105 protein-coding genes, 5 pseudogenes and 1 riboswitch (1 of these 111 running past the window's edge) are annotated in these 115,343 nt (G+C 52.8%); of the genes and pseudogenes, 51 read left to right on the top strand and 59 right to left on the bottom strand.

Annotated features, from left to right (window positions below; genetic code table 11):
* The 10 genes and pseudogenes from ACLJRE_RS20385 to yihU all read right to left on the bottom strand — a co-directional run.
* Positions 1-36: pseudogene (locus ACLJRE_RS20385) on the bottom strand (hypothetical protein); its annotated part reaches 36 nt to the left of the window's first position; the annotation flags it as partial.
* Positions 37-144, bottom strand: a pseudogene (locus ACLJRE_RS20380) (cytoplasmic protein); the annotation flags it as partial. It lies immediately after the preceding pseudogene.
* A 156-nt stretch (positions 145-300) separates the two neighbouring features.
* Positions 301-993 carry a porin OmpL gene (gene ompL, locus ACLJRE_RS20375; protein ID WP_000838828.1) on the bottom strand — a complete coding sequence of 231 codons (693 nt, stop codon included), beginning with the start codon at positions 991-993 and terminating at the stop codon, positions 301-303.
* A 67-nt stretch (positions 994-1,060) separates the two neighbouring features.
* Positions 1,061-2,482, bottom strand: coding sequence for an MFS transporter (locus ACLJRE_RS20370; protein WP_000064888.1), 1,422 nt, complete (start codon positions 2,480-2,482; stop codon positions 1,061-1,063).
* 45 nt (positions 2,483-2,527) lie between these two features.
* Positions 2,528-3,910 carry an MFS transporter gene (locus ACLJRE_RS20365; RefSeq protein ID WP_000084245.1) on the bottom strand — a complete coding sequence of 461 codons (1,383 nt, stop codon included), beginning with the start codon at positions 3,908-3,910 and terminating at the stop codon, positions 2,528-2,530.
* A 45-nt stretch (positions 3,911-3,955) separates the two neighbouring features.
* Entirely contained in the window at positions 3,956-5,992 is a 2,037-nt protein-coding gene (locus ACLJRE_RS20360; RefSeq protein WP_023207330.1) for an alpha-glucosidase, read from the bottom strand.
* 43 nt (positions 5,993-6,035) lie between these two features.
* Entirely contained in the window at positions 6,036-6,893 is an 858-nt protein-coding gene (locus ACLJRE_RS20355) for an aldose-1-epimerase (RefSeq protein WP_015406200.1), read from the bottom strand.
* Positions 6,894-6,896: 3 nt separating this feature from the next.
* Positions 6,897-8,138 carry a sulfoquinovose isomerase gene (gene yihS / locus ACLJRE_RS20350; protein WP_023207329.1) on the bottom strand — a complete coding sequence of 414 codons (1,242 nt, stop codon included), beginning with the start codon at positions 8,136-8,138 and terminating at the stop codon, positions 6,897-6,899.
* A 15-nt stretch (positions 8,139-8,153) separates the two neighbouring features.
* On the bottom strand, positions 8,154-9,032 hold the full coding sequence (gene yihT / locus ACLJRE_RS20345) for a sulfofructosephosphate aldolase (protein WP_001067413.1): 879 nt from the start codon (positions 9,030-9,032) through the stop codon (positions 8,154-8,156).
* Between the two features lie 22 nt (positions 9,033-9,054).
* Positions 9,055-9,951, bottom strand: a complete 897-nt coding sequence (gene yihU, locus ACLJRE_RS20340) for a sulfolactaldehyde 3-reductase (protein ID WP_000268248.1) — start codon at positions 9,949-9,951, stop codon at positions 9,055-9,057.
* 164 nt (positions 9,952-10,115) lie between these two features.
* Here yihU and ACLJRE_RS20335 point away from each other — a divergent pair, with 164 nt between their 5' ends.
* The 6 genes from ACLJRE_RS20335 to fabY all read left to right on the top strand — a co-directional run bounded on the left by ACLJRE_RS20335 (position 10,116) and on the right by fabY (position 14,925).
* A complete protein-coding gene (locus ACLJRE_RS20335) occupies positions 10,116-11,012 on the top strand; it encodes a sugar kinase (protein WP_023212205.1) in 897 nt (298 codons plus the stop codon).
* 33 nt (positions 11,013-11,045) lie between these two features.
* Complete coding sequence (locus ACLJRE_RS20330) at positions 11,046-11,849, top strand: DeoR/GlpR family DNA-binding transcription regulator (protein WP_000059693.1); 804 nt, start codon at positions 11,046-11,048, stop codon at positions 11,847-11,849.
* Positions 11,850-12,039: 190 nt separating this feature from the next.
* Complete coding sequence (gene yihX / locus ACLJRE_RS20325) at positions 12,040-12,639, top strand: glucose-1-phosphatase (protein WP_000965695.1); 600 nt, start codon at positions 12,040-12,042, stop codon at positions 12,637-12,639.
* Complete coding sequence (locus ACLJRE_RS20320; protein WP_000921423.1) at positions 12,633-13,505, top strand: virulence factor BrkB family protein; 873 nt, start codon at positions 12,633-12,635, stop codon at positions 13,503-13,505. The genes yihX and ACLJRE_RS20320 overlap by 7 nt, the downstream gene beginning before the upstream one ends.
* Complete coding sequence (dtd, locus tag ACLJRE_RS20315) at positions 13,502-13,939, top strand: D-aminoacyl-tRNA deacylase (protein WP_000560969.1); 438 nt, start codon at positions 13,502-13,504, stop codon at positions 13,937-13,939. Before ACLJRE_RS20320 ends, dtd begins: the two co-directional genes overlap by 4 nt.
* A gap of 44 nt (positions 13,940-13,983) precedes the next feature.
* A complete protein-coding gene (gene fabY / locus ACLJRE_RS20310) occupies positions 13,984-14,925 on the top strand; it encodes a fatty acid biosynthesis protein FabY (protein ID WP_001518251.1) in 942 nt (313 codons plus the stop codon).
* 14 nt (positions 14,926-14,939) lie between these two features.
* Here the strand turns inward: fabY and ACLJRE_RS20305 are convergent, their stop codons facing one another.
* The 3 genes from ACLJRE_RS20305 to ACLJRE_RS20295 form a co-directional block, all read right to left on the bottom strand.
* Positions 14,940-15,386, bottom strand: a complete 447-nt coding sequence (locus tag ACLJRE_RS20305) for a type II toxin-antitoxin system HigA family antitoxin (protein WP_001259009.1) — start codon at positions 15,384-15,386, stop codon at positions 14,940-14,942.
* Positions 15,383-15,694 (bottom strand): type II toxin-antitoxin system HigB family toxin, encoded by a 312-nt coding sequence (locus ACLJRE_RS20300; protein ID WP_000558166.1) that lies wholly within the window; start codon positions 15,692-15,694, stop codon positions 15,383-15,385. Before ACLJRE_RS20300 ends, ACLJRE_RS20305 begins: the two co-directional genes overlap by 4 nt.
* Positions 15,695-15,779: 85 nt before the next feature.
* A complete protein-coding gene (locus tag ACLJRE_RS20295; protein ID WP_023207327.1) occupies positions 15,780-16,709 on the bottom strand; it encodes an alpha/beta hydrolase in 930 nt (309 codons plus the stop codon).
* Between the two features lie 217 nt (positions 16,710-16,926).
* Here ACLJRE_RS20295 and ACLJRE_RS20290 point away from each other — a divergent pair, with 217 nt between their 5' ends.
* Both ACLJRE_RS20290 and ACLJRE_RS20285 read left to right on the top strand, forming a co-directional pair.
* Positions 16,927-17,238 carry a cytotoxic translational repressor of toxin-antitoxin stability system gene (locus tag ACLJRE_RS20290; protein ID WP_001159630.1) on the top strand — a complete coding sequence of 104 codons (312 nt, stop codon included), beginning with the start codon at positions 16,927-16,929 and terminating at the stop codon, positions 17,236-17,238.
* Complete coding sequence (locus ACLJRE_RS20285; RefSeq protein ID WP_000362050.1) at positions 17,239-17,529, top strand: helix-turn-helix domain-containing protein; 291 nt, start codon at positions 17,239-17,241, stop codon at positions 17,527-17,529.
* A gap of 46 nt (positions 17,530-17,575) precedes the next feature.
* On the opposite strand, the gene fdhE is transcribed toward ACLJRE_RS20285, so the two are convergent.
* Genes fdhE through fdnG form a run of 4 tightly spaced genes read right to left on the bottom strand, consistent with a single transcriptional unit; the run spans position 17,576 to position 23,099 of the window.
* Positions 17,576-18,505: a formate dehydrogenase accessory protein FdhE gene (fdhE, locus tag ACLJRE_RS20280; protein WP_000027730.1), complete on the bottom strand. Its 930-nt coding sequence runs from the start codon at positions 18,503-18,505 to the stop codon at positions 17,576-17,578.
* Positions 18,502-19,137, bottom strand: coding sequence for a formate dehydrogenase cytochrome b556 subunit (gene fdoI, locus ACLJRE_RS20275; protein WP_000829025.1), 636 nt, complete (start codon positions 19,135-19,137; stop codon positions 18,502-18,504). The genes fdhE and fdoI overlap by 4 nt, the downstream gene beginning before the upstream one ends.
* A complete protein-coding gene (gene fdxH, locus ACLJRE_RS20270) occupies positions 19,134-20,036 on the bottom strand; it encodes a formate dehydrogenase subunit beta (RefSeq protein ID WP_000331360.1) in 903 nt (300 codons plus the stop codon). The genes fdoI and fdxH overlap by 4 nt, the downstream gene beginning before the upstream one ends.
* Positions 20,037-20,048: 12 nt before the next feature.
* Positions 20,049-23,099 (bottom strand): formate dehydrogenase-N subunit alpha, encoded by a 3,051-nt coding sequence (fdnG, locus tag ACLJRE_RS20265; RefSeq protein WP_077248424.1) that lies wholly within the window; start codon positions 23,097-23,099, stop codon positions 20,049-20,051.
* A 194-nt stretch (positions 23,100-23,293) separates the two neighbouring features.
* Between fdnG and fdhD the strand changes: the two genes are divergently transcribed.
* Positions 23,294-24,130: a formate dehydrogenase accessory sulfurtransferase FdhD gene (gene fdhD / locus ACLJRE_RS20260; RefSeq protein WP_001059735.1), complete on the top strand. Its 837-nt coding sequence runs from the start codon at positions 23,294-23,296 to the stop codon at positions 24,128-24,130.
* A 192-nt stretch (positions 24,131-24,322) separates the two neighbouring features.
* The gene (locus tag ACLJRE_RS20255) at positions 24,323-25,423 is read left to right on the top strand and encodes a YiiG family protein (protein WP_023212204.1); all 1,101 of its coding nucleotides are present in this window, start codon (positions 24,323-24,325) and stop codon (positions 25,421-25,423) included.
* A 355-nt stretch (positions 25,424-25,778) separates the two neighbouring features.
* Here ACLJRE_RS20255 and ACLJRE_RS20250 read toward each other — a convergent pair whose 3' ends face one another.
* Both ACLJRE_RS20250 and ACLJRE_RS20245 read right to left on the bottom strand, forming a co-directional pair.
* Positions 25,779-26,102, bottom strand: a complete 324-nt coding sequence (locus tag ACLJRE_RS20250; protein WP_000527676.1) for an AzlD domain-containing protein — start codon at positions 26,100-26,102, stop codon at positions 25,779-25,781.
* Positions 26,102-26,761 (bottom strand): AzlC family ABC transporter permease, encoded by a 660-nt coding sequence (locus ACLJRE_RS20245; RefSeq protein WP_000683586.1) that lies wholly within the window; start codon positions 26,759-26,761, stop codon positions 26,102-26,104. The genes ACLJRE_RS20250 and ACLJRE_RS20245 overlap by 1 nt, the downstream gene beginning before the upstream one ends.
* Before the next feature lie 100 nt (positions 26,762-26,861).
* Here ACLJRE_RS20245 and ACLJRE_RS20240 point away from each other — a divergent pair, with 100 nt between their 5' ends.
* Positions 26,862-27,410, top strand: a complete 549-nt coding sequence (locus tag ACLJRE_RS20240; protein WP_001517951.1) for a helix-turn-helix domain-containing protein — start codon at positions 26,862-26,864, stop codon at positions 27,408-27,410.
* Positions 27,411-27,498: 88 nt separating this feature from the next.
* Here ACLJRE_RS20240 and rhaM read toward each other — a convergent pair whose 3' ends face one another.
* From rhaM to rhaB, 5 genes are all read right to left on the bottom strand, one after another.
* A complete protein-coding gene (gene rhaM / locus ACLJRE_RS20235) occupies positions 27,499-27,813 on the bottom strand; it encodes an L-rhamnose mutarotase (RefSeq protein ID WP_000619478.1) in 315 nt (104 codons plus the stop codon).
* Positions 27,810-28,958, bottom strand: coding sequence for a lactaldehyde reductase (fucO, locus tag ACLJRE_RS20230; RefSeq protein WP_000009253.1), 1,149 nt, complete (start codon positions 28,956-28,958; stop codon positions 27,810-27,812). Before fucO ends, rhaM begins: the two co-directional genes overlap by 4 nt.
* 125 nt (positions 28,959-29,083) lie before the next feature.
* The gene (gene rhaD / locus ACLJRE_RS20225; protein ID WP_001179696.1) at positions 29,084-29,911 is read right to left on the bottom strand and encodes a rhamnulose-1-phosphate aldolase; all 828 of its coding nucleotides are present in this window, start codon (positions 29,909-29,911) and stop codon (positions 29,084-29,086) included.
* Between the two features lie 142 nt (positions 29,912-30,053).
* Positions 30,054-31,313 carry an L-rhamnose isomerase gene (gene rhaA / locus ACLJRE_RS20220; protein WP_000211474.1) on the bottom strand — a complete coding sequence of 420 codons (1,260 nt, stop codon included), beginning with the start codon at positions 31,311-31,313 and terminating at the stop codon, positions 30,054-30,056.
* Positions 31,310-32,779 carry a rhamnulokinase gene (gene rhaB / locus ACLJRE_RS20215; protein WP_000143973.1) on the bottom strand — a complete coding sequence of 490 codons (1,470 nt, stop codon included), beginning with the start codon at positions 32,777-32,779 and terminating at the stop codon, positions 31,310-31,312. Before rhaB ends, rhaA begins: the two co-directional genes overlap by 4 nt.
* Positions 32,780-33,066: 287 nt before the next feature.
* On the opposite strand from rhaB, the gene rhaS reads away from it, so the two are divergent.
* Together rhaS and rhaR are read left to right on the top strand one after the other, a co-directional pair.
* The gene (rhaS, locus tag ACLJRE_RS20210; protein ID WP_000217116.1) at positions 33,067-33,903 is read left to right on the top strand and encodes an HTH-type transcriptional activator RhaS; all 837 of its coding nucleotides are present in this window, start codon (positions 33,067-33,069) and stop codon (positions 33,901-33,903) included.
* Between the two features lie 152 nt (positions 33,904-34,055).
* Positions 34,056-34,904, top strand: a complete 849-nt coding sequence (gene rhaR / locus ACLJRE_RS20205; RefSeq protein ID WP_000013296.1) for an HTH-type transcriptional activator RhaR — start codon at positions 34,056-34,058, stop codon at positions 34,902-34,904.
* Here rhaR and rhaT read toward each other — a convergent pair.
* A complete protein-coding gene (rhaT, locus tag ACLJRE_RS20200) occupies positions 34,901-35,935 on the bottom strand; it encodes an L-rhamnose/proton symporter RhaT (RefSeq protein ID WP_023212203.1) in 1,035 nt (344 codons plus the stop codon). The genes rhaR and rhaT overlap by 4 nt on opposite strands.
* 618 nt (positions 35,936-36,553) lie before the next feature.
* Between rhaT and ACLJRE_RS20195 the strand changes: the two genes are divergently transcribed.
* Positions 36,554-37,237, top strand: coding sequence for an oligogalacturonate-specific porin KdgM family protein (locus ACLJRE_RS20195; protein WP_000378721.1), 684 nt, complete (start codon positions 36,554-36,556; stop codon positions 37,235-37,237).
* A 157-nt stretch (positions 37,238-37,394) separates the two neighbouring features.
* Here ACLJRE_RS20195 and ACLJRE_RS20190 read toward each other — a convergent pair whose 3' ends face one another.
* From ACLJRE_RS20190 to ACLJRE_RS20180, 3 genes are read right to left on the bottom strand one after another with little or no spacing between them, the layout of a single operon-like run.
* Positions 37,395-38,702, bottom strand: a complete 1,308-nt coding sequence (locus tag ACLJRE_RS20190) for a TRAP transporter large permease (protein WP_000566800.1) — start codon at positions 38,700-38,702, stop codon at positions 37,395-37,397.
* Positions 38,695-39,210, bottom strand: a complete 516-nt coding sequence (locus ACLJRE_RS20185) for a TRAP transporter small permease (RefSeq protein ID WP_001091413.1) — start codon at positions 39,208-39,210, stop codon at positions 38,695-38,697. Before ACLJRE_RS20185 ends, ACLJRE_RS20190 begins: the two co-directional genes overlap by 8 nt.
* An 18-nt stretch (positions 39,211-39,228) precedes the next feature.
* The gene (locus ACLJRE_RS20180) at positions 39,229-40,212 is read right to left on the bottom strand and encodes a TRAP transporter substrate-binding protein (RefSeq protein ID WP_001661631.1); all 984 of its coding nucleotides are present in this window, start codon (positions 40,210-40,212) and stop codon (positions 39,229-39,231) included.
* Positions 40,213-40,540: 328 nt separating this feature from the next.
* On the opposite strand from ACLJRE_RS20180, the gene sodA reads away from it, so the two are divergent.
* The 3 genes from sodA (at position 40,541) to ACLJRE_RS20165 (ending at position 42,327) form a co-directional block, all read left to right on the top strand.
* Positions 40,541-41,161 (top strand): superoxide dismutase [Mn], encoded by a 621-nt coding sequence (gene sodA / locus ACLJRE_RS20175; protein WP_000122632.1) that lies wholly within the window; start codon positions 40,541-40,543, stop codon positions 41,159-41,161.
* A 69-nt stretch (positions 41,162-41,230) separates the two neighbouring features.
* A complete protein-coding gene (yiiM, locus tag ACLJRE_RS20170; RefSeq protein WP_000559227.1) occupies positions 41,231-41,920 on the top strand; it encodes a 6-hydroxyaminopurine reductase in 690 nt (229 codons plus the stop codon).
* Between the two features lie 11 nt (positions 41,921-41,931).
* Positions 41,932-42,327, top strand: a complete 396-nt coding sequence (locus tag ACLJRE_RS20165; RefSeq protein WP_000133441.1) for a nuclear transport factor 2 family protein — start codon at positions 41,932-41,934, stop codon at positions 42,325-42,327.
* 50 nt (positions 42,328-42,377) lie between these two features.
* Here ACLJRE_RS20165 and cpxA read toward each other — a convergent pair whose 3' ends face one another.
* Both cpxA and cpxR read right to left on the bottom strand, forming a co-directional pair.
* Positions 42,378-43,751, bottom strand: coding sequence for an envelope stress sensor histidine kinase CpxA (cpxA, locus tag ACLJRE_RS20160; protein WP_000580402.1), 1,374 nt, complete (start codon positions 43,749-43,751; stop codon positions 42,378-42,380).
* Positions 43,748-44,446: an envelope stress response regulator transcription factor CpxR gene (gene cpxR, locus ACLJRE_RS20155; RefSeq protein WP_001033731.1), complete on the bottom strand. Its 699-nt coding sequence runs from the start codon at positions 44,444-44,446 to the stop codon at positions 43,748-43,750. Before cpxR ends, cpxA begins: the two co-directional genes overlap by 4 nt.
* Positions 44,447-44,596: 150 nt before the next feature.
* Here cpxR and cpxP point away from each other — a divergent pair, with 150 nt between their 5' ends.
* From cpxP to ACLJRE_RS20100, 11 genes and pseudogenes are all read left to right on the top strand, one after another.
* Complete coding sequence (gene cpxP, locus ACLJRE_RS20150; protein ID WP_001233463.1) at positions 44,597-45,097, top strand: cell-envelope stress modulator CpxP; 501 nt, start codon at positions 44,597-44,599, stop codon at positions 45,095-45,097.
* A 147-nt stretch (positions 45,098-45,244) separates the two neighbouring features.
* Positions 45,245-46,147, top strand: coding sequence for a CDF family cation-efflux transporter FieF (fieF, locus tag ACLJRE_RS20145; protein WP_001077321.1), 903 nt, complete (start codon positions 45,245-45,247; stop codon positions 46,145-46,147).
* 184 nt (positions 46,148-46,331) lie between these two features.
* The gene (pfkA, locus tag ACLJRE_RS20140) at positions 46,332-47,294 is read left to right on the top strand and encodes a 6-phosphofructokinase (protein WP_000591793.1); all 963 of its coding nucleotides are present in this window, start codon (positions 46,332-46,334) and stop codon (positions 47,292-47,294) included.
* Positions 47,295-47,497: 203 nt separating this feature from the next.
* Positions 47,498-48,487: a sulfate ABC transporter substrate-binding protein gene (locus ACLJRE_RS20135; RefSeq protein ID WP_000758713.1), complete on the top strand. Its 990-nt coding sequence runs from the start codon at positions 47,498-47,500 to the stop codon at positions 48,485-48,487.
* 100 nt (positions 48,488-48,587) lie between these two features.
* Positions 48,588-49,343, top strand: coding sequence for a CDP-diacylglycerol diphosphatase (locus ACLJRE_RS20130; RefSeq protein WP_023212202.1), 756 nt, complete (start codon positions 48,588-48,590; stop codon positions 49,341-49,343).
* Positions 49,344-49,605: 262 nt separating this feature from the next.
* Positions 49,606-50,940: an MFS transporter gene (locus ACLJRE_RS20125; protein ID WP_023212201.1), complete on the top strand. Its 1,335-nt coding sequence runs from the start codon at positions 49,606-49,608 to the stop codon at positions 50,938-50,940.
* A gap of 10 nt (positions 50,941-50,950) precedes the next feature.
* On the top strand, positions 50,951-51,910 hold the full coding sequence (locus tag ACLJRE_RS20120) for an aminoimidazole riboside kinase (RefSeq protein ID WP_023212200.1): 960 nt from the start codon (positions 50,951-50,953) through the stop codon (positions 51,908-51,910).
* Positions 51,911-51,919: 9 nt separating this feature from the next.
* The gene (locus ACLJRE_RS20115) at positions 51,920-52,960 is read left to right on the top strand and encodes an ADP-ribosylglycohydrolase family protein (RefSeq protein WP_023195949.1); all 1,041 of its coding nucleotides are present in this window, start codon (positions 51,920-51,922) and stop codon (positions 52,958-52,960) included.
* A 62-nt stretch (positions 52,961-53,022) separates the two neighbouring features.
* Complete coding sequence (locus tag ACLJRE_RS20110) at positions 53,023-53,745, top strand: GntR family transcriptional regulator (RefSeq protein ID WP_001528882.1); 723 nt, start codon at positions 53,023-53,025, stop codon at positions 53,743-53,745.
* 97 nt (positions 53,746-53,842) lie between these two features.
* Positions 53,843-53,968, top strand: a pseudogene (locus ACLJRE_RS20105) (hypothetical protein); the annotation flags it as partial.
* 51 nt (positions 53,969-54,019) lie between these two features.
* Positions 54,020-54,160 (top strand): annotated as a pseudogene (locus ACLJRE_RS20100) (CDP-diacylglycerol diphosphatase); the annotation flags it as partial.
* 89 nt (positions 54,161-54,249) lie between these two features.
* Here the strand turns inward: ACLJRE_RS20100 and ACLJRE_RS20095 are convergent.
* The 3 genes from ACLJRE_RS20095 to lsrR form a co-directional block, all read right to left on the bottom strand.
* A complete protein-coding gene (locus tag ACLJRE_RS20095; RefSeq protein ID WP_001173083.1) occupies positions 54,250-54,600 on the bottom strand; it encodes a cupin domain-containing protein in 351 nt (116 codons plus the stop codon).
* Between the two features lie 13 nt (positions 54,601-54,613).
* Complete coding sequence (gene lsrK / locus ACLJRE_RS20090) at positions 54,614-56,206, bottom strand: autoinducer-2 kinase (RefSeq protein ID WP_000113088.1); 1,593 nt, start codon at positions 56,204-56,206, stop codon at positions 54,614-54,616.
* 86 nt (positions 56,207-56,292) lie between these two features.
* The gene (gene lsrR, locus ACLJRE_RS20085) at positions 56,293-57,252 is read right to left on the bottom strand and encodes a transcriptional regulator LsrR (RefSeq protein ID WP_001283049.1); all 960 of its coding nucleotides are present in this window, start codon (positions 57,250-57,252) and stop codon (positions 56,293-56,295) included.
* Positions 57,253-57,507: 255 nt separating this feature from the next.
* Between lsrR and lsrA the strand changes: the two genes are divergently transcribed.
* From lsrA to ACLJRE_RS20050, 7 genes are all read left to right on the top strand, one after another.
* Complete coding sequence (gene lsrA / locus ACLJRE_RS20080; protein WP_023212198.1) at positions 57,508-59,043, top strand: autoinducer 2 ABC transporter ATP-binding protein LsrA; 1,536 nt, start codon at positions 57,508-57,510, stop codon at positions 59,041-59,043.
* Positions 59,037-60,080 (top strand): autoinducer 2 ABC transporter permease LsrC, encoded by a 1,044-nt coding sequence (gene lsrC, locus ACLJRE_RS20075; protein ID WP_000911133.1) that lies wholly within the window; start codon positions 59,037-59,039, stop codon positions 60,078-60,080. Before lsrA ends, lsrC begins: the two co-directional genes overlap by 7 nt.
* A complete protein-coding gene (gene lsrD / locus ACLJRE_RS20070; protein ID WP_000981826.1) occupies positions 60,077-61,078 on the top strand; it encodes an autoinducer 2 ABC transporter permease LsrD in 1,002 nt (333 codons plus the stop codon). The genes lsrC and lsrD overlap by 4 nt, the downstream gene beginning before the upstream one ends.
* Before the next feature lie 28 nt (positions 61,079-61,106).
* Complete coding sequence (gene lsrB, locus ACLJRE_RS20065) at positions 61,107-62,129, top strand: autoinducer 2 ABC transporter substrate-binding protein LsrB (RefSeq protein ID WP_000090737.1); 1,023 nt, start codon at positions 61,107-61,109, stop codon at positions 62,127-62,129.
* 28 nt (positions 62,130-62,157) lie between these two features.
* Positions 62,158-63,033 carry a 3-hydroxy-5-phosphonooxypentane-2,4-dione thiolase gene (gene lsrF / locus ACLJRE_RS20060; RefSeq protein ID WP_000774146.1) on the top strand — a complete coding sequence of 292 codons (876 nt, stop codon included), beginning with the start codon at positions 62,158-62,160 and terminating at the stop codon, positions 63,031-63,033.
* Between the two features lie 82 nt (positions 63,034-63,115).
* Positions 63,116-63,406, top strand: coding sequence for a (4S)-4-hydroxy-5-phosphonooxypentane-2,3-dione isomerase (lsrG, locus tag ACLJRE_RS20055; RefSeq protein ID WP_001543603.1), 291 nt, complete (start codon positions 63,116-63,118; stop codon positions 63,404-63,406).
* Between the two features lie 9 nt (positions 63,407-63,415).
* Entirely contained in the window at positions 63,416-64,180 is a 765-nt protein-coding gene (locus ACLJRE_RS20050) for an epimerase (RefSeq protein ID WP_023137067.1), read from the top strand.
* Between the two features lie 91 nt (positions 64,181-64,271).
* On the opposite strand, the gene tpiA is transcribed toward ACLJRE_RS20050, so the two are convergent.
* Positions 64,272-65,039 (bottom strand): triose-phosphate isomerase, encoded by a 768-nt coding sequence (gene tpiA / locus ACLJRE_RS20045; RefSeq protein ID WP_001216339.1) that lies wholly within the window; start codon positions 65,037-65,039, stop codon positions 64,272-64,274.
* A gap of 112 nt (positions 65,040-65,151) precedes the next feature.
* Positions 65,152-65,748 carry a YiiQ family protein gene (locus tag ACLJRE_RS20040; protein WP_000802241.1) on the bottom strand — a complete coding sequence of 199 codons (597 nt, stop codon included), beginning with the start codon at positions 65,746-65,748 and terminating at the stop codon, positions 65,152-65,154.
* 100 nt (positions 65,749-65,848) lie between these two features.
* Here ACLJRE_RS20040 and ACLJRE_RS20035 point away from each other — a divergent pair, with 100 nt between their 5' ends.
* Complete coding sequence (locus ACLJRE_RS20035; RefSeq protein ID WP_000155238.1) at positions 65,849-66,277, top strand: DUF805 domain-containing protein; 429 nt, start codon at positions 65,849-65,851, stop codon at positions 66,275-66,277.
* 109 nt (positions 66,278-66,386) lie between these two features.
* Here ACLJRE_RS20035 and fpr read toward each other — a convergent pair whose 3' ends face one another.
* The 4 genes from fpr to ACLJRE_RS20015 form a co-directional block, all read right to left on the bottom strand.
* The gene (gene fpr / locus ACLJRE_RS20030; protein ID WP_000796304.1) at positions 66,387-67,133 is read right to left on the bottom strand and encodes a ferredoxin--NADP(+) reductase; all 747 of its coding nucleotides are present in this window, start codon (positions 67,131-67,133) and stop codon (positions 66,387-66,389) included.
* Positions 67,134-67,229: 96 nt separating this feature from the next.
* Positions 67,230-68,240, bottom strand: coding sequence for a class II fructose-bisphosphatase (gene glpX / locus ACLJRE_RS20025; protein WP_001250624.1), 1,011 nt, complete (start codon positions 68,238-68,240; stop codon positions 67,230-67,232).
* 111 nt (positions 68,241-68,351) lie between these two features.
* Positions 68,352-69,860, bottom strand: a complete 1,509-nt coding sequence (glpK, locus tag ACLJRE_RS20020; protein WP_000136809.1) for a glycerol kinase GlpK — start codon at positions 69,858-69,860, stop codon at positions 68,352-68,354.
* A 20-nt stretch (positions 69,861-69,880) separates the two neighbouring features.
* Positions 69,881-70,726 carry an MIP/aquaporin family protein gene (locus ACLJRE_RS20015; protein ID WP_000084285.1) on the bottom strand — a complete coding sequence of 282 codons (846 nt, stop codon included), beginning with the start codon at positions 70,724-70,726 and terminating at the stop codon, positions 69,881-69,883.
* Between the two features lie 398 nt (positions 70,727-71,124).
* Between ACLJRE_RS20015 and zapB the strand changes: the two genes are divergently transcribed.
* Complete coding sequence (gene zapB, locus ACLJRE_RS20010) at positions 71,125-71,364, top strand: septal ring assembly protein ZapB (protein ID WP_000051370.1); 240 nt, start codon at positions 71,125-71,127, stop codon at positions 71,362-71,364.
* Positions 71,365-71,585: 221 nt separating this feature from the next.
* Here the strand turns inward: zapB and rraA are convergent, their stop codons facing one another.
* The 7 genes from rraA to priA all read right to left on the bottom strand — a co-directional run bounded on the left by rraA (position 71,586) and on the right by priA (position 79,584).
* Complete coding sequence (gene rraA, locus ACLJRE_RS20005) at positions 71,586-72,071, bottom strand: ribonuclease E activity regulator RraA (protein ID WP_000872918.1); 486 nt, start codon at positions 72,069-72,071, stop codon at positions 71,586-71,588.
* 92 nt (positions 72,072-72,163) lie between these two features.
* Positions 72,164-73,093, bottom strand: a complete 930-nt coding sequence (menA, locus tag ACLJRE_RS20000; protein ID WP_000139642.1) for a 1,4-dihydroxy-2-naphthoate polyprenyltransferase — start codon at positions 73,091-73,093, stop codon at positions 72,164-72,166.
* A gap of 66 nt (positions 73,094-73,159) precedes the next feature.
* Positions 73,160-74,491: an HslU--HslV peptidase ATPase subunit gene (gene hslU, locus ACLJRE_RS19995; RefSeq protein ID WP_001293360.1), complete on the bottom strand. Its 1,332-nt coding sequence runs from the start codon at positions 74,489-74,491 to the stop codon at positions 73,160-73,162.
* Between the two features lie 9 nt (positions 74,492-74,500).
* Positions 74,501-75,031: an ATP-dependent protease subunit HslV gene (gene hslV / locus ACLJRE_RS19990; RefSeq protein WP_000208240.1), complete on the bottom strand. Its 531-nt coding sequence runs from the start codon at positions 75,029-75,031 to the stop codon at positions 74,501-74,503.
* 91 nt (positions 75,032-75,122) lie between these two features.
* Positions 75,123-76,112 (bottom strand): cell division protein FtsN, encoded by a 990-nt coding sequence (gene ftsN / locus ACLJRE_RS19985; RefSeq protein ID WP_000068800.1) that lies wholly within the window; start codon positions 76,110-76,112, stop codon positions 75,123-75,125.
* A 93-nt stretch (positions 76,113-76,205) separates the two neighbouring features.
* Positions 76,206-77,231: a DNA-binding transcriptional regulator CytR gene (cytR, locus tag ACLJRE_RS19980; RefSeq protein WP_000841337.1), complete on the bottom strand. Its 1,026-nt coding sequence runs from the start codon at positions 77,229-77,231 to the stop codon at positions 76,206-76,208.
* A gap of 154 nt (positions 77,232-77,385) precedes the next feature.
* Positions 77,386-79,584 carry a primosomal protein N' gene (gene priA, locus ACLJRE_RS19975; RefSeq protein WP_023212197.1) on the bottom strand — a complete coding sequence of 733 codons (2,199 nt, stop codon included), beginning with the start codon at positions 79,582-79,584 and terminating at the stop codon, positions 77,386-77,388.
* 203 nt (positions 79,585-79,787) lie between these two features.
* Between priA and rpmE the strand changes: the two genes are divergently transcribed.
* A complete protein-coding gene (rpmE, locus tag ACLJRE_RS19970; RefSeq protein ID WP_000715284.1) occupies positions 79,788-80,000 on the top strand; it encodes a 50S ribosomal protein L31 in 213 nt (70 codons plus the stop codon).
* 44 nt (positions 80,001-80,044) lie between these two features.
* Here rpmE and ACLJRE_RS19965 read toward each other — a convergent pair whose 3' ends face one another.
* The 3 genes from ACLJRE_RS19965 to metJ form a co-directional block, all read right to left on the bottom strand.
* Positions 80,045-80,707 carry a TIGR02117 family protein gene (locus tag ACLJRE_RS19965; protein ID WP_058109058.1) on the bottom strand — a complete coding sequence of 221 codons (663 nt, stop codon included), beginning with the start codon at positions 80,705-80,707 and terminating at the stop codon, positions 80,045-80,047.
* A 200-nt stretch (positions 80,708-80,907) separates the two neighbouring features.
* Positions 80,908-82,698: an aryl-sulfate sulfotransferase gene (locus tag ACLJRE_RS19960; protein WP_023137069.1), complete on the bottom strand. Its 1,791-nt coding sequence runs from the start codon at positions 82,696-82,698 to the stop codon at positions 80,908-80,910.
* Between the two features lie 455 nt (positions 82,699-83,153).
* On the bottom strand, positions 83,154-83,471 hold the full coding sequence (gene metJ, locus ACLJRE_RS19955) for a met regulon transcriptional regulator MetJ (RefSeq protein WP_000852811.1): 318 nt from the start codon (positions 83,469-83,471) through the stop codon (positions 83,154-83,156).
* Between the two features lie 264 nt (positions 83,472-83,735).
* Here metJ and metB point away from each other — a divergent pair, with 264 nt between their 5' ends.
* Together metB and metL are read left to right on the top strand one after the other, a co-directional pair.
* A complete protein-coding gene (gene metB, locus ACLJRE_RS19950; RefSeq protein WP_000197210.1) occupies positions 83,736-84,896 on the top strand; it encodes a cystathionine gamma-synthase in 1,161 nt (386 codons plus the stop codon).
* Positions 84,897-84,898: 2 nt separating this feature from the next.
* Positions 84,899-87,331, top strand: a complete 2,433-nt coding sequence (gene metL, locus ACLJRE_RS19945) for a bifunctional aspartate kinase/homoserine dehydrogenase II (RefSeq protein WP_023212196.1) — start codon at positions 84,899-84,901, stop codon at positions 87,329-87,331.
* A 62-nt stretch (positions 87,332-87,393) separates the two neighbouring features.
* Here the strand turns inward: metL and ACLJRE_RS19940 are convergent.
* Together ACLJRE_RS19940 and ACLJRE_RS19935 are read right to left on the bottom strand one after the other, a co-directional pair.
* A pseudogene (locus tag ACLJRE_RS19940) lies at positions 87,394-87,824 on the bottom strand (hypothetical protein).
* A 234-nt stretch (positions 87,825-88,058) separates the two neighbouring features.
* Positions 88,059-89,183 (bottom strand): hypothetical protein, encoded by a 1,125-nt coding sequence (locus tag ACLJRE_RS19935; RefSeq protein WP_023212195.1) that lies wholly within the window; start codon positions 89,181-89,183, stop codon positions 88,059-88,061.
* Between the two features lie 135 nt (positions 89,184-89,318).
* Between ACLJRE_RS19935 and ACLJRE_RS19930 the strand changes: the two genes are divergently transcribed.
* From ACLJRE_RS19930 to katG, 3 genes are all read left to right on the top strand, one after another.
* Complete coding sequence (locus ACLJRE_RS19930; RefSeq protein WP_058109057.1) at positions 89,319-90,875, top strand: bifunctional metallophosphatase/5'-nucleotidase; 1,557 nt, start codon at positions 89,319-89,321, stop codon at positions 90,873-90,875.
* Between the two features lie 194 nt (positions 90,876-91,069).
* The gene (gene metF, locus ACLJRE_RS19925) at positions 91,070-91,960 is read left to right on the top strand and encodes a methylenetetrahydrofolate reductase (protein ID WP_000007507.1); all 891 of its coding nucleotides are present in this window, start codon (positions 91,070-91,072) and stop codon (positions 91,958-91,960) included.
* A gap of 164 nt (positions 91,961-92,124) precedes the next feature.
* Entirely contained in the window at positions 92,125-94,305 is a 2,181-nt protein-coding gene (katG, locus tag ACLJRE_RS19920) for a catalase/peroxidase HPI (protein WP_000108117.1), read from the top strand.
* Between the two features lie 106 nt (positions 94,306-94,411).
* On the opposite strand, the gene ACLJRE_RS19915 is transcribed toward katG, so the two are convergent.
* The 6 genes from ACLJRE_RS19915 to argE all read right to left on the bottom strand — a co-directional run bounded on the left by ACLJRE_RS19915 (position 94,412) and on the right by argE (position 103,579).
* The gene (locus tag ACLJRE_RS19915; protein WP_000374031.1) at positions 94,412-95,515 is read right to left on the bottom strand and encodes a glycerol dehydrogenase; all 1,104 of its coding nucleotides are present in this window, start codon (positions 95,513-95,515) and stop codon (positions 94,412-94,414) included.
* A gap of 11 nt (positions 95,516-95,526) precedes the next feature.
* Positions 95,527-96,189, bottom strand: coding sequence for a fructose-6-phosphate aldolase (fsa, locus tag ACLJRE_RS19910; RefSeq protein WP_023212193.1), 663 nt, complete (start codon positions 96,187-96,189; stop codon positions 95,527-95,529).
* Between the two features lie 254 nt (positions 96,190-96,443).
* Entirely contained in the window at positions 96,444-97,280 is an 837-nt protein-coding gene (locus ACLJRE_RS19905; RefSeq protein WP_000274595.1) for a helix-turn-helix transcriptional regulator, read from the bottom strand.
* 160 nt (positions 97,281-97,440) lie between these two features.
* Entirely contained in the window at positions 97,441-99,174 is a 1,734-nt protein-coding gene (locus ACLJRE_RS19900) for a phosphoethanolamine transferase CptA (RefSeq protein ID WP_001528929.1), read from the bottom strand.
* Positions 99,175-99,384: 210 nt separating this feature from the next.
* Positions 99,385-102,036 carry a phosphoenolpyruvate carboxylase gene (gene ppc, locus ACLJRE_RS19895; protein WP_001005549.1) on the bottom strand — a complete coding sequence of 884 codons (2,652 nt, stop codon included), beginning with the start codon at positions 102,034-102,036 and terminating at the stop codon, positions 99,385-99,387.
* Positions 102,037-102,427: 391 nt separating this feature from the next.
* A complete protein-coding gene (gene argE / locus ACLJRE_RS19890) occupies positions 102,428-103,579 on the bottom strand; it encodes an acetylornithine deacetylase (RefSeq protein WP_023212192.1) in 1,152 nt (383 codons plus the stop codon).
* Between the two features lie 88 nt (positions 103,580-103,667).
* Here argE and argC point away from each other — a divergent pair, with 88 nt between their 5' ends.
* The 4 genes from argC to oxyR all read left to right on the top strand — a co-directional run bounded on the left by argC (position 103,668) and on the right by oxyR (position 108,151).
* On the top strand, positions 103,668-104,672 hold the full coding sequence (argC, locus tag ACLJRE_RS19885; protein WP_000935332.1) for an N-acetyl-gamma-glutamyl-phosphate reductase: 1,005 nt from the start codon (positions 103,668-103,670) through the stop codon (positions 104,670-104,672).
* Positions 104,673-104,679: 7 nt separating this feature from the next.
* On the top strand, positions 104,680-105,456 hold the full coding sequence (gene argB, locus ACLJRE_RS19880) for an acetylglutamate kinase (RefSeq protein ID WP_086776771.1): 777 nt from the start codon (positions 104,680-104,682) through the stop codon (positions 105,454-105,456).
* Between the two features lie 117 nt (positions 105,457-105,573).
* Positions 105,574-106,950 carry an argininosuccinate lyase gene (argH, locus tag ACLJRE_RS19875; protein ID WP_001230050.1) on the top strand — a complete coding sequence of 459 codons (1,377 nt, stop codon included), beginning with the start codon at positions 105,574-105,576 and terminating at the stop codon, positions 106,948-106,950.
* 283 nt (positions 106,951-107,233) lie between these two features.
* The gene (gene oxyR / locus ACLJRE_RS19870; protein WP_001025919.1) at positions 107,234-108,151 is read left to right on the top strand and encodes a DNA-binding transcriptional regulator OxyR; all 918 of its coding nucleotides are present in this window, start codon (positions 107,234-107,236) and stop codon (positions 108,149-108,151) included.
* On the opposite strand, the gene sthA is transcribed toward oxyR, so the two are convergent.
* Positions 108,134-109,534, bottom strand: a complete 1,401-nt coding sequence (gene sthA, locus ACLJRE_RS19865; protein WP_001120789.1) for a Si-specific NAD(P)(+) transhydrogenase — start codon at positions 109,532-109,534, stop codon at positions 108,134-108,136. The two genes, oxyR and sthA, sit on opposite strands and share 18 nt — an antisense overlap.
* A gap of 198 nt (positions 109,535-109,732) precedes the next feature.
* Here sthA and fabR point away from each other — a divergent pair, with 198 nt between their 5' ends.
* Positions 109,733-110,368, top strand: coding sequence for an HTH-type transcriptional repressor FabR (fabR, locus tag ACLJRE_RS19860; RefSeq protein WP_000971960.1), 636 nt, complete (start codon positions 109,733-109,735; stop codon positions 110,366-110,368).
* Between the two features lie 15 nt (positions 110,369-110,383).
* Positions 110,384-110,743: a YijD family membrane protein gene (locus ACLJRE_RS19855; protein ID WP_000813838.1), complete on the top strand. Its 360-nt coding sequence runs from the start codon at positions 110,384-110,386 to the stop codon at positions 110,741-110,743.
* A 46-nt stretch (positions 110,744-110,789) separates the two neighbouring features.
* On the opposite strand, the gene trmA is transcribed toward ACLJRE_RS19855, so the two are convergent.
* A complete protein-coding gene (gene trmA / locus ACLJRE_RS19850; protein ID WP_023197536.1) occupies positions 110,790-111,890 on the bottom strand; it encodes a tRNA (uridine(54)-C5)-methyltransferase TrmA in 1,101 nt (366 codons plus the stop codon).
* A gap of 114 nt (positions 111,891-112,004) precedes the next feature.
* A riboswitch (cobalamin riboswitch) is annotated at positions 112,005-112,198 on the top strand.
* A gap of 65 nt (positions 112,199-112,263) precedes the next feature.
* Between trmA and btuB the strand changes: the two genes are divergently transcribed.
* Both btuB and murI read left to right on the top strand, forming a co-directional pair.
* Positions 112,264-114,108: a TonB-dependent vitamin B12 receptor BtuB gene (btuB, locus tag ACLJRE_RS19845; RefSeq protein WP_023212191.1), complete on the top strand. Its 1,845-nt coding sequence runs from the start codon at positions 112,264-112,266 to the stop codon at positions 114,106-114,108.
* Positions 114,053-114,904 carry a glutamate racemase gene (gene murI, locus ACLJRE_RS19840; RefSeq protein ID WP_023212190.1) on the top strand — a complete coding sequence of 284 codons (852 nt, stop codon included), beginning with the start codon at positions 114,053-114,055 and terminating at the stop codon, positions 114,902-114,904. Before btuB ends, murI begins: the two co-directional genes overlap by 56 nt.
* Positions 114,905-115,343 lie beyond the last annotated feature (439 nt).

Here is a 115,343-nt window from a genome sequence, read left to right as displayed (position 1 = left end):
ATCAGCAATCGCTGGCGTATTATGCCGACCAATGACAATGGTCAGCGAGCGAAGCTTTGGCAGATCTTCATCGGTTAACATCAAATTAATGAGCTGTTCCTGGGTTAATTCATTGTCCCAATCAATATTAAATCGCTTATTCATTTGTTTCCCTTCTCTATAAGCATGAATATGGTAAAACGCTTTACGAATATTATCATGGCGCTTAGGGGCGGGATATCGGGAGTCTGATTCAGGATGAATGAGCGGGCAGAACAACTACCCGCTGTGATGCAGATTCGGAAAATAGAGGCGATAATATCAGAAGAAATACTTCGCCCCGATACGAATCTGGTTTTGCTCTCTATGGTAGGGGCCCACGTTACGATCTAACCAGCGTAATTCAAAATAGGGCAACCAGTGTTCATTGATACGATAACGGAAGGTATTAGTGATTTCCCAATGATGCTTCGTACCATTACTACTATTAAAATCATTAACGTTATAAAAATAGTGTGGTTCAAAGGTATAAGAAAATTTATCGGTAATGATAAAATTCCAATAGTTACCGATTTCATAGCTGTCATTATTATCCAGTTCGCCATTCAAATCGGTTGAACTATAATTATTGTGATTATATCGGTTACGTACCGTAAGATTAAACCACGGGGTAAATTTATAGTTAACATCCAGATAGACGGCGCCGCCGGAACCAATGCTTTTGTCGTTTATTAACCCACCAGGCTGGATGGTTAATTTATCTGTAGGTTTAAATAACGGATACCAGCCCTCAATCTCATTATAACCGTGCTTTAATTCATCATCACGCTGTAGCGTATAGGTATTGGTCAACATAATTCCGGCACCCATATCGGAGTTATAGCCGACGCGCAGCATAAACTCCATTTGGTCAGACGCCAGGTTATAGGCCTCACGGTTTTCTACATAAGCGCCAGCAAAAACAGAGGTGGATATTACTGAAGTTAATATCACTAGAGTATTCAGAGATTTCATAATAAATCCATTTTTCAAATATAGGGAAGCCGCCATCCATCGGGATGGATAAAGCGGCAAGCGTCGTTTAATTATTTACAGTAGAAATACTTTGTTTATTATTAGTCGCGACAATTTGATTACCTGTTTTCTTTCGTTGGGCAATTTCCTCGATAATAAAAGCGAAACGTTGTTCATTGAGCTTATAAAAAAAGCCCATCGTTAGTGCTGCGATAATGGCAAGACCGCAAGGCCATAAAAAAATGAGCTGACGCAAACCAAGCAACGTGGTGTCACTTTGAGCTATGTTGGGGATATAACCGATTTGCGTCAGCATAATACCTGGCAAAAAGCCAGCAAGCGCAGCGGAAATTTTGCGGGAAAAGGTATAACCCGTATACACCGAGCCTTCAGCGCGAATACCCGTTTTCCATTCACCGTAGTCAACCGTATCCGGAACCAGCGCCCAGTTCAGGCTGTTGACGAAAGCGGTACCGAAGAAGGCGATACAAGAGAAAATAACAAACAGGAATGACGTTCCACCCCAGATAAAATTCAGGATATCGCCAACGGCCCACAATATCAGACCACCAAGATAAACCTGTTTTTTCCCGAAGCGTTTTACCGCAGCAGGTACTAATAAAACACCAATCAGGATACAGCCCATGCTGAAAAAACCCATCCATGACAACAAATGAATATCGTTCAGCACGTACTGAGTGTAATAAACCTGAATGGCCAGCTTGATATTAAAGGCGGCCAGCGTGCACAAATTGGCAACGCAGAGCACCAGCAGCGGCGGATTACGAAAAATCGCGCAGAAGGACTTCAATATGCTGGGTTTATGCGTGTCAGGTACGGTTTCGATATACCGTTCTTTCACCCCGCTAAAGCACCACCACATGCTGAACAGCCCGCAGACCGAAAAGATGACTGCTGCAATCAGATAACCCAGCGAAGGGGAACGGGTAAACAGCGCCTGAATGGGCATAAAACCTACGGTACAAAGAAGAAGGCCAATGGTAGCGCCGCCTTGTCGCCATGCGGCGAGCTGGGCGCGCTCATGCGGATTTTTGGTAATAGCGGGTACCATCGCGCCGTATGAGCAGTTCATCAGGCTGTAGAACAGACCGAACAACATAAACAGCACCGTCGCGAAGGCTGTTTTAACGGGTAAAGTAAAGTGAGTGGCAAAGAATTGCGCAGTAGCAACCAGAGCCACCGGAAATGACGCATACAGAATAAAAGGCCGAAACTTTCCTTTTGCGCCAATATTACGGCGTGAGTCCAGCAATACGCCGGTGAGCATATCGGTAAAAGCGGTGAAGAATTTCGCCACCAGAAAGATAATTCCACCGTAATATGCAGGCATCCCGAGTTCATCGGTATAAAACTTCAGTAGATACAGCGTACCGATACACAGCATCAGATTTGAGCCGAAATCGCCCACGCCATAGGCGCATTTTTCCCGCAGGCTCAACTTTAGCGTTAGCGGATCATGATTAGACATAATCGCCTCTCAAAACGCCCCGCAGGGCGTTATATTTTATTGTTGTTAAACCGTATGTTTCCGGGCCTCAATCTCTTCCACAATTCGCACGTACATCTTCTCGTTGAGGTTGTAGAAACAGCCCATCGCAATAATGGTGATGACCGCCAGCACGCAAGGATAAATAAAGATCAACTGGCGTAGGCCTTCGACGGTGCCTGCCGATTGCACCACATTCGGGATATAACCGATTTGCGTCAGCATCCAGCCGGGGAAGAACCCTGCCAGCGCCTGGGAGACCTTACGGAAGAAGGTGAAGCCGGTGTAAACCGTCCCTTCCGAGCGGACGCCGGTGCGCCATTCACCGTACTCCACCGTGTCGGAAACCAGCGCCCAGTTCAGGCTGTTGACGAAGGCGGAACCGAAGAACGCCAGGCAGGAGAAGGCGACAAAACTGACCGAGCCGCCGCCAAAGAAGTAGTTGAGCAGATCGCCCGCCACCCATATTAACAGCCCGCCGATATAGACTTTCTTCTTGCCAAAACGCCTTACTGCGCCGGGCATCAAAAAGACGCCGATAAAAATACAGCCCATGCTAAAGAAGCCCATCCAGGAGAGGAGGATCGGGTCGTTAAGAACGTACTGGGTGTAATAAACCTGAATCGCCAGTTTGACGTTGAAGGCGCCGAGAGTACAAAGGTTGGCGATACACAGAATAAACAGCGGACGGTTACCGGCGATGGCGCGGAACGACTGCAATAATCCGGGCTTTTGCGCGTTATCGACAGGTTTCACTTCGACGTAGCGCTCTTTAACGCCGGCGTAGCACAGCCACATAAATAGCAGGCCAAACAATGAAAATAGCGTGGCGGCGAAAATATAGCTGAGTTGGGCATTGCCTTCGATCAGGTTCATGACCGGCACAAAGCCAACGGTACACAGCAGCAGGCCGAGAGTGGCGCCTCCCTGGCGCCAGGCAGCAAGCGAGGCGCGTTCATCCGGGTTCTTGGTAATCGCCGGCACCATCGCGCCATACGAGCAGTTCATCATGCTGAAAACCAGCCCGTACAGCATAAACAGTATCGTTGCGACGACGGTTTTTCCCGTCACCTCAAACGGTGTGCCGACAAAGTTAGCAATCGCCAGTAGCGTTACCGGAAATGCCGCGTAAAGCACGAACGGGCGGAATTTGCCCTTCGGACCAATTTTACGCCGCGAGTCGAGCATAATGCCGGTACCCATATCGGTAAATGCGGTGAAAAATTTGGCGATAAGGAAAATGATCCCGCCGTAAGTCCCTGGTAAACCCAGCACATCGGTATAAAATTTGAGTAAATAGAGGGTCCCGATATCTAACAGGATATTGGAACCTAAATCCCCCAGTCCATAGGCAAGTTTTTCTTTAAACGGCAAGCGTAGGGTTGCCGGATTCGATGATGTTTGACTCATTATTCTTCTCCATCTGCCCGCAGGTTTCCCTGCGGGCGAGCCGTATTAGATATTCCGTAAAGAAGCAAAAAGTGAAGCCCACTCGCTCTTCGCGCGATAGAAGACCGGCGGCTTGCCAATGGGCGCATCCACGGTAATTTCACCGCCGTGGTGAACTTCGCCGGTCCAGATATTCACCCAGTGATCTTCCGGCAGGTACAGCGTCCAGTCGCAACGCCCCTGCTCGTGAACCGGCGCGACCAGCAGATCCTGACCGAGCAGATATTGATATTTCAGGGTGTAGGTTGCGGCATCGTTCTCGTAGTGCAGGAATAGCGGACGCATGACCGGCAGACCGGTAGCCGCGTTTTGCGCCACCGCCTGCTTGAGATACGGTTTCAGCGTGGTAAAGACGGTGGTCATGCGGGCAAAGTGGGCAATAGTTTCCGCGTCGCCGTCGAACTGCCAGTTATCGCCGGGGCGGTTGCCTTCATGGGTGCGCATCATCGGCGTAAAGGCGCTGAAATCGCACCAGCGCAGCAGCAACTCTTTGCTGCGTTTCATGTCAAACAGGGTGGTGTAGCCGCCGATATCGCTGTGATGCAGACCATGGCCGGTCATCGCCAGCGACAATGCCGCAGGTACTACCGAGGCCAGACCATCATCAAGGCTCCAGTCAACGTTCTGGTCACCTGCCCACATCATGGTGGAATACTTCTGGCTACCGGTGTAACCCGCACGCATAAAGAACAGGATCTCGCCGAGTTTGCCGGTCTCCTGTAGCGCTTCGTAGTTACATTTCGCCCACAGCGCAGGCCAGGCGTTATGCATGATCTCGGCGCTGACGCCGTTGTGCAGATACGTGTCGGTCGGCAGATATTCGCCGAAATCCGCCATCCAGCCGCTGCAGCCGAGCGCGATCATGTTCTTTTTGATGACGTCTTTGAACCAGTCGTAAGCTTCAGGATTGGTCAGATCGACCACGCCGCCATAGAATTCGCCAAACTCGACCAGATAGTCGCCGCCCGTGGCGTCTTTCGCCAGATAGCCGTGTTTCGCCGCCTCGGCGCAGAGGTCTTTATCACTGGCGACGTATGGATTGATATAAGAGAGGAACTGGACGCCTTCTTCTTTCCACTGTTTGATCCGGCTATCCAGTTGCGGATAGTTGTCGCTATTCCACTTCCAGTTCCACATCACGCGCTTGCCAAAGGAGGTCATGCGGATACCGGACCAGTCCTGCGCCCAAATACCGTTCACTTTTACGCCAGCGTTGCGCATGGTATCCAGTTTTTTCTGGCAAACTTCCGTACCGCCCTGAATGCCTAACGTGACGCCGTCGTAAACCCAGTCCGGCAGCTCCGGCTGGCGGCCTAACAGCGCAGTCAGTTTTTCCAGCAGGGCGATGTAGGTGTCGGCACACTCAAAACGCAGCGTAGTTTTATCTTCCCACAGCGCCAGTTCGTGATACTCCGGCGCGCTGAAGTCGAAATTCATATAACAGCTATTTTCAACGTGGCAGTAGTATTTTTGCGTGCTGACAAAGGTCGGTTGCGGGAAGAAGGTCCAGTAATAGTCGCCGCCGGCGTTCTCTTTGCAGTCTGCCTGCCAGGTGACATAGCTGGTTTTATTACGGCCAACGCCCTGTTCGCTGGTCCACAGCGGGAACGGCTTGCCGCGCAAATCGAAATAAGAGAACTGTTCGCCGCAGCCGTAGATATGGTCGTCTGGATTAGCTGCGAGGCGTAACCAGATACGGTTATGGTGCAGGTCGTCGTTTTGCAGATCCAACGTCAGGCGTCCCGCCTCATCGGCGGAGATGCGAAGGGTGGCGCTAATTGTTGCGCCACGGCTGAATTGTACCAGCCAGCCGTCGGGTAGCTCGCTGACGGTGGCCTCCGTTAATGCAATCTTTTCGTTAAGTTTGTCTTTGATGCTGAAGTTGCCGCGGAACATATCAATGTCGGCAACGCCCGCGCCAATCCACAGACAGGGGTTTTCGGCGCTGTGGCGTAAAATCAGGCGCTGCTGCCAGCTAAGCGCAAAACCATCCTGTGATGTTGTCAGTTCAAAATCGGTTGACCGTTGTGGTAGAGAATTCATTGTAATCTCCGTGAATGTAGGGTAATTCGGTAATCCATTTGGGCTAGTCACAGCCGATGGAAAAATGCAGTTGATGGATCGCTTTTGGGGCAAGATGAATCAGCGCGATCCCGGAATTAAATGCATCGGGCGGGCAGCTCATAGGCTCTACCGCGAGACCTTTTCGGCTGAGTTTTTCGCCGGTATAGATCTGTAGCCAGGGTTGATTGCTGCGTAAAAATGTAGACATGTTCTGCGTTGGGCTGGTAAGTCTGACCTCCCACTCAGCCGGGGTAGTCGCGGTCTTAACCGCATGATCAAGGCGCGTTTCGCCGAGCAGGCATGATGCGGAAAAATCCCTGCCTGCGGGCAATTCTTCGCTTGCAGGCAGTGTTAATACACAGCTATCGATGCTTTGCAGATTACAAGTCAAATAAGGATGTGCGCCCGCGCCATAAGGGGCTGATTCATCGCCAATGTTTTGCGTACGAATCAATACGCGCAGCCCACTGGCGGCATCTAACCGATAAATTACTTCCGATATCAACGCAAAGGGATAGCCGTAAGAGGGCGGCAGAAAAATCGTTAGCGACGCTTCCGTCGCCGACTGATAATTAATCTGCCAGTCTCGCCAGGCTAACAGACCGTGAATGGCGGTCTGCGAAACCGGGTCGTTAACGGCAAGCTGGAAAACCTTGCCGTTATAGGAGTAGCAGCCATTTGTCACGCGATTGGGCCAGGGAATCAATACTTTCCCCAGATGCGCCATGGGTATTTCTTCCGGTTTATGCGGGATGACCACATGGCGTCCATGATGGGTCAGTTCCGCCAGACCTGCGCCAACCGTGACGATTTTCGCCTGGTAATGGCCCGCATTAAGCTGAATAGTTTTTCCACCGCTGTGCATGGCTGCCATCCTCATGACCTATTTCGCGTTGATATCCAGGAGACCCGCCGCGACCGCTGGAGCCAGGCCTGGCGCCAGTGGCAGACGAGGAATGACCAGGCAGTGCAGCAGATGGTAAATATCTTGCTTGCCGTCCCACACTTTGGTGGTCACTTTGTTATCGGCGTCCAGCTCTTGCCACCAGGAACCATTTTCATAGTCCATCAGGTACTTAATGCAGTAGTCCCACCATTTCTGATACCACTCTTCATACTGGCTATCGCCCGTCAGGGTGTAGAGGGCGTAGGCCGTACCCATCGCTTCCACAATCGGCCAGCGCACGCGTTCACGTACGATAGGTTTACCGTCCCAGTCGACTGAGTAGACAAAGCCGTCTGCGCCATCTGGCGCCCAGGCGTCGCGGATAGTGGCATGGAACAGACCTTTCGCGTCTTCCAGCAGCCAGGCGGGTGGCGTTTCGAAGCGGGCCTCCAGCGCAGCATGGAGATGGAGCATCAGACGGCCCCACTCAATCCAGTGACCTGGCGTACCGCCGTAGGCGCGGAAACGGTGGGCAGGATTATCTTTGTTGTAGTCGCGGATAGGGTTCCACTGTGAATCGAAGTGTTCATTGACGCGGTAATCACCGTTGCGCGCCACATCATGAATAATTACCGACGCGATACGTAGCGCGCGATCCAGCCATTTTTTGTCATGGGTAACGTCATAAACAATCAGGAACGCTTCGACGGCGTGCATATTGGCGTTGCCGCCACGGTAGTCTTCGGTTTTGCTAAAGGCTTCATCCCAGGACTCCAGGCACATCTGCTCTTCTTCACTCCAGAAGTATTTCTCAATCACTTCTATGGTGTAATCCAGCAATTTCTTGGCTTCAGGATGCCCGGTCGTGACGGCGCTGGCCGCGCCCAGCAGGGCGAAGAAGTGTTGATAACCCTGCTTAGAGGCATCCACCACGCCCTGATCGTTAACGCAGGCATACCAGCCGCCGTATTTTTTATCGCGCAGCGCGCCGTTCATGGCTTTGATACCGTGATCGACCAGATCATAAGCGCCCGGTCGGCCCATCGACGCCGCCACGGAATAAACGTGCAGCATACGCGCCGTGATCCAAAGATGGGTGCCCATCTCTTCTTTGATTTGCCCTTTATTTCCCAGCCAGCCGAAGCCTGTCGGCACCGCGGCGTTTTTACCGAAATTAAAGATGCGGTCGGTTTCCTGCTCCAGCCAGCGGTTGTGGCTCAACGTGTTAAACCATTTCATTCTTTCATCCTCGTATTAACGACGTTTCGCCATCATTTCATCGACGATCTCGCCCAGACGTTGCAACTTAGGCGCGGAAACATCACGTAGCATCAGCTCGGTATCCGGTAGACCAATCACTGATGACCAGACCGCGCGTCCCGCCAGGAACCCGGATGCGCCAGCTTCCATGGCGACCCTGACCGCGCGAGGGAACAGTTTTTCGTCCACACCGGAAGAGAGGATGACCCACGGCATATTGATATGCCCATTCAGGCGTTGTGAGGCGGTAAGAAGATCGGAACGCGCGCCTTTGCCGTAGAGCGGCATTTCAACTTTGTAAAGATCGGCGCCGCTGTCGCCCAGCTCTTTGGCCGCATCGATAATCGCCTGCTCGCGATCGAACTTGTCGCCGCAGCGCGGCGGGCGTACAACCGGTTCGATAATGCTCAGCAAACCATTGGAGTGACATAATTCATTGAATTCTTTGACCATATCCAGACGCTGCTGCGCGTCTTCGTCGCTGCGCCACAGCACCAACAGTTTTAAGGCTTTCGCGCCATCCCGTTTTACCGCCTGCGCATTAATTTTTTTATCAATGACAACGTTATCAACGGGAATACCGTTGCCCGGGATGAAATCATCCGCCGCGACGATCATGGCGCAGCTTTTAGCGACCGCGTTTTGTTCTACGGCCTGGCGATAACAGAACTGCTGATCCAGCAGAACGGCAGAGGCATACGGGGAAAGAATTTTCGCCGCATTCACTTTGAAATCCGTCAGCACGCTATCGGCAACGGGTGTTTTCGCACCAGCAGCAGCAAACATTAAACGCATCGCCTCGCGCTGATCGACAGCCAGCATGGCAAACCCGCCGGACGCTCGCGTAATGTCTTTGATGGTGTAGTTGTTCATTCAATTTTCCTTTATACAGTCGTTACTTTTTTACGTTGGCGGTCAGCCCGGCGCTGATGCGCACCTGTTCCAGGATGGCGCTCCAGTCTTCCCGACCGCGGCCTGCGGCCCGCGCCAGGTTATAAACTTCCCGGGAGGCGGCACCGAGCGGCATCGGTACGTGCAGTTGATTGGCGACATCCAACGCGATGCCAAGATCTTTGTGCGCCAGATCGATCATGAAGGCGGGAGACAGATCCCCTTTCATCACTTTATTCGGCCAGGTGGTGGTGAAATGCCCTTTGCCTGCGGCAGTGCCGCTCATCACTTTTAAAGCCACGTCGAAGGAAAGCCCCAGCGCTTCACACAGCACGGCGGCTTCGGCGGAGAGCGCATTTAGCGCAATACTCATGTAGTTGTTGATCAGTTTTACGCGAATACCCATTCCCGGGCCGCCGGTGTTGACCAGCTCATTACCCATCGCCATCAGAACAGGGGTAGCGCGCTCTACTTGCTCCGCCGTACCGCCTGCCAGCAGCAACAATGTGCCGGTAATCGCGTTGTCGGATGTCCGGCCTACCGGCACATCCATCATGCTGAACCCTTTGCTCTGCATGTCGGCAATCAGCTTATCGGTTTGCAACGGATGAATAGTGGACATATCAATGACCAGCGCTTCACGGGAAAGGGTTTCACAAACGCCTTGCTCGCCAAACAAAACGGAACGAACCAGATCGCCGTTCGGGAGCATGGTGATAACAAATTCAGCGCCGATGGTTGCCTGAGCCGGGCTGCTTGCAGGTTGCGCGCCTTTGTCTACCAGACGCTGTACGGCGTCGGGATTAACATCGAAGACGCTGAGTTGATGGCCCTGCTTTAGCAGATTGCTCGCCATAGGAGAGCCCATCTGTCCCAACCCGATAAATGCTATAACTGCCATATCGTTCTCCTGAACACGGTGGTGTCATTTTTTGTCATTAATGAGCCTTTTTCTGTCTGTTTGTGATCGTATTTGTAATTTATAGTCAAAAAATTGACAGCCGTCACTTTTTAAACATTTCGTGAAATTAAAATGAGCACATCGAAAATGCTTGAGGAATGACCATGGTTCGTATTGCTTGTGTAGGTATTACCGTGATGGATCGCATCTATTACGTGGAAGGATTACCGACAGAAGGGGGTAAATATGTGGCGAAGCGCTATACGGAAGTGGGCGGCGGGCCTGCGGCGACCGCTGCCGTGGCTGCGGCGAAATTGGGCGCGCAGGTGGACTTTATTGGCCGTGTGGGCGATGACGACACCGGAAACAGCCTGCTGGCGGAACTGGAATCCCTGGGGGTAAATACCCGCTATACCCGCCGCTACACGCAGGCCAGGTCGTCGCAGTCAGCGATTATGGTGGATGCCAAAGGAGAGCGGATTATCGTTAATTATCCCAGCCCGGATTTATTGCCTGACGCCGGCTGGCTTAACGACATCGATTTTTCGCAGTGGGATGTGGTGTTGGCGGATGTGCGCTGGCATGACGGCGCAAAACAGGCGTTTACGCTGGCGCGTCAGGCTGGCGTCATGACTGTTCTTGATGGCGATATTACGCCGCAGGATATTAGCGAGCTGGTGGCGTTAAGCGACCACGCCGCCTTCTCCGAGCCAGGGCTGGCACGCCTGACGGGGATGAGCGAAGCCATTGATGCGCTAAAAAAAGCACAAATGCTCACAAATGGACATGTCTATGTCACGCGAGGCAGTGAAGGCTGCAACTGGTTGGAAAAAGCGGCGGTACGCCACCAACCGGGTTTTACCGTGGAGGTGGTGGATACTACCGGCGCGGGCGATGTTTTTCATGGCGCACTGGCATTTGGCCTGGCAAGAGGATACGCCATCGAAGAGGCTGTCAGATTCGCCAGCGGCGTTGCCGCGCTGAAGTGTACGCGCCCAGGTGGCCGGGCGGGTATCCCTGATTGTGAGCAAACCCGATCTTTCTTGTCACTTTTTGTATAATATGAGCAGTAGGAAGCTTTTAGAGGAATGCTCATGAGTCTTACCGAACTGACCGGTAATCCGCGACACGATCGGCTGTTAATGCTAATTGATGAGCGCGGCTATATGAATATCGATGAGTTAGCCAGTTTGTTGGAGGTCTCTACCCAGACGGTTCGCCGCGATATTCGTAAATTAAGCGAGCAGGGGCTGATTACGCGTCATCACGGCGGCGCCGGCAGAGCGTCCAGTGTGGTCAATACCGCCTTTGAGCAGCGAGAGGTCTCCTGGACGCAAGAGAAAAAAGCCATTGCGGAAGCCGTGGCTGACTATATTCCGGATGGCTCCACGATATTTATCACGATTGGAACGACGGTTGAGCAGGTGGCGCGCGCGCTGCTCAACCATAATCATCTGCGCATTATCACCAATAGCCTGCGCGTCGCGCACATTCTTTATAATAACCCTCGCTTTGAAGTGATGGTGCCTGGCGGCACGCTGCGCCCGCATAATAGCGGCATTATCGGGCCATCCGCGGCGGCGTTTGTGGCGGGGTTCCGGGCTGACTATCTCGTCACCAGCGTAGGCGCGATAGAGAGCGATGGCGCGTTACTGGAGTTTGATGTCAACGAAGCCAGCGTAGTGAAAACCATGATGGCCCACTCGCGACATATTCTGCTGGCCGCCGATCATACGAAATACCATGCTTCTGCGGCGGTTGAGATCGGCAATGTGTCACAGATTACCGCTCTGTTTACGGACGAGTATCCCGGTCCGGCATTACAGAATTTACTTCAATCCCAGCAAATCGAAGTGGTTCAGGTGAGTCCTTCGCTGGACGACGCCGTTTCAGCGTGACAAGCGCCCTTGCGCCGGAGGGTCGCGTCAGCGCTTTATCCGGCCAATAAAACGGCGCTGTGATGCAGGCGATATTGGGCATCGTCTGCGTTTCTATTGTCTTTTTGTTAATTGATTTATAAAGGGATACATAGTCAAACTTCTCCTTTCCCGCTACAGTTATTCATCCCCGGTTAGCAAGGAGAATGACATGCTCTACATCTTTGATTTAGGTAATGTGATTGTCGACATCGACTTTAACCGCGTATTAGGTGTGTGGAGCGATCTGAGTCGAGTACCGCTGGCTTCGCTGAAGCAAAAATTTACGATGGGCGAGACTTTTCACCAACATGAACGCGGTGAGATAACGGACGAAGCGTTTGCTGAAGCTTTCTGTCATGAAATGGCGTTATCGCTCAGTTATGAACAATTTGCGCACGGCTGGCAGGCGGTATTTGTCGGATTACGGCCCGAAGTGATTGCTATCATGCATAAACTGCGCGAGCAGGGGCATCGCGTGGTGGTGCTATCCAATACTAACCGACTGCATACCCACTTCTGGCCGGAGGAATACCCGGAGGTGCGCGCTGCCGCCGACCATATCTATTTATCGCAGGATTTGGGAATGCGTAAGCCGGAAGCGCGTATTTATCAGCACGTCCTGCAGAAAGAAGGTTTTTCCGCTGCCGATGCGGTCTTTTTCGACGACAATGCCGATAATATAGAAGGGGCCAACCAGTTGGGGATCACCAGCATTCTGGTGAAGGATAAAGCCACCATCCCTGACTACTTCGCGAAGCTGTTATGCTAAAAACCGTTCACCAAAAAGCTGGACGCCATACGCGCCCTGTTCGGGCCTGGCTCAAGCTATTATGGCAGCGTATCGATGAGGATAATATGACGACTCTGGCGGGAAATCTCGCCTATGTCTCATTACTCTCCTTAGTACCGCTTATTGCCGTCGTTTTTGCCCTTTTCGCTGCTTTTCCGATGTTTTCTGATGTCAGCATTCAGTTACGCCATTTTATTTTTGCTAACTTTATGCCAGCCACCGGAGACGTGATTCAGCGCTATATTGAGCAGTTTGTCGCTAACTCCAACAAAATGACGGCGGTGGGCGCCTGTGGACTGATTGTGACGGCATTGCTGTTGATGTACGCCATTGATAGCGCCTTAAACACTATCTGGCGCAGCAAACGCACACGGCCAAAAGTGTACTCTTTTGCGGTGTACTGGATGATCCTCACGCTCGGCCCGCTTCTCGCTGGCGCCAGCCTGGCGATCAGCTCCTACCTGCTTTCTTTACGCTGGGCCAGCGATCTGAATACGGTCATCGACAATGTATTGCGCATCCTTCCGCTGCTGCTCTCGTGGATCTCATTCTGGTTACTTTACAGTATTGTCCCAACAACTCGCGTACCGAACCGTGACGCCCTTGTCGGCGCGTTTGTCGCAGCGTTGCTGTTCGAGGCCGGGAAGAAAGGTTTCGCGCTTTATATCACCATGTTCCCGTCATATCAGCTCATTTATGGCGTACTGGCAGTGATCCCTATCCTGTTTGTCTGGGTATACTGGACCTGGTGTATAGTCTTGCTTGGCGCAGAAATAACTGTCACTCTCGGGGAATACCGAAAACTCAAACAAGCCGCAGAACAAGAAGAAGCTGACCAACCATGATTGCATTAATTCAACGCGTAACCCGTGCCAGCGTCACCGTGGAGGATGAGGTGACGGGTGAAATCGGCCCAGGACTTTTGGTGTTATTGGGTGTCGAAAAAGAAGATGACGAACAAAAAGCGAATCGTCTGTGCGAGCGCGTGCTGGGATACCGTATCTTCAGCGATGCTGACGGCAAGATGAATCTGAATGTACAACAGGCTGGCGGCAGCGTGCTGGTGGTGTCGCAGTTTACGCTGGCGGCAGATACCGAGCGCGGTATGCGACCAAGCTTTTCCGGCGGGGCTGCGCCGGATCGCGCGCAGGCGCTTTATGAATATTTTGTTGAACGCTGCCGCCAGCAGGCGATAAACACGCAAACCGGACGCTTCGCTGCCGATATGCAGGTTGAGCTGGTTAATGACGGTCCCGTGACATTCTGGCTCCAGGTATGAGTCAGCTTCCGGCGTGGCCGCGGATAACAAGAGAGAGTACGGCTATGTATCACCTTCGAGTTCCGCAAACAGAAGAAGAATTAGAACGTTACTACCAGTTTCGCTGGGAGATGCTGCGTAAACCGCTGCACCAGCCGAAAGGGTCGGAACGGGATGGCTGGGATGCGTTGGCGCACCATCAAATGGTGGTGGACGAAGAAGGAAACTTAGTTGCAGTGGGCCGCCTGTATATCAATGCAGATAACGAGGCGTCTATTCGTTTTATGGCTGTACATCCCTCGGTACAGGATAAAGGGCTGGGGACATTAATGGCGATGACTCTGGAGTCTGTTGCCCGCCAGGAAGGCGTTAAGCGCGTCACCTGCAGCGCGCGCGAAGATGCGGTTGAGTTCTTTGCCAAACTCGGATTTGTCAATCAGGGGGAGATTACTACGCCCACAACCACGCCAATCCGCCATTTTCTGATGATTAAACCGGTAGCATCGCTGGATGATATCCTGCATCGCGGCGACTGGTGCGGGCAGCTTCAGCAGGCCTGGTATGAGCACATTCCATTGAGCGAAAAGATGGGGGTGCGCATTCAGCAGTACACCGGGCAAAAATTTATTACCACGATGCCGGAAACCGGTAATCAAAATCCGCATCACACGGTGTTTGCCGGCAGCCTGTTCTCCCTGGCGACGCTGACCGGATGGGGACTTATCTGGCTGATGCTCCGTGAACGCCACCTGGGCGGGACGATTATTCTTGCTGACGCCCATATTCGCTACAGTAAACCGATTAGCGGAAAGCCAAACGCCGTGGCTGATTTGGGGTCGCTAAGCGGTGATTTGGACAGGCTGGCGCGGGGTAAAAAAGCGCGTGTCCAGTTGCAGGTTGAACTGTTGGGCGGCGAGACCGCTGGGGCAATTTTCGAAGGCATTTATATCGTACTACCTGCGAAACCGTTCGGCCCGTATGAAGAGGGCGGCAACGAGGAGGAGTAGCTGGACATATCCAACTACTCGATGAAGGCATCCGCTGGTAGTTTAAAGCGTTGTGTAAGCGCTTTAATATGATTAACCGTTAGTGCTCTGCGGCCATTTAAGATGTTGCTGACGTTCGATTTAGAACCAAGTTCGTTGGCAAGATCTGCTGCTTTGAGACCGTATTGATCCATGAGCGTTCGCAATACTGAAACGCCAGGGGGCGTTTTCTCCAGGTGTTGGTTGAGTGCTTTGAATTCCGGCGCATGTTTTTCGTATTCACTGATTCGGGCACAGAGCAATTCAAATAGTGGGTTTTCAAGATCGTCGTGGTCGACCAGAAACTCCACTAGCGCTAGTGCCCTGCGATACTCATTGTCATTTCGGTCTTCCCCCATCAGTGGGACGCTTTTTACCGCATCGCTGAAGGTATCAACGATCTTTTTTGCGCTGGTTGCATCCATCTGACGATGAGTTCTCATTCTTTATTACCCCGATAATATGCGGTCAGTTTGTCATATTCGGCATGGGAAACGATATGTTTCACAAATATCTTATGTAACCTGAAATCTATGTAGGAAATGAGTCTCAGGCTGTTACCAGAAACATCAATCACCCACCATTTATCTCTGTACTTAAAATTATCCAGTGAAGGAATATACCGCTTCATCTCTTCAGGCTGAGTGAATGTTTTTTTCTCAAGAACATTCAGCAACTCAGTGAGGGCAAGCTCATGGTTTGGATACATGAGCATCGCTTCATTGAACGGTTTTCGGCTGATAACATGCACAATGTAGTTCCATTACAAAGTTTTCAACCTGAAAACAATTTAGCGCAACGTTATCCAGTTTTCAAGTTGAAAACAAAATTGAATTTTAGGTCATTTTGCCTGTTGATGGACTTACAACACGCCAGGCCACATCTCGCATGGCGCTTCGTGCCGTCTTGCTCACGCCGCCCAATTGGAAAAAACCGTGGATAACGCCGAGATAGCGCTGGCAAGTACACGCCACGCCCTGGTCGTTCAGACGGTGATATAGCGCTTCGCCTTCATCACGCAGTGGGTCGAACTCTGCGGTGAGGATATGCACCGGCGGTAAACCGGCAAAATCTTCACGCCATATCGGACTGGCTTCCGGGTGACGGAGGTCGGTACCCTGGAGATACATTTCGAAGCCTGATAGTAGTGTGTCGCGGGTGATGATGTAGTCTTGCCCGTTGCTGGCATAGCTGGGGAAACTGGCAGTAGCGTCAAGCATCGGGTAGATCAACAGCAGCTTCGCCGGAGACCAGTGGGCGGTGGATTTCAGGCGTAGCGCGCTGACCAATGCCAAGTGCCCGCCTGCGCTGTCGCCAGCAAGCGTGATACGTTCACGATCGATGCCTAACTGCTCCGCGTATTGATGGACGATATTGGCCCCGCGTTCAGCGTCGTCATGAGCCGCAGGGAAGGTGTGTTCTGGCGCAAGACGATACTGAATGGCAATCACCTTACAGCCGCTTTTCCAGGCCAGTTGCCGTAGCTGGGGGTCATGAGTCAGAAAGCCGCCGCTAACAAAACAGCCGCCGTGATAGTAGAGGATACAGGGTAGAGAACCGGATGCGTTTGGCGGCGAAACGACGCGAAATGTCATCCCTTCCAGCACGATATCTTCCGAACTCACCCGAATTTCTTTCTCACCCGCCAGCGACGTGCTGGCAATATAACCCGCTCTCCGGTCATCAATATTCTGCTCTCGTGAAGAGGGACGGCCCGCGGCGATAAACCCAGCGACCAGTTCGGCAATTCCTTTTTCCAGTGGCATATAACGCTCCTTTGACTGTATGTATGTACAGTTTATAACCTGGTTCGTTGGGGATGGAAAGTGGTGAAACGAGGGGATGATGATTCTGGATAGAGGTTCGCAAAAAATGGAATGCGGTTGGCGCTGGGTTTTTAATTTTTGTACTGTGAAACGATGATGCTATACGCCATTGACGTATAGATTATTTTCACTACTATAAGCCAATGGCGTATGGAATATGCAATTTATAGAAACGGAACTCTTTACTGAAGATGTTAAAAAACTGCTCGATGATGATGAATACCATAAGCTTCAGGTTTTTATGGCTCAGCATCCAGATTGTGGTGATGTCATTCAGGAAACGGGCGGCCTGAGAAAAATGCGCTGGGGAGCGCGAGGCAAAGGAAAGCGTAGTGGCGTGCGAATTATCTATTTTCACCGTAGTCAACGGTATGAGATTCGCTTGCTTCTGATTTATCAAAAAGGCATTAAAGATGATCTCACGCCGCAGGAAAAAGCGGTACTTCGTATGCTGAATGAGAGGTGGTAGATGGATAAAGTGTTATTTGAGCGATTAACTCAAAGTATGTCTCAAATGAATGAAATCATTGAAGGGACCCGTGAGCCTTCTCGTACCTTTCATATTGATGCAATGAAGATTAAAGAAATACGGCAGGCATCTGGGTTGTCGCAATCTAAGTTTGCAGAACTGATTTCGGTCAACGTGGATACGCTGCGCAACTGGGAGCAAGGAAGACGCTCACCGACAGGGCCAGCCAAAGCATTACTTCGCGCCATTGCCAACGACCCGAGAAACGTTATACAAGCATTGCGTTATTGAGCAATGATCCGGCTAACGTAGATTGCTAGCCGGTATACCAGAGAACTTATTCCCCTTCCCCCGGGAACAGGAACGGGTTGATGGAACTGCGGGCGAAGCCCTCCTGTTCCATGCGCGCGTCCAGCACCAGCGAGGCGAGGTCGTCGGCCACTGCTTCTACTTTCGGGTCTTTTTCCTGATACAGAATCTTCAGGTAAGTCCCGCAATCGCCGCAGCTTTCGGCTTTCACCGCAGCCTGCTCATTTTCCAGCGACCAGTAGTGTAAGTCGCGGCTCTGTTCGCAGTTACTGCATTTTACGCGCACGACATGCCATTCGGTTTCGCACAGGTTACAGTGCAGATAACGCAGCCCCTGCGTGGTGCCGATCTGCACCATGCTGGAGACCGGCATCGAACCGCACACCGGGCAATACTGGCGCGCTTCACCGTATTCCGCGCGGGCTTTGCCTGGGATCAAGCTGGCCATTTGCGCCCAGTAAAGGGAGAGCGCGGCCCAGATAAACGGGGCTTTATCGCTGCTGACGGAGGCAAAATCCGAGGCAAACAGCGCGCTGGCCATCTGCTCCAGCTCCTGCTCTGAGGCTTTCTCCAGGTTCTCAATCACCGCCAGCGCGGGGCCGCTCATCTCGGGTTTTAGCTCGGCAATTAACGAATGCAGCAGTTTTTGCCAGTGCTTATCACGCGGCAGCACGTGGATATCCAGCGGCGGCTTGCCCTGGTCGTTCGCTTCTTTAATACGTGCGGTCAGATCCATCTCCAGCGGATGGTCGTACAGCACCACTTCCTGTGCGTGCGCGATAAGCGCGGCAAAGCGCAGGTAATCGCCCAGCGGGTTATTTTCAGCCAGCTCGCGCAGACGTTCGGCGCGGCGGTTGTAGACGTTTTTGAGTCGGGGGAACAATAACGGCGGAATCATATCCGCCGTACGTTTCTCGCTCGACCCCAGCTCATCTTGCGGGATTATGCGAATACTCATTCAGTTTCTTTTTCCGTTGTCTTGCGGACTTCTCGGTACCAGCGCGGGTGATGTTTCTTCGCCCACGACCGGGTTACCCAGCCTTCCACCATCGCGGTAATGGTGCCTTTCACCCAAAGGGCGGCGTAGATATGCACCATGATAACCACAATTAACGCTACTGCGGCAAAAGAATGCAACATTAACGCGAATCGGATCACCGGGATTGAGAAAGCAGGCGCAAAGTACGGACGCCAGATAATTACCCCGCTCACCAGCAGCAGCACCAGGAAGATAATCGCCGCCCAGAATACGCATTTCTGACCGAAGTTATAACGCCCGGTGTCACCCACTTCCTCGTTGACGACGATCTTACGAATATTCTTCGCCCAAAAGATATCATCCCGATTGATTAGATTGTGGTGCCAATAACGGAAAAACATGATGATGAACGAGGCAAACATAACCACGCCCACAAACGGGTGCAGAATTCGCGCCAGTTGTGGGGTGCCCAGGATATGCATCAACCAGTTGAAGGATGGGAATAAAAAGCCCAGCCCGCTCACCGCCGCCAGCACGAAGCAGAAGGCGACGATCCAGTGGTTGATGCGTTCCGGCGCCGTATAGCGCACGATGGTGTCACGTCGTTTCATTTGCGCACCTCGTCTTTCTCTTCATGCAGGTTGTCATCTTCCTCTTCCGCGCGGTTCGGACCGACGCCGACATAGTGGAAGACGCTGGCGGCAAAGGTCGCGGCAAAACCGAACGCGGCGAGCGGTTTCCAGACGCCTTTCCAGAACTTAACGGTTTCGCTGATTTCCGGGTTTTCCGGCAGACCGTGATACAGATTCGGCTTGTCGGCATGATGCAGCACGTACATGACATGCGTACCGCCTACGCCCGCCGGATCGTACAGACCCGCGTTGTCATAACCACGGGTTTTCAGCTCGGCCACGCGCTCGCCCGCCAGCGTTTTCATCGCCTCTTTGGAGCCAAAGTGGATAGCGCCGGTTGGACAGGTCTTCACGCAGGCCGGTTCTTGCCCCACGGTCACGCGGTCGACGCACAGCGTACATTTATAGACGCGGTTGTCTTCCGGGTTGAGGCGCGGCACGTTGAACGGGCAGCCAGCGATACAGTAGCCGCAGCCGATACATTGCTCGGACTGGAAGTCGACAATACCGTTAGCGTACTGAATGATCGCCCCTTCCGCCGGACAGGCCTTCAGGCAGCCGGGATCGGCGCAGTGCATACAGCCATCCTTACGGATCAGCCACTCCAGTTTGTCGTTCTGTTCCACTTCCGAGAAGCGCATCACCGTCCAGGATTTCGCGGTTAAGTCCGCCGGGTTGTCATACACCCCGACGTTATTGCCCACTTCATCACGGATGTCGTTCCACTCGGAGCACGCCACCTGACACGCTTTACAGCCGATACAGGTGGTGACGTCGATGAGTTTCGCCACCTCTTCCTGGTGGTCCCGCGCCTGGGGCGCGGGGGTGAAACCGTTAGTGGCGGAACGACGAATGATGTCTTGCGATTGATAAGCCATAGGTCGTCTCCGTTACACCTTTTCCACGTTCACAAGGAAGGATTTAAACTCCGGCGTTTGCGTGTTCGCATCACCGACGAAAGGCGTTAACGTATTGGCGATAAAGCCTTTTTTCGCCACGCCTTCATAGCCCCAGTGAATAGGAATACCGATGGTATCGATATCCTTGCCGTCCGCTTTCAGCGTGCGAATACGCTTGGTCACCACCGCTTTGGCTTTGATATAGCCGCGGTTTGAGGAGACCTTCACGGTATCGCCATGCGCGATGCCGAGCTTATTCGCCAGCTTCTCGCCAATTTCCACAAACTGTTCCGGCTGGGCGATAGCGTTAAGCAACGCGTGCTTGGTCCAGTAGTGGAAGTGCTCGGTCAGACGGTAAGTGGTTCCGACATACGGGAACTTATCCGCTTTACCCAGCGCGTCGGCATCGTCTTTAAAGATACGGGCGGCAGGGTTAGAGATAACGTTCGGGTGCAGCGGGTTAGTGCCCAGCGGCGTTTCAAACGGCTCGTAGTGTTCCGGGAACGGCCCTTCCGCCATCTTATCGATGGCAAACAGGCGACCCATCCCTTCCGGCTGCATGATAAACGGTCCGACGTCGCTGCCGGGCGCGGCGGCGCTGTAGTCCGGAATATCCCATCCGGCCCATTTTCCGCCTTCCCATTTCAGTAGCTGACGTTTCGGGTCCCAGGGATTACCCTGCGGATCGGCGGAGGCGCGGTTATAGAGGATGCGGCGGTTAAGCGGCCATGCCCATGCCCAGCCCAGCGTGTTGCCGAGACCAGACGGGTCGGCGTTATCACGACGCGCCATCATGTTGCCTTCCGGCGTCCAGCTACCGGCGAAAATCCAGCAGCCGCTGGACGTCGTACCGTCATCGCGCAGTTGCGCGAACGAACTGAGCTGTTGACCTTTCTTCACCACCACCGCGCCGGTTGCCGGGTCGATAAGATCGGCCAGCGCTTTACCGTTACTTTCCATCGCCACTTCTTCAGAGGCGGGTTCGTATGGTTTGGTGTAGTTCCAGGTCATATTCAAAACCTGTTCCGGGTTGGCGCCGCCCTGTTCAGAGTACATCTTACGCAGGCGTAAGAAGATACCGGCGAGGATTTCGCCGTCGGTCATGGCAATTCCCGGGGCGTCCGCGCCCTTCCAGTGCCACTGTAACCAGCGACCGGAGTTAACGATGGAACCATTTTCCTCGGCAAAACAGGTGGAAGGCAGACGGAACACTTCGGTCTGGATTTTCGCGGGATCAACGTCGTTCGACTCACCGTGGTTTTGCCAGAAGGTGGACGTTTCGGTGTTGAGCGGATCGATAGTCACCAGGTACTTCAGTTTGGAAAGCGACGCGACCACTTTGTTTTTGTTCGGGAATGAGGCCACCGGGTTAAAGCCCTGGCAGATATAGCCGTTGACCTTACCCTGTTTCATCATCTCGAAGTACTGCAACACGTCGTAGCCTTTATCCCACTTCGGTAGCCAGTCGAAGCCCCAGCTATTTTCCGCTGTCGCTTTATCACCAAAGAAGGCCTTCATCATTGAGACGAAGAATTTCGGATAGTTGCCCCAGTAGTTGACCTGATCCTTCAACAATGGCTTCGGCGTATTGGCAGCCAGATAGGTTTGCAGGTCGGTCTGTTTTTCGCTCGGCAGCGTCAGGTAGCCCGGCAGACTTTGCGACAGCAGTCCTAAGTCGGTCAGTCCCTGAATATTGGAGTGACCGCGCAGGGCGTTAACGCCGCCGCCCGCCATCCCCATGTTACCGAGCAGAAGCTGGATCATCGCCATAGTACGGATGTTCTGCGCGCCGATGGAATGCTGCGTCCAGCCCAGCGCGTACAGGAACGACGCGGTTTTATCTTTTGCGCTGGTTTCTGCAATGTACTCGCACACTTTCAGGAAGTCCGCTTTCGGCGTACCGCAGATATTTTCTACCACGTCCGGCGTGTAGCGTGAGACATGCTGTTTCAACAGATTCCAGACACAGCGCGGGTGTTGCAGTGTCGTATCGCGTTTGGCAAAACCGTTTTCGTCCAGCTCATAGTGCCAACTGGTTTTATCGTACTGCCGCTTGTCTGCGTCGTAGCCGGTGAACAGACCATCATCGAAGCCAAAATCTTCACGCACGATCAGGCTGGCATTGGTATAGGCCTCGGTGTATTCACGGTTGTATTTTTCGTTGGTCAGCAGATACAGCATCACGCCTGACAAGAAGGCAATGTCAGTACCAGAGCGTATTGGCGCATAGAAATCGGCCACCGACGCGGTACGCGTAAAGCGCGGATCGATCACAATCAGCTTCGCGCCGTTGTGAATTTTGGCTTCCATCGCCCAGCGGAACCCGACCGGGTGAGCTTCTGCGGCGTTACCGCCCATCACCACGACGAGGTTGGCGTTCTTGATGTCGACCCAGTGGTTGGTCATCGCACCGCGACCAAATGTTGGAGCAAGACTTGCTACCGTTGGTCCGTGTCAGACACGCGCCTGGTTGTCGACCGCGAGCATACCCAGCGCGCGGGAGAATTTTTGCGTTAAATAACCCGTCTCGTTACTGGATGCGGAAGCGCACAGCATCCCGGTGGTGAGCCAGCGGTTAACGGTAACGCCTTCGGCGTTCTGCGCCTGATAGTTGGCGTCGCGATCTTCCTTCATCAGTTTAGCGATGCGGTCAAACGCTTCTTCCCAACTGATCTGTTGCCACTTATCTGAACCCGGCGCGCGGTATTGCGGGAATTTCAGGCGGCTTTCAGAGTGGATAAAGTCCACCAGACCGGCCCCTTTCGGGCACAGCGCGCCACGGCTTACCGGATGATCCGGGTCCCCTTCGATATGGAAAATAGATGCTTTGGCGTTTTTCGCACCGTCGCCGAGGCTGTACATCAACAGCCCGCAGCCAACGGAACAGTAGGTGCAGGTGTTACGGGTTTCGCGGGTGCGCAGCAGTTTATATTGCCGTGTTTCCGCTAGCGCTACGCCGGGCGCGAAGCCCAGTGCCGCCGCCGTGGTGCCTGCCATACCGCCAGCGCAGATCTTAAAGAACTGCCTTCTGCTGACCTGCATGGTTTGCTCCTTGTTTCGACATTGTCACTTCTCTTTCACATTTCTCTATCCGAAACGCTCAGGGAGTGGTTGTTATTTTTCTTTGCGGACGGGCCCGCAAAGGTTCAGAATTGGATAAATTTTCCTCCATCCGGGAGGAGTTGTAACAGAATACCATAATGTTGGTGTGTGTGTTCTTATATGGTTAAAAGAAAGTGAACAATATACTGTCTGAAGAAGTCCTAAATGTGACTGATTTCACAACCTCACGCCAGTTGGCTCTCTGGAAACGCGAGGATTTGCAGTCCCCCCAACTTGATGATGTTGCCGAGGAAGTGCCTGTGGCACTGGTGTATAACGGTATTTCGCATGTCGTTATGATGGCCTCTCCAAAAGATCTGACGCATTTTGCAATGGGGTTTTCTCTGTCGGAAGGGATCATTGACAGCCCGCGTGAAATCTATGGCATGGACGTTGTACCGTCCTGTAACGGACTTGAAGTGCAGATTGATCTTTCCAGCCGTCGATTTATGGGGCTGAAAGCGCGTCGTCGCGCGCTGGCCGGACGCACCGGTTGCGGCGTGTGTGGCGTGGAACAGCTCAATGACATCGGTAAGCCGGTGCAACCCCTGCCGTTTAGCCAAACGTTTAATCTCGGTAACCTTGATCGCGCGTTAAAACATCTGAATGATTTTCAACCGACGGGTAAGCTGACGGGTTGTACGCACGCTGCGGCGTGGGTCATGCCGTCGGGTGAACTGGCGGGGGGCCATGAAGATGTCGGACGCCACGTTGCGCTGGATAAACTGCTCGGCCGCCGCGCTACGGAAGGTGAGGAATGGCGGCAAGGCGCGGCGCTGGTTTCCAGTCGCGCGAGTTATGAAATGGTGCAGAAGTCGGCGATGTGCGGTGTAGAAATTTTGTTTGCGGTTTCTGCTGCCACCACGCTCGCGGTTGACGTCGCTGAACGGTGTAATCTTACGCTGGTGGGGTTCTGTAAGCCGGGTCGGGCGACGATTTATACCCATCCGCAGCGGTTAATCGCAGACTAAAATAGTACCCTCTACATTTGCGTAAAATATATATTATTAATTTAATATATATTTTATGTAGAATGATGGTGTATGAAATATATATTTTCTGGATTTTACAGCCTCTCTTAATAACGGAATGACGTATAGTGGCGAGGCCATATTTTCGTTAAAATAAGAGAACCCCAATGTAAATATACAAAAGGCAATTAAATGAAAAGGAATTTATTATCCTCAGCGATAATCATTGCGCTAATGACCCTGGGCGCAACAGGATGTGATGACAATAATGTTAAAACCGAGGCGACTCCGGCCGCCAGCGGTCAGCCTGCGACGCCAGCGCCTTCTCAGGCGCCGGAAACGCAATCTGGCGAAAGTCCAGCGCAGCCCCCAGCAGCGAAGCCAGAAACGGCAACTCAGACCCCGGCGGCGAAGCCAGAAACGCCAGCTCAGCCGGAGGTTGACGCTGAAGAAGTTTATAGTGAAAAAATGGATGTCTATATCGATTGTTTTAATAAACTTCAATTGCCCGTTCAGCACAGTCTGGCGCGTTACGCGGATTGGGTGAAAGACTTTAAAAAAGGTCCGACAGGGAAAGAGAGCCTGGTTTATGGCATTTATGGTATTACGGAGTCTTACATAACGAATTGCCAGAAAGAGATGAAACAGGTGGCCGCCTTAACGCCATTGCTTGAGCCTATTGATGGCGTTGCCGTTAGCTATATTGATAGCGCCGCCGCGCTGGGTAATACCATTAACGAAATGGAAAAATATTATACCCAGGAAAACTATAAAGATGATGCCTTTGCTAAAGGTAAGGCGCTGCATCAGACATTACTGAAGAATATTGAGGATTTTAAACCCGTCTCGGAAAAATATCATGAGGCTATTCAGGAAATAAATGACAAACGGCAATTGACACAGTTGAAGAAAATAGAAGAATCGGAAGGTAAAACATTTAACTATTATTCTCTGGCTGTCATGATTTCGGCAAAGCAGATCAACAAGGTTATTTCTGCCGATACCTTTGATGCCGAAGCGATGATGAAAAAAGTCGCGGAACTGGAAACAATGATTGCGCAATTGAAACAGTCGGATACTGATGGACGGAATTTTCCTTTCGTTAATTCTGCGGCGGATTATCAGCTAAAGGCTAAAAAATATATTCGTCGCATCAGGGACAATGTTCAGTATTCTGATTTTGAAAAGAAACGGGTGCAGGACCCTGCAACAGGATGGATGGTTGCGGATTCTTATCCGGCGTCGTTGAGAAGTTATAACGAGATGGTGGATGATTATAATCGCCTGCGTTGAGTGACGGCACATTAACTGCGTGCAGGCTGGCGCAAGCGCCTATAAAATTACGCTATAACGCCAATAAAAAGCGCCGATCAGGCGCTTTTTTCGTTCATGTATTCTTCATCAGGCAATATCTGTAAAAATAGCTGACGTAAACATTAACTAAAGAGAGTTATTAGAAAAACCAGTAATCTGAAGCTATCACAAGATGTTGACGTCAGGCTGGAAGGTACTGGTAGTGTAATTGAGGATCGGCATTCATATGGAAAGCATTTATCCCGCCTGATGCGAAAATTCTGGGCCTCTTCAGCATAGGGCGGCCCAGCCTTCATCACTTATAGGGTGTCACGCCCAACTGTTCTGTAAGACGTTAATTAATACCCGCCAGCCGCAGCAGTGCTGTCACTACCGCAGCGGCGATAATCACCACAATAAGCGGCATTTTACGCCAGGCTAAAAATACGGCGAAGCCAACCCCAAGAACGCGCGCCATTCCGGCAAAATGTTCGCCTTCGTAAAAGGTGGTTGCCAGCGCGACGGAGAATAGCAGCACCGTTGCCGCATCCGAGAGCAGCGCCTGTGAACGCTCAGACAGCGCCAGACGGCTGCCAAGTTTCGCGCCGCCGAGGCGCATCAAATAGGTTCCCGCAGATAAAAGAGCAATACCGATAATAAATAGCGTCATATTGCCCATTATTTTTTCCTCGCCAGTAGGCCAAGCAGCGAAAGCAACACCGGCAATCCGGCAGCCACAAAGGGAACGGCGGCAAGCGACAGCGCGGCGCCGCTGCAACCACGAATCAATGTGGTGCGGTTTTTAAACGCCGGGATCACCAGCGCCAGTAAGATTGCCGGGAATACGGCATCCAGACCGATGGTTTCTGGGGCCGGGAGCAGTTTGCCGACACCTGCGCCAATCAGTGTGCCAATCGGCCAGAATAGGGCGACGCCCAGACCGCATAGCCAGTAGGCGGCTTTACGTTGTTCGGGTGTTTTTTGCGACAGGCCGAACACCACGCTCTCATCATTCATAATATGGCAGCCGAAAAAGCTGGCGGCGCGGGTGCCAACCAAATCGCGCACCGTTACGCCAAACGGCACGTGGCGCGCATTCACCAGCAGTCCTGCCGCCGCCGCCGCTAACGGATTGCCGCCGCTGGCAACAATGCCGATAAACATAAATTCGGACGCGCCCGCCAGCACAAAAATAGAGAGGACAAACGGCACCCACAGTGGGAAGCCGTAGGCCATCGCCAGTGAGCCATAGGACATGCCGACGACGCCCACGGCCAGGCACACTAAAAATATCGCTTTTATCGTGTCTCCCTTGAGACAGGAAAAATAGTGTTTCATCTTCTTTAGTCATATCGAACGAATTTTCATTATAATGAACGGAACAGATTTGCTTTACAAGACGAACATTTCGTTCGTTATAGTGAACGTTGGATGCTTTATGACACAACCTATTAGCGTCATTGCCAGAAGCCTGGTGCGCGAACGCCAGCGAACCGGACTGTCGCTGGCGGAGATTGCGCGGCGCGCAGGCATCGCTAAATCTACGCTTTCACAACTGGAAGCAGGGAACGGCAACCCCAGCCTGGAGACGTTATGGTCGCTATGCGTCGCGCTCGACATTCCCTTTGCCAGGCTGCTGGAGCCGCAGGTACAAAAAACGCAAGTGATTCGCCGCGGAGAAGGCACCAAAGTCGTGGCGGAGCAGGCGCATTATCAGGCGATATTACTGGCGGCGTGTCCACCCGGCGCGCGGCGTGATATCTATCTGCTGTTGACGCAGCCGGGGGCCGACCGGATCTCTCACCCGCATCCGCCGGGGTCGGTGGAACATATTATTGTTACGCAGGGAAAAGCCCTCGTCGGCTTAACCGAGGCGCCGGAAGAGCTGGCGGAGGGCGATTACATTTGTTATCCCGGCGACCAGGCGCATATCTTTAAAGCGCTGGAACCGGATACACAGGCTATCCTGGTAGCGGAGCAGAATTGAAATTGCCGGATGGCGGCGTAACCGCCTTATCCGGCCGACAAAAAATAAAACCGTAGGCCCGGTAAGCTTGCGCCACCGGGCACACGACTTACTGCAGATAGAACACCTCTTTTAGCTCTGCGCTGACCGGGCTGTTATCCGGATTCGCGGGCATAACGTCACGCATATGTTTCCACCAACGCTGGCAAACGTCGGTGCTGGCAACGGCGTTCCAGCGCTCCTCGGATTCAATCTCAACGGTGGCGAACAGCAGATTGCGCTCCTGATCGAGATAAATCGCGTAGTGATGCGCGCCGTGAGATTTTAATACAGCTTCCAGCTCCGGCCAGATTGGGTTATGACGACGCTGATACTCCTCGTGCGCGTCGGCATTTACCTGCATCACAAAGGCTTTGCGGATCATAACGCCTCCAGGTACAGCTCGCGAACTTCATCGCGGCTGGCGGTGCGCGGGTTACACGGCGCGCACGGGTCGGCGAGGGCTTTATCCAGCCAGCCTTCGATATCTTCTTTTGTGACGCCCAGCTTGCTGAAACCTTCTGGAATGCCGACGCGTTTGCTCAGCGTACGGATAGCGTTAATCGCTTCCTGACTTGCGGCTTCGTCAGACATACCGCGCGTCTCCACGCCCATCGCCTGTGCGATGCGGGCAAAACGCGCGACGGCGTTCGGACGGTTAAAGTTCTCGACAATTGGCAGCAGGATAGCGTTGCAGACGCCGTGCGGCAGATTGTGGGTTGCGCCCGGCTGGTGCGCCAGCGCGTGAACCAGCCCCAAACCGGCGCTGTTGAACGCCATACCCGCCAGGTACTGGCCGAATGCCATTTGCTCACGGGCTTCGAGGTTATGACCATCGTCAACCGCTTTCGGTAGCCACACATTGATTAAGCGAATCGCTTCCAGCGCGTTAGCGTCGGTGAGCGGATGCGCGCCAACGGAGACATAGGCTTCCACCGCATGGGTCAGGGCATCCATGCCGGTTGCGGCGGTCACAGAAGCCGGGATTTCCAGCATGACGCTGGCGTCATCCACGGCAATATCCGGGATGATATTCGGGTCGATGATCACCTCTTTGACCTTACGGGCAGAGTCGATAATCACCGCGTTGCTGGTCATCTCGGCCGCGGTACCTGCCGTAGTATTAATCGCTACCAGCGGTACGCCGGCGTTTTTCACTTTGCCGACGCCGGAGTAGGCGGTAGATGGACCTGGGTTGGCGGTCAGAATTTTCACCGCTTTAGCGGTATCGATCGGGCTGCCGCCGCCGAAGGCGATAATGTAGTCACATTCTGCGCTCTGATACGCCGCAAAACCTTTCTGCACCAGCTCTTCTGTCGGGTTTGGGAACACCTCATCAAACAGGTGGTAAGACATTTGATGTTCATCCAGTGCGCTAAACAGGCTATCCAGCAGGCCCAGCTTTACCAGTTGACCATCGGTAACGATCAGCGCTTTGCCCCATTGCTTATTCGCCACGAGGTTCACCATATCGGCAATCGCTCCAGCGCCATGCAGGCTAATTTTTGGCAGTGCCAACATAAAGCTCATCACTATTCTCCTTAAAAAAATTCCCTGTTGCCCGATGGTGCTACGCTTATCGGGCCTACGGTAAAATGCGCACCGACCTGTAGGCCGGATAAGGCAAGCTGCATCCGGCGTTGAGTTGGGAGGTATCAGTACAGCGCTACGGCGCTGGCCAGCGGTGTCACGCCAAAACGTTTGCCGAGGGCGACCAGTTCTTCGCGCGTGATGGTCTGCTTCATACCGCCCATCGAATAGATTTTGACTAATACCTCAGCGGATTTCTCTGCGGTATCTATCAAACCGAAGGTTTCATCCAGCGTAGGTCCGCTTCCGAACACGCCGTGGAACGGCCACAGTACCAGCGAATGTTTCTGCATTTCTTGCGCGGTGGCCTGGCCGATTTCATCGGTGCCTGGCACCATCCACGGCAGAATGCCGACACCGTCCGGGAATACCACCAGGCATTCGGTGCTGCCTTCCCACAGTTTGCGGGTGATCAGCGCAGTGTTGTTTTCCAGTACGTAGGTGAGGGCGATCAGGTTAGTCGCATGGCAATGCATAATGACGCGGTCTTTGCCGTGGGTGGCTTTGATGCGTTCGCAGTGAGAGAGGAAATGCGCCGGGAGTTCAGAGGTGGGTACCGCGTCGTGGGTTAAGCCCCACAGAATGTGGTAGCCTGCGCCGTCGCTGTCGATTTTGACCACGCCTAAATTGGCTGCCGGATCGAGCTGCACGTTGCGGAAGAATTTGCCGGAACCGGTAACGATAAACGGCGTATTCGCCAGCAGCGGCATGGGTTGACTTAGCGCGATATAGCGCGGTTTTTCGTGGAAATTAGCCGCAAAAGGCGCGATATCGGTTTCATCCAGACGCAGCGTCAGGTTACCGCCATTACGTTCGTCCCACCCTTTCAGCCACGCATCAGACGTGGCTTTAATCATGCCCTGGACAAACCAGGAATCGGTAATATTTTGCATGTTCGTGTTCCCATTCATTGCCCGAAGGTTATTCGGGTCTTACGTAGGCCGGATAAGCGCAGTGCCATCCGGCAATCGTGTTTCATTTATTGCCGGATGGTGACGCGGGCGTCTTATCCGGCCTACAGATCAGGTGTCGCTGTCAGCTACGTTTGCTCAGGATCTCTTTTTCATAGACGCGAACGCTGTCCAGCCACTGGCTGCCAGCCGGCGTGCCGTGACGCTGGCAATACATTTCCCAGACGGCCTGCCACGGCAGAGATTTCTGCTCTTCCAGCAGCGCCAGACGCGCGGTGTAATCGCCGCTGGCTTCAAGCTGACGCAGTTGATCTGTGGGTTCCAGCAGAGCGCGCAGCAGCGCTTTTTTCATGTTGCGGGTACCGATAACCCACGCGGCGACACGGTTGATAGAGGCGTCGAAGAAATCCAGGCCGATATGCACACGGTCGAACAGGTTATGACGGACGATCTCGCTGGCAATTGCCTGGGTTTCATCGTCCAGGAGCACCACGTGGTCGCTATCCCAGCGTACCGGGCGGCTGACGTGCAGCAGCAGCCGTGGCACGTAGAGCATGGCGGCGGAAATTTTGTCGGAAATCACTTCAGTGGGATGGAAGTGGCCCGCATCCAGGCACAGCGCGGTCTGACGGCTGGTGGCGTAGCCCATGTAGAACTCATTGGAGCCGACGGTGTAGCTTTCCGCGCCGATGCCAAACAGTTTGCTTTCGACGGCGTCGATGTGGTGCGCCGGGTCGAATTTCTCGCTAATGACCTCATCCAGCGCTTCCAGCAGGCGCTGGCGCGGGGCTAAACGGTCGACGGTAATGTCTTTCATGCCGTCCGGGATCCAGATGTTCATCACCGACGGCGTACCGAGCTGCTCACCAAAGTATGCCGAGACGCGGCGGCTGGCCTTGCAGTGATCGATCCAGAACTGGCGAATTTTCGCGTCTGGATGAGAGAGGGTAAAACCGTCAGCGCTCAGTGGATGAGAAAAACAGGTGGGGTTGAAATCCAGCCCCAGCCGGTTCGCTTTCGCCCACTCCACCCAGTTTTTAAAATGCTCCGGTTTGATCTGGTCGCGGGCAACCGGCGTATCCGACTCAAGGTAGATAGCGTGCAGGTTCAGCCGTTTTGGGCCTGGGATCAGGCGCAGCGCCTGTTCCAGATCGGCGCGCAGTTCGGTGGCGTTACGCGCTTTGCCCGGATAGTTGCCGGTTGACTGAATTCCGCCCGTCAGCGAACCTTCCGGGTTCTCGAATCCGGCAACATCGTCGCCCTGCCAGCAGTGCATGGAAACCGGCAGGCGATCGAGCTGGCGCAGCGCCTCCTCGACATCAATACCTACTGCGGCGAAACGTTGTTTTGCCAGTTCCCAGGCTTGTTCCAGTTGAGTGGTCATGCGCAAAGCTCCTTTGTCTGTCGTTTGGGTTGAAACTGCGCAACGTGGCGGGCAATTTCACTATCAGGATTAGGGATATAGGTTGTCAGGTCGTAGTTAGCGCTGACGACCTGACGGAAGTCATCGACGTTGTTTAATTCGTCGAGGGTCATAAGCTGAATACCAATATTGCCAAGGGTGGAGGCTTCAACCGGCCCGGCCATCACGCGAATACCACATGCATCGGCGCACAACTGGTTGAGTAGCGCGTTTTGGCATCCGCCGCCGACAATATGCAGTTGGGTAAATTTTTCACCGCGCAGATTTGCCAGTTCGTGCAGAATGTCGGCATACAACAGCGCCAGACTGTCGAAAATGCAGCGCGCCAGTTCGGCATCGCTGACGGGAACGGGCTGGTCGGTCTCGCGACAGGCGGCCTGGATTTCAGCGCGCATATCGTCAGGATTGATAAAGCGATCGTCATTCGGGTTAATCAGGAAACGGCAGGCCGGCAGCGCTTCTGTTTGGGCAATAAGCGCAGGCAGATCGGTAATGCGCCGTTCTTTCAGCACACGCTGGAGCAGCCACAAACCCATAATGTTTTTCAGTACCCGATAACGCCCTTCTGCGCCGCCTTCGTTGGTGATATTGGCAGCCAGCGCCTCGTCAGTGGTGTAGGGCATTTTGCTTTCAAAACCCATCAACGACCAGGTGCCTGAAGACAGGTAAGCGCTATGTTTATTTGCCAGCGGAGAGGCAATAACGGCGCTGGCGGTATCGTGGCTGGCGACGGCTACCACCGGAATACGGTTGCCCTGCGGGCAAATCCAGTCGCCGATAACATTGCCAGGGTGCGAGGGGCGGCCGAACCAGCCCTTTTTCGCGCCAGTCCACGCCAGCAGGGTATCGTCCCAGTCATCGGTATTGATATTGACCAATTGGGTGGTCGTGGCGTTGGTGTATTCCCAGTTCATTTCACCGGTCAGGCGGTAGCTGAAATAATCGGGCATCAGCAGCGCATGAGCGACCTGCGCCGTTAACTCAGGCTGTTGCTTCGTCAGCGCGCGTAACTGATAGATGGTGTTAAACGGCAGAAACTGAATCCCGCTGCGGCGATAGATTTCGCTTTTGCCGATCTGGACCAGCGCTTGCGACATGATGCCCGTGGTACGGTTATCGCGGTAGGATACCGGCAGGCCGACACGCTGACCTTGTTTATCCAGCAGGACATAATCGACGCCCCAGGTGTCGATGCCGATGCTGTCGATAAGAATGCCTTCATTGCAGACTTTCTTCAGACCAAGACGGATATCCTTTTCCAGACTGTCGATGTCCCAGGTGTCAAACCCGTCTGTTTTTTGTAGGCAGTTCACAAAACGGTGAATTTCACGTAGCGTCAGGGTACGGTGTTTGCTGTCGTAACGCGCCAGCATCACGCGCCCGCTGGATGCGCCGAGATCAACCGCGACACAATGGCGAAAAGTCATAATCAGGTCCTTCTTAGAGTCATTGCGCACAGTCTAAAAAAGCCCTCAAAGACCTACCTTCTCGTTACTGACAGGAAAATGAGCCGCTGGCAACAAGGCAAAGATGAACGTGATAGCGTTCACAGTTTCTACTAATAGGCCGGTGTGATGTCGTCCGCATTTCCCGCTTTTTCCCGCCTTTTCTTGAAAAAAAGACCATGTTTGCGCGCTTTAGCGTCAAAAATTTAAGGTGAGGCCGATAGCCCTTAATTACTATTCGGACATGTTGAATTCAGGAGGAAGCAACCATGACCGTACTGCATAGCGTGGATTTTTTTCCATCAGGTAAAGCGCCCGTGGCGATTGAACCCCGTCTGCCGCAAGCCGCTTTCCCTGAACATCATCATGATTTTCATGAAATCGTGATTGTGGAACACGGTACGGGCATTCATGTATTCAACGGGCAGCCGTATACCATCAGCGGCGGTACCGTGTGTTTTGTTCGCGATCACGACCGGCATTTATATGAACATACCGACAACCTATGCCTGACGAATGTACTGTGGCGTTCGCCGGACGCTTTCCAATTCCTGGCGGGGCTGGATCAATTGCTGCCGCAGGAGCAGGATGGTTACTATCCTTCGCACTGGCGGGTGAATCAGAGTGTGTTGCAGCAGGTGCGCCAGTTGGTCGGTCTGATGGAGCGCGCCGGAGACAGCATGGATGCGCCTGCCGTGGCGAATCGCGAAATTTTGTTTATGCAACTACTGGTGTTGTTGCGCCGCAGTAGCCTGATGGAAGGCGCAACCAATAACGACGCCAAACTCAACCAACTGATGGCATGGCTGGAAGAACATTTTGCGGAGGAGGTCTGCTGGGAGGCGGTAGCTGAACAGTTTTCGCTGTCGCTACGCACGCTGCATCGTCAGCTTAAACAGCATACCGGGCTGACGCCGCAACGTTACCTTAATCGCCTGCGTTTGATCAAAGCCCGGCATTTATTACGCCATAGCGATCATAGCGTGACAGAAATCGCGTACCGCTGCGGTTTTGGCGACAGTAACCACTTTTCGACTCTGTTTCGCCGAGAATTTAACTGGTCGCCGCGGGATATCCGTCAGGGACGCGATGCGATAATCCAGTAACGCGAACGCTATCAACGTTTTCGTCGCCAATATGCTGATAATTATACCCTTTAATACCGGATGGCGGCTGCGCCTTACCTGGCCTACGGCGGCGAGCGGTAGACAGAATAAGCGTAGCGCCATCCGGCAAGCATTCAACATGAGGTGCTGCGGTGGCAAATCAGTTAATCCTTTTGAAAAAAGATTTTTTTACTGATGAGCAGCAGGCCGTTACGGTTGCCGATCGCTATCCACAGGATGTTTTTGCGGAACATACGCATGAGTTTTGTGAACTGGTGATGGTCTGGCGGGGCAATGGCCTACACGTTCTTAATGAGCGCCCATACAGAATTACCCGCGGCGATCTGTTTTACATTCGTGCTGAAGACAAACACTCCTATACCTCCGTTAACGATCTGGTGCTGCAAAATATCATTTACTGCCCGGAGCGTTTGAAACTCAATGTAAACTGGCAGGCGATGATTCCCGGCTTTCAGGGAGCGCAGTGGTATCCTCACTGGCGGCTGGGCAGTATGGGAATGAATCAGGCGCGGCAGGTCATTAACCAGCTTGAACATGAGAGTAATGGGCGCGATCCGCTGGCGAATGAGATGGCGGAATTGCTGTTTGGTCAACTGGTGATGACGTTAAAACGGCATCGCTACGCGACCGACGATCTTCCGGCAACCTCCAGAGAAACCCTGTTGGATAAATTAATTACCGCTTTGGCTAATAGCCTTGAGCGTCCCTTTGCGCTGGATGCGTTTTGCCAGCAGGAACAATGCAGCGAACGGGTGCTGCGGCAGCAGTTTCGCGCCCAAACCGGGATGACGATTAATCAATATTTACGCCAGGTCCGTATTTGCCACGCGCAGTATCTGCTTCAGCATAGCCCGCTGATGATTAGCGAGATTTCGATGCAGTGCGGTTTTGAAGATAGTAATTATTTTTCAGTGGTGTTCACGCGGGAAACCGGGATGACGCCGAGCCAATGGCGTCATCTCAGTAATCAAAGCGATTAACTGGCCATGCCTAAACCGACAATATTCGCCGCGATAATAATTACCACGCAGCCGAGGCTTAATACGGCAACGGGACGGCGGCCAGCATTTTTCCACTCTTTTAGCACCAGACCGACAAGCCCCCCGCACAGCACATAGAAGCTCATGTGCAGCATCCAGCTCATGTAGTCATATTGCGCGGGAATGCGCGCGTGACCCCAGGCATAAAAAAAGAACTGTAAATACCACATCAGACCGCCAAGCGCGGACAGCAGAATATTGCTGATAATCAACGGTCTTGCCAGCGAGAAGTCGGCTTTTATCGACAGATTTTGCACTTTTGCCAGGCGGATAAAACAGAAACCGAGGTTCACCAGCGCGCCGCCGCCCATAATCACCACGTAACTCGGCAGCGCGACATAGAGCGGGTCAACGCCAAGCGCGGCAGCAGCTTCATGCATCGGTTTCGCGGCGTTCATGGCAAAAGACATCCCCGCCGAGAAAATACCGCACATCACTGCCAGCAGAAGCCCTTTCTTCAGATTGAACTCCTCCGCTTTAATGCCCATTTTGCGTTCTTTTAACTGTCCGGCGCGCGTCACAATCCCGACGCCGATCAGCGCGACAAAAACGCCAAGTAGCGTCATGCGTCCCCCTTCGGTATAGACTAACACATCGAAGTTACCGTTGATGATAGGCGTCATCAGCGTGCCGACGATAAGCGTAATGCCGATAGCGATGCCGATACCCATCGACATCCCGAGATAACGCATGGTCAGACCGTAGTTAATATTGCCGATGCCCCACATGGCGCCGAACAGAAAAACCGGTAAAAGGGTGGAGAGGTTAAACTGTCCATAATAGGCCCAGAAATCAGGCAGTAACAGAGCGCTAATTGTCCACGGCAGAATAAGCCAGGAGACGATGCCGCCCACTGACCACATGGTTTCCCATGACCACTGTTTCACTTGCTTGAACGGAGCATAGAAGCAGGCTGCACTGGCCGCCCCTATCAAATGCCAGAAAATACCCATCGTAATCGCGTTACTCATGACATGTTCCTCATTATTTTTTATGGACGGGATACCCCTTCCGTTTGCATGAGTTTAAAAATTACGCCGCCTGGTAACCTTATAACGATTGCCGCCGTTGGGTGTATTCTGGCAATCAGCACGTTAATGAAGTGATTAACTTCACGTTTTAAAAAAGTCGGAGCGCATCATGACCGTCTGGATGTTATTTAAATCAGTGGGTAATATTGGTTTTCTAAAATACCTTCATCATAACGACACGAAACGACTTAGCTGGCAACAATGCAAAGAAAACACTGCGTGAGATCACGTAATGGGAATAGTCTGACTTACCGTTTGATAAAAGGGTAGTTATACAGTAATTATTTAGTTGTTTTATTTGTATTTACAATTTAAATATATTGAAATTAACGTTAGGAATCAATGAAATATAAATATAGGGAAATCCCTATATTGGCTTTGTTGATGGTGTTTTGATTTTTATGTTATATGGCGAATATAAATTTCATTTATTTTATTTTGCTTTTTGAACATTATCCCAATTTTAAATTAAAGATCTTTGCCTATATTGTCGCCATTCACATTGCGTATTATGGTTGTAACGGCCTGACATAAAACAACGTTTTAATTTTAAATTAAATGGATTCTGTTATGAGAAAATCTCTTTTCTTACTATTACCTCTTGTTGTAACAAATGCGCATGCAGTATATGTCGATGTTCGTCATGAATATCTTGATGATAGTAAAGCTAACTATGACCGTGCGTATATTTCTCATCGGTTTGCGAATGGTGTTGGTTTTGCGATAGAAGCTATCTCAAAATCAGGCGGGGATGACACCAATAAAGCGTTTAATGACCTGGAAACACAGGGCAACGAATATACGATAAGCTACCAATTTAAAACCGGTGATGTCGCCTGGCAACCGGGTTTTGTGCTGGAAACCGGCAATGGTTACTCTACCTATAAGCCTTACTTCCGCGCGACGTGGACATTAAATGAAAGCTGGTGGGTTGGTGCGCGCTATCGTTTTGAATATGTACGCCGTTCTTCTGATATCCGTGATGATGATACCATCAATCGTATGGATGTCTGGGCGGGTTATAAATGGAACAACTTTGACTGGACAATCGAAGGAATTTATAAGAAAGCTGATAAATATGATCTTTACGATGGCGGCAAAGATAACTATGAATATAACTTCAGAACTGCCTATATTATTGATCAATGGTCGCCATTCGTTGAGGTAGGTAATGTTTCCGTCAATAGCAACAGCGATGAAAGACAAACCCGTTTCCGCGTGGGTATAGGCTACACATTCTAATCATTATTCCTGTTTATTATTTATTCCCTTTTCCGGCTACTTTATAGGTAGCCGGTTTTTTTTACCTGGTGATGACCTGCGGATAATTATTATCGTGCGTTGGCCGGATAAGACGCGAATCGCCATCCGGCAACGAGATGTGCAGGAAACTATGCGCTTACATGATGCCCAGTAGACGGGGTAAGAACAGTGTGATTTCCGGAATGTAGGTAATTAATAACAGAACGCCGATAATCGCGCCGTAAAAAGGCAGCAACGGTTTAATCACTTCCTCAACTTTGACCTTACCGACGCTCGCCCCGACATATAAACCACTGCCAACTGGCGGCGTAATAGTGCCAATCGCCAGGTTATAGATCATGATAATGCCGAAATGCACCGGATCGACGCCCAGTTTAGCCATGATCGGCAGCAGAATCGGGGTAAAAATCAGAATGGCCGGACCGATATCCATAAATGCGCCGATAATCAACAAAAAGACGGTAATGACTAACAGGATAACCAGTTTATTGGCGGAAATACCGAGGATCATATCGCTCAGCGCCGCAGGAATATTGGTGATCGACATCGAGAAGGACATCGCCGAAGAGGTTGCCAGCAGGAACATGATGACCCCGGTCATTACCACTGTCTGGAGCAAAATCGAAGGCAAATCCTTAATTTTCAGCGTGCGGTAAAACACCATCGTCAGCAATAACGTATACACCACGGCAATCGCGGAGGCTTCAATGGCGGTGAAAATCCCCTGCACAATGCCGCCGACAATAATCACGATCAGCAGCAGGCTGGGAATGGCCTCAACGGCAACTTTTAGCGCCATGCCTTTTTGGACGGTGAAGAAAACCCGATAATTTCGACGCTTAGCGACCACCAGCGTGACCAGCATACAGCCAACGCCCCACAGCACTCCCGCGACCAGACCGCCAGCGAACAGAGCGGCAATCGATGTTCCCCCGCTTGCCAGCGCATAAAGGATAAAAGCCGTGGTGGGTGGAATTAACATTCCCGTCGGCGCGGAGGCGATATTCACCGCGGCCGCAAAGCCGCGATCGTAACCTTCGCGCGCGCTCATCGGCACCATCACGCCGCCGATAGAGGTTGAGGCGGCAATTGCCGATCCGGAAATTGCACCGAACATCATATTGCCGACGATGTTGGTGTAAGAGAGCGAGCCGGGCAGTTTGCCAGTAAACAGTTTGGCAAAATTGACCAGTCGGGCGGCAATTCCCCCGCTATTCATGATCACCCCGGACAAAACGAAGAACGGCACGGCCAGCAAGGCAAAACTGTCCAGGCTGGAGAACATTTTTTGCGCGGTGGCGAACATCGAAATATCGAAAGGCAGTACCAGCATCATGGTGCTGAAAGAGGCGATGACGATGCAGATCCCGATAGGCGCGCCCATGGCCAGTAAAACAACAAAGACGGCAATTAGCGTACAGGACGCAAAAATAGGGTCAATCATGTGATTTCTCCAGAGTGTGCTCAGTGGTATCCGTGGCGGAATGGATAGCTTTCAGGGCGTCAACGATATTCAGCAGCCCATAGAGGATGATCAGTACGCCCGCGCAGGGGAGCGCGTAATAAATTTTCCCCATCGGAATGCCCAGCGCAGGGGAGATTTGCAGCATAGAAATCGCAGAAATCTTTAAGCCGCCGATAATCAATACCCAAATGGAAAACGCGATAAAAATGACCTGCAGAATAATATCCCACCAGCCGCGAATCGTCGGCGACACCTTATCCAGTAAGAGAGTCAGGCTGATATGCTGTTTCTGACCGGCGACAAAAGCCATGCCCAGCATTGATACCCACACCAGGAGAAATCGCAGCATCTCTTCGGTAAGGGTGCTGGGAACGCCCAGAATGTAGCGGCTCACCACCTGCCAGCAGGCGATGCCAACCATTATCGCCAGCACCAGGCAACAGATAGCGCCCAGCAATAAATCAAGTCCTTTTCTGAATGTGTTCATCTTAATTTCCTGATTAGATTAATTTTTTGCTGTCTGGATACGTTGATACAGCCCGTAAAGCCGCGGCTTGTTTTTCAGACCGTCGTAAATAGGCTGTACTGCCTTCTGGAAGGGCTTTTTGTCGATCTCGTAGAATTCAACGTTGAAATCTTTTACCGCCGCCAGCCTGGTTTTCTCTATTTCCTTGTCCCATGCGGCTTTCTCAAATTCGATCGACGCCTTGATGGCGGCTTCGACGATGCGCTGCTGTTCCGGCGTCAGCTTTTCCAGCGTGAGGGTACTCATTAACAGGATATCGGGAATGCGGGTGTGCATATCGTAGGTGTAATAACGGGCGACTTCACCGTGGCGGGCGATGGTGAGAGCGAACTCATTGTTTTCCGCGCCGTCGAGTATGCCTTGTTGTAACGAGGTATAGACCTCCGCCTGGCTCATGGCGATAGGCGAAGCGCCCAGCAGTTTGAGAGTTTGGATCGCCGTCTCACTCTGCATGACGCGGATCTTCTTCCCGCGTAAATCCTCAATGCGTTTAACCGGCGCTTTGCTCATATAAAAATTACGCGCGCCGGAATCATACCAGCCTACGCCGACAAACCCCTGCGCGGCGGTGGACTGATAGACAGGCTCCATCACCTGTGGGTTATCCATTACGCGGTAGTATTCCTCGACGTTGGCAAACAGGTAGGGAAGTGAGAACACGCCGTACTCAGGCGAAAAACTCTCCATCAGCCCGGACGACACTTTAGTGATGTCGACGACGCCGACCTGCGTCAACTCCACCAGTTCGCGTTCGCCGCCAAGCTGTCCGTCCGGGAAGTACTGTACTTTGATATCGCCGCCCGTTTTCTCTTCAACTTGCTGCCCCAGGAAGTGCAACGCATCTTTTACCGGCTGGCTATTTTCAGCGTAGGCCAGGCGCAAAATGGTTTCGCCGTGGGAGAAGAAAGAGAGTGTGGAGAGTAAGGCCAACGTAGCCAGACGTATAAAACCAGGTTGCTTCATAATTCCCTCGCAATTGTAATAATTTACCGGGAATGTAATTGCATGGTGAAATTATAACATTCTTGATTTTGCCACCGATGACAAAATTTGGCACCAAAAGAAAGATTTTGAAACCCTGTTTCACATTTCATGATTTCCAGGAATTCATCAACAGACGGTTTCGGTTGGAGGCGTAAAAAACGGTTTTTTTCAGCGGATGCCGTAACGTTTATAACCATGGAAAAAGTACGGCATTGATAATCATTTTCAATATCATTTAATTAACTATAATGAACCAACTGCTTACGCGGCGTTAACACTGTGCCGCTCGACAATAATGGAGATGATTATGAGTTATACACTGCCATCCCTGCCGTACGCTTATGATGCACTGGAACCGCACTTCGATAAGCAGACGATGGAGATTCACCACACCAAACACCATCAAACCTATGTCAACAACGCTAACGCGGCGCTGGAAAACCTGCCTGAGTTTGCTGACCTGCCGGTTGAAGAACTGATTACTAAACTGGACCAGGTGCCAGCGGACAAAAAAACCGTGCTGCGTAACAACGCCGGCGGCCACGCTAACCACAGCCTGTTCTGGAAAGGGCTGAAAAAAGGCACCACTCTGCAGGGCGACCTGAAAGCGGCTATCGAGCGTGACTTCGGTTCCGTTGACAACTTCAAAGCTGAATTCGAAAAAGCAGCAGCAACCCGTTTCGGCTCCGGCTGGGCGTGGCTGGTGCTGAAAGGCGACAAACTGGCTGTGGTTTCTACCGCAAACCAGGATTCCCCGCTGATGGGTGAAGCCATTTCCGGCGCTTCCGGCTTCCCGATCCTGGGTCTGGACGTGTGGGAACACGCTTACTACCTGAAATTCCAGAACCGCCGCCCGGACTACATCAAAGAGTTCTGGAACGTGGTGAACTGGGACGAAGCAGCAGCGCGTTTCGCCGCTAAAAAATAATTTGCATTGCACGTCTGTAGAAGCGAGTCTGATGACTCGCTTTTTTTGTATCCGCGTAAGGAGCAGCAGATGCATTATCCGGTTGACGTGTTTATTGGCAAAATTCGTGACTATGACGGCAGCCGCCCGAGCGCTATCGCCAAGGTGCAAATCGACGGCGAACTTATGCTGACCGAGCTGGGTCTGGCAGGCGATCAGCAGGCCGAAAAGAAAATCCATGGCGGCCCCGACCGCGCGCTATGCCATTACCCCCGCGAACACTATGCTGATTGGATTCGCCAGTTCCCCGAGCAGGCGACGCTGTTTTGCGCCCCGGCGTTTGGCGAGAATCTGTCGACGGACGGAATGACCGAATACAACGTGTTTATTGGCGACATCTACCGCTGGGGCGAGGCGTTGATCCAGGTCACTCAGCCGCGCTCTCCATGCTTTAAACTTAATTTCCACTTTGCCATCAGCGACATGGCCCTCCTTATGCAGAACAGCGGAAAAACCGGCTGGCTGTATCGGGTCATTGCGCCAGGTAAAGTCTCCAGCGATGCGCCGCTGGAACTGGCGTCGCGTCTGAGCGATGTCTCGGTTCATGAAGCGGGTGTTATCGCCTGGTCTATGCCGTTTGATGACGAACAATATCATCGGCTGCTGAGCGCCGCCGGGCTGTCGGCGAGCTGGAGCCGCACCATGCAGAAGCGTCGTTTGAGCGGCAAAATTGAAGATAGCGCCAGACGGCTGTGGGGTGATAAAACTCCGCCAAAATGAAAGGAAGGGTTATGACTGAAGCTGAAAATGCGGTGGCGATCGTAAAAGAATTTTTGGTGGCCTCGATGATTCCTGATGCTGAACGCGCCGCAACGTATATGCACCCGGAGGTGAAAATTACCTTCACCGGAGGCCGGGCGATGGCGGGCGCGGCAGATATCGCGCAGTTTAACGGCGCTCGCTACAAGTGGGTGAAGAAGGCGCTGGGCGAGTTTGATGCGGTGCAGCATGATGATTACGTTGTGATTTATTCCAACGGTACGTTGTATGGCGAATGGCCCGACGGTCGCCCGTTTGCCGATAACCGCTTTATCGACCGCTTCGAAGTGCGCGATGGCAAAATTACCCGGATGGACGTGTGGAATGACAGCGCCGAGTGGATTTTAGCGCCAGACATTTCCCGGTAAATCTCGACGGCGAGATAAAAAATCGGCCTGCATTCGTAGGCCGATGGTTTTTAGGTTCGCTTGTACAGCGGTAGCCACAGCGTGAGCCGCAACCCACCCAGCGGGCTATCGTCAGCCTTAACCCAGCCGCGGTGCTGCTGCATGGCGCTTTCGACAATCGCCAGACCCAGGCCAGTACCACCGGATTCACGGTCGCGCGCCTCATCAGTGCGATAGAACGGACGGAAGATCTGCTCGCGGTCTTCAGGGCTGACGCCCGGCCCGTCGTCATCGACCGTGATCGTAATACCGTCTTTATCCACCGAGAAGCCGACTTCAATCTTCGTATGTGAATAGCGCAGCGCATTACGAACAATATTTTCCAGCGCGCTTTCCAGCGCGTTTGGGTTGCCATAGAGCGGCCACGGCCCCGGCGGATAATTTACCGTTAACGACTTGCCCATCTGTTCGGCTTCAAAGGCGGCGTTATCCAGCACTTCGCCCCATAGCTGATTGGCTTTCATCGTTTCGCTGACCAGCGCGTTTTTCTGTTGGTTACGCGACATCACCAGCAGGTCATTGATCATGCTGTCCAGACGCTGCGCTTCGGTTTCAATACGCTCCAGCTCTTTGCTTTCGCCGCCACGACGACGCAGCAGCGCGGTACCCAGTTGCAGGCGCGTAAGGGGCGTTCGCAGCTCATGGGAGATGTCTGACAGCAAACGCTGCTGCGAGGTCATCATCCGTTCCAGCGCCGTCACCATCTGGTTAAAACTGGCGCCAGCGGCGAGGAACTCCTGCGGACCCGCCTCCAGTTCCGGATGCTGACGCAGGTTGCCTTGCGCCACTTCATCAGCCGCGTTTTTCAACTTACGCGCCGGTTTCGCCAGACTCCATGCCAGCCATAGCAAGAGCGGCGAACTGACCAGCATCGTGACAATGAGCAACAGAAGCGGGCGGTCAAACAGCAGATTAATAAAATCGGATTGCGAACTGCTGGCCGGTCGAATCAGGTAAAGCTGGTAATTATCCTCTCCGTCGCGAACGGAGAACGGCCCCACCATCTCTACGCGGCCATATTTTTTCTTCTGCGGATGATCGGCGTTATCCGCCTGACCAATGAAGTTACGAATGATCTGCATTTCGCTGCGTTCAGCGCCGATCACGCGTCCTTCAGAGGTCACCAGTAATAACCGCTGTCCAGGCGGCGCCCACTTATCGATCGCGCGGAACAGGCGACGCCACCACATCAGGTCGTTGGGTGGATCGTTCGCAAGTTCAGCTTCTACATGTTGCTCTATCATCAATCCCTGGCGCTGCTCGCTGTCCAGCAGCTCGGTCATCTGGCGTGAATCGAGCTTGGGCAACATCAGTACCAGCATTAGCACCAGCGCCAGCGTCAACCAGAAGATGGCGAAGATGCGCGCGGTTAAACTTCCTATCATGAAGCGGAAACCATCAGATAGCCGCGACCACGCAATGTTTTAAACCACGGGTGACCGTCTTTGCGTTCCGGCAGTTTGCGGCGCAGGTTAGAAATATGCATATCAATAGCGCGATCGAACGGCGTCAGGCGCTTGCCCAGCACTTCCTGACTTAAATGTTCACGGGAAACCACCTGGCCGAGGTGTTGCGCCAGCAAATAGAGCAGGGTGAACTCCGTACCGGTCAGCTCCAGCGTTTGGCCATCGAAACTGGCTTCCTGGCGGCCCGGATTAAGGCTTAGCGCATCGACTTCCAGCGTCGGCGAGCCGTTGTCGCTGCTCTGCTGCTGTTCGCTCCAGTGGGAACGGCGCAAAATAGCCCTGATGCGCGCTACCAGCTCGCGGTCGTTAAACGGTTTGGGCAAATAGTCGTCCGCGCCCAGCTCAAGGCCGAGAACGCGATCCAGCTCGCTGCCGCGCGCGGTCAGCATAATGACAGGCGTCTGGTGTGTCTGGCGAAGCGCTTTCAACGTATCGATACCGTTTTTCTTCGGCATCATGACGTCAAGCAAAAGTAAATCGATGCTGTCATCCAAAAGCTCAAGCGCCTGCTCGCCGTCGTGGGCCACCAGGACATTAAAACCTTCCATTTCGAGGAGCTCTTTTAACAGGGAAGTCAGCTCTCGGTCATCATCAACTAACAGGATTTTATTCATTGTTTACGTACCTCCGAGGCAGAAATTACGTCATCAGGCGTCGCTAATCCATGACTTTACGTTGTTTTACACCCCCTGACGCATGTTTGCAGCCCGAATCGTAAACTGTCTCTCGTTGAATCGCGACAGAAAAGATTTTGGGAGCAAGCGATGCGCAAAGTTACCGCTGCTGTTATGGCCTCAACGCTGGCATTCAGTTTTTTAAGCCACGCAGCTGAAGTTGTTACAAGCGATAACTGGCACCCCGGTGACGGGGCCACGCAGCGTAGCGCGCAAAATCATATGTTTGACGGCATAAGTTTAACCGAACATCAGCGTCAGCAGATGCGAGATCTTATGCAACAGGCAAGGCACGAACAGCCTCCTGTTAATGTTAGCGAAATGGAGACAATGCATCGGCTTGTCACCGCAGAAAAATTTGATGAAAGCGCTGTGCGCGCTCAGGCAGAAAAAATGGCGCAAGAGCAGGTCGCCCGCCAGGTCGAAATGGCCCGCGTGCGTAACCAGATGTATCGCCTGTTAACGCCGGAGCAGCAAGCGGTTTTGAATGAAAAGCATCAGCAACGAATGGAGCAACTGCGCGACGTGGCGCAATGGCAAAAAAGTTCATCGTTGAAATTATTGAGTAGTAGCAACTCACGTTCCCAGTAACAACCCTGTTTTCCTTGCCATAGACACCATCCCTGTCTTCCCCCACATGATGTGGGGGTTTTTTTTATCTCCAGTTTGTCATTCTGTTATTAGCTTACTGTTTTAAACCATCCGTTATACTACCGGCAGAAGATAGCGGGAGTATTTATGAATCAAACCTATGGACGGCTGGTTAGCCGGGCGGCTATCGCGGCAACAGCGATGGCATCAGCGTTACTTTTGATCAAAATTTTTGCGTGGTGGTATACGGGATCGGTGAGTATTCTGGCGGCGTTGGTGGACTCGCTGGTGGATATTGCCGCGTCATTGACGAATTTGTTGGTCGTGCGTTATTCGCTGCAACCCGCAGATGATGAACATACGTTTGGTCACGGTAAAGCGGAGTCGCTGGCGGCACTGGCGCAAAGTATGTTTATTTCCGGTTCGGCGTTGTTTCTGTTTTTGACCAGTATCCAGAATCTGATTAAGCCGACGCCAATGAACGACCCCGGCGTGGGGATTGGCGTTACCGTCATCGCTCTGATATGCACTATTATACTGGTCACGTTTCAGCGCTGGGTGGTACGCAAGACCCAAAGTCAGGCGGTACGGGCGGATATGCTTCATTATCAGTCTGATGTTATGATGAACGGAGCGATTCTTATCGCGCTTGGATTATCCTGGTACGGTTGGCATCGTGCGGATGCTCTGTTTGCGTTAGGTATCGGCATCTATATTTTGTATAGCGCGTTGCGTATGGGGTATGAGGCGGTGCAGTCATTATTGGATCGCGCGCTGCCCGATGCGGAACGACAGGAAATTATTGATATCGTGACGTCATGGCCGGGAGTCAGCGGCGCGCACGATCTCCGCACGCGGCAGTCAGGGCCGACCCGCTTTATTCAGATTCATTTGGAAATGGAAGATAATCTGCCGCTCGTTCAGGCGCATTTTGTGGCTGACCAGGTAGAGCAGGCGATTTTGCGGCGTTTTCCGGGTTCAGATGTCATTATTCATCAGGATCCCTGTTCAGTCGTCCCCAGGGAAGGCAGGAAGTTCGAGCTTGTATAATTGATTGTTAAAAAGTGAGCCAGGCCAGCATTTTGTGTATAAATTACCGCCATTTGGCCTGACCTGAATCAATTCAGCAGGAAGGGATTGTTATACTATCTGTATATTCGTTGGATCGTTTCGAAGTGCGAAATCGGCTTCCGGCAATAGATTTCATTTTGCATTCCAAAGTTCAGAGGTAGTCATGATTAAGAAAATCGGTGTGTTGACAAGCGGCGGTGATGCGCCGGGCATGAACGCGGCAATCCGCGGTGTTGTGCGCGCAGCGTTGACGGAAGGGCTGGAAGTCATGGGCATTTATGACGGCTATCTGGGCCTGTATGAAGATCGTATGGTTCAGCTTGACCGTTACAGCGTATCTGACATGATCAACCGTGGCGGTACTTTCCTCGGTTCCGCCCGTTTCCCGGAATTCCGTGACGAAAATATTCGCGCTGTCGCGATCGAAAACCTGAAAAAACGCGGTATCGATGCGCTGGTAGTTATTGGCGGCGATGGTTCTTATATGGGTGCAAAACGTCTGACTGAAATGGGCTTCCCGTGCATCGGTCTGCCAGGCACTATCGATAACGACATCAAAGGCACCGACTACACTATCGGCTACTTCACTGCTCTCGGCACTGTAGTGGAAGCGATTGACCGTCTGCGTGACACCTCCTCTTCTCACCAGCGTATCTCTATCGTTGAGGTGATGGGCCGTTATTGCGGCGACCTGACGTTGGCGGCGGCTATTGCTGGCGGCTGTGAGTTTATCGTGGTGCCGGAAGTTGAATTTAATCGCGAAGATCTGGTGGCGGAAATCAAAGCCGGGATCGCGAAAGGGAAAAAACACGCTATCGTCGCTATCACCGAACATATGTGTGATGTTGATGAACTGGCGCACTTTATTGAAAAAGAAACGGGCCGTGAAACGCGTGCGACGGTGCTCGGCCACATTCAGCGCGGTGGTTCCCCGGTACCTTACGATCGCATTCTGGCTTCCCGTATGGGCGCGTATGCTATTGACCTGCTGCTGGAAGGCCATGGCGGTCGTTGTGTTGGTATCCAGAACGAGCAGCTTGTTCATCATGACATCATCGATGCGATTGAAAACATGAAGCGTCCGTTCAAAAGCGACTGGATGGAGTGCGCGAAAAAACTGTACTGATTGTTTTTGCGCGCCTGATGGCGCTACGCTTATCAGGCCTACAGGTTGCAGAAACGTGTAGGCCGGATTAGGCGCTAGCCGCCATTCGGCAATCCCTCAGATTTATTCCTCGAAGTTATAGCCAATCTTTTTTTATTCTTTAATGTTTGGATCTCTTTCTGGCACGCTTTGCTCATCACAACACAACATAAGCGAGTCGGGCGATGAAAAAGTGGGGCGTGGGGTTCACATTATTGCTGGCGTCAACCAGCATTCTGGCAAAGGATATTCAGTTACTTAACGTATCGTACGATCCAACGCGTGAGCTGTACGAGCAGTACAACAAAGCGTTTAGCGCGCACTGGAAGCAGGAAACCGGCGACAACGTCGTGATCCGCCAATCGCACGGCGGTTCGGGTAAACAGGCGACTTCCGTTATTAACGGCATTGAAGCCGATGTCGTGACGCTGGCGCTGGCTTACGATGTGGACGCTATTGCTGAACGTGGTCGTATCGATAAAAACTGGATTAAGCGTCTGCCGGATAACTCAGCACCTTACACCTCCACCATCGTTTTCCTGGTCCGTAAAGGCAATCCAAAACAAATTCATGACTGGAACGATCTGATTAAACCCGGTGTGTCGGTGATTACGCCAAACCCGAAAAGCTCCGGCGGCGCACGCTGGAACTATCTGGCAGCATGGGGCTACGCCCTGCACCACAACAATAACGATCAGGCCAAAGCGCAGGACTTTGTCAAAGCCCTGTTTAAAAACGTTGAAGTGCTGGACTCCGGCGCGCGTGGCTCAACCAATACTTTCGTTGAACGCGGTATCGGTGATGTGCTGATCGCCTGGGAAAACGAAGCGCTACTGGCGACGAATGAACTGGGTAAAGATAAATTCGAGATAGTGACCCCGAGTGAATCTATTCTCGCAGAGCCGACCGTTTCCGTGGTCGACAAAGTGGTGGAAAAGAAAGACACCAAAGCGGTAGCGGAAGCGTATCTCAAGTATCTCTACTCGCCGGAAGGGCAGGAGATAGCAGCGAAAAACTTCTACCGTCCGCGCGATGCTGACGTGGTGAAAAAATACGACGATGCGTTTCCGAAGCTGAAGCTTTTCACCATTGACGAGGTGTTTGGCGGCTGGGCGAAGGCGCAAAAAGATCACTTCGCTAATGGTGGTACGTTCGACCAAATCAGCAAACGCTAAACCGTTTATAAACCCGGTAACGTATTATGTTACCGGGTTTTTTCTTTGCCACAATTTTGCGTTACTCTTCCCCGTCTATGGGTCACAGGGAACGCATAACATGAAAAAAACAGGTTACTTTTTACTGGCGGTGATAGTGATTGTTGCCGCGGCGGGCGTCGGTTACTGGAAATTTTCCGGCAATCCTGATGCATTACGGGAAATCGTGCTTGAACAATGCCTGCCCGATCAGTTACAGCATCAAAATCCAGCGCCTTGCGCGGAAGTCAAACCTCGCGCCGGCTATGTCGTCTTTAAAGATCGTCACGGTCCGTTGCAATATTTATTGATGCCCACCTACCGTATCAACGGTACAGAAAGCCCGCTATTGCTGGAACCCGCTACGCCCAACTTTTTCTGGCTGGCCTGGCAGGCTCGCGGCTATATGAGTAAAAAATACGGGCATGATATTCCGGATAGCGCAGTCTCGCTGGCGATTAATTCGCGGCTTGGTCGTTCACAGGACCATTTGCATATCCATATTTCTTGCATCCGTCCTGACGTTCGGGAACAACTGGATAACGATCTCACGCGCATCAGCACTCGCTGGCTTCCGCTACCGGGCAACCTGATGGGGCATGAATACCTGGCGCGCCGGGTAACCGAGAGCGAACTGGCGCAGCGTAGTCCGTTTATGATGTTGGCGGAAGAGGTGCCGGAAGCGCGCGATCATATGGGACGCTATGGGCTGGCGGTGGTACGCCAAAGCGATGGCTCTTTTGTCCTGCTGGCGACCGAGCGTAATTTACTGACCTTCAACCGCGCATCGGCGGAAGAGATTCAGGACCATAGTTGCGCCATTTTGTCTTCCCGCTGATTTTCGTTCCACCCCCTGCTCATTATCTTATTGATTCTTATCCCGGTTTAAAACTGGGGTAAGATCGTGTCTATAAAAATATGTGAAACCAATCAAAAGATATAAAGGTATACCTTTATATCTTTTTGTGGTTAGTTACACTCTCTTCATAGCCTCCATAGATTGTCTGGTGGATGGCTTATATAAAAACGTTTTTATTTCATGTAGTGACATCATTAATTGTTCACCAGATTTGCGCTGTTAAGCGTAAAGGAATATCAACATGAAACTTTCTATCGTGGAAAAAATCGGCTTCGGCGCGGGAGATATGGCGATAAACGTTGTGATTATCGCCATGCAGCTGCTCCTCGCCTATTTCTATACCGATATCTACGGCCTGAGCGCCGCTGATGTTGGCGTACTGTTTGTGGTTGTGCGGATGATTGATGCCATTATCGATCCGGCCATGGGGGTTCTGACCGATAAACTGAACACGCGCTGGGGGCGTTACCGCCCGTGGCTGCTGTGGTTTGCCATTCCTTTTGGCTTCGCCGTTTATTTGATGTTTATTACGCCTGATATGGCTTATATGGCCAAACTGGCATGGGCCTATGGCACCTATATTCTTATGACCCTGGTCTATACCGCGATCACCATTCCCTATATTTCGATGATTGGCGTGATTACCAGCGACCCCGTCGAACGGTTAAGCGCCAACGGTTATCGTTTTGTGATGACCAAGATTGCCGCTTTCCTGGTGACTATCGTCGTACCGATGCTTGCCGTCTGGCTGGGGCAGGGCAACAAGGCGCTGGGCTATCAGTTTTCGATGGGGCTGATGGGGGCGATGGGCGCCCTGCTGTTTATCTTCTGTTTTCTTACCACGCGTGAACGCAGCGAGCCGGAAATTACCTCGCTATCGGTGGGGAAACAGTTTAAATATCTGTTACGTAACGATCAGTGGATTATTCTCGGCGTTGTTATTCTGCTGCTGATGTGCGGTTATGTTATTCGCGGTTCCGTTGCCGCTTATTACGCTAAGTATTATCTGAACGGCGGAGATAGCCTGATTTCACCCTTCCTGACTACCGGCGTCATCGCTTCAATTTTAGCGATGATCGCCACCACCTGGATAACCAAGTTCTGGGACAAAATTAAGATGTTCCGCTACACCCAGATTATTACCTTTGTCCTGAGCGCGCTGATGTATTTCTCCGTCGGGCGTGAAAATCTTATCCTGGCCTTTGCGTTCTATTTTCTTATTAATTTCTTCTGCGATATGCAAATGCCGGTGTTCTGGTCCTCTATCGCCGAAGCGGTGGATTACGGAGAAAAGAAAACCGGTCTGCGCGTTTCCGGGTTGGCGTTTGGCGGCATCCTCTTCTTCCAGAAGTTTGGGATGGGGATCGCGGGCGGGATACTCGGATTCCTGCTGAGCCACTTTGGCTATCAGGCCGATGTTGAACAGAGCGCGCGTTCGCTCACCGGTATTGCGCTGATGATGACGCTCATTCCGGCGCTGTTCCACCTTGCGGTTGGGCTGCTTATGAAAAAGTATCTGATTAACAACGAATATTATCGTGATATTCAGCTTGCCCTGGCGCAGAAACAGGCATAAGGAGGCGCAAATGAAGGCCATGAATAAGGTTTGGGTTATCGGCGATGCTTCCGTTGATCTGGTGCCGGAAAAACAGAACAGCTATCTGAAATGCCCCGGCGGAGCGTCGGCGAACGTGGGGGTATGCGTTGCCAGGCTGGGCGGGGAGTGCGGTTTTATCGGTTGTCTTGGCGACGATGACGCCGGCCGCTTCCTGCGCCAGGTTTTCCAGGATAACGGCGTGGATGCCTCTTCGCTGCGGCTGGATGCGGACCTGACCAGCGCGGTGCTGATCGTCAACCTGACGGCTGATGGGGAGCGTAGTTTTACCTATCTGGTGCATCCTGGTGCCGATACCTACGTCTCGCCGCAGGACCTGCCGCCGTTCAGGCAGTACGAATGGTTTTACTTCAGCTCAATTGGCCTCACCGACAGTCCCGCTCGCGAGGCGTGCCTTGAGGGAGCGAGAAGAATGCGTGAAGCGGGTGGTTACGTACTGTTTGACGTCAACTTACGCAGCAAAATGTGGCGCAATACCGATGAAATCCCTGAGCTGATCGCCCGCTCCACCGCGCTGGCTTCTATCTGTAAAGTCTCGGCAGATGAGCTGTGCCAGCTCAGCGGCGCCAGCCACTGGCAGGATGCGCGTTATTACCTGCGCGATCTGGGCTGCGACACCACCATCATTTCGCTGGGGGCCGATGGCGCGCTGTTGATTACCGCCGAGGGGGAGCTCCATTTTCCCACACCGCGCGTCGATGTCGTCGATACCACGGGAGCCGGCGATGCTTTTGTCGGCGGCCTGCTGTTCACCCTTTCCCGCGCAAATTGCTGGAATCATACCCTGCTGGCGGAGGCCATCAGCAATGCCAATGCCTGCGGCGCCATGGCGGTAACGGCAAAGGGCGCAATGACCGCTTTACCGTTTCCCGACCAGCTAAACACTTTTCTGTCCAGCCATTCGCTGGCACAAGCCATGACCGTGAAATAAGGAGTCATCATGCACGTTGATCAAAACAAAATACTGGGATGCCTGGTGGGTGCCGCCGCCGCGGACGCGATGGGAGCCGCGACGGAAGTACGCACCCAGCAGCAAATAAAAGACTATTTTGGCGGCTGGGTGACGACCTTTCAAAAACCGCCTGCGGACACGTTTGGCCGCTGCAACGAAGCAGGGATGTGCACGGATGATTTTATTCAGGCGAAGTACATTATGGACGCGCTGCTGCGCCATCAACGCCAGGTCAGCGACGAGGCGATGCGCGAGGCTTTCCAGCAGTGGCTGGATTATCCTTTCTACGCCAACTTTACCGGTCCGACGACGCGTGCGGCAATGAAAGCGATATTTAATGATAATCGCGCCTCTTTGCAGGGCGAGCTGGAAGGCGAAAAACAATCGGTACAGATCATTAATAAGGGTAATGCCGAAGCCACCAACGGCGCGGCCATGAAGATTTGGCCAGCGGCGGTGCTGCACCCGGGTGATATTGACGCGGCGATTGACTGCGCGCTGCAGATTTGCCGTTTTACGCATAATAACGTGCTGGCGATGTCCGGCGCAGCGGCGATGGCGGCGGCAACCAGCGAGGCGTTAAGAGCGCAGACCAACGCAGACAGCATTATTGCCGCCGGTATTTACGGTGCGCAAAGGGGCTATCTGCTGGCGCAGGAGCAAGGTGCGATGATGGTGGCAGGTCCTTCCGTTGCCCGACGCATTGAGCTGGCCGTAGATATCGGTAAACGTCATCGCCATTGGGAAACGGCGGTGGTGGAACTTGCTGATATTATTGGCTCCGGGCTGCACGTGAGTGAAGCGGTGCCGGCGGCCTTTGGCCTGTTCGCGTGTTGTCCGAATTCTGCCGTAGATGCTATTATCTCCGGCGTTAATATCGGCAATGATACTGATACTGTCGCCACCATGGTTGGGGCGATTTCCGGCGCATTCCATGGCGTGGAGGCTTTTCCCGCCGATTATTTAACGACTTTGGATCGTATGAATCATTTCGATTTGGCAGAACTGGCCAGGCAAATCGCAGGGTAGCGAATTCACCCTGCCGGGGACGGTAAAACGTCCCCTGCTGGCGAAGACGTGAGGTGCGCAGCTTGCAGGTTGATAAAACGAGCTTTACTCCGCTTTATAAGCAACTATTTTTTATCATCTGTCAGCAGATCCAGAACGGGTCTTTGCCTTTGGGTAGCCAACTACCGACGCAAAAAGAGATTGCCAGATCCTACAACGTCTCGCTGATTGTGGTTAAACAGGCCTGGAGCGAATTAATCAATGCGGGCATTATTTCGTCGCAGCGCGGGAGTGGTTCGGTGGTGTGCTCGGTACCGGAAGGCGTGAGCTACGGCCACACGTTTCGCGGTATTACCCGCGATCTCCAGGACGCCAGCGTGGCGATTGAGAACCGTATTCTGGAAATCGCGCCGCGCCGCGCGCGCGACGCTCAGGCAGACGGCTTGAGCCTGCCCGCACAGCATCACTATCTCTATATTTCGCGTATTCGTTGCCTGAATAACCGTCCATTTAACCATGAGAAAATTTATCTCGATCTTAGCTTCTTTCCCGATCTGCAACTTACACCGCAGGCGCTGGAGCATACGTCGCTTTATTCGTTATTAAACGTCACAAGCGACTCGGCGATAGAAAAAGTTGAGGCGATTTTACCTTCCGCTGACCTGTGCGAAAAATTGCAAATCGCCGCCAATAAACCGCTGTTATCTGTCGCCAGACAGACGTTTCAGGCCGGGAAGGACAGCCCTTTTGAGTATTGCCGCTATTACGTGCTGTCTGAATACTTTGGTGAAATTCATTATCACTGATCTGTCCGCTTAATCCTGCGATAACCTCACTATATCTGGCGTTTACCTGCCTGACTGTCCGTCGTATTCTTGCTGAAAAAATCGTCAGGAGACAGGTATGTCGCTCTGGTTGTCCCATCCTCTGTTCCTCCCTTTCATCATCGTTGGCGTTACTATCCTTCTGTGGGCGACTTCGCTACTGCCGGAGTTTATGACCGCACTGCTATTTTTTGCTGCTGTGGTGGCGATGGGACCAGGGAAAGTTCCTGCGCGGGCGGGGATGCTGTGATGTATCGCGCTGGCGGGGGTACGCCAAAGCGATGGCTCTTTTGTCCTGCTGGCGACCGAGCGTAATTTACTGACCTTCAATCGCGCTTCTGCCGAGGAAATTCAGGATCCTCAGTGTGATATCTTGAACCAACAGGTCATCAAATGACAGCTTGATATTGCATTAACGAATGCCGTTTGGAGGCCGGACAAGGCTCTCGTGGCGCTATCCGGCAAAATCTGGCGATGGCGCGGGCGTTACCAGGCCGGTGGATCTGCAGGGTGGCTGTCATTTTCCAGATGCGGCGATTTAATAAACACGCCTTTCCAGGGTTTATCGCCGTTATTAATGAGATAATGCGCCTCCCCAGGTTCGCACTGTAAAACATCTCCAGTTTGCAGGATATGAGGTGTTCCTTCCAGATACAGGCACACTTCACCGCTTAGGGTATAAAAAACCTCACAAGCGGTATTATGGCGATGGTTAGGGAATGACTGCCCTGGTTGTAGTATAACGACGCCCATATCGCAGCCCGGCCCACGGATTAAGTATTTAGGGCCATTATCGCCAAAGCGGTATTCATGATTCTTCTCATTCGTTTTTTGCATGCTTATTCTCCTGTTACAGGCCGGGCGCTTTCCAGAGGGATGTCGTTAAGCCACCATCGACCAGCGCGCGTTGATCCTGATAAACGGCCTGCCATTTTTCTCTGGCCTGCTGGTAGACAGCGAAATTTTCAGGATTAGGTTTATGCTCCCGATCCCAGCGCACTAGCTTTTCTCCCGTTTCCGCCAGCGACGGCCAGATACCCACGCCAACGCCTGCGGCAATAGCGCACCCTAACGCGGTAGCTTCTTTGACGACAGGTACGTGAACGGTGAGTCCCGTAACGTCGGCAAGGATTTGGCTCCATAATTTGCCTTTAGATCCTCCGCCGGCAAAAACCAGCGAGTCGGCCTGTACGCCGGAAAACGCGGCAATTTGCTGTAAATTGCAGGCGGAAACAATGGCGGCATTCTCTTCCAGCGCGCGAAATAGGGTCGCTTTATTACACTTTTCAGGATCGATAGACAGATTGATAAACGACGGCGCGGCGTGGTACCAGCGTTTAAAACGCATAACGTCAGAGAAGATGGGCATCACACCGTGCGCGCCGGGAGGCACCCGGCTGGCCATATCTTCCAGCAGGGAATACGCATCAATACCTAACCTTTCAGCGATTAGTTTTTCCTCAGCGCAAAAGGCGTCGCGGAACCAACGCATCGTTAACCCAGTAAAAAAGCTAATAGATTCGGTTTGTACCATACCGGGGATCACATGAGGATTGATGCGAACGTTCATGTTTGGGTCGGTGACCGGCGTGGGAAGATTGACGACCTGTTGCCAGAAGGTTCCGCCCAGCACGGCCGTTTGCGCCGGGCGTACGACGCCCAGCCCCAGACAGCCTAACTGCACATCGCCGCCGCCAACGATGACCGGCGTACCCGCTTGCAGGTCGCACTGTTCAGCCGCTTTCTGTGAAATGTGACCGAGCAGCGTCCCGGTTTCTTTTACCGGCGAGAGAATGTCAGAACGCAGGCCCGCCATCTGTAACAGGCTACGTTTCCAGTTGCGGGTCACCAGATCCAATAACCCCGTCGTGCCTGCGTTGGAGGGATCGACCGCCAGTTCGCCGCTGAGCATAAAGGCCATCCAGTCGCTGATCATAGTGACGGTTGACGCGCGATGATAAATATCCGGACGATGGTGGGCAAGCCAGAGCAGACGCGGAATAGCGCTGAGCGCCAGCGTTTGCCCGGAGCAACGATAAACTTCCTCCTCAAAGGTGTTATCGTGCAGCTCTTTTAATTCACTGACTTCGTGCGCCGCGCGGGCGTCAACATTAGCGCAGGCCCAAATTGGTTCGCCGTTACTGTCATAAATAACAATGCCTTCACGCATCGAACAGGCCGATACGGCAGCGATAGCCGTTGCAGGAATGGCGGCTTTCTGTAGTGCCTGACGAATACACTGGCAAGCCAGTTGCCAGTTTTTGGCAAGATCAAACTCCATCGAACCAGGCACATCCGGCACGGCCAGATGCTGCCATTCCGCTTGACCGACAGCTATTTGCTTTCCTTGTAGATCAAAAATTACTGCTCTGACGCTACCGGTACCGGCGTCAAGAGCCATCAGGTAATGTCCTGATTCAGTATGGGTACAGAGTCGAGCCATTTTTTTATCCTCGGCTATTTTTACATCGTTACATAAAATCCTGTCAGTTATTGTTTATTGAATTGAGGTAAGTGTTATTTTATTTTTTATTTTTCAATAAGTTGAATTATTTTCCCTGCGGTTTTCTGATCGGTAACCAGCGCATTGATATAGTTACCGCGCATAGCGGCAATAATAGCTTCTGCTTTTTGTTCGCCGCCGGCGACGCCAATCACGGTTGGGATCGTGGAAAGTGAATTTAACTTCAGGCCAATTAATTCGTTATGGATTTTGATGTCTGGAATAATTTCGCCATGAGCATCAAAAAAATAGCCCAGAATATCGCCTACTGCGCCTTTGCGGCCAATCATGAGTTGTTCACCCTGAGTGATATAGCCGGATTTTAAGATACTGGCTTGATCTTTCTGGTTAATTGCCCCAATCCCCACGATGGCGGCATCGGCAGCTTGCGCTGTGAGCATCACATCCCGCACGCTATTTTCATTGCGCAGCGTGCAGGCAATTTCCTGCGATGATGCGCGCAGCGGCGCGGGCATAATACTTACGCTACAAGCGGCATCAAGCTGGCCTATTCCGGTCATATACGGCCCCACGCCGCCGGATAACGTGACCAGTCGGATTTGTTGCGCCGAGATAAATCCGCTGAGGCGTTTTAATGTGGTCATCGTGGCTTCGCCAAAGCCGACGGCCAGCAGTTGCTGTGGCCGCAGAGACTCCATCAACATATGGGCGGCGCCGATTCCTAAGCGCAGACCAATATCGGCATCGGGTAATGCCGGCAGCACGCGGATATTCTGCAATGCGAAGTGGTTGCGCAAGGCATTTTCATACTCAAGACACCCTTCGAAGCGGGAGTTGATTTGTACGCGAATAATACCGGACTGATGCCCTTTCTCCAGCAGACGAGAAACCTTTAGCCGGGTTAGCCCCAGACGCTCGCTGATTTCACTCTGCGTCAATCCATCGTGATAGTAGAACCAGGCAATACGCGCCACCTGCTCTTCTTCGCACATTCCATAATCAGATACCAACGTATTATCGCTCATTGTCATAACCTGGCTTTACTTTGAACATTTCTAAATCATTAACACAATTGTTCAGTTATCACTCCGAAATAACCGTGATTAACGCCACAAAAACGCGTCAAATCTGAACATTTATCATCTAAAAATTCATTTATTCAGAAAACGTGATCTGGATGAGAGTTTTTTGACCAAATAACTACTACCGTTTTGAACAATTTCTTTTTCAAAAAACATTTGTTCAGTCCCGTCAGTCAACATTGAGGGAGCGGAGGCAACATGCAAATCAGTCACAATACTGCATCCCCTCTGATTTGTGTGCAGAACATTTATAAAAGTTATTCCGGCGTCGAAGTACTAAAGGGAATTGACTTTACTCTGCATGCGGGAGAGGTGCACGCATTGCTTGGCGGCAATGGTGCGGGTAAATCAACATTAATGAAGATTATTGCCGGTATAGTCCCGCCAGATGGAGGGACTATCGATATTGCTGGTGTGCGTTGCAGTCATTTAACGCCTCTGAAGGCGCACCAGTATGGCATTTACCTGGTTCCCCAGGAGCCTCTGTTATTTCCGAGTTTATCTGTGCGGGAAAATATCTTGTTTGGCTTGCAGGGACGTCAGGCCTCCACGGAAAAAATGCAGCAGCTATTAAAGGCGATGGGATGCCAACTCGATCCGGCGAGCGCTGCGGGTACGCTTGATGTTGCAGACCGCCAGATCGTTGAAATTATGCGCGGCTTGATGCGCGACTCGCGAATCTTAATTCTTGATGAGCCCACGGCGTCGTTAACGCCAGCCGAAACTGATCGGTTATTTACGCGTCTGCAAGAGTTGCTGAAAAAGGGTGTCGGAATTGTATTTATTTCTCATAAGCTGCCAGAAATTAGACAGTTAGCTCACTGCGTTAGCGTGATGCGTGACGGTAAAATCGCATTATTCGGAAAAACGCATGACCTTTCTACCGACGAGATTATTCAAGCTATCACCCCGGCAACGCAGGGCGTCAGTCTTTCCGCGAATCAAAAGTTGTGGCTGGAATTGCCTGGCAGCCGCCCGCAGAACGAACGCGGCGCGACGGTATTAGCGCTGGAGTCACTGACGGGCGAAGGTTTTATGAATATCAACCTTGAGGTGCGGGCAGGCGAAATCCTTGGTCTGGCCGGGTTAGTCGGCGCGGGACGCACAGAACTGGCTGAAACGCTGTACGGTATTAGACCGGTCAATGTGGGGCGGATGCTGTTCAATGGCGAAGAAATTAACGCCCTGACAACCCAACAGCGGTTGCAGCTCGGCCTGGTCTATTTGCCGGAAGATCGGCAGTCATCCGGGCTGTATCTTGACGCTTCCCTGGCATGGAATGTCTGTTCGCTGACCCACAACCAAAAAGGATTTTGGATAAAGCCCCAGCGGGATAACGCCACTCTTGAACGTTACCACCGCGCGTTAAATATCAAACTCAATAATGCCGAACAGGCGGCGCGTACTTTATCCGGCGGTAACCAGCAAAAAGTATTGATTGCTAAATGCCTGGAAGCCTCTCCGCAATTACTGATTGTCGATGAACCGACCCGCGGTGTCGATGTCTCCGCCCGCAGCGATATTTATCAGCTGTTGCGCAGTATCGCGCAACAAAATGTCGCAGTGCTGTTTATTTCCTCCGATCTGGAAGAGATAGAGCAGATGGCCGATCGCGTATATGTCATGCACCAGGGGGAACTGGGGGGGCCTGCGTTATGCGGCGAGGAAATTAACGTTGATACCATCATGCACGTTGCGTTTGGCGAACATGGTGCGTCGGAGGCAACATGTTGAAATTCATCCAAAATAATCGGGAAGCGACGGCACTGCTGGCAATAGTCTGTTTATTCGTGTTTCCTGGCGCGCTGGATAGCCAGTATTTGAGCGTGCAAACGCTGACAATGGTTTTCAGTAGCGCGCAAATTTTGATGCTGTTGGCAATTGGCGCGACGATGGTAATGCTCACCCGCAATATTGATGTATCGGTGGGCTCGACGACAGGAATGTGCGCGGTATTGCTGGGAGTGATGTTAAACGCCGGCTATAGCCTGCCGGTCGCCTGCCTGGCCACACTAATATTAGGAATTGTCGCCGGATTTTTTAATGGCGTACTGGTTGCCTGGTTGAAGATACCCGCCATTGTCGCCACGCTGGGAACGCTGGGCTTGTATCGTGGGATCATGCTGCTATGGACAGGGGGAAAATGGATTGAAGGATTACCCGCAGGCTTAAAGCAACTCTCTGCTCCGGTGTTTCTGGGAATTTCCGCAATCGGCTGGTTTACCCTGGTGTTAGCGCTGCTTATGGCCTGGCTCCTGGCGAAAACCGCCTTTGGCCGCAATTTTTACGCCACCGGCGATAACCTGCAGGGCGCCCGGCAATTGGGTGTCCGTACCGAGATGGTACGCATCATGGCATTTTCACTTAATGGCGGTATGGCGGCATTGGCTGGAATCGTGTTTGCCTCGCAGATTGGCTTCATTCCCAATCAAACCGGCACGGGGCTGGAAATGAAAGCCATCGCGGCCTGCGTATTGGGGGGAATTAGCCTGTTAGGCGGGTCAGGCACGGTCATCGGCGCTATTCTCGGCGCTTATTTTCTTACGCAAATCGATAGTGTGTTAGTGCTGCTGCGCATCCCCGCCTGGTGGAACGATTTTATTGCTGGCCTGGTATTGTTGGGCGTACTGGTATTCGATGGGCGGCTGCGTTGCGCATTACAACGCAATCTGCGCCGCCAGAAATATGCCCGTTTTATATCACCACCCACTCCACTACAGGCGGAAGCAAAAACGCACGCACAACAGAATAAAAACAAAGAGGTGGCATGATGAATCCATGGCGACGCTATAGCTGGGAAATTGCGCTGGCAGCCTTATTGATCTTTGAAATTCTGGCTTTCGGTCTGATTAATCCACGTTTATTAGATATTAATGTCTTACTTTTTAGCACTAGCGATTTTATTTGTATCGGTATTGTCGCTTTGCCGCTAACAATGGTTATTGTCAGCGGTGGCATGGATATTTCATTTGGTTCTACAATCGGGCTATGCGCGATTACCCTGGGTGTGCTGTTTCAGCTCGGTATGCCGCTACCTTTAGCGATTATTATTACCCTACTACTCGGCGCAATATGTGGGCTGATAAATGCCGGACTTATTATTTATACCGGCGTAAACCCGTTGGTGATTACCCTGGGAACCATGTATTTATTTGGTGGTAGCGCATTATTGTTATCTGGTATGGCTGGCGCCACGGGTTATGAAGGTATTGGTGGATTTCCCACAGCGTTCACTGACTTTGCCAATATTTCATTTCTTGGTATTCCCATGCCGCTTATTTTTTTTCTTGTGTGCTGTTTGTTTTTCTGGCTGCTCATGCATCGCACGCATATGGGACGCAACGTTTTCCTGATTGGCCAGAGCGCCCGTGTCGCGCAGTACAGCGCGATCCCGGTGAATCGCACGTTGTATACCGTGTATGCCATGACCGGATGCGCCTCCGCTATCGCCGCCGTATTACTGGTTTCTTACTTTGGCTCCGCACGTTCGGATCTGGGCGCCTCTTTCCTGATGCCGGCCATTACGGCGGTTGTGCTGGGAGGCGCCAATATTTATGGCGGCTCCGGGTCGATTATGGGGTCCGCGTTGGCGGCGCTGCTGGTGGGATTTTTACAGCAGGGGCTACAGATGGCCGGAGTGCCGAATCAAATTTCCAGCGCATTGTCCGGTGCGCTTCTCATTGTTGTTGTCGTTGGTCGTTCCGTCAGTTTGCATCGTCACCAAATCCTTGAATGGTACTCACGCCGTCGCAATGCGCATCAGGCATGATTTCCTTTTGAAATTTATGGAGAAAAAAATGGCAAGACACAGCATTAAAATGATCGCCTTACTCACTGCGTTTGGTCTGGCATCTGCGGCAATGACCGTGCAGGCGGCAGAGCGGATTGCTTTTATTCCCAAACTGGTTGGCGTGGGCTTTTTTACCAGCGGCGGCAATGGCGCGCAGGAAGCGGGAAAAGCGCTGGGCATTGACGTAACTTACGATGGCCCTACAGAGCCCAGCGTCTCAGGCCAGGTTCAACTGGTGAATAACTTTGTCAATCAGGGGTATGACGCCATTATCGTTTCTGCCGTTTCGCCTGATGGCCTATGCCCGGCGTTGAAGCGGGCAATGCAAAGAGGCGTGAAAATATTAACCTGGGATTCCGATACCAAGCCGGAGTGCCGTTCTTACTATATCAATCAAGGGACGCCAAAACAGCTCGGCAGCATGCTGGTAGAGATGGCCGCTCATCAGGTGGACAAAGAGAAAGCGAAAGTCGCTTTCTTCTATTCCAGCCCAACGGTGACCGACCAGAACCAGTGGGTGAAAGAAGCTAAAGCCAAAATTAGCCAGGAACATCCGGGGTGGGAGATAGTCACTACCCAGTTTGGCTATAACGATGCCACGAAATCGCTCCAGACGGCGGAAGGTATCATCAAAGCGTATCCCGATCTGGATGCCATCATCGCGCCTGACGCTAACGCTTTACCTGCTGCGGCACAGGCGGCGGAGAACCTTAAACGCAATAATCTCGCGATTGTTGGTTTTAGTACGCCGAATGTAATGCGCCCTTATGTTCAGCGCGGCACTGTTAAAGAGTTTGGCCTGTGGGATGTCGTCCAACAGGGAAAAATTTCCGTATATGTCGCCAACGCGTTGCTGAAAAATATGCCAATGAATGTCGGTGACTCACTGGATATTCCCGGCATCGGCAAAGTCACCGTTTCACCTAATAGTGAGCAGGGATATCACTATGAGGCAAAAGGTAACGGCATTGTGTTATTGCCGGAGCGTGTCATTTTCAACAAAGACAATATCGACAAATATGATTTCTGATAACTGTTATGTATCGACGGAGTAAAGAATGGCTGATTTAGATGATATTAAAGATGGCAAAGATTTTCACACCGATAAACCACAAACTAACACTTTGTTCGCATTAAAAGGCTGTGGCGCGCTGGATTGGGGAATGCAGTCCAGACTGGCGAGGATTTTTAATCCCAAGACCAGAAAAACGGTCATGCTGGCCTTTGACCATGGATATTTCCAGGGGCCGACAACCGGACTTGAGCGTATTGATATCAATATTGCGCCGCTCTTTGAATATGCTGATGTCTTAATGTGTACTCGCGGCATATTACGCAGTGTTGTACCTCCGGCAATTAATAAACCAGTCGTTTTACGCGCGTCCGGGGCGAATTCTATTCTCACTGAATTAAGCAATGAGGCGGTTGCGGTGGCGATGGATGACGCTGTGCGGTTGAATAGCTGTGCTGCTGCCGCACAGGTTTATATTGGTAGTGAGCATGAACATCAGTCGATTAAAAATATTATTCAACTGATTGATGCCGGGTTACGCGTCGGGATGCCAATAATGGCAGTAACCGGGGTGGGTAAAGATATGGCTCGCGACCAGCGTTATTTTTCACTGGCAACGCGTATCGCTGCGGAAATGGGGGCGCAAATTATCAAAACGTATTATGTCGATAAAGGTTTTGAGCGTATTGCGGCAGGTTGTCCGGTGCCGATTGTCATCGCCGGCGGTAAAAAACTGCCTGAACGTGAAGCATTGGAAATGTGCTATCAGGCGATTGACCAGGGGGCTTCTGGCGTAGATATGGGGCGTAATATATTCCAGTCAGAAGATCCGGTAGCCATGATTAAAGCGGTACATGCTGTCGTTCATCATAACGAAACAGCAGAGCGTGCTTATGAGCTGTTTTTGAGTGAGAAAGGTTAAATGAGATCGCTTCCCCATCTTTTACCGATGCGAGGAGATGGGGATGACTGTTATTTTATTTGGAATAATCAGGGGGTTAATGATGCACGTTACGCTGGTTGAAATTAACGTTCATGATGACAAGGTTGAACAATTTATCGATGTTTTTCGGCAAAATCATCTGGGCTCAATTAAAGAGCCGGGTAACTTGCGTTTTGATGTTCTGCAGGATCCGCAGGTGCCTACGCGATTTTATATTTATGAAGCCTACGTTGATGAACAGGCCGTCGCTTTTCATAAGACAACGCCACACTATAAAACTTGCGTGGAGCAGCTTGAACCGTTGATGACCGGTCCGCGGACAAAAAAAGTTTTTATGGGTTTGATGCCTTAAGGAGCGCTCATGAACAGCCAGTTTGCCGGATTAACGCGCGAAGCATGTGTGGCATTGTTAGCGTCATATCCGCTTAGTGTGGGTATTCTGGCAGGGCAGTGGATTGCGTTACATCGCTATTTGCAACAGTTGGAAGCGCTAAACCAGCCGCTGTTGCATTTGGATTTGATGGATGGTCAATTTTGCCCGCAGTTTACCGTTGGGCCATGGGCAGTTGGGCAACTGCCGCAAACCTTTATCAAAGATGTTCATTTGATGGTAGCGGATCAATGGACGGCGGCACAAGCCTGCGTGAAGGCGGGCGCACACTGCATCACGCTTCAGGCTGAAGGCGATATTCATCTGCATCATACGCTAAGCTGGCTTGGTCAGCAGACCGTGCCCGTTATTGGCGGTGAAATGCCGGTGATCCGGGGGATTAGTTTATGCCCGGCAACGCCTCTGGATGTCATTATCCCCATTCTGAGCGACATCGAGGTTATTCAACTACTGGCAGTGAACCCTGGATACGGCAGTAAAATGCGCTCCAGTGATTTGCACGAGCGCGTGGCGCAGCTTCTCTGTCTACTTGGTGATAAACGCGAAGGTAAAATTATCGTTATTGATGGGTCGTTAACGCAGGATCAATTGCCTTCGCTGATTGCACAGGGCATCGATCGTGTTGTTTCTGGTAGTGCGTTATTTCGTGATGATCGGCTGGTTGAGAATACGCGGAGCTGGAGGGCGATGTTTAAGGTTGCCGGGGATACTACTTTCTTACCCTCCACAGCATAAATGCCGGATGGCGGCTTTACCTTATCAGGCCTACATAAGCACTCGGCTGGTAGGCCTGATAAGCACAGCGCCATCAGACATTGATCGGCAATTAAGCCTGTTTAGCAGCTTCTGCTGCTTTCACGATCACCGCGAAAGCGTCAGCTTTCAGAGAAGCACCGCCAACCAGCGCGCCGTCGATGTCCGGCTGCGCGAACAGTTCGGCTGCGTTGGAGGCATTAACAGAACCGCCGTACTGGATAATGACCTGTTCAGCGATTTTCGCGTCAGCTTTAGCAATGTGGTCACGGATGAATTTGTGAACCGCCTGCGCCTGCGCAGGAGTTGCAGATTTACCGGTACCGATCGCCCATACGGGTTCATAAGCGATAACCGCGCCTTCAAAGGCTGCCGCGCCCTGCGTTTTCAGTACCGCGTCGATCTGGCGTGCGCACACTTCTTCTGTTTTGCCCGCTTCGTTTTCCGCTTCGGTTTCACCGATGCACAGTACCGGCGTCAGACCTTGTTCTTTCAGTACGGCGAATTTTTTGGCGATCAGCTCGTCAGATTCTTTGTGATAAGTACGACGCTCGGAGTGGCCGATAATAATGTACTGCGCGCCGATATCCTTCAGCATTTCAGCCGAAGTTTCACCGGTGAATGCGCCAGACAGGTTCAGATCAACGTTCTGCGCGCCCAGCATAATGTGGCTACCGGCAGCAGCGCGTTTCGCCAGATCGATATACATTTCCGGCGGAGCGATTGCCACGTCGCAGCCTGCTACGCCCGTCAGTTCTTTACGCAGGTTAGCCACCAGTTCGTTTACCATGTGGCGGCTGCCGTTCAGTTTCCAGTTACCCATCACTAAAGGATGTCGCATTTCATTTCTCCACGCTTAGTCAGCGAATTAAGGAAGATGGCCGCTCGTCAGAGCAGCATGGTCTGTGAAACAGTATAGAGATTCATCCCCGGAAAGGCTTTGCTTTTTGTCATCAATTCGCCCCTTCCAGATTTTCAGATAACGCCAGCTTAATCGGTTCAACCGCGAAGGTCAGCCCCTTTTCGCCGTTATCTGCGACAACATAACGTACCGCGCCTTCGGTCTCGGCGTAATAGTGTTTACCTTTACCGGCGATAAGCATCTTTTGCAGTTTTTTCTGGCTTTGCTCTTTTGTCAGTAACGGGGCGACAGTGCGAATAATGGCGGCCATATATTCCAGCGCTTTCGCTTTCGCCGCTTTCTGTTCCGGCCCCTGAATGGGCAGCCAGGTAATCTGCATACTTTTCACTTTGAGCGTACCGCGCTCCAACGCCGTGGAGGCATACAGATTTTCGTTAATCTTACTGGCGGCGCGGGTCAGATTCGCCTTATCGCGGCTATTCTCAATGGCGCGAAATTCATTGAGCGGCAGATCGGGATTCTGGCGGTTAAAGTTCTCACGAAACTGGCTAATAGAAAGATCAAAGGTTGGCGAGCCCGCCAGCAGATAGGGCGCTGTCGTGGTCGATGAAGAGAGCTGCGCGTGCGCCGTTATGCTGGCGGTGAGAGCAGAAAACAACAGTAAAAACAGAGTACATCCTGGCTTCATCAATCTTACCTTTCGTTAGGACTGCTCACGATTAAAACGATAACTGTCGGGCTTGTCAAAAGGGTAAACTGTAGCGGAAGGCAAAATATAAGGAACTTACATGACCATACAGCAATGGTTATTCTCATTTAAAGGGCGTATCGGACGCCGTGATTTCTGGATTTGGATCGGCCTCTGGTTTGCCGGGATGCTGGCGCTATTTTCGCTGGCGGGGAAAAACCTGCTTGATATCCAAACGGCGGCATTTTGCCTGGTGTGCCTGCTGTGGCCGACCGCCGCCGTCATGGTCAAACGTCTGCATGACCGGGGGCGATCCGGCGCGTGGGCGTTGCTGATGATTCTGGCGTGGATGCTGCTGGCCGGAAACTGGGTGATGCTGCCGGGGATGTGGCAGTGGGTCGTCGGGCGATTTATTCCGACGCTGATCCTGGTGATGATGCTTATCGATCTGGGCGCGTTTGTCGGTGTTCAGGGGGAAAATAAGTTTGGGAAAGCGACACAGGACGTGAAGTTTAAAGCAGAATCGTAAACGGGCGGTAAACCGTAATTTGCCCGGTGGTGCTGACGCTTACCGGGCCCACAGATTGGTGATGATTTGCAGGAGGCCGGATAAGCCCCAGCCGCCATTCGGTAAAACATCACCAGTAATGTTCAGCCGTCATCTGCCCCGGTCGGCGGCGCAGATGTTTAGTCATCTGTCGGGTCTCTTTCAGCAGTTGCTGCGTATCGCGCACCATCTGCGGGTTCCCGCACAGCATGACGTGGCTGGTCTCTTTATCCATCGGTAATCCAACGGCTTTTTCCAGCTCGCCGTTTTCAATGAGCGCTGGCACGCGTCCGGTAAGCGAGCCTGGCACGCTCTCCCGGCTGACCACCGTTTGGATGCGCAGCTTGCCTTCATAACGCTGTTGCAGTTCCAGCATTAGCGGCAGATAGCTTAAATCGGCGGCGAAGCGTGCGGCGTGGACCAAGACCAGATTTTTAAAGCGCGCGACATCCTGGCCATATTGCAGAATAGACAAATACGGGCCAATAGCGGTTCCGGTTGCCAGCATCCATAGCGTCTCGCAGTCAGGCACTTCATCCAGTACAAAGAAACCCGACGCGTCGCTGACCACTTGCACCTCATCGCCAGGTTTTAGCGCTGCCAGCCGCGGGCTGAGCTTTCCTTGCGGCACCGTCACCAGATAAAACTCTAAATTCGGATTGTCAGGCGCATTGACATAGGAATACGCGCGCTGAACGCGCTCGCCATCGATCTCCAGTCCGAGTTTGGTAAATTGGCCTGCAGTAAAAGGATTAATGGGGGCGTGCACGGTCAGGCTGAACAGTGCGTCAGTCCAGTTTTGCACCTTAGTGACTTTACCTGTTACCCAATCGGCCATGGTTTTCTCCTGTTCTGAATCGCTAACCTTATCTTCGTTCGTCAGGAGAAAGATTTCCAGCCCCGCGAGGCTGGAAGGCTCTAACTAACAAATGCGCTAGAGGATATGCGCCTGCACATCCGGATCTTTACGATCAAGATAGTGGATCGACTGAATGCGGCGGATGGTGCGTGATTTGCCGCGGATCAGCAGCGTTTCCGTCGTGGCAATATGGCCTTTCCGGCTAATTCCTTCCAGCAGATCGCCTTTCGTGATGCCGGTCGCGGAGAAAATAACGTTATCGCTACGCGCCATGTCGCCCAGGCATAACGCCTTGCCCGCTTCAATGCCCATTGCTTTGCAGCGCGCCAGTTCCTGTTCGCCAATGCGGCGGTTTTCTTCGCTGTCGCCTTTCACGTCATGGCGCGCCAGCAGACGTCCCTGCATATCGCCGTCCAGCGCGCGGATCACCGCTGCGGATACCACGCCTTCTGGTGCGCCGCCAATCCCGTACAGCACGTCGACTTCGCTATCCGGCATACAGGTCAGAATTGAGGCCGCGACGTCGCCGTCAGGAATGGCAAACACGCGTACGCCCAGTTTGGCCATCTCTGCGATGACCTCGTCATGACGCGGTTTTGCCAGAATGGTCACGGTCAGATCGCCAAGCGGTTTACCCAGCGCATCCGCGATGTTGCGCAGGTTATCCGCCAGCGGCAGATTGAGATCAATTGCCCCTTTGGCGCCCGGACCGACAATCAGTTTTTCCATATACATATCGGGCGCATTCAGGAAACAGCCTTTATCGCCGACCGCCAGCACCGCCAGCGCGTTCGCCTGACCCATCGCCGTCATGCGCGTGCCCTCAATCGGATCGACGGCGATATCTACCGCATCGCCGTGGCCGGTACCGACTTTCTCGCCGATATAGAGCATCGGGGCCTCGTCGATTTCGCCTTCGCCAATCACGATGGTGCCGTCAATGTTGACCTGGTTGAGCATGATACGCATGGCGTTGACCGCCGCGCCGTCCGCGGTATTTTTATCGCCGCGTCCCAGCCATTTGTAGCCAGCCAGCGCCGCCGCTTCGGTCACACGGGAAAATTCGATGGCAAGTTCTCGTCTCATAACAAACTCGTAGCAAAAAGGAGTGGCGCGCAGTGTAGCACAGGGGAAGGAGGGAATAATTGATGTGTGTGCGGAGTTGCCTCCGCACAAAGATTTTGCCGGATGGCGACCTTACTTGTCGTGCTCTTCCCACGCCATTGCGCGTTTAACCGCTTTCTTCCAGCCGCTGTAACGGTAGTTACGCTCGGTGGTTTCAATGCCGGGGCGGAATTCTCGCTCAATGACGGCTTTTTCCTGCAGCTCGTCCAGGTTCTGCCAGTAACCGACGGCCAGGCCAGCCAGATAGGCGGCGCCCAGCGCGGTCACTTCGCGCACTTCCGGGCGTTCCACCCGCGTGCCGAGAATATCTGACTGGAACTGCATCAGGAAGTTGTTGGCCACTGCGCCGCCGTCCACACGCAAAGCATGCAGGCGGATACCGGAGTCGGCCTGCATCGCTTCCAGTACGTCGCGGGTCTGGTAAGCGATGGATTCGAGCGTCGCGCGGATAATGTGATTAGAGTTCACGCCGCGAGTCAGGCCAAAAATGGCGCCGCGGGCATACGGGTCCCAGTACGGCGCGCCCAGACCGGTGAAGGCCGGAACCACGTAGACGCCGTTGGTATCTTTCACTTTCGTGGCGAAATATTCGGAGTCGAACGCGTCGCTGATGAGCTTCATTTCATCACGCAGCCATTGAATGGACGCTCCCGCCATAAACACCGCGCCTTCCAGCGCATAGTTGACTTCGCCGCTTGGGCCGCAGGCGATGGTGGTCAGCAGGCCGTTTTCCGATTTTACCGCTTTCTCGCCGGTGTTCATCAGCATAAAGCAGCCGGTGCCGTAGGTATTCTTTGCCATTCCTTCCTTTACGCACAGTTGGCCGAATAGCGCGGCCTGCTGATCCCCGGCAATCCCGGCGATAGGAATACGTGTACCGCCTTTACCGCCAATATTGGTCTGGCCGTAGACTTCGGAGGACTTACGTACCTGGGGCAGCATCGCGCGTGGGATATCCAACACGTCCAGCATCTTATCGTCCCAGTCCAAATCATGGATGTTGAACAGCATGGTTCGTGAGGCGTTGGTGTAATCCGTAACGTGGACGCGGCCCTGCGTCATCTTCCAGATAAGCCAGGTATCCACCGTACCGAACAGCAGCTCGCCACGCTTCGCGCGTTCGCGCGAACCTTCCACATGGTCAAGGATCCATTTCACTTTAGTGCCAGAGAAGTACGGGTCGACGACCAGACCGGTATTGTCGCGGATGTAATCTTCCAGGCCGTCGCGTTTAAGCTGTTCGCAAATATCGGCGGTACGACGGCACTGCCAGACAATAGCGTTGTATATCGGTTTGCCGGTTTCACGTTCCCAGACGATCGCGGTTTCACGTTGGTTGGTGATACCGATAGCGGCAATCTGATCGGAACTGATATCGGCCTTAGCCAGCACTTCTACCAGCGTTGAGCTTTGGGACGCCCAAATTTCCATCGGGTCGTGTTCTACCCAGCCTGGCTTAGGATAAATTTGCTCAAATTCACGCTGTGATACGCTGACGATATTCGCGTCATGATCCATAACGACCGCGCGGGAGCTGGTGGTACCCTGGTCGAGCGCAACGATATATTTTTTTTCAGTCATAATTTTGTCCCGTAATCAGATTACAGCGAAGCATTTTGTTGTGTGGTCGCGGTGGAGTCCTTCTCTTCCACGACGCAGGTATCGCACGGCAAATGACGGCCAATAAATTTGCGATAAGCAAACGCGCCCAGAATGGCGCCGACGATGGGGCCAAACAGCGGCACCAGGAAGTAAGGAATGTCTCTACCGCCAGTAAATGCAATTTCACCCCAACCGGCAAGCCCGGCGAACATTTTGGGGCCAAAGTCACGCGCCGGATTCATCGCAAACCCGGTCAACGGCCCCATAGAGGCACCGATAACGGCGATCAGTAAACCAATGAGCAGTGGCGCAAGCGGACCGCGAGGTACGCCGTTACCGTCGTCGGTCAGCGCCAGAATCAGCCCCATCAGAATAGCGGTAATCACCATTTCAACCGCGAAGGCCTGCACAAAATTGATATGAGGATTCGGGTAAGTTGAGAAAATGCCTGCGAGATCGAGACTTTCAACGCTGCCACGGACGATATGGTGGGTTTGTTCGAAGTCCACAAAAAGATTGTAATAAAGCCCGTAAACTAACGCCGCTGCGCAAAAGGCGCCGGCAACTTGAGAAATAATAAAAGGAACAACTTTACGTTTGTCGAAACAAGCAAATAGCCAGAGTGCGATGGTCACTGCCGGGTTCAGGTGTGCGCCAGAAACACCTGCCGTCAGGTAGATAGCCATCGCTACCCCCAGACCCCAGATGACGCTGATTTCCCACTGTCCAAAAGTAGCTCCGGCAACTTTAAGCGCAGCGACACAACCCACACCGAAAAAAATCAACAACCCGGTACCGAGGAATTCAGCAATGCACTGGCCTTTTAAGGTTGATGTTTGACTCATAATCGGATCCTGAAGAGTATGTAATGATTATTGGTATGCGAGGAGGTCATGGACATCCACGATGCCCTGTAGGCACACTGTTAATTTATCGTTAACGAGCAAAAACGAGAAATATCGAAATCAAAATGTGTGTACTGCGTCAATAAAATGAGCGTTATCGCGCCATGAGGCGCATTTTGAGACAGCAGAAGAGAGTGAATTGAATCATTTCATTAACCAATATGTTAACACTTTTAAGTTATTGAATGAATGTTACCAGGAGATGGATGAAAATTGTTGCAAACCGCGATCTACGCGGTATGTCGCTGGACAGCGAGAGCGGGGCTTCATACAATCGACACTATATATTGTGCGCGTTTACGTGAAGCGTCGCCTTGCAATTCAGGAGAGGTAAGATCATGTCTTTAGAAGTGTTTGAGAAACTGGAAGCAAAAGTACAGCAGGCGATTGACACCATCACCCTGTTACAGATGGAAATTGAAGAGCTGAAAGAAAAGAACAACAGCCTGACGCAGGAAGTGCAGTCTGCACAGCATCAGCGTGAAGAACTCGAGCGTGAAAATAATTCTCTGAAGGAACAGCAGAGCGGCTGGCAGGAACGTTTGCAGGCGCTGCTTGGTCGTATGGAAGAAGTCTAATCCTCGTCATATTTCACGTTATGGCGGCGTTGGCTGCGTGCGTTCACCCCAGTCACATAGTGGCCTATGCTCCTGGGGATTCACTTACTTGCCGCCTTGCCCTGACGCGAAATCTATAGAGGATTTAGAACGCGGATACCGGTGGGCCGGATAAGGCGTAAGCTGCCATCCGGCAATCAGCGACAACGCATAAAAAAGGCGCCTTACGGCGCCTTTTTTGATCACTCGATATCAAGCGGGTCTTCGGAAAGGATAATCCCGGTGTTGTCGGCATAGAGATGATCGCCGGAGAAGAACGTCACGCCGCCGAAATTGACGCGCACATCGCTTTCCCCAATGCCTTCACCTGCGGCGCCAACCGGAATGGCGGCGATCGCCTGAATGCCGATATCCAGCTCTTCCAGATCGTCCACCTGACGCACCGCGCCATAGATAACCAGCCCTTCCCATTCATTTTGCGTGGCCAGACGCGCCAGCTCCGCATCGACTAATGCACGACGGACAGAACCGCCGCCATCGACCAGCAGAACCCGACCACGGCCATTTTGTTCGAGCAGATCGTACAGCAACCCGTTGTCCTCGAAACATTTTACCGTGATGATTTGTCCGCCAAACGACGACCGTCCTCCAAAATTGGAGAACAGCGGTTCCACGACGTTGACATCTTCCTGATAGATGTCACAAAGCTCGGAAGTATCGTATTTCATAGGCTTAACGTTCAGTTGCTGCGAGAATTTTTAGTATATCGCGCTAAGTATACTGTTGGCAAAATCATCAATTGTTAATTGATATTTGTCAGTTAAACGGCCCACTGACTTAAGAGTATCCCAATCACAAATAACAGGTTGGTTAACAACGCGCCTTTAACGGTACGTTCAAGCATCGGGCGCATTGCCGCAGGCTCCCTTTCGCGCATTACGTAGCGCGCTTGTTTAATGAGCAATGGCGCGGCCAGAATAAACAACCATCCCCACGGACTGTGTAGCGAGAGCAGATTAAACAGCGCCAGACAGAGCAGCGCGCCTAGCAACAGGCAGGCGTGATAACGACGCGCGTTGACATCGCCGAGTCGTACCACAAGGGTGTTTTTGCCGTTCTCTCTGTCGCTATTAATATCGCGCAGGTTATTAATATTCAGCACCGCCGTCGCCAGTAAACCGCAGGCGGTGGCCGGGAGAATTAGCGCCGGAATCAACGTATGCGCCTGGAGATACCAGCTCCCCATGACACTTAGCCAGCCAAAGAATACCAGGACAGAGATATCACCCAGCCCGATATAACCGTAGGGCCGAGTACCCACGGTGTAGGTGATGGCGGCGATAATCGACAGCCCGCCCAAAATCAGGAAGCCGACAAAATCGGTTAACGTATGGCACGCGACCGCCACCAGCGCCAGTCCGGAGATACAGATCAGCACGACGGTAATGATTAACGCCCGCTTCATCTCCTGCCGGGTGATGACGCCTTTTTGCATCCCCCGCAGCGGCCCGATGCGATCCGGTTTATCACTGCCTTTGACAGCGTCGCCGTAATCGTTGGCGAGGTTGGATAAAATTTGCAGCAGCCCGGCGGTGATAAGGGCCAGCAGTGCGACCAGAGGATCGAAATAGCCTTGCCACCATGCCAGGGCCGTACCGACGATAATCGCCGCAAAGGCGAGGGGTAAGGTTTTGGGTCGTAAGCTTTCCAGCCAGGCCTGGGTGCGGCTAATTTGTTGTTGTTCAGTCATATTTAGCGCCAATAAAAATGGGGCTTTTCAGCCCCATCAACAGTGATGAAAATGCATTGGACGCGATTATAAGATAAAACGGCTTAGATCTTCATCTGCGACCAGCGCATCCAGATGTTTGCTCACATATTCCGCATCAATTGTGATGTTTTGGCCGTGCAGATCGCTGGCGTTATAGGAAATCTCTTCCATCAGACGCTCCAGTACGGTATGCAGACGGCGCGCGCCGATGTTTTCGGTGGTTTCGTTAACCTGCCAGGCGGCTTCGGCAATACGTTTAATACCGGAATCGGTGAACTCGATATTGACGCCTTCAGTTGCCATCAGCGCTTTATACTGCACGGTGACGGAGGCGTTTGGCTCGGTCAAAATGCGTTCGAAATCGCTGGTGGTCAGCGCCTGAAGTTCAACGCGAATCGGCAGACGGCCCTGCAGTTCCGGGATCAGATCAGACGGCTTCGCCACCTGGAACGCGCCAGAGGCGATAAACAGAATATGATCCGTTTTGACCATCCCGTGTTTGGTTGAAACCGTGCAGCCTTCTACCAGCGGCAGTAAGTCGCGCTGTACGCCTTCGCGTGAAACATCCGGGCCGGAGGTTTCGCCACGCTTACAAATTTTGTCAATTTCATCGATAAACACGATGCCGTGCTGTTCAACCGCGTCGATAGCGTCCTGTTTCAGCTCTTCCGGGTTGACCAGCTTAGCAGCCTCTTCTTCAACCAACAGTTTCATCGCGTCTTTAATTTTCAGCTTACGCGGTTTCTGTTTCTGACCGCCCAGGTTCTGGAACATAGACTGCAACTGGCTGGTCATTTCTTCCATGCCCGGAGGCGCCATAATCTCTACGCCCATCGGCGCGGCGGCGAGGTTAATCTCGATCTCTTTATCGTCGAGCTGGCCTTCGCGCAGTTTTTTGCGGAACGTTTGACGGGCGGCAGAAGGCTCCTGCTGCTGTTCGGCCTGGCCCCAGTTATTTTTTGCGGGTGGGATCAGTACGTCGAGAATACGTTCTTCCGCCAACTCTTCCGCACGATAGCGGTTTTTCTCGATAGCCTGTACGCGAACCATTTTCACAGCGGCATCGGTCAGATCGCGGATGATAGAGTCCACTTCTTTCCCGACATAGCCCACTTCGGTGAATTTGGTGGCTTCAACTTTAATGAACGGCGCGTTGGCGAGTTTTGCCAGACGACGGGCGATTTCGGTTTTACCGACGCCGGTCGGGCCAATCATCAGAATATTTTTCGGCGTCACTTCGTGGCGCAGCTCTTCATCAAGCTGCATACGACGCCAGCGGTTACGCAATGCAATCGCCACGGAACGCTTTGCGTTATCCTGGCCGATAATGTGTTTGTTCAGTTCGCTGACAATTTCGCGTGGGGTCATTTCAGACATGAGAGGTCCTTACGCTTTGGCGGTCAATTCTTCAATGGTGTGGAAATGGTTGGTGTAAATGCAGATATCGCCTGCAATATCCAACGCCTTTTCAGCAATTTCGCGCGCGCCGAGCTCGGTATTTTCCAACAGAGCGCGAGCGGCAGCCTGGGCATAAGGACCGCCGGAGCCGATAGCAATTAAATCGTTTTCAGGTTGCACGACATCGCCGTTACCCGTGATGATGAGCGAGGCGGTTTCATCCGCGACGGCCAGCAACGCTTCCAGTTTGCGTAGCATACGGTCGGTACGCCAGTCTTTCGCCAGTTCAACGGCGGCTTTGACCAGGTGCCCCTGATGCATTTCCAGTTTACGTTCAAACAGCTCGAACAGCGTGAATGCATCCGCAGTACCGCCCGCAAAGCCCGCAATGACCTTGTCGTTGTAGAGGCGGCGGACTTTCTTCACGTTGCCTTTCATTACTGTGTTACCCAGTGTGGCCTGACCATCACCGGCGATTACCACGTGGCCGTTACGGCGTACGCTTACTATTGTTGTCACGAGCAGACCCCTTGGTTACTAATGCTGAATTGCGGCCCCGTACGGCGTACGGGGCATAATGCAAGTATAGATGGGGGAGATTTTGAGGGTTTCAACCCCCGGTGGCGAGTCGAATGCAGTTTGTATGGCCCGCCATCTTCAGACGGTTAATGGTGCTGTCGGCATTTTCTTTACCTTTCACCGGCCCGATAACCACGCGATTCCAGCCGTTATTGGTGGTAATTTTGGAGTCAAAGCCTTCAAACGCCAGCTGAGCGCGGACGCTTTCTGCCTGCTCGGCGCCTTTGAATGAACCACATTGCACCATCCAGCGACGCTCATCTTTTTTCTCTGCTGTCGCCTTCGGCGCTTCAGGCGCGCGCGTAATTGGTGCGGCTTTCGGCGCTGCCGCGCTGGTATGCGCCGGCGTTTGCAGCAAATCCTGATAAGGTTGCTGCGAGGCCGTCTGCTTCGGCGGCTGACTTTGGCGCGCGGGTTGCGCCGGGGCGGACTGTACCGTGCGTGTTTGCGGCTGCTCGTTTACCCGCGGCTGCGTACGTGGTTGCTGAACAGGCTGCGTTTGAGCCCACTGCTGCTGCTGCTGCTGCTGCTGCTGCGCCTGACGCTGGCGCTGTAGCGTTTGCTGGCGTTGTTCTGGCGTCTGCTCGTTCCACGGCACTTCGTTAAGTTGCGTCGGCTGCTGACGCATATCCGCCTGCATCTGCTCCAGGAGTTGACGCTGCTCGCTGGTGAGCTGATTCGGATTCATGACTTCGCCGCCGGCGGACGGTTCCGTTGGCGTACGCACGCCCGGCTGGCGACTTTCCAGCTCTTTGATGTAACGCCAGCGCTCTTCCGGTTTTGGCGGAAGCCCATTGCCGGTGACTTTCTGGTTTTGTAGCGTTTCGGACTCTTCTTTCTTATGGTGAGTAATGAAGTACAGACCGCCGATAAAGGTCACAAGGACGGCTGCCGCAATCGCGACCATTGCCGGCGAGACGGCAGGCATGTTGCTTTGCTTCTTCCGTGAGTTCCGTGAGGTGCTCTTTTTGCGCCGCGAAGGAGCCGGTTGGCCGCGACGTACATAATCTCGTTGTGCCACTATCGTTTCGCTGTATTTATTCGTTCGTCAGCCCGTCATGTTACTGAAGCGGCGGGCCTTTGACCAGACAGGTGAGTCTTAAAGCTATTTACTTTAGGGTAAAGCGCGCGTAGAACCGCGAATAATCAGCTCGCAATCCATTAAACGCGAGCCGCTGCTCACATTTTGCCCCTGCATCTGATCGAGCAACAGCAGCATCGCCTCGCGACCAATGTCAAAACGCGGCTGCGCCACGGTTGTCAATGGAGGATCGCAAAACTCGGCCAGCGCGATATTGTCAAAGCCGATAATCGACAGATCGTCAGGCACTTTCAGACCCTGGCGCTTGGCCCAGGAGAGGGCGCCCAGCGCCATTACGTCGCTATGACAAAAGACGGCGGTAGGCGGCAACGGTTGCTCAAGCAACTGCTTTAATGCGTTTGCCCCGGCTTCAAAGGTAAAGTCGCCACGGGCGATGTAATGCGGATCGACCACAATGCCACTGCGTCTTAATGCCTGTACGTAACCTTGTAAGCGATAGTGACAGAGCGGCATATCTTCCGGCCCCGCAATACAACCAATCCGCTTGTGGCCCAAATCCAACAGGTAGTTCATGGCATTGAACGCGGCGGTGAGGTTATCGATATGTACCGTCGGCAGTTCAAGCTCCGGCGCAAACTCATTCGACATCACCATCGGAGGCAAATTGCGCTGCTCCTCAACGCTGGCGTCAAAGGGCAGTCGGGAACTGAGAAGTACCATGCCGTCGATCTGTTTGGTGATGATGAGATTAAGAAAGGTTTTTTCTTTCTGGTTTTGATGGGCGCAATCGCCAATCAGCACCAGATACCCCTGTTCTGCCGCGGTCACTTCGATACCGCGGATAATTTCACTGAAGAAGGGATCGCAAATATCCGGGACAATCACCAGAATCGTACGGGATTCATTGCGTTTTACATTTCGCCCCATCGACTGCGGGAAATAACCCACTTCAAGCGCGGCCTGTTCAACCCGGCTACGGGTCGACTGGGAGACTTTATCGGGGTTCATTAACGCGCGGGATACGGTTGCCGTAGAGACTTTCGCCTTCAACGCAACATCCTTCATCGTAGCGGCAGTAACCTGCTTGTTCGATTTCACTCTTTCTCCTCGCCTGGGAACTGCTGGCGCAGATCTATCCCTGGTAACACTCATCGAAAACATTTTTATCAGATAGTGCGTGGAAGCGGTTACAGAATTTTCATAAAAAGTGTGATGGATCTTTAATTTTACGATCCGCCTCGCATCGTGAGGACTATCCTTCAATCGGATCGACGTCCAGAACCCATTTAACTTTCCGCGCTTCAGGGAGCGTATTGATCAACGCCAGCGTGCCGCTGATGATGTGTTGCAGGCGAATCCGTGAAGGATGCTGAAGTAAAATTTGCCAGCGATAGCGGCCGCCGCGTTTTGGCGCGAGGGCCGGAACCGGACCTAAGATCCACAGCTTATCGTCTGATAGCGGGCTGGCCTGAATCAGATTACGCAACTGCTGGAGAAAGACGGGCGCCTGCTGATTGTTGTGATCCTCTGCGCGAATAATGACGTGGCTGGTCCACGGCGGAAGCTGGAGCGTTTGCCGTTCCGCCAGCGCCTGCTCCGCAAACGCATCATAGCCTTTATACAGTAACGTTTGCAGCAGGGGATGCTCAGGATGGTGCGTTTGGAGCACCACTTCGCCCTGTTTACCCGCGCGCCCGGCGCGGCCGGAAACCTGAGTGTAGAGCTGGGCGAAGCGTTCCGCCGAACGAAAATCTGCGGAAAAAAGCGCGCCATCGACGTCCAGCAACGCCACCAGCGTGACGTCCGGAAAGTGATGGCCTTTCGCCAGCATTTGTGTGCCTATCAGAATGCGCGCTCCGCCGCGGTGAACTTCCGCCAGATGCTGCTCCAGCGCGCCTTTACGACTGGTGGTATCACGGTCGATTCGTGAGATCGGCACGCCGGGGAAGAAGGGCGCCAGCACCTGCTCCAGTTGTTCCGTCCCTAACCCAACCGGTAGCATATGTGTGGAGCCGCAGGAGGGGCACTGACGCGGTACCGGACGCTGGCTGTCGCAGTGATGACAGCGTAAATGATGCTGCGCCTGGTGCAGCGTGTAGTAGTGATCGCAACGCGGGCACTCCGCAATCCAGCCGCAGTCGTGGCAAAGCAGCGCGGGCGCGAATCCCCGGCGGTTAAGAAATAAAATTACCTGATTGTCGGCCTGGAGATGTTGGCGCATACGGGCGATAAGGGCGGGCGCCAGTCCCGCCTGAAGACGCTGGCCTTTTAAATCCAGCACATGCTGCAGGGCTGGGCGGGCGTTGCCTGCGCGCCGCGTCAGACGCAGCATCCGGTATTTTTTCTGCCGCACGTTGCATAGCGTTTCCAGGGCTGGGGTGGCGGAGCCGAGAATAATCGGGATCTGCTCGCTATGGGCGCGATACACAGCCAAATCGCGGGCATGGTAGCGCCACCCTTCCTGCTGTTTATAAGAGCTGTCGTGCTCTTCGTCGATGACAATTACGCCAAGATTTTTAAACGGCGTAAACAGCGAGGAGCGCGTGCCGATGACAATCGCCGCTTCGCCGTTTTTCGCTTTCAGCCATGCCGAAAGACGCTCGCTGTCGTTTAGCCCGGAATGCAGCACTTCCACCGGCGCGTTAAAACGTTCGCGAAAACGGGCGATCGTTTGCGGCGTCAGGCCGATTTCCGGCACCATCACCAGCGCCTGTTTGCCCTGGGCGAGGATGTTTTCCAGCACGCTCAGATACACTTCGGTCTTGCCGGAACCGGTTACGCCTGCCAGCAACCAGGCGGAGAAACCGTCCGACGCGCTGTGAATCGCGCCGACTGCTGTCGCCTGTTCGGTATTCAGCCGCAGGCGCTCTCCTGTGACGGCATAATGCTCCCGCCAGTCGGTAAACGCGGGCGTTTCACTGGCAAGCTCACAAAGCCCCTTACGCCGCAGCGTTTGCAGCGTGGCGTCAGTAAAATCAAGCTCGGCTACCTGATAGCGCCAGATCTTTCCTTGCCGTAGCGCCGCCAGCGCCTGTTGTTGTTTGGCGGAGCGTTTCAGGCTGTTGATGTCGACGGCTTGCCCCTCTTCGGTGGCGAACCAATACCATAGGGGCGCGTTGCTGGCTGGTTTTCCCTGACGCAGTAAAACCGGCAGAGCGTGAAACAGAACGTCGCCGAGGGGATGGTGGTAGTAATCCGCCGCCCAGAGGAGTAAGCGCCAGATGGAGGGAGAAAAGATTGGCTCGTTATCCAGGATTTCAATGACCGATTTTAATTCATCGAGCGGCAATTCGCTGTGGTCGCTAACCGAGACGACAATGCCCACGCGCTCTTGCTGCTTGCCGAACGGCACGCACACGCGGCACCCGGCTTTGGCGACCCCGCCTTCCGGCAGCAGGTAATCAAAGGTTCGGGGAAGCGGAACGGGCAAGGCAACGTGCGCGACGGACATAGCATCTTCCTGACTTGAAATTTCGTCGGGTAGTATACACATTACGATAAGGGAGCGCGGATCAGTTTGCATACGGTGGTCAAATTCTGTATGATTCGCCGCCTTTGGTGCGTGTTGTGAGCATCAAACCCTTTACTATTAACTTCGCGTGGTGTCTGGCGTTAGGGCTGGAAGAGCGACGCGGCCTTACACTGAGGTTCCCCATGAAAAAAGGTATTCACCCGAATTACGTAGAAATTACTGCAACCTGTTCTTGCGGTAATGTTATCAAAACCCACTCTACCGTGGGTCACGACCTGAACCTGGACGTGTGCGGCAAATGCCACCCGTTCTTCACTGGTAAGCAGCGTGTTGTTGATACCGGTGGTCGTGTTGAGCGCTTCAACAAGCGCTTCAGCATCCCTGGCAGCAAATAAGTTACCGCCAGAAAAAAAGCGCCGCAGGGCGCTTTTTTTGTTTTCTAGGGATAACAGTATTTGTTCAGACACATTCTGTGATCCGTAATCGCTTTCATTACGCTTCCTGCCGTGAGTTTTAACGAAGGATTTATAGTCAGTCCCGCGCTTTCCAGCCCCTTCGCTGTCCATTTATTGCAGGTATTGAGTATGCCGTAGCGGCCATTCGCGGCGTAAAACTGGCTATCGCCGTAAATTCCTTGTTTTAACGGAATCAGATTACCCTCTGCGTCACGCGCAAAGCTGCGGCCCAGATAACGCATCAGACTGTTACGCTGGTTTGTGTGCAGGAGCAGTGATTTTATCTCGCTACCGGCGAAATAGCGTTCTGGTTTACCGGAAAAGGCGACGATGTGCATAACCGCGCCGGATGACCAGAACATGGCCTGGAGCGTAAGCGCGGTGGTTATTTCTTGTGACTGATAAAAGCCCTTATCGCCCCAGCCGATTTCATACCACTGCGTCTCCTGAGCGAACCGTTTTTTAAGCTGTGGCAGAGCGGTATTAACATCATGGGCCGGCGCAATAATTCCCGTGTGCCAGCCATGACTGACGATATAGATTTCCGTCGGGGAGGGATGTCCGCCTGTCGTAGGTTTTACGGCTTGTGGAAAGGTTGTGCAGCCATATAGCAGTAAACTTAACCAGGCGATAAAGAGATTTTTCATGACATATCACCAGCAAAGGCGCGGTATGTTGTGGCGTTTGTCTAATGACGCTGCGTTTATCGGGTCGGTGCCGGATTGGTAATTCATTGATATTTTTGCATTCCTCTTCGAGGGCAATAAGGCGAATGTCATAACTACAATACGTTTTAACCATTCAGGCGGAAGTTAGCTTCCGCCTGTTTTACTTTTACTATCTCGCTTTATTTTTTAAACATCTGCTCTGGATCGATAATCAGCGCCCGATAACCCAGCATACCGGCACGGTTACTGTGTACTTTTAGCTCCAGCATCACATCCTGAGTACCGTCTTTGACTTCATCCAGAACGGAAACGATCGGTTTTGTACCGCTCATTCCCGCTGTAGCCGAGTACATGAACATCGTTTTGGTTTCCGGGCGATATTCCGTGACGGAAGTAATGGCGCTGTACCAGTCAAAACCGCGCTCTTTACCATATTCCCACATTTGGGAAACCGTCATATTTTTTTCGTCAATCTGATATTCCACGCCGCGGGAATATTTCATTGACGGCATGGCCGGTTGTTCCATGCCGCGCGCATCGCCGTTATCAAAGGCGGTCACGACGGTTTTACCTCCGGTGCTTTTGGATGGCACTAACCAACCGGTATGTTGTGTCCATGTCCAATCAAATCCACCGTCGCAGTGGTGCGCTTCGCAGGTTAGCGGTTTACCGTTGCTGTCTACGGGTTTCAGCACTTTTTTCGCCAGTTCGCCTTTCCAGCCGGATGGATCGGAAAGTATCCATTTCACTTTTTTATCGCGGCCAATTTTGATGATGGCAGACTGGTGGCGCGAGCTAATGATAATGCTGTCGTCGCGAGGATCGTAGCTGACGGAGTTGACATGCGCCCAGTTGCGGCCCGGGCCGGAACCCGCGATATCGCCGAAGGGTTGCTTTGCAAGCTGCTCTTTGGTCATGACCTGACCGGAATGTTCGGCATCGACGCTCAAACATACCGCTCCCTGATCCATCGCCAGAATAACGTCGTCACGATAGGGGTCGAGGATTTTTGGCAGATCCCAGTAATCGACGGTATCGCCGTTCTGGTCAACTTCAAGAATATGATCACGTACCGTATTGATGGTGTATTTACCATTTAATGGATAATTTTCTTTTGCGACACGCAGCAGGTAGGTGCCTTTCGGCGTTTCGGTAATGGCGTGCGAAAAATCAATAAATCCTTTTGGCAGTCGTTTATCGGAAATAACGCGGCCTAAGAAATCATATTTAAAGTAACGTTGACCCTGGCCAAAAATAAGATTGCCATCGTTAACCTGATGGAAGCTCATCATGGAACCAAAGCGCGTTATATCATCCTGGTTACGGAATTTATCAATATTCATATAGCCGCGAACATCGCCATTCGTATCGCTAATCCAGTTGATACCGGTATAATCCCAGTTCGCCGCGCCGCCTGCGACATGCATAATGTGGCCGGCTCTTGGCATCCCTGTTATATGGTTAAAAAGATATAAGCGATTTTTAAGCGAGCTATCGACTTTAACCGGTTCTACCGTAGGAAGAACGGCAGTTTGCCCGGTAGTAGAGGGTAATGATACCGGTGCGGCGTAAATGGACCACGTATAAGTTTGTTTTTTACCTTCTTCAGTCCAGTCAACTTTAACTTTATTGACATAATCTGGATACAAGCCAAATACAGGTATGCCGTCATGGGTATTTATAGCCTGCGGGCCGACATCATAACTGATCGGGATGCCTTTTTCCCCTTTCCCTAAAACGGTAACCTTCACGTCCTGTACATTATGATTGGCTTTATTAATGATTGCTGTTAATGGGAAAACGCCGCCGTAGGGAGCGACATCGACCATACCTAATGGCCCTTCATGTACTGGAATGACATCTGCTGATGCGACCATTGGCCTGTTTGGGTCTAAAACGCCTGAGGCCAAAACGCTGCCGCTCAAACACAGGCAGCATAATACAGATAAGACTTTCCTTGTAAATAACATATTTATTTCCCCATTCGATATTATCGATAAAATGAATGTATATTAACCTTCTTATTTATCGGAGATGAAAAAACATTTAAAAAAGTAAAGCAATCCGCGGAGGGGAATAATGATGTTGGTCACAAATATGAGGTGTTCATGGTCTTTTTAACAATACTCATCGTTATGCTATTTATTCAGTAAATATATGGCAGTGTATTATTATTTATGTACGCTTTGCTACGTGAAACATTAAACAAATATTGGAAGTTTAAATATAATAAAATTATATCGGTTATGGCATGTCGGGGATTTTTTTCAGGAAAATAACGAAGAGAAACTTATCATGTCTGACAAATTTATCTATCGAGGGCTATTCGGGAAGATGAACGTTTAGAAAAATGTCGGAGATAGCCGTGTACAAGGGAATCGTTAAAAAAGCGCGGCCAGAGGCGTTCTGACCGCATGCTTTGCTATCAGTATTCCCACGTTTCCGGGTCAATCCCCATCTCACGCATGATCTCTTTTGCCGCTTCCGGGATTTCATCGCTGCGCTCTTTTCGCAGATCGGCATCATCCGGCAAGGGTTGCCCGGTAAAGGCGTGCAGAAATGCTTCACACAACAGCTCGCTGTTGGTGGCGTGGCGCAGGTTGTTCACCTGACGACGCGTACGTTCATCGGTGAGGATTTTTAACACCTTCAGAGGAATGGAAACCGTAATTTTTTTGACTTGCTCACTCTTCTTACCGTGCTCAGCGTATGGGCTGATATATTCGCCGCTCCATTCAGCCATGAGATACTTAATCCTCTTCGTCATTAATATTGAGGTCTGAACCTGAGCCCGGACCATAATCGCGCGTAGTTTACCGTAGTGGCGCGGCCCTGACACGAAGTTAGCGGTCGCAGATGTGCGCTAATGCATATAATTTTAACGGCTATTTGCGGTTTGCTCAATCTATACGCAAAGAAGTTTAGATGTCCAGATGTATTGACGTCTATTGTGGTAGTGGTTAATCTGTGGCCTGACTTTCACCGACTCAGCCAGGAATATCTTCATATGACGCGTAAACAGGCCACTATCGCAGTGCGTAGCGGATTAAACGACGACGAGCAATACGGCTGCGTTGTGCCGCCAATCCATCTCTCCAGTACCTATAACTTTACCGGTTTCAATGAGCCGCGCGCGCATGATTATTCCCGCCGCGGTAATCCCACGCGTGATGTGGTTCAGCGCGCATTAGCGGAACTGGAAGGCGGCGCGGGCGCGGTATTGACGAATACCGGCATGTCGGCGATTCATCTGGTCACCACCGTTTTCCTCAAGCCGGGCGATCTGCTGGTCGCGCCGCATGATTGCTACGGCGGCAGTTATCGTCTGTTTGACAGTCTGGCGACACGCGGCTGTTATCGTGTGCGGTTTGTCGATCAGGGCGATGAACGCGCCTTACAGGCGGCGCTGGAAGAAAAACCGAAGCTGGTACTGGTAGAAAGTCCAAGTAATCCATTGTTACGCGTGGTGGATATTGCGAAAATCTGTCGGCTGGCGCGCGAGGCGGGCGCAGTGAGCGTCGTTGATAACACGTTTTTAAGCCCGGCGCTGCAAAATCCGCTGGCGTTGGGTGCCGATCTGGTGTTGCATTCATGCACGAAATATCTCAACGGTCATTCGGATGTCGTGGCCGGCGTGGTGATTGCTAAAGATCCGGAAATGGTCACTGAACTGGCGTGGTGGGCGAATAATATTGGCGTGACGGGCGGGGCGTTTGATAGTTATCTGCTGCTGCGTGGTTTGCGAACTCTGGTGCCGCGTATGGAGCTGGCGCAGCGCAACGCGCAGGCGATTGTGGATTATTTGCAAACCCAGCCGTTGGTGAAAAAACTGTATCATCCGTCGCTGCCGGATAATCAGGGACATGAGATTGCCGCGCGTCAGCAAAAAGGCTTTGGCGCAATGTTGAGTTTTGAACTGGATGGGGATGAGGAGACGCTGCGTCGTTTTCTGGGCGGGCTGTCTTTGTTTACGCTGGCGGAATCTTTAGGGGGAGTGGAAAGTTTGATCTCTCACGCCGCCACCATGACGCATGCCGGTATGTCGCCGCAGGCGCGTGCCGCCGCCGGGATCTCCGAAACGCTACTGCGTATCTCCACCGGTATTGAAGATGGCGAAGATTTAATTGCCGACCTGGAAAATGGCTTCCGGGCTGCAAACAAGGGGTAAACATGAGTGTGATTGCGCAGGCAGGGGCGAAAGGTCGTCAACTGCATAAATTTGGCGGCAGTAGTCTGGCGGATGTGAAGTGTTACCTGCGTGTCGCAGGCATTATGGCGGAGTATTCGCAGCCTGACGATATGATGGTAGTGTCCGCCGCAGGCAGTACCACCAACCAGTTGATTAGCTGGCTCAAGTTAAGCCAGACCGATCGCCTTTCTGCGCATCAGGTATTACAGACGTTACGCCGCTACCAGTGCGATCTGATTAGCGGTCTGCTTCCCGCCGACGCGGCAGATGATTTAACCAGCGCTTTTATTAGCGATCTGGAACGTCTTGCCGCCTTGCTCGACGGCGGCATAACGGATGCCGTCTATGCCGAGATTGTCGGACACGGCGAAATTTGGTCGGCGAGATTGATGTCCGCCGTCCTGAATCAGCAGGGGCTGGATGCCGCCTGGCTGGACGCGCGCGCATTTTTACGCGCCGAACGCGCCGCACAGCCGCAGGTTGATGAAGGGCTATCTTATCCTTTATTGCAACAGCTACTGGCGCAGCATCCTGGCAAACGTCTGGTCGTGACCGGGTTTATCAGCCGCAATCACGACGGCGAAACAGTCCTGTTAGGCCGGAACGGTTCCGACTATTCCGCCACGCAAATCGGCGCGCTGGCGGGTGTTTCCCGCGTGACCATCTGGAGCGATGTCGCGGGCGTTTATAGCGCCGACCCGCGCAAAGTGAAAGATGCCTGCCTGCTGCCGTTGCTGCGTCTGGACGAAGCCAGCGAGCTGGCGCGTCTGGCGGCGCCTGTTCTGCACGCCCGCACGCTACAGCCGGTTTCCGGCAGCGATATTGACCTCCAGTTGCGCTGTAGCTACACGCCGGATCAAGGCTCCACGCGCATTGAACGTGTGCTGGCTTCCGGGACGGGCGCGCGTATCGTGACCAGTCACGATGATATCTGTCTGATTGAGTTTCAGGTGCCTGCCAGCCAGGATTTCAGGCTGGCGCATAAAGAGCTCGACCACATTTTAAAACGGGCGCAGGCGCGTCCGTTGGCGGTGGGCGTGCATCGCGATCGCCAGCTATTGCAGTTCTGCTATACCGCCGAGGTAGCGGATAGCGTACTGAAACTCCTCGACGATGTCGGGCTGCCGGGCGAATTGCGCCTGCGGCAGGGGCTGGCGCTGGTGGCGATGGTCGGTGCGGGCGTCACTCGCAATCCGCTACACTGCCATCGCTTCTGGCAGCAGCTTAAAGGTCAGCCAGTGGAATTTACCTGGCAGTCGGAGGAGGGCATCAGTCTGGTGGCGGTGCTGCGTACCGGCCCGACTGAGAGCCTGATTCAGGGGCTGCATCAGTCGGTTTTCCGCGCCGAAAAACGCATCGGCCTGATGCTGTTCGGTAAGGGGAACATCGGCTCCCGTTGGCTGGAACTGTTTGCCCGTGAACAAAGCACGCTTTCCGCGCGTACTGGTTTTGAATTTGTGCTGGCGGGCGTGGTGGATAGCCGCCGTAGCCTGCTGAATTATGAGGGGCTGGACGCCAGCCGCGCGCTGGCATTCTTTGATGATGAAGCCGTTGAGCAGGACGAAGAGTCGCTATTCCTGTGGATGCGTGCGCATCCGTATGATGATTTAGTGGTGCTGGATGTGACAGCAAGCGAGCAATTGGCCGATCAGTATCTGGATTTCGCCAGCCACGGTTTTCATGTGATTAGCGCTAATAAACTGGCGGGCGCAAGCGCCAGCGATAAGTATCGCCAGATTCATGACGCGTTTGAAAAAACCGGGCGTTACTGGCTGTATAACGCCACCGTGGGCGCGGGATTGCCGATCAACCACACGGTGCGGGATCTAATTGACAGCGGCGATACGATTCTCTCGATCAGCGGGATCTTCTCCGGGACGCTATCCTGGCTGTTCCTGCAATTTGACGGTACGGTGCCGTTTACCGATCTGGTGGATCAGGCCTGGCAGCAGGGGCTGACCGAACCCGATCCGCGCGTCGATCTTTCCGGAAAAGATGTCATGCGTAAGCTGGTGATTCTGGCGCGCGAGGCGGGATACGACATCGAGCCGGATCAGGTGCGTGTAGAATCGTTGGTGCCGGCGCATTGTGAAGAAGGGTCTATCGATCACTTTTTCGAAAACGGCGACGCGCTGAATGAACAGATGGTACAGCGTCTGGAAGCAGCCCGCGAACTGGGGCTGGTGTTGCGTTACGTGGCGCGTTTCGACGCCAATGGCAAAGCGCGCGTCGGCGTTGAAGCGGTGCGTCCGGAGCATCCGCTGGCGGCGCTGCTGCCGTGCGATAATGTCTTTGCTATTGAAAGCCGCTGGTATCGCGATAACCCGTTGGTGATCCGTGGGCCGGGCGCGGGTCGCGATGTGACCGCCGGGGCGATTCAGTCGGATATCAACCGCCTGGCGCAGCTATTGTAATACGCCTGCCTGCCGGATAGCGGCTTCGCCAGATCCGGCAGCGGGCAAACCGGGGTATCTGTTTATTCTTCGTCAGATGCGTTTTCTGCATTGGCGACGATAAATCGATTCATCTTCGCCTGAATAATGGCTATGCCGACAGGGGGGAACAGCAAGGCCCAAAATAGCGCCCAGCCGCTCTGTATCCCCGTATTTTCGTTTGCATTCGCCAGCAATGTTCGGATTTCGCCGCTAAGCGTCAGACACAATATTGCTGTGCTATGATAAGCCTGACTACGTCAGATGGGCCATTTACGCAAACGAGAATAACACCAATACGATCGGCTGGAATAGACAGTGATTTACTCCAAAAATAAACACCATACGACGATCCCAGCGAACTGATAAAAGAGAGCACCAAAAAGAAAAAAGTGATCCCCCAGAATCGATAGCTACTCAGGAGATCGGCGCAGGTCCATTTTTTATCTGACATTGACGGTAAAGTAATTTCCATATTTATCCCTTGTTTTTCATAGAAAATAAGAATGTATAGAACTATTCAAATTGATAATAAATATTTATTATGTGAACAACGTTTATAGCCGATATTAACTTAAAACGAAGGGCCATTTTATCAAATAGTTCTATTCTTTTTCAGCGTATAAAAGCAGGATGTGAGGTGATTAAATCTATAGCGCCTCCTGAATGATAATCTGTGATTTTTTATGCGTGGCATTACATCATTGGGTTAAATGTGATTCCATTGTGAGTTATATTTTTCCGTCAGCAAATACAGAATTTGCGTGACGCGTTTGGCGGAGTAGTGGGCGCTTTGCTGGAATTCAGGTTGTTGCCATAGCCAGGTAACAAAGCGGCGACTGGCCGCCAGATTAACGGCGACACCTTGTTCTAAGTGGGAACCAGTTAACGAACAGACCATTTTGCGGTTGTGACCTTGCCCCCAGAGTTGCCACTGATTTTGCCACCATCCCTGCCATGTTTTGCCTAACAGTTGCCACTCTGCGCGGCAATCGTCATCGTTTATCTCTTCCTCAACGAACCACAGCGAGGAGAGACGCTGGCGAAACCGCTCCGCCCATGCCGTAATGACCGCGCCGCGCAAAAAACACTCATGGGCAATGATGTGTGTCGCGACATCAGGAAAGCGGTTTTTCAGCACCCGAAAATGACCATGCGCCGTAATGACCGGGCGAAGTATTGTTCCTTGCGCGTTACGTTTAAGCGCCGCCGGGCCATACTGAATCTCATCGAACTGACTACGCTGTAAAAATTGCCGTTCTTTAATGGCGATACGGTGAATAATATCCCCATTCTCACCCTCGGGCGGCGCAATTCCTTTCCAGTGGTAATGCAAACTCTTTCCGGCAGAAAGTAACGTGAAATTGCTGGAAAGGTGAAGAATATTGCCGCGAACAGCGTCAAAACTGAATAAAAAGTACAATTGCTGGAAGGCATTCGCTCCCTGAAACGGTACGAGCAGCGGAATACTGCAAATCTGTTCCGGCGTTTCGGCGGCATTCAGCGCGTGCTGTTTTGGCGTCCAGACCTTCTTACAGTACTGGCACTGAAGTCGCTGCGTTCCGCCGGGATTACGTCCATAACGAATCCATGTTTTTTGATAGCAGTCGGGGCAAAAGTGACCATGCTCTTTGGCATATTGCGCGATATAAGCAGACGCCCAGCGGCGAAATTCCCCCTCGTTGAAGAGCGGTGGATAACTGCCGCAGGCTCGACAATGCAATGCCGGATAACCCAGGCGATAGTCCGGCCACACATAATCCGGCGAGTCAGGCAGCCCAAGATTGCGACAACCAGCGCTTTTGCAGGCATTAATGGTGAACAGAGGCGGCATACATTTTACCAACGATTTTGGCAGGTCGTTGATTCTGCCTTCATAAAACGGTACGCGGATGTGAGGACTCTCACATAAAAAAACCTTTCAGAACGTAACGTAGCGAATCTTTATATGACTGAAAGGGACTTATTTATGAAAGTAAAACTGCTTGCTGCCGGTATTTTGTTCACGCTGCCGTTCTGGGCCTGCGCCAAAGATGTCACCATTATTTACACCAACGATCTTCATGCTCACGTAGAGCCTTATAAAGTGCCGTGGATTGCTGACGGTAAACGCGATATTGGCGGCTGGGCCAATATCACTACGCTTGTGAAGCAGGAAAAAGCCAAAAATAAGGCGACGTGGTTTTTTGATGCCGGAGATTACTTTACCGGACCGTATATCAGCAGCCTGACGAAGGGTAAAGCGATTATCGATATATTGAATACCATGCAGTATGACGCTGCCACTATCGGTAATCATGAGTTCGATCATGGCTGGGACAATACATTGTTGCAACTGAGCCGGGCAAAATTCCCTATCGTGCAGGGCAATATTTTTTATGAGGACAGCAGTAAATCCTTCTGGGATAAGCCGTACACCATTGTTGAAAAAGATGGCGTCAAGATTGGCGTAATCGGCTTACACGGTGTCTTTGCTTTTAATGATACGGTATCCGCCGCGACGCGCGTGGGCATTGAGGCACGCGATGAAATTAAGTGGCTGCAACGTTACATTGATGAACTTAAAGGTAAAGTCGATCTGACCGTCGCGCTGATTCACGAAGGCACCCCGGCCCGCCAGTCCAGCATGGGGAATACCGATGTGCGACGCGCGCTGGATAAAGATATTCAGACCGCAAGTCAGGTAAAAGGGCTGGATATTTTGATTACCGGCCACGCGCATGTCGGTACGCCGGAACCGATTAAAGTCGGTAATACGCTGATCCTCTCAACGGACAGCGGCGGTATTGATGTGGGTAAACTGGTGCTGGATTACAAAGAGAAACCACACCACTTTACGGTGAAGAACTTCGAGCTGAAGACCATTTTTGCTGATGAGTGGAAGCCCGATCCGCAAACGAAACAGGTGATCGACGGCTGGAACAAAAAGCTCGATAAAGTCGTGCAGCAGACGGTGGCGCAGTCGCCGGTTGAGCTGACCCGCGCGTATGGCGAATCGTCGTCGCTGGGGAACCTGGCGGCGGATGCGCTGCTTTTTACGGCGGGGAAAGACACCCAGTTAGCGCTTACTAACTCTGGCGGTATCCGCAACGAAATCCCGGCTGGCGCGGTGACGATGGGGGCGGTAATCAGTACCTTCCCGTTCCCTAATGAACTGGTCACGATGGATTTAACCGGTAAACAATTGCGCAGCCTGATGGAGCATGGCGCCGGATTAAGCAACGGCGTATTGCAGGTGTCTAAAGGGCTGGAGATGAAGTATGACAGCAGCAAACCTCTCGGCCAGCGGGTTACCGTGCTGACGCTCAATGGCAAGTCGATTGACGATGCTACAGTTTATCACATTGCCACCAACAGCTTCCTTGCCGACGGCGGCGATGGTTTTGCGGCGTTCACGGAAGGCCAGGCGCGGAATACCTCCGGCGGCTACTATGTGTCGAATGCGATAGTCGATTACTTCAAGGCGGGCAACACCATCACGGATGAGCAGCTCAAAGGGATGCGCGTTGCGGATGTGAAGAAGTAATTTCCCCTGCCGCGGCGCGTTCAGTGTCGCGGCGTGACATGAAGAAAATTCAACTTTGCTGAATATTCCTCATTCTTTGGCGTGATTTTTCAGTTGACGTCCTTCTGCTTTTCCGTCATTTTTACATCTGGACGTCTAAACGGATAGATGTTTACAACACAACAAATAATAACATGCGATTGATGAGGTAAGGTATGAGCTTTTTTCACGCCAACCAGCGGGAAGCCCTGAATCAGAGCCTGGCGGAAGTACAGGGTCAGATTAACGTTTCGTTTGAATTTTTCCCGCCGCGCACCAGTGAAATGGAGCAAACCCTGTGGAACTCCATCGATCGCCTGAGCAGTCTGAAACCGAAGTTTGTTTCGGTAACGTATGGCGCCAACTCTGGAGAACGTGACCGCACTCATAGCGTTATTAAAGGCATTAAAGAGCGTACTGGGCTTGAGGCCGCGCCGCACCTTACCTGTATTGACGCCACGCGCGATGAGCTGCGCACCATCGCCCGCGACTACTGGAATAACGGTATCCGCCACATTGTTGCTTTGCGCGGCGATTTGCCGCCGGGCAGCGGTAAGCCGGAGATGTACGCCGCCGATCTGGTTGGTTTGCTCAAAGAGGTGGCCGATTTCGATATTTCAGTAGCGGCCTATCCGGAGGTACATCCGGAAGCGAAAAGCGCGCAGGCCGATCTGCTTAATCTGAAGCGTAAAGTGGATGCTGGCGCTAACCGCGCGATAACCCAATTTTTCTTCGATGTGGAAAGCTATCTGCGTTTTCGTGACCGCTGTGTTTCCGCCGGTATCGACGTAGAAATTATTCCCGGCATTTTACCGGTGTCTAATTTTAAACAGGCGAAAAAATTTGCCGATATGACCAATGTCCGCATTCCGTCCTGGATGTCACTGATGTTTGAGGGGCTGGATGATGACGCAGAAACCCGCAAGCTGGTGGGCGCTAACATTGCGATGGACATGGTGAAAATTTTAAGCCGCGAAGGAGTGAAGGATTTCCACTTCTACACGTTGAATCGTGCGGAAATGAGTTATGCCATTTGCCACACGCTGGGCGTAAGACCCGGTTTATAATCTCCAGCTCCCTGCCGGGAGCTTTATTACACCTCATATTGATCTACATCTCTGTAACTAAAAATATAAAAGGTATTAGCTATCGAATCTGTGGATTAATTCAACTATATCTATTTGCTCCTGGTGTATATCGTAACGGTAACACTTTAAAAGGGAGCTGAGATATGAGCACGACCGACGATACCCATAACACGTTATCCACTGGAAAATGTCCTTTCCATCAGGGGGGGCATGACCGAAGCGCAGGCGCAGGGACAGCCAGCCGCGACTGGTGGCCGAACCAGCTTCGTGTGGATCTTTTGAATCAACATTCCAACCGTTCTAACCCGTTGGGTGAAGACTTTGACTACCGCAAAGAGTTTAGCAAGTTAGACTACTCCGCCCTGAAAGGGGATCTCAAGGCGCTGCTGACCGATTCACAACCGTGGTGGCCCGCCGACTGGGGCAGCTATGTCGGTTTGTTTATTCGTATGGCCTGGCATGGCGCTGGCACCTACCGTTCTATTGATGGTCGTGGCGGCGCAGGTCGTGGTCAACAGCGTTTTGCGCCGCTTAACTCCTGGCCGGATAACGTCAGCCTGGATAAGGCGCGTCGTTTGTTGTGGCCGATTAAGCAGAAATATGGCCAGAAAATTTCCTGGGCCGACCTGTTTATTCTGGCGGGTAACGTGGCGCTGGAAAACTCCGGCTTCCGTACCTTCGGTTTCGGCGCCGGGCGTGAAGATGTCTGGGAACCGGATCTGGATGTGAACTGGGGCGATGAAAAAGCCTGGTTGACTCACCGACACCCTGAAGCGCTGGCAAAAGCGCCGCTGGGCGCGACCGAGATGGGCCTTATCTACGTTAACCCGGAAGGGCCGGATCACAGCGGCGAACCACTTTCTGCCGCCGCCGCTATTCGCGCTACCTTTGGCAATATGGGGATGAACGACGAAGAGACCGTGGCGTTGATCGCTGGCGGGCATACCCTCGGTAAAACCCACGGCGCGGCAGCGGCATCCCATGTAGGGGCCGATCCGGAAGCCGCGCCGATTGAAGCGCAGGGCTTAGGTTGGGCCAGCAGCTATGGTAGCGGCGTTGGCGCGGATGCTATCACCTCCGGGCTGGAAGTGGTCTGGACGCAGACGCCGACCCAGTGGAGCAACTATTTCTTCGAGAACCTGTTCAAATATGAGTGGGTACAAACCCGTAGTCCGGCTGGCGCTATCCAGTTTGAAGCGGTAGACGCGCCGGACATCATCCCGGACCCGTTCGATCCGTCGAAAAAACGTAAGCCAACCATGCTGGTCACCGACCTGACGCTGCGTTTTGATCCGGAGTTCGAGAAGATTTCCCGTCGTTTCCTTAACGATCCGCAGGCCTTTAATGAAGCCTTTGCTCGTGCCTGGTTCAAACTGACGCACAGAGATATGGGACCAAAAGCGCGTTACATCGGACCGGAAGTGCCGAAAGAAGATCTGATCTGGCAGGACCCGTTGCCGCAACCGCTCTATCAGCCAACGCAGGAAGACATTATCAACCTGAAAGCGGCGATCGCTGCATCCGGGCTTTCTATTAGCGAGATGGTTTCGGTTGCCTGGGCATCCGCGTCTACTTTCCGCGGCGGCGATAAGCGTGGCGGCGCTAACGGCGCGCGTCTGGCATTAGCGCCTCAGCGCGACTGGGAGGTCAACGCCGTTGCGGCTCGCGTTCTGCCGGTATTAGAAGAGATCCAGAAAACGACGAATAAAGCTTCGCTGGCCGATATTATTGTGCTGGCGGGCGTGGTCGGTATCGAGCAGGCGGCCGCTGCTGCGGGTGTCAGCATCAGCGTACCTTTTGCACCGGGCCGGGTGGATGCGCGTCAGGATCAGACCGACATCGAGATGTTCTCGCTGCTTGAACCGATTGCCGATGGATTCCGTAACTATCGTGCGCGTCTGGATGTGTCGACGACCGAATCGCTGTTGATTGATAAAGCGCAGCAGTTAACGTTGACCGCGCCGGAAATGACGGTACTGGTTGGCGGGATGCGTGTGCTGGGAACCAACTTTGACGGCAGCCAGAACGGTGTCTTTACCGACAGACCGGGCGTGCTCAGCACAGACTTCTTCGCTAATCTGCTGGATATGCGTTACGAGTGGAAACCGACCGACGAATCTAATGAGCTGTTCGAAGGCCGGGATCGTCTGACTGGCGAGGTGAAATACACGGCTACCCGCGCCGATCTGGTGTTTGGTTCCAACTCCGTACTGCGCGCGCTGGCGGAAGTTTACGCGTGTAGCGATGCGCACGAGAAGTTTGTGAAGGACTTCGTCGCGGCATGGGTGAAAGTGATGAACCTGGACCGTTTCGATCTGTTGTAAATCTTATGCCGGATGACGCTAACGCTTATCCGGCCTACCGTCTCATATGCCCACCGGGCAAAAAAATCCCCGCGCAATTGCGGGGATTTTTCATTGCAAGCCGACCTTATTCCCATTCCTGCAAGAAGCGTTGACCGTACTGGTCGGCGACCAGCAGCGCGGCGTACACTTCATCCGGCGTTGCGCCGCCAGGCATGTTATGAATAGTTTCACCTTCTGCGCAGGAGGCTTCCGCGACGGTGCGCATTTTGGCCGGGATATCCTGTTTAATATCCAGTTGCGCCAGCGTAATCGGCAGGCCAACGGAATGGCACAGCGCCGCAACGGTTTCGATTTCTTCGACCGGCGCGTTTTCCAGCACCAGTTGCGTCAGCGTACCGAAAGCGACCTTCTCACCGTGATAATAGTGGTGCGCATCCGGAATCGCCGTTAAACCGTTATGAATCGCGTGCGCTGCGGCCAGACCGCCGCTTTCAAAACCGACCCCGCTCAGGTAGGTGTTGGCTTCGATGACGCGCTCCAGCGCTGGCGTGACGACGTGCTGTTCGGCGGCCAACATGGCTTTTTCGCCTTCTTCGATCAGCGTGTTATAGCATAGCTCCGCCAGCGCCAGCGCGGCCTGTGTACACTTGCCGCCCGCCATTGTGGTGGCGCCGCTGCGTGAGCAGGCGCGCGCTTCAAACCAGGTCGCCAGTGCATCGCCGATACCGGCTGCCAGCAGACGCGCCGGCGCGCCCGCCACTATCTGCGTATCGACAATGACCATATTCGGGTTATGCGGCAGCAACAGATAACGGTCAAACTCACCGGCATCGGTATAAATAACCGAGAGCGCGCTGCACGGTGCGTCGGTAGAGGCGATGGTCGGCGCGATAGCGACCGGGACGTTCATAAAATGCGCCAGCGCTTTGGCGGTATCCAGCGTTTTACCGCCGCCGATACCCAGTACGGCGCCACACTGACTTTTTTCGGCGACGGCGCGCAGCCTGTCGATCTCATTTTGCGAACATTCGCCGCCAAACGGGGCGATTTCTACTGACAAACCGGCATCCGTCAGGCTTTTGCGCAGCGTCTCTTCGGCAAATCCCAGCACGAATTTATCGCCCACAACCAGCCAGTTGTTCGCCATTGGTTTTAAATAATCGCCAAGACGCGCGATGACGTTTGCACCCTGAATATACTTACCTGGTGACTGAATAATGCGATCCATACATTTCTCCCCTACAGGTTCAGATTACCAAAAGCGTTTTTCCAGTCTTGCTCAAACTTCTCTATTGCTGACTCTACCGCAGGCGTATTGAGCATTTGTTGCGCTACATCTAAAGGAAGGGTAATCGCCTGGCAACCTGCCAGTAAGCAATCCAGCGCCTGCCGCGGTGTTTTAAAGCTGGCCGCCAGCACCATGCTGTCGGGAGCGTGATGTTCCAGTAGCGTTTGCAGCTCCTGAACCATACGAATGCCATCGCCGCCCTGCGCATCAACGCGGTTGACGTAGGGAGCGACATATTTTGCGCCCGCCAGCGCCGCCAGCAGGCCCTGCGATGCGCTGTAGACGGCGGTGCCCAGCGTCACGATGCCTTCTTTTTTCAGCAATTTAATCGCTGCAAGACCTTCGGCGGTCACCGGAATTTTAACCACAATGCCGGGGATGGCGTTATTCAGCCGTTTGGCTTCTTCCACCATCCCTTTTGCGTCGCGGCTCATGGTCTGCGCAAATAAAGTGCTTTCTTCGCCGATGGCGTTTTGCAGCCTGGGCAGCACATCCCAGATAGGTTCTTTGCTGGCTGCCACAATGCTTGGATTGGTGGTGACGCCGGCAATCGGGAAAATGCGCGCCAGACGTTCAACTTCCGCTACGTTAGCGGTATCCAGATAGAGTTCCATAGTCTTTCTCTTCGTGAGTTTTCGTTATGGACAGGATAAAGGAGCGTGTCCCGGATGCGCTATGTGACAAATCTGCCAAAAACTGGACAAATGTGATGCTCTTGGTAAAGTGTGATTTACTTCACAAGTTGGTGATGATTAGCGTATAACGTGCTGTTGTATGCCATGTGGGGGAGTGAGGTTTTTGCATTGATATTACAATAATCCAGTAAATGCGCGTTTTATCTACTGTATTCTCTTTATTGGCGTGTGGATTATTTCTCCGTTAGCTGGCTGTGATACTGGCGGCGATACTCCGACGGCGAGCGTTCCGTATTTTTGCGAAACAGGCGGCAGAAATAGTTACTGTCGACAAAGCCGCAGCGGTGCGCCACCTCTTTCACTTTCAGGTCATAGCCCTTCAGCAACGTTTTGGCGTGTTCCAGTCGCGTATGGTTCAGGTATTCGTTAAAGCCGATGGCCCCCGTTTTCTGGAACAGGTGCGAGAGGTAATTTGGCGAGATATAAAACGCCTGTGCTACCGATTCGCGCGTCAACGGCGCGGCGTAGCGTTCATCAATATACTCCCGAATGGCTTCAAAAAGCGCGCGGCTGCGGGAGGCGGTCTGGATTTGGCTGCCGAGCAGATCGCGGCAATGGCTTAGTAGGCTGGCGACAATCAATCTGGCCGTTTGCTGCTCTTGCGGCTGCATCTGCATCTCATTAAGCGTTTGTAACAGGAACGAGCCTATACGCGGGCCGCGGCGCGCAACGTGCTGTTTCGTGAGGTTTTGATGCTGCTGACCATCCCAGTGGACTACGCTGAAACCTAACTGCTGTTTGCCAAACAGAATGCTCAGGGTGGTGACGGGCGTTTGCCACTGCGGGATGTTCCAGCCGCCAGCCGGAACGTAGAGAACATCGCAAGGAATGAGCGGGGCGGTAATGCTCATGTCAGTAAGCTCGCCCTCCAGCACAATCTCCAGCCGCGGAAAATCCACCTGGTACGCCAGTTCCGGCGCTGGGCCGCTGGCGCTGGCAAAATAAATCTGGCGCAGCGGCAGCGGACCGTTGATGAGACGGGAGAGAAGGTGGCTGACGTCGTGATACATGATAATCCCCTGCCGATCGCAAACAGAGGAAACAGTAACGTCGAAAACCGATGTCCTCAAGCGATTATTGCCGGATAGCGGCGCTTTGCGCCTTATCCGGACTACGGGAGAGAAGAACGCCAGGCCCGATAAGCGTTAGCGTTATCGGGCAGCATATAGGCTATTGATTACCGACCTGATCGCCATACGGCAACGTATCATAATCAATCAGCGCATTTTTCTTATACGGGTTGCCAATCCAGCGCGTGGTCTCTTTGAACTGCGGGTTGGTGATGGAACGCGTCGGGTCGTAACCATCATAGGTCAGGCCCGCTAAGTCCGACCAGGTATGGATAAGCTCGGAACTGCTGTACTTACGATCGACATCCTGTGAGAAGTCGCGCGGATGCGCCGCCTGCCATTTCTCTGAGGTCCACAGCAGGAACGGCACCGTATACATATGACGGGTTGGCGAATCTTCGTTTCGTCCCTGCGTCTTATGCGGCGGCGTGTCATACACTTCTTCACCGTGATCGGAGAAATAGAGCAGGAAACCGTTCGGATCGGTCGCTTTATAGTCCTTAATCAGGCTGGCGACAACATAGTCGTTATACAGGTTCGCGTTGTCGTAATCATTATACGATTCTAGCTCGTCACTGCTTAATCCCGGCGGAACATGGTCAGTTTTACCATCAAACTTGCCCTGGTTTTCTGGATAGCGGAACTTGTATTTAATGTGCGTTCCCAGCAGATGCACAATAATGAATTTTTTCGGCGCCGGGTCGGCTAACACCGCTTTAAACGGCGCCAGCACGTTGCTGTCATATTCGCGTGCGCTTTGAGTGCGCTGCTGGTTCATATAGAACTGCTTATCAGTCTGCTTAGAGAACACGGTCAGCATGGTATTACGCGCCGTCATCGTCTGCTGGTTAGTGATCCAGAAGGTTTTATACCCGGCCTGTTTCATCATATTCATCAGCGATGGCTTCGTCAGATACCAGTCCGGGTTCTTTTCGTCCGCGAACGTTAGCGCCTGTTGCAGAATCTCAATGGTGTACGGTCGCGAAGTTACCACGTTATTAAACACGGTCAGCCCGGGGTCGGTTTTATGCAGCGCGTCCAGTTCCGGCGTGGTTTCGCGCGGATAACCGTACAGACTCATACGGCCACGCTGGGTCGATTCGCCAATCACCAGTACCAGCGTGCGCGGCGCATCGCCGGAGTGGTCTTTGAAGTTAGCCAGCGGCGGCAGGGCATCGTTTTCATTCAGCAGTTTATTCAGCGAGGCGAGCTGTAAACGGTACTGATAGTAGCCAGTAATAAATTGCCACGGCGCTGCGGGTTCCATTCGTGACGCCAGGCTATCCAGCGTTTTCTCCATCGACTTATGCTTGATAAAGGTATTCATCGCGATGGGATGGAGGATCAGCCCGTACAGCAGGGCAAACGACACCAGATAACGCCAGGGGGATGGAATATAAACCGGGCGCAGACGTGTCCACAGCAAAATCGCCGCCACCGTATAAGCCAGCGCGACAAGAACAATTTTCAGACTGAAATATTGGCTTAAATATTCGCTGGCTTCATTGGCGTTGGTTTCAAACATCACAAACAGCACGCTTTGCGAGAACTCCTGCCCGTAGATTACGTAATAGCTCAGCGCCGCCAGCGAGGCGGCCCAGAGTACGACGCCAATAACGGCAGCAATAACCCGGATGCGGCCTGGAAACAGAAAGACCGGGATCAGCCACAGTGAGCTGTACAGTAGCGAATCCCGCAGACCGTTTGTCCCACTGTATCCGGTGAGATAAATAATGGCCTGCAGGAGGGTGGAAAAGAACCAAAAGTAGAGCAGTGCCCAGCCCAGGGCTTTCCAGCTAAACGCGGGTTTAGTCTGGAGTAATGTGGATTGCATAATGAGAGCCTGTCTTTAATCGTAGCGCCAAACGTAACGCCTGAACCTTAAAAGAATCTGAAGCAAACCTGCTTTATGCCGCACGTTTTGCTAAGAAAGATTTACAAATGCATAAAATGCAGACAGGAATATATTGAAAAAATGACCAGGATGACAGCAGTATTTCATGCCGCCCCCACATAACTGCGTGAGGGCGGCTTTCTTTTGGCGTTAGCCGGTGTTGCGCATACCGGCGGCGACGCCCGCAATCGTGACCATCAATGCCTGTTCGACGCGAGGATCGGGCGATTTGCCCTGCTCTTCAGTCAGACGGGAACGATACAGCAATTCGGCCTGCAACACGTTTAATGGATCGGTATAAACGTTTCTTAACTGAATGGACTCCGCAATCCACGGTAAGTCGGCCATCAGGTGCGAATCGTTGGCAATCGCCAGCACCACTTTAATGTCTTCTTCCAGCAGGTCTCGTAGCTCTTTGCCCAGCGGCCAAAGCGTTTTCGCCACCAGGCGCTGATCGTAATAGTCGGCCAGCCACAGGTCGGCTTTTGAGAACACCATTTCCAGCATCCCAAGACGCGTGGAGAAGAACGGCCAGTCGCGGCACATGGCTTCCAGTTCGCTTTGTTTACCGTCTTCCACCACTTTTTGCAGCGCAGTACCCGCGCCCAGCCAGGCTGGCAGCATCAGGCGGTTTTGCGTCCAGGCGAAGATCCACGGAATCGCGCGCAGCGATTCGACGCCGCCAGTTGGACGACGTTTCGCCGGACGTGAGCCGAGCGGCAATTTGCCCAGCTCTTGCTCCGGCGTCGCGGAGCGGAAGTACGGTACAAAGTCTTTATTTTCGCGCACGTAGCCGCGGTAGGTTTCACAGGAGATGACGGAAAGCTCATCCATAATATGACGCCAGCTGTCTTTCGGTTCCGGCGGCGGCAGCAGGTTTGCTTCCAGAATTGCGCTGGTGTAGAGCGACAGGCTGCTGACGGTGACTTCCGGCAGGCCGTATTTGAAGCGGATCATCTCGCCCTGCTCGGTCACGCGCAGGCCGCCTTTCAGACTGCCTGGTGGTTGCGAAAGCAGCGCCGCGTGGGCTGGCGCGCCGCCACGGCCAATAGAGCCGCCGCGGCCGTGGAAGAGGGTGAGCTCGATGCCGGCTTTTTCACAAGTTTTGATCAGGGCGTCCTGCGCCTGATACTGCGCCCATGACGCGGCCATAACGCCGGCGTCTTTCGCCGAGTCGGAGTAGCCGATCATGACCATCTGCTTACCCTGAATCAGCCCGCGATACCAGTCGATATTCAACAACTGGGTCATCACGTCGTCGGCGTTGTTCAGGTCGTCGAGGGTTTCAAACAGCGGCGCGACCGGCATGGCAAAGCCGATACCTGCCTCTTTCAGCAGCAGATGCACAGCCAGCACATCAGACGGCGTTTTCGCCATTGAAATTACGTAGGCGGCGATCGACCCTTTTGGCGCTTCGGCAATAACCTTGCAGGTTTCAAGCACTTCGCGGGTATCGTTGCTCGGCTCCCAGTTACGCGGCAGCAGCGGACGTTTGGAGTTCAGCTCGCGGATCAGGAAGGCCTGCTTGTCGGCTTCCGACCAGCTTTCGTAGTCGCCAATACCAAGGTAGCGGGTAATTTCGCCCAGCGCTTCGGTATGGCGGGTGCTCTCCTGACGGATATCAATACGCACCAGCGGTACGCCGAAACACTTCACGCGGCGGAGCGTGTCGAGTAACTCGCCGTTGGCGATAATGCCCATGCCGCAGGCCTGTAACGACTGGTAGCAGGCGTACAGAGGTTCCCAGAGCTGCTCGTTTTGCGTCAGCAGGCCATCCGGTTTGGGCAGTTTCTCGCCTTTCAGACGCGCTTCCAGCCAGGACTGGGTCGCCATCAGACGGGCGCGCAATTTTTTCATCAGGTAGCGATACGGCTCAGACGCGCCTTCTTCGCCCACTAACGCCAGCAGCTCCGGCGTGGCGTCGACCATCGACAGTTCTGATACCAGAACATGAATGTCTTTCAGGAACAGATCGGTGGCTTTCCAGCGGCTTAACAAGAGCACGTGGCGGGTGATATCCGCCGTCACGTTCGGGTTGCCGTCACGGTCGCCGCCCATCCAGGAGGTAAAACGTACCGGCACAAAATCCACCGGCAATTTGTAGCCGAGATTTTCTTCCAGCTGTTCGTTCAGTTCACGCAGATAGTTAGGTACGCCCTGCCACAGGCTGTTCTCAACCACGGCGAAGCCCCATTTGGCTTCATCCACCGGGCTTGGGCGCTGCTTGCGGATCTCATCCGTATGCCAGGATTGGGCAATCAACTGGCGCAGGCGACGCATCACCTGGTGGCGTTCGTAGTCGGCGATATCGGTATTATCAAGCTGTTTCAGACAGTTATTGATTTCACCCATCTTGTGAATAAGCGTACGGCGGGTAATTTCTGTCGGGTGGGCGGTTAGCACCAACTCCAAAGACAGCGACTCTACCGCTTTTTTGATGGTTGCGTCGTTGAGGTCCGGTTGGTTTTTCAGTTTGCGCAGAGTGCGGGCAATCACTTCCGGGTTGCTGGCGGCTTCGCCTTTTGGCGAAATGCTGTGGTATTGCTCGGCAGTATTGGCCAGGTTCAGGAACTGACTAAACGCGCGCGCAACTGGCAGTAGCTCGTCATTAGACAAATTTTGTAGCGTGGTGAGCAGCTCCTGGCGATTAGCTTCATTGCCGGCGCGTGAAGATTTGGATAGCTTACGGATTGTTTCTACGCGATCAAGAATGTGTTCTCCCAGCGCATCCTTGATGGTTTCTCCCAGCACCTTGCCGAGCATACTGACATTACTACGCAACGCGGAATATTGTTCGTTCATATGATCCCAGACACCCCATCTCTGTTGTAATTGTCCTGCATCTTTCACGCTGCGGCGGCGTTGGCTGCGCTCTCCCACCCAGGTCACTTACTTATGTAAGCTCCCTGGGATGTGCTCGTTTGCCGTCTTGCCGCAACGCGAAATCTTTCGGACCAAGCTTTTTCACATCACTTCTCATCTTTATAAAGCCACGTAAAACCCGTGGCGTCAATTACTGCGAAATCGGTTCAGCAAACGAAAAAATGGCGGTAATTTATTAAAGTTAATTCGCATCGTGCCAAATAAGAAATGCTTATGAACATGTGGCGTAGAGATGCCGGATGGCGCTGCGCTTATCCGGCCTACAAGACGGGGGAGGCCCGGTAAACATCGTGTCACCGGGCAATATGCATTAATGCCAGCAAAAATGATGTACTACCTGGGTAATCAATTCCCGGGTTGGCTTAATAAAACGCGTTTCGAGATATTCATCCGGCTGATGCGCCTGATTAATTGAGCCCGGACCAAGCACCAGCGTTGGGCATAATGTCTGCATAAACGGCGCTTCAGTACAGTAGTTCACCACGTCGGTTTTTGTTCCCAACAGTTTTTCTACTACTTCAACCAGTTGGTGGTCCGGTGGACACTCGTAACCTGGAATCGGTGGATGTAATTCTGCCACCGTCAGGCGGCCCGGCCAGCGTTCGCTTACCGGGGCCAGCGCGTCGTTAAGCAGTCCATTAAGGTCGTTTAACGTCATGCCCGGCAGTGGACGAATATCCATATGCAATTCGCAGCAGGCGCAGATACGGTTTGAGGCATCGCCGCCGTGGATATGGCCCAGATTCAGCGTTGGATACGGAACGGTAAACGCCTCGTAGTGATACCGCGCTTTCAGCGAGTCACGCAGTTGCATGATATGGCCAATCGCATCGTGCATCAGTTCAATGGCGTTAACCCCACGCGCCGGGTCGCTGGAATGGCCGGACTGCCCCAGGACGCGAACGACATTAGAGATATGCCCTTTGTGCGCGCGTATCGGTTGCAACGACGTCGGTTCGCCAATGATCGCGCAGTCCGGACGTAATGCCGTGGTTTCGGAAAAATAACGCGCCCCCGCCATGCTGGTCTCTTCATCGGCGGTCGCCAGAATGTAGAGCGGCTTTTTCAACTTTGTGACGTCAACGTCACGTAGCGCGTCCAGAATAAAAGCGAAGAAGCCTTTCATATCCGCAGTGCCCAGACCATAGAGCTTATTGTTGTGCTCGGTCAGCGTGAACGGGTCGCGCGTCCAGCGTCCGTCATCAAAGGGAACCGTGTCGGTATGGCCGGTCAGCAGCAAACCGCCCGCGCCATGTCCGGTGCTGGCGAGCATATTGAATTTGTTTCGCGTTCCTGGAACCGGTTGAACCTCTACGTTGAAACCAAGATCGCTGAACCAGCCTGCAAGCAAAGTGATTAAAGACGCATTACTTTGATCCAGGGATTCTTCGGTTGCGCTTATCGACGGTGTGGCAATCAGAGCGCGGTAAATCTCGATAAATGGCGGTAAAACGTTTTTCATTGTTGACACACCTCAGGTCATGATAGTATCAATATTCATGCATTAATTATGAATAAAAATACATTAACGTTGAGCATAAAGGAACCCGATGTTGAATACGCTGATTGTAGGCGCTAGCGGTTATGCGGGCGCAGAGCTTGTAAGCTACGTAAATCGCCACCCACATATGACCATAACCGCTTTGACCGTCTCAGCGCAAAGCAATGATGCAGGAAAGTTAATTTCTGATTTACATCCGCAGTTAAAAGGGATTGTCGACCTGCCATTGCAACCGATGTCGGATGTACGTGATTTTAGTGCAGATGTTGATGTGGTGTTCCTGGCGACAGCGCATGAAGTGAGCCACGATCTGGCGCCGCAATTTTTACAGGCCGGATGCGTCGTATTCGATCTTTCCGGCGCGTTTCGGGTAAATGATCGCGCCTTCTATGAAAAGTACTACGGATTTACTCATCAGTATCCTGAGCTGCTGGAGCAGGCGGTGTACGGTCTGGCGGAGTGGAATGCCGATAAACTGAACACGGCGAATCTGATTGCGGTTCCTGGTTGCTATCCAACCGCAGCGCAGTTGTCGCTAAAACCGCTGATTGACGGCGGTCTTTTGGATCTGACGCAGTGGCCGGTAATTAATGCCACCAGCGGGGTGAGCGGCGCGGGGCGCAAGGCGGCAATATCGAACAGTTTCTGTGAAGTGAGTTTGCAACCGTATGGCGTGTTTACGCATCGTCATCAGCCGGAAATCGCCGCCCATCTGGGCGCGGAGGTCATCTTCACCCCGCATCTGGGGAATTTCCCGCGCGGGATTCTGGAAACCATTACCTGCCGCCTGAAAGCGGGAGTAACCCATGCGCAGGTCGCCGACGTGTTGCAAAAAGCCTATGGCGACAAACCGCTGGTGCGCCTGTATGACAAAGGCGTTCCGGCGTTAAAGAACGTCGTCGGGCTGCCGTTCTGCGATATTGGTTTTGCCGTCCAGGGCGAACATCTGATTGTGGTGGCAACCGAAGACAACTTGTTGAAAGGCGCAGCGGCGCAGGCGGTGCAGTGCGCTAATATTCGTTTTGGCTTCGCTGAAACGCAGTCTCTTATTTAAGGGTGAAATGATGAATCCATTAATTATCAAGCTGGGTGGCGTATTACTGGATAGCGAAGAGGCTCTGGAACGTCTTTTTACCGCGCTGGTCAACTATCGTGAGTCCCATCAGCGTCCGCTGGTGATTGTTCACGGCGGCGGTTGCGTGGTGGATGAGCTGATGAAAGGGCTTAATTTGCCAGTGAAAAAGAAAGACGGCCTGCGCGTGACGCCTGCCGATCAGATTGGCATCATTACCGGCGCGCTGGCGGGAACCGCTAACAAAACTCTGCTGGCCTGGGCGAAGAAACACCATATCGCCTCTGTTGGTCTGTTTCTGGGCGATGGCGACAGCGTAAAAGTGACCCAACTCGATGAAGCTTTAGGCCACGTCGGGCTGGCACAGCCGGGGTCGCCGAAGCTGATTAACATGCTGCTGGAAAATGGCTTTCTGCCGGTGGTCAGCTCCATTGGCGTAACAGACGACGGCCAACTGATGAACGTCAACGCCGATCAGGCGGCAACCGCGCTGGCGGCGACGCTGGGGGCCGATCTGATCCTGCTTTCTGACGTGAGCGGTATTCTGGACGGCAAAGGCCAGCGTATCGCCGAAATGACGGCGTCCAAAGCCGAGCAGCTTATCGACCAGGGCATTATTACCGACGGGATGATTGTGAAAGTGAATGCGGCCCTCGATGCTGCGCGGGCGCTGGGTCGCCCTGTGGATATCGCTTCCTGGCGTCATGCGGAGCAACTGCCGGCGCTGTTTAACGGCACGCCGATTGGCACGCGTATTCTGGCTTAACTATTTGTTCGCCCGATGGCGGCTGCGCCTTATCGGGCCTACGTGAACAGAAATTATAGGCCGGATAAGCGTAGCGCCATCCGGCAGTGAAATTCGAAGAATTTAAGGAAGTCTATTATGGCACTTTGGGGTGGGCGTTTTACACAGGCGGCAGACCAGCGGTTTAAACAATTCAATGATTCGTTGCGCTTCGATTACCGTCTGGCGGAGCAGGATATTGTCGGTTCTGTGGCCTGGTCCAAAGCATTGGTCACGGTAGGCGTACTGACTGCCGATGAGCAACGACAGTTGGAAGAAGCGCTGAACGTGCTGCTGGAAGAGGTTCGCGCGAATCCGCAGCAAATCCTGCAAAGCGATGCGGAAGATATCCATAGCTGGGTGGAAGGTAAGCTCATCGACAAAGTGGGTCAGTTGGGTAAAAAGCTGCACACCGGACGCAGCCGTAACGATCAGGTGGCGACGGACCTGAAACTGTGGTGCAAAGAGACGGTGAGGGAACTGCTTACCGCTAACCGCCAGCTACAGAGCGCGCTGGTGGAAACCGCGCAGGCGAACCAGGACGCGGTAATGCCGGGATATACCCATCTGCAACGCGCGCAGCCGGTGACTTTCGCCCACTGGTGTCTCGCGTATGTCGAAATGCTGGCGCGCGATGAAAGCCGCCTGCAGGACACGCTTAAACGTCTGGACGTGAGTCCGCTAGGTTGCGGCGCGTTGGCGGGAACGGCCTATGAAATTGACCGTGAACAATTGGCAGGCTGGCTGGGCTTTACGTCTGCGACCCGCAACAGCCTGGACAGCGTGTCCGATCGTGACCACGTACTGGAACTGCTTTCTGATGCGGCTATCGGCATGGTGCATCTGTCACGCTTCGCGGAAGATCTGATTTTCTTTAATTCTGGTGAAGCGGGTTTTGTAGAGCTTTCTGACCGCGTGACTTCCGGTTCATCGTTAATGCCGCAGAAGAAAAACCCGGACGCGCTGGAGCTGATTCGCGGTAAGTGCGGTCGCGTACAAGGGGCACTAACCGGCATGATGATGACCTTAAAAGGTCTGCCGCTGGCGTATAACAAAGATATGCAGGAAGACAAAGAAGGGCTGTTCGATGCGCTCGATACCTGGCTTGACTGCCTGCATATGGCGGCGTTGGTGCTGGACGGTATTCAGGTGAAACGCCTACGTTGTCAGGACGCGGCGCAACAGGGGTATGCCAACGCCACGGAGCTGGCGGATTACCTGGTCGCGAAAGGCGTGCCGTTCCGCGAAGCGCACCATATTGTCGGCGAAGCGGTGGTAGAAGCTATTCGCCAGGGTAAGCCGCTGGAAGCGTTGCCGCTGGCCGATTTACAGAAATTCAGCCGCGTGATTGGCGACGATGTGTATCCGATATTGTCTTTGCAGTCGTGTCTGGATAAACGGGCGGCAAAAGGCGGCGTTTCTCCGCAGCAGGTGGCGCAGGCCATCGACGATGCCAGGGCGCGCCTCGCGTTGTAGGCCTTATAAGCGTAGCGCTATCAGGTAATACTGCCCGGCCGAGCATCAGCGACGCCGGGCTTTTTTACGCAAAAAAAAGCGGACCAGAGGTCCGCAAAAGTTCACGTTGGCTTTAGTTATTTCGGGTTCGAGAGATACCCTCTGAACGGGTGGTGTTTTCAAGGGTTAAACGAGAAACCGCTCCGTTCTGTGATGTATTATTAATCAGAAAGGTTGATAGGGATAATCGTTCGTTGCTATGCTACCTATCGCCATGAACTATCGTGGCGACGGAGGATGAATAATGAATATTCGTGATCTTGAATATCTGGTGGCGTTAGCCGAACATCGCCATTTCCGGCGAGCGGCGGACTCCTGTCACGTCAGCCAGCCAACCCTTAGTGGGCAAATACGTAAGCTGGAAGATGAGCTGGGCGTTATGCTGCTGGAGCGTACGAGCCGTAAGGTGCTGTTTACCCAGGCGGGCTTACTGCTGGTGGATCAGGCGCGTACCGTACTGCGTGAGGTCAAGGTGCTCAAGGAGATGGCAAGCCAACAAGGCGAGACGATGTCCGGCCCGCTGCATATTGGTTTAATCCCAACAATTGGTCCCTATTTGCTGCCGCTTATCATTCCAATGTTGCACCAGACTTTCCCGAAGCTGGAAATGTATCTGCATGAGGCGCAAACGCACCAGCTGTTAGCGCAACTCGATAGCGGCAAGCTTGACTGCGCTATTCTGGCGCTGGTGAAAGAGAGCGAGGCGTTTATCGAAGTGCCGCTGTTTGATGAGCCCATGATGCTGGCTATTTATGAGGATCATCCGTGGGCGAATCGCGATCGCGTGCCGATGTCCGATCTGGCGGGCGAGAAATTGCTGATGCTGGAAGATGGCCACTGTCTGCGCGATCAGGCGATGGGGTTCTGTTTTGAAGCGGGAGCGGATGAAGATACCCATTTCCGGGCGACCAGTCTGGAAACGCTGCGCAACATGGTGGCGGCGGGCAGTGGTATTACACTACTCCCGGCGCTGGCCGTACCGCAGGAGCGTAAGCGCGACGGCGTGGTTTATCTGCCATGCATTAAGCCGGAGCCGCGTCGTACCGTGGGGCTGGTTTATCGCCCGGGATCGCCGCTGCGTAGCCGTTATGAGCAACTGGCAGAGGCCATCCGTGGCGCAATGGATGGCCATTTCGACAAGGCGTTAAAACAGGCGGTTTAAGCCGTTCAACGCCGCAACCCGATAAGCTTCCGCCATGGTTGGGTAGTTAAAGGTGGTGTTAACGAAGTATTCGATGGTGTTACCGCCACCTTTCTGCTCCATGATCGCCTGGCCGATATGAATAATTTCGGCGGCGCGTTCGCCAAAGCAGTGAATCCCCAGAATTTCTTTGGTTTCGCGGTGGAAGAGAATTTTTAGCGTGCCGACGTTCATGCCGACGATTTGCGCTCGCGCCAGATGCTTAAATTGCGCGCGGCCCACTTCGTAAGGCACTTTCATTGCCGTTAACTGCTGCTCGGTTTTGCCGACAGAACTGATTTCCGGAATGGTATAAATCCCGGTGGGGATATCTTCGATAAGATGTGCGGTCGCTTCGCCTTTCACCAGCGCCTGCGCTGCAATACGTCCCTGATCGTAGGCGGCGGAGGCCAGACTGGGATAGCCAATCACGTCGCCCACCGCATAGACGTGCGGCAGGGCGGTCTGGTACATACTGTTGACTTTGAGCTGTCCACGGCTGTCTGTTTCCAGACCAATATTCTCCAGCGCCAGCGAATCGGTGTTACCGGTACGGCCATTAGCATAGAGCAGGCAGTCAGCCTTCAGTTTTTTACCGGATTTCAGGTGCATGATGACGCCATCATCGCAGCCTTCGATTTTCTCATACTCTTCATTGTGGCGAATAACCACGCCGCTATTCCAGAAATGGTAAGAGAGAGAGTCGGACATCTCCTGATCGAGAAAGGCCAGCAGGCGATCGCGGGTGTTGATCAGATCCACTTTCACATCCATACCGCGGAAGATGGACGCATATTCGCAGCCGATAACGCCGGCGCCGTAAATAATAACGTGGCGCGGTTCATGGTGGAGACTCAGGATTGAGTCGCTGTCATAAATGCGCGGATGCGAGAAATCCACATCATTGGGATGGTAAGGACGCGAACCACAGGCAATAACAAATTTTTCTGCCGTCAGGGTTTCAACCGTGCCGTCATGGCATTCCAGCGCCAGGGTATGTTCGTCAATAAAATGGGCGTTGCCCTGCAAGATTTCACAGTGGTTACGCTCATAAAACCCCTGACGCATACGCGTTTGTTGATTAATCACGTTATCGGCATGATTAAGGATATCGGCGAATGAAGAACGAAGAAGACGGGAGTGGTCGCTATAGAGCGGGTTTTGATTAAATTCAATAATGCGGCTGACTGCGTGGCGAAGGGCTTTGGATGGAATGGTGCCCCAGTGGGTACATCCGCCGCCAACGTTATGATAACGCTCAATCACCGCGACGCGTGCTCCTTGCTTAACCAGACCCATTGCAGCGCCTTCACCGCCGGGGCCTGACCCTATGACGACTGCATCATAATCCCAGGAATGTGGCATGGTATTACTCACCTGTTTTTATACATAAAATAAACACGATGATAACATTTGCCCAGCTTTAACCCAATTATCGTTGTGCTTTTTTGCGAAGCCGGAGCACAAACTGTCTGTAAACAATCATTCACAATCCAGTGTGAACCCGTTACTTTTATTCTCTGGTATAGTGCCGAATAAGGCATATGGAAGGATTCAGACATTGTGATGGGTGTTAGAGCGCAACAAAAAGAAAAAACCCGGCGTTCGCTGGTGGAAGCCGCATTCAGCCAACTGAGCGCTGAGCGGAGTTTCGCCAGCCTGAGTTTGCGTGAAGTGGCGCGTGAAGCAGGCATTGCGCCAACGTCGTTTTACCGTCATTTTCGCGATGTCGATGAACTCGGTCTGACGATGGTGGATGAAAGCGGTCTGATGCTGCGTCAGTTGATGCGTCAGGCGCGACAGCGCATCGCGAAAGGCGGCAGCGTCATTCGCACGTCGGTCTCTACATTTATGGAGTTTATCGGCAACAATCCCAACGCCTTCCGTCTGTTGTTGCGCGAGCGTTCCGGCACTTCAGCGGCGTTTCGTGCCGCCGTCGCGCGGGAGATTCAGCATTTTATTGCGGAACTTGCCGACTATCTGGAACTCGAAAACCATATGCCGCGCGCGTTTACTGAAGCCCAGGCCGAAGCGATGGTGACTATTGTTTTTAGCGCGGGCGCAGAGGCGTTGGACATCGGCGCTGAACAGCGTCGGCAATTAGAAGAGCGGCTGGTATTGCAACTGCGCATGATTGCGAAAGGGGCGTATTACTGGTATCGCCGTGAGCAAGAGAAAATGGCACATCATTCCGAATAACGTGAAGGACGAGTAATGAAACAGTCAGGTCAAGATAAAGGTACGCTGTTGCTGGCGCTCATCGCTGGCTTATCGATTAACGGCACATTCGCGGCGCTGTTTAGCGCTATTGTGCCGTTCTCCGTATTCCCGGTTATCTCGCTGGTGCTGACGGTATATTGTCTGCATCAGCGCTACCAAAATCGTACTATGCCGGTAGGTTTGCCGGGGTTGGCCGCCGCCTGTTTCATTCTTGGCGTTTTACTGTATAGCACCGTCGTGCGTGCAGAATATCCGGATATTGGCTCTAATTTCTTCCCGGCGGTGCTGTCGGTGATTCTGGTATTCTGGATTGGCTTTAAGCTGCGTAACCGCAAGCAGGACACCGCGGAATAGCGTGCGAATGCCGGATGGCGGTATAACCGGCCATCCGACGTACATTTTACCTTGCGGTGAGTAATACCCCGCATTCCATATGATGTGTATACGGGAACTGATCGAATAGCGCCAGGCGAGACACCGTGTGCGTCTGGCTTAACGTTTCCAGGTTTTTGCACAACGTTTCCGGATTGCAGGAAATGTACAGAATACGTGGATAAGCCTGCACCATTTTCTCCGTTTCGCTGTCCAGACCGCTGCGCGGCGGATCGACAAAAATGGTTTCGCACTGATAGCGCTTCAGATCGATCCCCTGCAGGCGGTTAAACTCACGAACGCCATTCATCGCCTGGGTAAACTCTTCCGCCGCCATGCGAATAATTTGCACATTATCAATATGATTAGCGGTAATATTGTACTGTGCGGCAGCGACGGACGGTTTGGCGATTTCGGTTGCCAGCACGCGGTCAAAATTGCGCGCCAGCGCTAAAGAAAAATTGCCGTTGCCGCAATACAACTCAAGCAGATCGCCTTTTGAGTCTTTCGTCACCTCCAGCGCCCACTCTAACATCTGAATATTCATGGCGGCGTTTGGCTGCGTAAAGCTGTTTTCGACCTGGCGGTAGATCATCTCTTTACCTGCCACAGGCAGACGCTCATCAATATAATCCTGATCCAATTCGATTTTAGTTTTAGTGGCCCGGCCAATCAGGTGTACGTTCAGACCTTGCGCGCGTAAAGCATCGCGTAACGCAGTGGCGGCTTTACGCCACTCTTCGTCCAGCTTCTTATGGTACAGCAACGACACTACCGCCTGGTTGCTCAAGGTCGTGAGATAATCGATCTGGAACAGCTTATGCCGCAGTGCATGATTATCGCGCACGCCGGCAATCATCGCCTTCATTAAGGTATTAATCAGTTGGCTGGCCGCCGGGAAGGTGTCAACGCGAATCCGGCTTTTGGTCTGCTGATCAAACATAATGTGGTACAGGTCATCGCCGTCATGCCACAGCCGAAATTCCGCACGCATACGATAGTGACTGACCGGCGAGCGAAATACTTCCGGAACCAGGCCAGAAAACGGCGCCATCATACTCTGCAAGCGCGCCACTTTTTCGGCCAGCTGCGCCTCATACTGTTCTGTCGGAAGATGTTCGGGGGTCATATCGCATCCTGAATAATAAAAGTACGCGGGGATTGTAGGGATTGCTCAGTGGATGTCCAGCTATTGATGATTTCTGATTTGTGATGCGCGGTCTGGACAGGGTGTTGTGACAGACGGTAGCATCCGTGGGCCGGTCCTGTGAGTTAATAGGGAATCCAGTGAAAATCTGGAGCTGACGCGCAGCGGTAAGGAAAGGTGAGATGAGAGCGTAAGCAGACACTGCCTCCGGCGGGAAGTCATCATTTCTGCTATCCAGCCAACGGATAACCCTCCAAGCCCGAAGACCTGCCGGCTAACGTCGCATCTGGTTTTTCATCATCGCGTACTATCGATGAAGCCTGCGGCATCCTTCTTATATTGTGGATGCTTTACAATGATTAAAAAAGCTACGCTGCTGACGGCGTTCTCCGTCACGGCCTTTTCCGCTTGGGCGCAGGACACTAGCCCGGATACCCTGGTTGTCACCGCCAACCGTTTTCAGCAGCCGCGCAGCGCGGTTCTGGCGCCCGTTACCATCGTGACGCGTCAGGATATTGAACACTGGCAATCGACCTCCGTAAATGATGTTCTGCGCCGTTTGCCTGGCGTCGATATTGCGCAGAGCGGCGGCGCCGGACAAAACTCCTCCATTTTCATTCGCGGCACCAACTCCAGCCATGTACTGGTATTGATTGACGGCGTGCGTCTGAATTTAGCAGGCGTGAGCGGGTCCGCCGATCTCAGCCAGTTCCCGGTGTCGCTGGTACAGCGCATTGAATATATTCGCGGTCCGCGCTCCGCTATTTATGGTTCCGATGCTATCGGCGGCGTAGTAAATATCATTACGACGCGCGATAACCCAGGCACAGAATTAACCGCTGGATGGGGAAGCAATAGCTACCAGAATTACGACATCTCGACGCAACAGCAACTTGGCGAAAACACGCGGGCGACGTTGATCGGCGATTACGAATACACCAAAGGGTTTGACGTGGTAGCGAAAGGCGGTACCGGGATGCAGGCGCAGCCTGACCGGGACGGCTTTTTGAGTAAAACGCTTTATGGCGCGTTAGAGCATACCTTTTCTGAGCGCTGGAGCGGATTCGTGCGTGGTTATGGCTACGATAACCGTACCGATTACGACGCCTATTACTCGCCGGGCTCGCCGCTGATTGATACACGCAAACTTTATAGCCAAAGCTGGGACGCCGGGCTGCGCTTTAATGGCGAACGTATTCAGTCTCAGCTGGTTTCAAGCTATAGCCACAGTAAAGATTACAACTATGATCCGCACTATGGCCGGTATGATACCTCCGCCACGCTGGATGAGATGAAACAGTACAATGTTCAATGGACCAACAGTGTGGTCGTGGGGCACGGTAATGTTGGGGCGGGCGTAGACTGGCAGAAACAGACTACCACGCCAGGTACCGGCTATGTGCCCGAGGGATATGACCAGCGTAATACCGGGGTTTACCTGACAGGATTACAACAGTTGGGTGACTTCACTCTGGAAGCGGCGGCGCGCAGTGATGACAACTCCCAGTTTGGTCGTCACGGTACATGGCAAACCAGCGCGGGATGGGAGTTTATAGAAGGTTATCGCTTTATTGCTTCCTACGGAACCTCCTACAAAGCGCCTAATTTGGGCCAACTGTATGGTTATTACGGTAATCCGAACCTGAATCCTGAAAAGAGTAAACAGTGGGAAGGCGCATTTGAAGGGCTAACCGCTGGCGTCAGCTGGCGTATTTCAGGTTATCGTAACGATATTAATGACATGATCGATTATGACGATCATCTGCAAAAATATTACAACGAAGGTAAGGCGCGCATTAAAGGTATTGAGGCGACGGCGAATTTCGATACCGGACCGTTAACGCATACGGTCAGTTATGATTACGTTGATGCGCGTAATGCGATTACCGATACGCCATTACCGCGGCGTTCCAAACAGATGGCAAAATATCAACTTGACTGGGACGTTTTCGATTTTGACTGGGGGGTGACATATCAATACCTTGGTTCCCGCTATGATTCGGATTACTCCGCTTACCCATACCGGACAGTAAAAATGGGCGGCGTCAGTTTATGGGATCTTACGGTTGCATATCCGGTCACCTCACATCTGACAGTTCGTGGTAAAATAGCCAACCTGTTCGACAAAGATTACGAGACAGTTTATGGCTACCAAACTGCAGGACGAGAATACACCTTGTCTGGCAGCTACACCTTCTGAACCACGTCCCACCGTGCTGGTATTTGATTCCGGCGTCGGTGGATTGTCGGTCTATGATGAGATTCGGCGGCTCCAGCCGGATCTCCACTATATATATGCTTTCGATAACGTGGCTTTCCCCTACGGGGAAAAGAGCGAAACGTTTATCGTCGAGCGCGTTGTCGAGATTGTGACTGCGGTACAGCAGCGCTATCCCCTTTCACTGGCGGTGATTGCCTGCAATACCGCCAGTACGGTCTCACTTCCCGCATTACGTGAAAAGTTTGCCTTCCCGGTGGTGGGCGTTGTGCCTGCGATTAAACCAGCGGCGCGGCTGACCGCCAATGGCGTCGTCGGGCTACTGGCGACGAGAGCGACGGTCAAACGTCCTTATACTCACGAGCTGATTGCGCGCTTCGCCAATGAATGTCAGATAGCGATGTTGGGGTCGGCAGAACTGGTGGAACTGGCGGAAGCTAAATTACATGGCGATTCGGTATCGCTGGAAGAATTGCGCCGCATATTACGCCCATGGCTACGAATGCCGGAGCCGCCTGACACGGTCGTTCTGGGGTGTACGCATTTCCCTCTATTACGGGAGGAGCTTTTGCAAGTCCTGCCCGAAGGGACGCGGTTAGTGGATTCCGGCGCGGCGATAGCGCGTCGTACAGCCTGGCTGTTGGAACATGAAGCGCCGGATGCGAAATCAACCGATGCCAATATTGCTTATTGCATGGCAATGACGCCAGGAGCTGAACAATTATTACCCGTTTTACAGCGTTATGGCTTTGAAACGCTCGAAAAACTGGCGGTTTAATGGCGTTTTGGGTAAATACCAGGCACTTGAAAAATTATTTTAAATTTCCTCTTGTCAGGCAGAAATAACTCCCTATAATGCGCCACCACTGACACGGAACAACGGCATACAGGCCGCCGGGTCAGCGGGGTTCAGACCAGAACCTCACGGAGAAAAGCGAAAATAAACGCTTGACTCTGAAGCGGGAAAGCGTAATATGCACACCCCGCGCCGCTGAGAAAAAGCGAAGCGGCACTGCTCTTTAACAATTTATCAGACAATCTGTGTGGGCACTCGAAGATACGGATTCTTAACGTCCTCGGACGAAAAATGAATACCAGGTCTCAAGAGTGAACACGTAATTCATTACGAAGTTTAATTCATTGAGCATCAAACTTTTAAATTGAAGAGTTTGATCATGGCTCAGATTGAACGCTGGCGGCAGGCCTAACACATGCAA

Source organism: Salmonella sp. SAL04157, from assembly GCF_046551635.1.
GTDB lineage: Bacteria > Pseudomonadota > Gammaproteobacteria > Enterobacterales > Enterobacteriaceae > Salmonella > Salmonella enterica.
The sequence above is the reverse complement of the archived record's forward strand: the minus strand, read 5'-3'. Positions and strand labels throughout refer to the sequence as shown.

Excerpts from the sequence above, each read along its gene's own strand:
- ompL (WP_000838828.1), bottom strand. The coding sequence starts at position 993 with ATGAAATCTCTGAATACTCTAGTGATATTAACTTCAGTAATATCCACC.
- ACLJRE_RS20370 (WP_000064888.1), bottom strand. The coding sequence starts at position 2,482 with ATGTCTAATCATGATCCGCTAACGCTAAAGTTGAGCCTGCGGGAAAAA.
- ACLJRE_RS20365 (WP_000084245.1), bottom strand. The coding sequence starts at position 3,910 with ATGAGTCAAACATCATCGAATCCGGCAACCCTACGCTTGCCGTTTAAA.
- ACLJRE_RS20360 (WP_023207330.1), bottom strand. The coding sequence starts at position 5,992 with ATGAATTCTCTACCACAACGGTCAACCGATTTTGAACTGACAACATCA.
- ACLJRE_RS20355 (WP_015406200.1), bottom strand. The coding sequence starts at position 6,893 with ATGAGGATGGCAGCCATGCACAGCGGTGGAAAAACTATTCAGCTTAAT.
- yihS (WP_023207329.1), bottom strand. The coding sequence starts at position 8,138 with ATGAAATGGTTTAACACGTTGAGCCACAACCGCTGGCTGGAGCAGGAA.
- yihT (WP_001067413.1), bottom strand. The coding sequence starts at position 9,032 with ATGAACAACTACACCATCAAAGACATTACGCGAGCGTCCGGCGGGTTT.
- yihU (WP_000268248.1), bottom strand. The coding sequence starts at position 9,951 with ATGGCAGTTATAGCATTTATCGGGTTGGGACAGATGGGCTCTCCTATG.
- ACLJRE_RS20335 (WP_023212205.1), top strand. The coding sequence starts at position 10,116 with ATGGTTCGTATTGCTTGTGTAGGTATTACCGTGATGGATCGCATCTAT.
- ACLJRE_RS20330 (WP_000059693.1), top strand. The coding sequence starts at position 11,046 with ATGAGTCTTACCGAACTGACCGGTAATCCGCGACACGATCGGCTGTTA.
- yihX (WP_000965695.1), top strand. The coding sequence starts at position 12,040 with ATGCTCTACATCTTTGATTTAGGTAATGTGATTGTCGACATCGACTTT.
- ACLJRE_RS20320 (WP_000921423.1), top strand. The coding sequence starts at position 12,633 with ATGCTAAAAACCGTTCACCAAAAAGCTGGACGCCATACGCGCCCTGTT.
- dtd (WP_000560969.1), top strand. The coding sequence starts at position 13,502 with ATGATTGCATTAATTCAACGCGTAACCCGTGCCAGCGTCACCGTGGAG.
- fabY (WP_001518251.1), top strand. The coding sequence starts at position 13,984 with ATGTATCACCTTCGAGTTCCGCAAACAGAAGAAGAATTAGAACGTTAC.
- ACLJRE_RS20305 (WP_001259009.1), bottom strand. The coding sequence starts at position 15,386 with ATGAGAACTCATCGTCAGATGGATGCAACCAGCGCAAAAAAGATCGTT.
- ACLJRE_RS20295 (WP_023207327.1), bottom strand. The coding sequence starts at position 16,709 with ATGCCACTGGAAAAAGGAATTGCCGAACTGGTCGCTGGGTTTATCGCC.
- ACLJRE_RS20290 (WP_001159630.1), top strand. The coding sequence starts at position 16,927 with ATGCAATTTATAGAAACGGAACTCTTTACTGAAGATGTTAAAAAACTG.
- ACLJRE_RS20285 (WP_000362050.1), top strand. The coding sequence starts at position 17,239 with ATGGATAAAGTGTTATTTGAGCGATTAACTCAAAGTATGTCTCAAATG.
- fdhE (WP_000027730.1), bottom strand. The coding sequence starts at position 18,505 with ATGAGTATTCGCATAATCCCGCAAGATGAGCTGGGGTCGAGCGAGAAA.
- fdoI (WP_000829025.1), bottom strand. The coding sequence starts at position 19,137 with ATGAAACGACGTGACACCATCGTGCGCTATACGGCGCCGGAACGCATC.
- fdxH (WP_000331360.1), bottom strand. The coding sequence starts at position 20,036 with ATGGCTTATCAATCGCAAGACATCATTCGTCGTTCCGCCACTAACGGT.
- ACLJRE_RS20255 (WP_023212204.1), top strand. The coding sequence starts at position 24,323 with ATGAAAAGGAATTTATTATCCTCAGCGATAATCATTGCGCTAATGACC.
- ACLJRE_RS20250 (WP_000527676.1), bottom strand. The coding sequence starts at position 26,102 with ATGGGCAATATGACGCTATTTATTATCGGTATTGCTCTTTTATCTGCG.
- ACLJRE_RS20245 (WP_000683586.1), bottom strand. The coding sequence starts at position 26,761 with ATGAAACACTATTTTTCCTGTCTCAAGGGAGACACGATAAAAGCGATA.
- ACLJRE_RS20240 (WP_001517951.1), top strand. The coding sequence starts at position 26,862 with ATGACACAACCTATTAGCGTCATTGCCAGAAGCCTGGTGCGCGAACGC.
- rhaM (WP_000619478.1), bottom strand. The coding sequence starts at position 27,813 with ATGATCCGCAAAGCCTTTGTGATGCAGGTAAATGCCGACGCGCACGAG.
- fucO (WP_000009253.1), bottom strand. The coding sequence starts at position 28,958 with ATGAGCTTTATGTTGGCACTGCCAAAAATTAGCCTGCATGGCGCTGGA.
- rhaD (WP_001179696.1), bottom strand. The coding sequence starts at position 29,911 with ATGCAAAATATTACCGATTCCTGGTTTGTCCAGGGCATGATTAAAGCC.
- rhaA (WP_000211474.1), bottom strand. The coding sequence starts at position 31,313 with ATGACCACTCAACTGGAACAAGCCTGGGAACTGGCAAAACAACGTTTC.
- rhaB (WP_000143973.1), bottom strand. The coding sequence starts at position 32,779 with ATGACTTTTCGCCATTGTGTCGCGGTTGATCTCGGCGCATCCAGCGGG.
- rhaS (WP_000217116.1), top strand. The coding sequence starts at position 33,067 with ATGACCGTACTGCATAGCGTGGATTTTTTTCCATCAGGTAAAGCGCCC.
- rhaT (WP_023212203.1), bottom strand. The coding sequence starts at position 35,935 with ATGAGTAACGCGATTACGATGGGTATTTTCTGGCATTTGATAGGGGCG.
- ACLJRE_RS20195 (WP_000378721.1), top strand. The coding sequence starts at position 36,554 with ATGGATTCTGTTATGAGAAAATCTCTTTTCTTACTATTACCTCTTGTT.
- ACLJRE_RS20190 (WP_000566800.1), bottom strand. The coding sequence starts at position 38,702 with ATGATTGACCCTATTTTTGCGTCCTGTACGCTAATTGCCGTCTTTGTT.
- ACLJRE_RS20185 (WP_001091413.1), bottom strand. The coding sequence starts at position 39,210 with ATGAACACATTCAGAAAAGGACTTGATTTATTGCTGGGCGCTATCTGT.
- ACLJRE_RS20180 (WP_001661631.1), bottom strand. The coding sequence starts at position 40,212 with ATGAAGCAACCTGGTTTTATACGTCTGGCTACGTTGGCCTTACTCTCC.
- sodA (WP_000122632.1), top strand. The coding sequence starts at position 40,541 with ATGAGTTATACACTGCCATCCCTGCCGTACGCTTATGATGCACTGGAA.
- yiiM (WP_000559227.1), top strand. The coding sequence starts at position 41,231 with ATGCATTATCCGGTTGACGTGTTTATTGGCAAAATTCGTGACTATGAC.
- ACLJRE_RS20165 (WP_000133441.1), top strand. The coding sequence starts at position 41,932 with ATGACTGAAGCTGAAAATGCGGTGGCGATCGTAAAAGAATTTTTGGTG.
- cpxA (WP_000580402.1), bottom strand. The coding sequence starts at position 43,751 with ATGATAGGAAGTTTAACCGCGCGCATCTTCGCCATCTTCTGGTTGACG.
- cpxR (WP_001033731.1), bottom strand. The coding sequence starts at position 44,446 with ATGAATAAAATCCTGTTAGTTGATGATGACCGAGAGCTGACTTCCCTG.
- cpxP (WP_001233463.1), top strand. The coding sequence starts at position 44,597 with ATGCGCAAAGTTACCGCTGCTGTTATGGCCTCAACGCTGGCATTCAGT.
- fieF (WP_001077321.1), top strand. The coding sequence starts at position 45,245 with ATGAATCAAACCTATGGACGGCTGGTTAGCCGGGCGGCTATCGCGGCA.
- pfkA (WP_000591793.1), top strand. The coding sequence starts at position 46,332 with ATGATTAAGAAAATCGGTGTGTTGACAAGCGGCGGTGATGCGCCGGGC.
- ACLJRE_RS20135 (WP_000758713.1), top strand. The coding sequence starts at position 47,498 with ATGAAAAAGTGGGGCGTGGGGTTCACATTATTGCTGGCGTCAACCAGC.
- ACLJRE_RS20130 (WP_023212202.1), top strand. The coding sequence starts at position 48,588 with ATGAAAAAAACAGGTTACTTTTTACTGGCGGTGATAGTGATTGTTGCC.
- ACLJRE_RS20125 (WP_023212201.1), top strand. The coding sequence starts at position 49,606 with ATGAAACTTTCTATCGTGGAAAAAATCGGCTTCGGCGCGGGAGATATG.
- ACLJRE_RS20120 (WP_023212200.1), top strand. The coding sequence starts at position 50,951 with ATGAAGGCCATGAATAAGGTTTGGGTTATCGGCGATGCTTCCGTTGAT.
- ACLJRE_RS20115 (WP_023195949.1), top strand. The coding sequence starts at position 51,920 with ATGCACGTTGATCAAAACAAAATACTGGGATGCCTGGTGGGTGCCGCC.
- ACLJRE_RS20095 (WP_001173083.1), bottom strand. The coding sequence starts at position 54,600 with ATGCAAAAAACGAATGAGAAGAATCATGAATACCGCTTTGGCGATAAT.
- lsrK (WP_000113088.1), bottom strand. The coding sequence starts at position 56,206 with ATGGCTCGACTCTGTACCCATACTGAATCAGGACATTACCTGATGGCT.
- lsrR (WP_001283049.1), bottom strand. The coding sequence starts at position 57,252 with ATGAGCGATAATACGTTGGTATCTGATTATGGAATGTGCGAAGAAGAG.
- lsrA (WP_023212198.1), top strand. The coding sequence starts at position 57,508 with ATGCAAATCAGTCACAATACTGCATCCCCTCTGATTTGTGTGCAGAAC.
- lsrC (WP_000911133.1), top strand. The coding sequence starts at position 59,037 with ATGTTGAAATTCATCCAAAATAATCGGGAAGCGACGGCACTGCTGGCA.
- lsrD (WP_000981826.1), top strand. The coding sequence starts at position 60,077 with ATGATGAATCCATGGCGACGCTATAGCTGGGAAATTGCGCTGGCAGCC.
- lsrB (WP_000090737.1), top strand. The coding sequence starts at position 61,107 with ATGGCAAGACACAGCATTAAAATGATCGCCTTACTCACTGCGTTTGGT.
- lsrF (WP_000774146.1), top strand. The coding sequence starts at position 62,158 with ATGGCTGATTTAGATGATATTAAAGATGGCAAAGATTTTCACACCGAT.
- lsrG (WP_001543603.1), top strand. The coding sequence starts at position 63,116 with ATGCACGTTACGCTGGTTGAAATTAACGTTCATGATGACAAGGTTGAA.
- ACLJRE_RS20050 (WP_023137067.1), top strand. The coding sequence starts at position 63,416 with ATGAACAGCCAGTTTGCCGGATTAACGCGCGAAGCATGTGTGGCATTG.
- tpiA (WP_001216339.1), bottom strand. The coding sequence starts at position 65,039 with ATGCGACATCCTTTAGTGATGGGTAACTGGAAACTGAACGGCAGCCGC.
- ACLJRE_RS20040 (WP_000802241.1), bottom strand. The coding sequence starts at position 65,748 with ATGAAGCCAGGATGTACTCTGTTTTTACTGTTGTTTTCTGCTCTCACC.
- ACLJRE_RS20035 (WP_000155238.1), top strand. The coding sequence starts at position 65,849 with ATGACCATACAGCAATGGTTATTCTCATTTAAAGGGCGTATCGGACGC.
- fpr (WP_000796304.1), bottom strand. The coding sequence starts at position 67,133 with ATGGCCGATTGGGTAACAGGTAAAGTCACTAAGGTGCAAAACTGGACT.
- glpX (WP_001250624.1), bottom strand. The coding sequence starts at position 68,240 with ATGAGACGAGAACTTGCCATCGAATTTTCCCGTGTGACCGAAGCGGCG.
- glpK (WP_000136809.1), bottom strand. The coding sequence starts at position 69,860 with ATGACTGAAAAAAAATATATCGTTGCGCTCGACCAGGGTACCACCAGC.
- ACLJRE_RS20015 (WP_000084285.1), bottom strand. The coding sequence starts at position 70,726 with ATGAGTCAAACATCAACCTTAAAAGGCCAGTGCATTGCTGAATTCCTC.
- zapB (WP_000051370.1), top strand. The coding sequence starts at position 71,125 with ATGTCTTTAGAAGTGTTTGAGAAACTGGAAGCAAAAGTACAGCAGGCG.
- rraA (WP_000872918.1), bottom strand. The coding sequence starts at position 72,071 with ATGAAATACGATACTTCCGAGCTTTGTGACATCTATCAGGAAGATGTC.
- menA (WP_000139642.1), bottom strand. The coding sequence starts at position 73,093 with ATGACTGAACAACAACAAATTAGCCGCACCCAGGCCTGGCTGGAAAGC.
- hslU (WP_001293360.1), bottom strand. The coding sequence starts at position 74,491 with ATGTCTGAAATGACCCCACGCGAAATTGTCAGCGAACTGAACAAACAC.
- priA (WP_023212197.1), bottom strand. The coding sequence starts at position 79,584 with ATGTCCGTCGCGCACGTTGCCTTGCCCGTTCCGCTTCCCCGAACCTTT.
- rpmE (WP_000715284.1), top strand. The coding sequence starts at position 79,788 with ATGAAAAAAGGTATTCACCCGAATTACGTAGAAATTACTGCAACCTGT.
- ACLJRE_RS19965 (WP_058109058.1), bottom strand. The coding sequence starts at position 80,707 with ATGAAAAATCTCTTTATCGCCTGGTTAAGTTTACTGCTATATGGCTGC.
- ACLJRE_RS19960 (WP_023137069.1), bottom strand. The coding sequence starts at position 82,698 with ATGTTATTTACAAGGAAAGTCTTATCTGTATTATGCTGCCTGTGTTTG.
- metJ (WP_000852811.1), bottom strand. The coding sequence starts at position 83,471 with ATGGCTGAATGGAGCGGCGAATATATCAGCCCATACGCTGAGCACGGT.
- metB (WP_000197210.1), top strand. The coding sequence starts at position 83,736 with ATGACGCGTAAACAGGCCACTATCGCAGTGCGTAGCGGATTAAACGAC.
- metL (WP_023212196.1), top strand. The coding sequence starts at position 84,899 with ATGAGTGTGATTGCGCAGGCAGGGGCGAAAGGTCGTCAACTGCATAAA.
- ACLJRE_RS19935 (WP_023212195.1), bottom strand. The coding sequence starts at position 89,183 with ATGCCGCCTCTGTTCACCATTAATGCCTGCAAAAGCGCTGGTTGTCGC.
- ACLJRE_RS19930 (WP_058109057.1), top strand. The coding sequence starts at position 89,319 with ATGAAAGTAAAACTGCTTGCTGCCGGTATTTTGTTCACGCTGCCGTTC.
- metF (WP_000007507.1), top strand. The coding sequence starts at position 91,070 with ATGAGCTTTTTTCACGCCAACCAGCGGGAAGCCCTGAATCAGAGCCTG.
- katG (WP_000108117.1), top strand. The coding sequence starts at position 92,125 with ATGAGCACGACCGACGATACCCATAACACGTTATCCACTGGAAAATGT.
- ACLJRE_RS19915 (WP_000374031.1), bottom strand. The coding sequence starts at position 95,515 with ATGGATCGCATTATTCAGTCACCAGGTAAGTATATTCAGGGTGCAAAC.
- fsa (WP_023212193.1), bottom strand. The coding sequence starts at position 96,189 with ATGGAACTCTATCTGGATACCGCTAACGTAGCGGAAGTTGAACGTCTG.
- ACLJRE_RS19905 (WP_000274595.1), bottom strand. The coding sequence starts at position 97,280 with ATGTATCACGACGTCAGCCACCTTCTCTCCCGTCTCATCAACGGTCCG.
- ACLJRE_RS19900 (WP_001528929.1), bottom strand. The coding sequence starts at position 99,174 with ATGCAATCCACATTACTCCAGACTAAACCCGCGTTTAGCTGGAAAGCC.
- ppc (WP_001005549.1), bottom strand. The coding sequence starts at position 102,036 with ATGAACGAACAATATTCCGCGTTGCGTAGTAATGTCAGTATGCTCGGC.
- argE (WP_023212192.1), bottom strand. The coding sequence starts at position 103,579 with ATGAAAAACGTTTTACCGCCATTTATCGAGATTTACCGCGCTCTGATT.
- argC (WP_000935332.1), top strand. The coding sequence starts at position 103,668 with ATGTTGAATACGCTGATTGTAGGCGCTAGCGGTTATGCGGGCGCAGAG.
- argB (WP_086776771.1), top strand. The coding sequence starts at position 104,680 with ATGATGAATCCATTAATTATCAAGCTGGGTGGCGTATTACTGGATAGC.
- argH (WP_001230050.1), top strand. The coding sequence starts at position 105,574 with ATGGCACTTTGGGGTGGGCGTTTTACACAGGCGGCAGACCAGCGGTTT.
- oxyR (WP_001025919.1), top strand. The coding sequence starts at position 107,234 with ATGAATATTCGTGATCTTGAATATCTGGTGGCGTTAGCCGAACATCGC.
- sthA (WP_001120789.1), bottom strand. The coding sequence starts at position 109,534 with ATGCCACATTCCTGGGATTATGATGCAGTCGTCATAGGGTCAGGCCCC.
- ACLJRE_RS19855 (WP_000813838.1), top strand. The coding sequence starts at position 110,384 with ATGAAACAGTCAGGTCAAGATAAAGGTACGCTGTTGCTGGCGCTCATC.
- trmA (WP_023197536.1), bottom strand. The coding sequence starts at position 111,890 with ATGACCCCCGAACATCTTCCGACAGAACAGTATGAGGCGCAGCTGGCC.
- btuB (WP_023212191.1), top strand. The coding sequence starts at position 112,264 with ATGATTAAAAAAGCTACGCTGCTGACGGCGTTCTCCGTCACGGCCTTT.
- murI (WP_023212190.1), top strand. The coding sequence starts at position 114,053 with ATGGCTACCAAACTGCAGGACGAGAATACACCTTGTCTGGCAGCTACA.